The following is a 115,343-nucleotide window of genomic DNA, read 5'->3' as shown; positions in this document are numbered from 1 at the left end:
ATACAATTTGTACGGCACAGGCTCGTCCAGATTGACGGAGGATGTGCTGCTTTCCATCGGGGTGCTTGCGGCTGTCACAATGGTTGTCGGCAATGTGGCCGCCCTCCGCCAGAACAATATGAAGCGGCTGCTGGCCTTTTCCGGGGTAGCCAATACGGGGTATTTGCTCGTTCCGCTCGCATCGAACTTCACGATGTTTCATTACGGCAACGTGACGGAGCTGCTGTTCTACCTTCTGGCCTACCTGCTGATGACGATTGGAGCCATTGCCGTTCTCATTGCAGTGTCCGGCGATACCGGCAATGAAGAAATCTCGGCCTTCGCGGGACTATATTACCGCGCGCCGTGGACGGCGGTCGCCATGGTAGTGTTTCTGCTTTCTCTGGCCGGACTTCCGGTGACGGCGGGCTTCTTCGGTAAGCTGTTCATTTTGTTCGGAACGCTGCAGACGCAAAATTATTGGCTTCCCGCCATTATGGTTGTAACCAGCGTTATATCCTACTACTATTATTTCGGGGTTATCCGCCAAATGTTTATGCGTGCCACCACAGATGCTCCTGTCCGGGCTTCTGTCCCTCAGTATGCGGCTATTTGGCTGTGCGCACTGATGACCGTCTTGCTGGGGCTATTCCCGCACATTGTGCTGGGGTACTTAAATCAGGTGCTGTCTTTGACGCAGGACTTCTTCATCCGGTAAATATAGTGGTTGTCGCAAGCCTCTTCCGAACGGGAGAGGCCTTTTCTTTTTTCAACGGAATAGAGGAGTTTGGAAGGTGCGTGGCGAATATAAATTAGTTATAAAAAATGGGGTAAAGGTCCGTCCAGAATGAATAACACGATGAAAATAACAGCATCTATATTGCTTTGCAGTGTATTGGCAATGTCCCATTTCTCCTATAGCCTGGCTCCAGAAAGCATGGGAATGAGAGAGAGGGTAACTGTGATGAGCGCTGCTCCCCAGCAGGCGGCGGAGAGTCAGTCGGCTCAAGCGGATTCATGGATCCTGAAATGGAACAGCGAGCCTCCGGCCGAATTTTGGCACACGAGTGAGCGGATAAGCACATTCAAGGAGCTTGGGGTCGATGTTGTCCGTCCTGCGGAGGGGGTTGATCCTCGGGAGTGGCGCGTGAAGTGGGCGGGATCGGCTCAGGTGAAGTATATGCTTCCCAACCGGGAGCTCAGCTCGCTTGCCGCTGCGAACGACCCGTTCTTCAGCAGGCAAACCTACTTGAAGCAAATTCAGGCCGAGGCGGCGTGGGACATAGCAACGGGAAATGAAGGCTTCACGATAGCCATGATTGATACCGGGGTTGATTTGCAGCACCCGGATTTACAGGCTAATCTGGTTTCCGGATATAACGTGATTGATCCGGAACAGCCGCCCTTGGATGATAACGGTCATGGCACGAACGTGGCCGGAGTGATGGCTGCTGCGGGAAATAACGGCACCGGGGTAACCGGCCTCCTCTGGAGGGCCAAGCTCATGCCGATCAAGGCGCTGGAGCAAAGCGGCCGGGGAGATGAGGCGAAGCTGGCGGAGGGAATCCGCTACGCTGTCAATCACGGGGCGAAGGTGGTCGTCATGTCCGTAGGGCTCCCGGGCAGCGACCCGTTTCTGCAGGAAGTCGTGGAATATGCCGAGGCCCAAAATGTGCTGCTGGTTGCCGCAACAGGCAACGATGAAGGGGAAATGGTCCGGTTCCCGGCGGCTTATCCGAGTGTGCTTGCCGTTGGCGGAATTACCGGAACAGGAGAGGTTGAAGAGCGGTCCAATTATGGACCGGAGGTAGACCTGGTTGCGCCTTGGCTGGTATATACAACCGCGCAGGGCGGCGGATATGAGTATCGGGACGGCACGTCCATGGCGGCTCCGCAAGCCGCTGCGGTTGCTGCGCTTGTATGGCAGCAGCACCCGGATTGGACGGCCGCCCAGATTCGTAATCATATGCGAGGCTCCTCTCAGGACGTCGGAGCACCCGGCTGGGATGAGCACACCGGATACGGGCAGCTCAGGGCCGATTTGGCGTTGACGCAAGCCTACATTCCAGATTTGTACGAGCCGAATGAAACGAAGGCGTCGGCAGCCGTTTTCCCTTTGAACACCATGATAACAGCTGAGCTCAGCGGCAGCTCCGATAAGGACTGGTACTCGATGAAGATTCCTTACGACGGCCAGCTGCATTTGACGCTGCAGGCCGATCAGCCGGATGCTCTCCCGATGACAATGTATGTTGAATATGACGGCAAAACAATGACTCAGGATGTGACGCCCGGCAAACAAAGCACCCTTACGGTCCGAAAAGGAACCGTTTTTGTACGGATAGCCGCCAAAAACGCCGGTGCTGCTGCTTCCTCCACGTACCGTCTTTCGAGCAGCTTTGATATTTACGCAGATCCATATGAGGATAATGACCGCCAGTACAAAGCGTATGCCCTGCCGGCCCGCACACAGACGATCACCGGCACTTTTCATCGTCGCGGAGATCAGGACTGGTTCGTCGTTAAGCCGGAGACATCCGGAATTATGCGGGTGAGAGCCAGCACGGACAGCCCCAAAATCGATTTGGCCCTTCTTATACAGAAGCAAGGAGAGCGGGCGCTGACCATTGATGCCGGGGGACAAGGCCAGCCGGAGTATGCGCCTCAGATGGAGGTGCTGCCCGGCACGTACTACATTCGGGTGACCAACGCTTCTGATTTGGCTGCGGCAGCTGAATACTTCCTGAGTCTGGAATTTGTGCCGAAGCTTGTCGATCCGAATGAGCCGAATAACAAAGCATACCAGGCGACGGATATCCGCTTCGATTACCCGTATCAGGGGATTATCGATACAGCGGATGACGCCGATTGGTTCCGGTTTAAGCTGACGGAGGACAGTCTTGCTCAGTTCCGCCTTACCGGGCTGCCGGAGAAGGCAGATGTCTCCTATACCATTTACAATTCGAGTCTTGAAGCAGTAACCAGCGGCCAGTTTCCGGCCGGAACAGGAAGCGCCGCATGGCTTCAGCCCTTTGCGCCGGGCAGCTACTATATCAAGCTGACGGCAAACAGCTCCTTCTCGGATCAGCTGTATGAGCTGCAGGTTTCGCAAGCGCCATTGGTAAGCGGCTATATTGATATCGCCGATCACTGGGCTAAGACGGAAATCGCGGCTGCAACGGAAGAAGGTTGGGTTAACGGTTACGGGGAGTACATGTTTATGCCGAATCGGACGATAACCCGGGCGGAAGCGGCGGCTATGCTTGTGCGCGCCTTCGGCTTATCCCGCCAGATGGAGCTGAATTACACCGATTTGGCGGCGGATCACTGGGCGTATGAGGCTATTGCCGCCGCTACGCGCAAAGGGATTCTTCAAGGCTACCCTGACCAGACCATCGGTCCGGACAAGCCCTTGACCCGGATTGAAATGGCCAGCATGTTTGCCGGCGCGCTAGGAATTAGCGGCAAGCTGCGCGGACAAGCCCCGTTTGTGGATATTCCCGAAAGCCACTGGGGCGCCTCTATATTAAAACAGATGAAGGCAGAGGGCTGGCTGAACGGCTTTGATGACGGCACCTTCCGTCCCGATGAGCCGGCAACCCGAGCTGAATTCGTTGTGCTGCTGGAACGAATTCATCCACAATAAGGAGGGCATGACCTATGGGCGCGGCGGATCCGTTGTCTTTTTCTCTGGCGGTGTCGGGCATCACCAATATTGGCATCGTGCTGGTTTGCATCGGTATTTCCTGGTGGGTGCTTCAGCAGGTCCGGCTCGACGTTTTTCTTCGGCAGCCCAAGAGTCCGCAAGCCAAGCTGCTGCAGGTTGTGCTGACTATAGCGCTCGGTTACCAGTTGGCCCGGTTTTTCATCGATTATTTGAACTGGGCCAGTTTAATGAAGGGAATCGTTTCGTGAAAAAAATAGCGATTTTTATTCCGTTCCGAAGCGGGCGGCCCTTTTTGCTGGAATAACATTCATTTTTCTTGTCAACAATGTGTAGTATGAAATGCCGCGCATCAAGAATCGGCCCCCACAAAATTGCTGCAGGCTGCGAACGATTTCATATTGCCTTAAAGCACGGAATGACGGAGAACATCCGTTTATAAGCACATGTAAACAAATAACAGTTGTTCCACAACCACGCTTCATGTAAACTGTACAATGGACGGAACAAGGGAAGATGTTTCCAAATGTTCCAATGGAAATTTTTAGTAACGCGGAGGGAACCATGATGAGCAAAATAATCGTCCGCGGCGGACAGCGTTTGTCCGGCAGAATCAAGGTCAGCGGCGCCAAAAACGCCGTGCTTCCGGTCATCGCTGCATCGATTTTGGGTGCGGCAGGGGAAAGCGTGATTCACGATGTGCCTCGGCTTGACGATGTAATGACAATCAGCAAGGTGTTGCAAGGATTAGGTGTCCATGTTACTTATAAAGAAGAAATGATTCGGATTAATGCGGAGCACATTACCTCCTTTGACGCTCCGTATGAGCTTGTTCGCAAGATGCGCGCTTCCTTTTTGGTCATGGGTCCGCTGTTGGCCCGCTACGGGTATGCCCGGATTGCGCTGCCTGGCGGCTGTGCGATCGGAACACGCCCGATCGATCAGCATCTGAAGGGCTTTGAGGCCATGGGCGCGGAGATTGAGCTGGGGCAAGGCTTCATCGAGGCCCGGGTTACCGGACGCCTTCAAGGGGCCAAAATTTATTTGGACGTGGCCAGTGTAGGCGCTACGGAAAATATTATGATGGCCGCCAGTCTGGCAGAGGGAACGACAATTATCGAAAATGCCGCGAGGGAGCCGGAAATTGTCGACCTGGCAAACTATTTGAACGCCATGGGAGCCAAGGTTCGCGGCGCAGGAACAGGAGTTATCCGCATTGAAGGCGTGGAGCAGCTCCGGGGCGTTGTACATACGGTTATCCCGGACCGGATTGAAGCGGGCACGTACATGATGGCGGCGGCCATTACGGGAAGCCGTCTTATGGTAGAAGGGGCGATTGCCGATCACCTGCGTCCGGTAATTAGCAAGCTGCAGGAAATGGGCGTCACGGTACGTGAAGAGGAGAACGGCTTGGAGGTGCTCGCCGAACGGCCGCTGCGGGCGGTAGATGTCAAAACGCTGCCGTATCCGGGATTCCCGACGGATATGCAATCGCAGATGATGGCCCTCCTTCTTACCGCTGATGGTACGGGGATTGTCACCGAAACGGTTTTTGAGAACCGCTTTATGCATGTGGAAGAGCTGAAAAAGCTGAACGCCCAAATCCGTGTGGATGGACGAACCGCTATAGTAAGCGGAAGCAACCGTTTGAAGGGTTCGAAGGTGTGCGCCACCGATTTGCGCGCAGGGGCGGCATTGATTTTGGCCGCGCTCGTCGCTGAAGGAGAAACGGAAATAAGCGGCACCCACCATATTGATCGCGGCTACGACGACATTACGCGCAAGCTGCAGATGATCGGGGCGGACATCCGGCGAGTGGAGTTTACAGTGCCTCAGGAAGTGGAGAATGAGAGGAAGCTGTTTGCCGTGCAGCCGGCTCCGACTCTGGCGTAAGCAGAGCAAGACGGTTTGCGGCAGCAAAATTCTCCGCAGTACAGACAATCGAATGCATAACCTTTGAGCCAGGCTCCCCGGGAGCTTGGTTTTTTGCTGTTGTTGCTTCTTCGCCGGGACTGCGCAGCCAGGATAAAACCAAAGAACAATCGACCTACCTTCAGCAGCATTGGAGGCACTATTTTGAAGCGAGTGTCTCTTAAAATGAAAATGTGTGATGGAGGTCTTCCCGGTTCCCGTTCTATTAAACCCGCACCGTTCATATGATGGAAAAAGAGAGGGCTTCTCGAACATACAGGTGGAGGATTTCTATGAAAATGCGACTACGGACTCGAAAACCGCTTCTCTGGGGGCATGCAGGCTTGTCCATGCTGGCGTTTCTAGCTGTACTCATTCCCGGTATTCTAGCAATGCAGCGTGCGGAATCCCACCCTATCCCCGATCCGGCTGTGACCCGGGAGACTGCCTCTTCGGAGCTATTCCCGGTGCAGGAGGAGGCCAAGCCGTTTCTGATTTCGGTTTACTTAACAGGGTCAAGCCAAGTGGAGCAGGTCCCGCTGGAAACGTATGTCCGCGGCGTTCTTGCCGCAGAAATGCCGGTTGAGTTCGAGCCGGAGGCGCTTAAGGCGCAGGCCTTGGCGGCACGGACCTACATTATCCGGCGCTTGTGGGAGCAGGACTCTTCCGGAATGCCGGAACAAGCGGGTCAGGCCCAGGTTACCGACTCCATTACCCATCAGGCGTATCTCAGCCAAAAGCAGCTGGCTTCCAAATGGAAAGGCCCTGCAGCGGAGGCGAACATGGAGAAGCTGAACAAGGCTGTGCAGGAGACGGCGGGACAAATCATCACGTATGAAAACAAGCCGATCAACGCAACTTTTTTCTCGACGAGTAACGGTTATACGGAAAACTCCGAGGAGTACTGGGGCATCTACGTGCCGTACCTGCGCAGTGTGGCCAGCCCTTGGGATGTCAGCGAGTCCCCCAAATACAAGGCGACCCAGCGCATGAGCCAAGCGGAGATGCTGCGTAAGCTGCAGCAGGGAACGGCGGTCCCTGTTGTCAAATCGGGTTCGGGGACTGTTTCGGCAATAACGGTTCTGGCCCGTACGGCAGGCCATCGCATCAAGACGATCCGGGCTGCCGGCCAGCTATATTCAGGCAAGGACTTCCGCGAGCGGCTAGGCTTGAATTCCTCCCAATTTACCTGGCGGCTGATTGGCAAGGAAATCGAATTCACGACGTACGGCTACGGGCATGGAGTCGGCATGAGCCAATGGGGGGCCAATGGAATGGCCCGTGCGGGCAGCACGGCGGAGCAGATTGTCCGGTATTACTATAGCGGCGTTCAAATCGAAAGAGTAGAGCCGTTTTTGTAGGTCAAGGATTCTCTTAAAAAATCTATCGCCTCACGTATAAAACCGATTGTGCTGGCAACAATGATTACTGAGGTGATGACCAAATGAATGAATCTAATAAAGAGATTCAGAATCAAGAGTTGAAAAACAAAGAGAACGCTCCAAAGCAAGCAAATGGAGCACCGGCAGTAGAGTCTTCCGGCTGGAGGAAGCTGCTGGCGAAAAAATGGGTATTTCCAGCAACCTACATGGCCGCCGCAGCAATCATTCTAACCTTAATGTGGGTGTACCAGCAATCGGGTTCGCTGTCGTTGTCCGAAGGCGACTTGGGATTAAAAGTCGATAAGCCCGGACAAACCGTGACCGATTCGGTATCTGGGCCGGACAATGCGCTGGCTGTCGCCGCACCCGCAGAGACGATGCAGTGGCCGGTCGCCGACCAGACGAGTGTGAAGGTTGTACTGCCGTATTATGACAGTAACGCTTCGGCGGAGGCCCGCCAAGCGGCAATGATTCAGTTCGGCGATTCCTTCATTCCGAACGTGGGCATTACCCTGGCCCGCGGGGACGGCCAAAGCTTCGATGTTCTGGCCGCGTTAAGCGGAACGGTGTCCTTGGTGGAGAAGCACAGCGTAGTCGGCAATCAGGTTGAGATTACGCATCCGAATGGATTAATTACGGTGTACCAAAGCCTGGCTGATGTACAAGTGCAGACGGGAGCCCAAATCAAGAAGGGCGACGTAATTGCCAAAGCCGGACGCAACGAACTGCAAAAGGCCCTGCCGGCTCACGTCCAGTTCGAGGTTCGTCAGGCGCAGGACGGCACACCGCTTAATCCGGAGCAGCTTCTGGCAGGAGTTGCCGGCACGAATACCGCCGCTAACTAATGTACCCGGACAGTATATGCAGCGAGGGGATTCCCCCGCTGCTTTTTTGTGTAATTAGACAGGTAAAGATAGGGCAGCCGCAGCATGTTCGTGGCTTGATTCGTGCAATAGGCCTTCGGCCGGGGCGATCGGTGAAATTTATTGCCGAGTTTAGGCTTGTCAGGCTTGGAAACAAAGAATATAACGTTTCCCTCCTCATATAATGTACCAATCTAACTCGAGTAGGGAGGCGAGGGTAGTGCACGATTACATCAAGGAGCGAACGATCAAGATCGGCCGCAGTCTCGTTGAAACGAAACAGACGGTCCGCACGATTGCCAAGGAATTTGGCGTTTCTAAAAGCACCGTGCACAAGGATTTGACGGAGCGGTTGCCCGAGATCAACCCGGAGCTGGCAGGCCAGGTCAAAACGATCCTGGAGTACCATAAGTCGATACGCCACTTGCGCGGAGGGGAGGCGACGAAAATCAAGTACAAACGGACCCGCCCTCCCAAAAACGCGGAAGTGTTGGTATCGGCTCGTTCCTGATCGAAAAGTTCCGGGGAAAAAAAGGATTTTGGTGTTCATTGTCGAACTTTATCACAGATATGTACATCGACACTTTTTAGCAGAACCATCAATTTTTTCTTTGGAACGGTAATCAGGGAGGAACGGCGCAAATGTTTGGGAAGGATATTGGAATTGACTTGGGCACGGCAAATGTGCTTATTCATGTGAAAGGGAAGGGTGTCGTTCTTGACGAGCCCTCCGTAGTCGCGATAGAAAGCGATGTTAAGCGGGTGCTTGCTGTTGGTGAGGAGGCGCACCGCATGGTGGGACGGACACCGGGCAACATCGTGGCCATCCGCCCGCTCAAAGACGGCGTTATTGCCGATTTTGAAATTACGGAACTGATGCTGAAGCACTTTATTCAAAAAATCGGCGGTAAGGGCCTGTTCAGCCATCCCCGTATTTTGATCTGCGCGCCGGCCAATATTACCTCGGTGGAGCAGAAGGCCATTCGTGAAGCGGCAGAGCGAAGCGGCGCCAGAGAGGTGTTTCTGGAGGAAGAGCCGAAAGCCGCTGCGATCGGGGCGGGGATGGATATTTTCCAGCCGAGCGGTAACATGGTTGTCGATATTGGCGGGGGAACGACGGATGTCGCGGTATTATCGATGGGCGACGTCGTTACCTCCTCTTCTATTAAGATGGCGGGGGACAAGTTCGACACGGCCATTTCCAAATATATCAAAAATAAGTACAAGCTCCTCATCGGTGAACGCACAAGCGAGGATATCAAAATCAAAATCGGCACGGTTTTCAACGGCCGCCGGGAGTCCATGGATATTCGCGGACGGGACATGGTCTCCGGCCTTCCGATTACCGTTACCATCTATTCCGAAGAAATTCGCGAAGCCCTGATGGAGCCGGTCTCGGCGATTGTAGCTTCTGCAAAATCAGTTCTGGAGAAAACGCCGCCAGAGCTGTCGGCGGACATTATTGACCGCGGCGTCATACTGACGGGTGGCGGAGCCATGCTGCACGGGCTGGACGAGCTGCTCGCGGAGGAGCTCAAAGTGCCTGTTCTCATTGCTGAGGACCCGATGCATTGTGTTGTGAAGGGCACCGGCATTATGCTGGATAACCTGGACAAGGTGACTCGCCGCAAATAGGGATAAACTTTTTAACGAAACTTGTCGATATACGAAGTAGGATTGTCCCTGGAGGTGCTTACCCTTGTTAAGAGGATTGTATACCGCTACAGCGGGAATGATTTCGCAGCAGCGGAAACACGATACGATTACAAACAACGTGGCTAATATGAATACACCTGGGTTTAAACAAAATCAAACTTCGTTGCGCAGTTTCCCGGAGATGCTCATTTCGCTCGTTGGCGGTGAACCCGGCCAGCCGACAAGCAAATCGATCGGACGAATGAACACGGGCGTATTTGCTGAAGAGAATGTCCCGGTATTCATGCAGGGGGATTTGAACGAATCCGGCAACCCGTTTGATTTCGCGCTTATTTCCAATATTCAGGTGGACGGAATCCAGTTTGACGGCAGCGGTAAAGGCGTATCGGCCGATGGTCAGATTGTGTTTCAGCCGCAGTCGTTTTTCTCTGTGCAAAATGCCAATGGCGAGGAGCGTTACACCCGGAACGGGAAATTTACCGTTAACCAGCAGGGCGAGCTGATTACAGGCGAAGGCTATCTCGTGCTGGATGCGAATCGTCAGCCGATTCAACTGATTGACCCGAACACTCAGGCCGGCGAAACCAAAATCCGGGTGAATGAGAACGGCCAGCTGTTCAATGAGGTGAACGGACAAGCGGTGCAAGATGCGGCGGGCAATCCGCAGACGCTTCTTATTTCAATCGTGGACAACCCCGGCCTGCTTGTACGGGAAGGCAATGGCACATACCGTCTGACGGAAGGACAGGCCCGGACGGCCACACAGCAGGATCAGGTGCTTGTGCGTCAAGGCTATTTTGAGCGTTCGAATGTAGATCCGAGTCAATCGATGGTAGATATGATGAGCGCGTCCCGGGCGTATGAAGCGAATCAAAAAGTCATTCAAGCCTACGATAAAAGTCTCCAGCTGGCGGCTAACGAAATAGGCAAAGTATAGACGGAGGTTAACTCATGAACGATTCTCTCATCAATGCATCGGTCTCGCTGAACGGGCTGCAAAACAAGCTGGACGTGCTTGCGCATAACATCGCCAATAGTAATACGATCGGATTTAAACGGAAGAACGCGACGTTTCATGATATTTTCACCAGCACCTTGAATCAGCCGCAAGGCTTTCAACAGCAAGGCCGTATGACCCCGCTCGGACTGACGTATGGCTGGGGAGCCAAGCTGAGCCAGATTCAGGTGGACATGTCCCAAGGAACCCTTAAAAACACGGATAACCCTATGGACTTCGCGATTGAAGGAGAAGCGCTGTTTGAGGTTCAACGTACTGGGGCGGACGGCAATGTCCAGCGCACTTGGACGAAGGACGGGGCCTTTTCCTTCTCGGTTAACCCGGCCAACCCGGAGATGGTATTTTTGACGACCAAGGAAGGCAATTTCGTCATCGATGCGGCATCGAACCAGCCGATTCAAATTCCCAGGAATAACCGGATTCAAGTTGATGCGGACGGTAACGTAATGGCTTATAATGAAATCAACCGTGACGAACCGCCGACAGCGGCAGGAAGTCTGAAGCTGATGCATATTATTCGTCCTCAGCTCCTGGATCAGGTCGGAGAAAAACTGTTTGCTTTGCAGAACGGAGTAAATGAAGCCGATGCGCTGACACAGGTCGCCGGACAGGTTGATTTGCCTCAGATTTCCGTGCGCCAGGGTTTTTTGGAGCAATCGAACGCGATTCTGGCCAATGAGATGACGGACCTCATCACAACGCAGCGGGCGTACCAGATGAACGCGCGGGCGATTACGTCGGCAGATATGATGATGGGTATTGCGAATAATCTTCGAGCATAGCCCGTCAGTGATTGGAGGATGCCGCTGATGAGTGAGCAACCAAGAAGCCATCCCTGGCCGCAGGATGAAGCAGCGCCTGCCGCCGCCGCTAAGGAGAAACCGGCCCGCGGCAAACCAAAGCAGCATGCGGCATTTACGATTTTAAAAGTGATAGGTCTTCCTCTCTTGTGCCTATTGGCCGGCGTGACAGGACTACTGGTCGGGTATGTATATTTAGGCCGTCAGGAACCGCACGAAGTGTTCAGCTGGAGTACATGGAAGCATTTGTATGACCTGGTATTTGCGGATAGCTAGACTCCCCGGCGACGGGGAGTTTTTTTTTTCAAACAAGAACGTTATAATGGATGGGTGATGAGTCCGCTTGGGTGATTCGCCCATGGGACAGATAGCCAGCGCCTCGCTGCATAGAGGGGGAGCACAGTCAAGGTGAATGTACCTATCGCTTTAACATTGGGCCGGTTTGTGTTAATTCCAGTGTACATCCTTATCTTTTATCTGAATCATCCGCTTGCCGCTTTGTTTGTGGTCGTATTGGCTGGGGTGACAGACGTGCTGGATGGCTATTTGGCACGCAAGTATAACCAGGTCACTGCACTGGGCACGATGCTGGACCCTTTGGCCGATAAGCTGATGATGATTACGGTTATTGTGTCACTGCTGGTAACCAAGCTGATTTCGTGGCAAGCGGCCGCTGTGTTTTTTATCCGGGATATTAGCCTGATTGCAGGCTCTGCCTTTTTTCATTTTCGGGGCAAACGGACTGTGCCGGCCAATTGGATGGGCAAGCTGACGACAGTTCTCGTTTATGCGGCATTCGCGCTTATTTTTTTCCGGGCTCCGTATGCGGAGTTGTTTCTCTGGCTGGCCATTGCTTTTTCTATCCTGACGACCCTGAGCTATATGATGATGTTTAAGGCTATGAACCGGTCCGACCAGACAAGCCGCAATATGTGAAAAAAGAGCATCGCCTTACGGCCGCTTCAGGACCAGAAGTACGATGCTCTCTTATATCAACCTTCATTCCTGCAGGCATGAAGGGACATTACTAGTGTAAGTTGGACAGGAAGCTTTTATACAGTATTACAGAGGGGAGCTTAAAAATTTTATGTTGGATATCAATCAAATTCAAGAAATTATTCCGCACCGCCCGCCGTTTCTGCTTGTTGACCGTATCTTGGAGGTTGAAGAGGGCGTCCGCGCGGTAGGGATTAAGAATGTAACGATGAATGAGCCTTTTTTTGTCGGCCATTTTCCAGGTGCGCCGGTTATGCCGGGTGTGCTGATTATTGAGGCGCTGGCTCAGGTTGGCGCAGTTGCTATTCTGAAGGTAGAGGCAAACCGGGGCAAGCTGGCTTTTTTTGCCAGCATGGATGAAGTCCGTTTCCGGGGGCAAGTGTTTCCGGGAGATACCCTGCGCCTTGAGGTGGAAATCACCCGCCTGAAAGGGAAATTCGGTAAGGGCAGCGCTGTGGCCAAAGTCGGGGATGAGGTTGTGGCCGAGGGTCAAATTATGTTTGCGCTTTCTGACAAAAGCTAGTCTGCGTCCCAGAAAAGGAAGCCCATGATATAAAAAATGAAGGGATGAGTGGGATATGGCACAAACGACAGCACAAGCAGAATATCAAGCATGGTTAGAGGATATTAACATGGATGCTGAGACAAAGGCGGAGCTAGCCGGTCTTCAAGGACAGACTGCCGAAATCGAAGAGCGGTTTTATCGCGATTTGGAATTCGGCACAGGCGGCTTGCGGGGAGTAATAGGCGCCGGCACAAACCGTATTAACCGGTATACTGTAGCCCGGGCCACACAAGGGCTGGCTGAGTTTATTGTTGCAAGCGGCAATCAGCGCCCATCCGCTGTCATCGCCTACGATTCTCGAAATCAGTCGCCGGAGCTTGCGCTTGAAACGGCGCTGGTGCTTGCTGGAAACGGGGTTAAAGCATACTTGTTCGAGTCGCTGCGGCCAACTCCCGAGCTGTCGTTTGCTGTACGTCACTTCAAATCCGATGCAGGGGTCGTAATCACGGCGAGTCACAACCCGCCGGAATATAACGGCTACAAAGCCTACGGCTCCGATGGAGGACAGCTTGTTCCAGCTGACGCCGAACAGGTCATCGCCCGTGTTAATGCGATTGATTCATTTTCCAAGATTAAGCGGCTTAGCCGGGAGGAAGCGGAACAGAACGGCCTTCTGGTGCGGATTGGTGCTGAAATAGATGAAGCCTACATTCAAGCTGTTGCTTCTGTAAGCCGTAATCCTGAAGTTGTACGGTCTGTGAGCGGAGATTTCAAAATTGTGTACACTCCGTTACATGGCGCAGGGAATCTTCCGGTACGACGCGCTTTGGAGCGAATCGGGTTCACCCAGATAAGCGTAGTCGCCGAACAAGAGCTTCCCGATGCCAACTTTTCTACGGTGAAGTCACCCAACCCGGAAGAGCGCGAGGCATTTGCGCTGGCTATTGAAGCTGCCAAACAGCAGCAGGCGGACATTATTATCGGGACTGACCCCGATTGCGATCGTATGGGCGCTGTTGTCAAAAATGCCCAAGGTGAGTATGTTGTGTTAACCGGCAACCAATCGGGAGCCATTATGGTCAACTATTTGCTGGAGAGCATGAAGCAACAGGGCGATTTGCCGGCAAACGCCGCGGTAATCAAAACCATTGTGACCAGCGAGATGGGCGCCGTCATTGCCCGCCATTATGGAGCTGCCGTTTTGAACACCTTGACCGGTTTTAAATATATCGGCGAGAAAATGACCCAATTTGAACAAAGCGGGCAGCATACGTTTGTATTCGGTTATGAGGAAAGCTATGGATATTTGGCCGGAACACACGCCCGGGATAAGGATGCGGTTGTTGCGTCCATGCTGATTTGCGAGGCGGCGGCTTATTATAAGAGTCAGGGAAAAACGTTGTACGAAGTGCTGCAGGAGCTGTATGCCCGGTTCGGCACCTTCCTGGAGCGGCTGGAATCGCGGACACTTAAGGGCAAGGACGGCGTGTCTCAAATTGCCTCGATTATGGATTCGTGGAGAAGCGCTCCGCCTAGCGATCTGAATGGCATCGCTGTGGAAGCGGTCCAGGACTATTCTCAAGGGCTTGACGGCTTGCCGAAAGAAAATGTGCTCAAATATACGCTCGCTGACGGTTCCTGGTTCTGCCTGCGTCCGTCCGGAACCGAGCCGAAGATAAAAGTATATTTTGCCGTCCAAGGTGCGTCGGAGCAGGATGCGGAACAAAAAGTGCAGCGCTTGGTCCAATCCGTCATGACAAGGGTCGACAATCACGAATAGGAGTGGGAGCAAGTGCTTCAATGGCTGGAACGTATGAACAGCAAGAGCGGGAAATGGCTATGGACATTGGTAATCATCGGTGTGCTGGCTGCGATTCCTCTAGTTTGGCAGCGGGTGCAGACAGAACAGTCTGCCCCTGCGGTAGAGGTCGTATTTGACTATCGTGATTTGGTGGAAGCATCCGCCTACCAGGGGAATCCGGAGCTCTATCTTCAAAATCACCTGAAAAAAATGAAATCGGCCGGCATTACCAGCATGTCTCTCTACGAAAGTACACTGGATGAGTTTAAGCTGAGCCGCCGGATTCAGATGTTCAACGCGTCTGAAGTCTCGATTCTGACGGGCAAGCTGAAATCGGCCAATGAGAACTTTACCTATTTGCTATTTACGTCACAGGAAGCACAGGATAAGCTGCAGCCTTTGATTGAGCAGACATTCCGCGATCGTCTTCGTGTAAACGTAACGCCATGGACGCTGAATAATTCTAACGGCCTTATCATTGAAATGGCGCCGGAAGAGGCTGTGATGAAGCCGATGCTTCCAGATCCGATCACGATGGATCTGCTGAAGAAGGAGGGCTTCCATATCGTGGCCCGCCTGTCCAACCGGATACAACCGTTCTCGGCCGCTGCGCTGGAGCCGATGCTGGCTGAGCTGAAGCAGCGCGGAGTCAAGACCATTTTGTTCGACGGTACAGCGGTAACCGGATTTGATCTGGACAGCAAAAAATCCGAAGTGGTTAAAACAGCGGAGCTTTTCAAAAAATATGGAATGCATATCGCTTTTATTGAAATGCAGAAGCTGCCGCAGGGCGGATTCAACCAGCTGGCATCGCTGCTGAATTATCAGGTGATTCGTCTTCATTCCGTAACGGAGCGGGATGCGAATCTGGAACCGGACAAAATCATTGACCGGCTGGAGCTGGCCGTGACAGATCGCGGAATCCGCATGCTGTTCCTGAATACAAGAATTGCAAAGGATTCCGATAAAGGTGTTCTCAATGACTACATGGATAATTACTACAAATCCTTGGAGGGACCTTCCGGAGCGATTGCCAAAATCACAGCGGCCGGTCATCCCATTGGGCAGGCAGAGCCTTTCGTGAATCATTTTAACCCGGTATTGCGGTATTTGAAGCCATTGGTTATGTTGGGCAGCATGGCTATAATCGCCTTGTTTGCGGGGCTTTATTTCCGCCGTATTCAGCTGCCGCTGTTCCTGATTGGCATTGTTGGTTCGGCAGGCCTGTATGTGCTGAAGCCAGCTTTGGTTCTGCAGGCAATCGCGCTCGGCGCTTCCATCAGTGCGCCGACAGTCGGGCTGATTCTTGTTATTCACTGGCTGCGCCGGTTGCGAGAGGACCGGAATACAGCTTCTACCGGAGCCAAGATTAGTCTTGCTCTGACCGGGTTTGTCCGTTCGCTTGTGATTTCACTGATTGGCAGTGCTTTTGTAATCGGACTGTTAAACGGAATGACATATAATTTGGGACTGGAGCAGTTCCGCGGTGTCAATCTGCTGTATTTCCTGCCTATCGCTTTGGTGGGAATCTATGTGCTGTTCTTTGATGAGGCGGTCAATCTGAAGGAATCCTGGGGACGCCTTGTGGGGATTCTTCGTGCCAAAATCAACATCCTTTGGATTGTCATAGCGGGTGTTGCCGTGGCGGGCTTGTGGTACTACTTATCCCGTACAGGCAATGAAGGACAGGCATCGGATTATGAGAAACTATTCCGTACCCTCCTGGAGAATACGCTTGGCGTCCGGCCAAGAACAAAGGAGCTTCTGGCTCATCCACTCATGCTGCTGGGCATTTACCTGGCGATGATGTCGCGTCATGCACGGTATTTATTGCCGCTGGGTGTAATCGGGCAGCTTTCGATCGTCGGCACCTTCGCCCACCTGCATACGCCGTTTGTCATCTCGCTGCTGCGGATTACTTACGGTGTTGTAATTGGGCTAGTGCTCGGGCTGCTGCTGATTGCAGTGTGGAATTTGGCGGCAAGGAGTGGGAAACGATGGCTGCGACTGCAAAGAAAATAGTTATTTCCGGCTACTACGGCTTCAATAACAGCGGCGATGAAGCGGTGCTTCAATCCATATTGCTTGCGCTGGCCGAGCAAGGGGCGAGAGCAGGACTGGACATTGAACCGATTGTACTTTCGGTCAATCCCGATCTGACCTCCCGGATGTACGGCGTCCGTTCCGTGCATCGGATGAAGCTTCAACAGGTTGCAGCCGCAATTCGGGAGAGTGACGGACTTATCAGCGGCGGCGGAAGCTTGCTTCAGGACGCAACCGGAAAGCTGACGATTCCGTATTATCTGGGCATCATTAAGCTTGCACAGCTGTTCGGGAAGCCGACGTTCATTTATTCCCAAGGCATCGGGCCGGTGCATAGCCGTCTTTTTTATCCAGCCATTCAGCATGTGTTCCGGCGCAGCAGCTATGTGTCTGTCCGGGACACGGAATCAGCCGAGTTGTTGGCCAAAATGGGGCTGGGCCTCGAGAGGATGGAGGTCGTTCCTGATCCGGTTATGGGTCTTCCCCGAAGAGCACCCGCCGGGGCCGGCGGACTGCAGCAAAAGCCGGCTACGTCCGAGCCCGTAGTCGGCATTTCGGTGCGTTTCTGGAACGAGAACCGTTCGGAGCTTCGGGCGCTTGCTGTCGCGCTGCAGCAGCTGAATGAAAAGAAGCCGGTGCGATTGAGATTTTTGCCGTTTCATCAGCCATCGGATGCGGAGGCTTCCCGGGTAGTTATAGAACATCTTCCTGCGGATCTGAAGTCCAAATCCGAGGTCGCGGACGGGCTTGATCATCCGCAGGACATGCTGTCGGCCGTCAGCGAATGCGACTTGTTAATCGGCATGAGGCTGCACTCTTTAATTTATGCGGCCTCGCAGCAGGTCCCGCTAGTAGGGATTTCTTACGACCCGAAAATCGATCAATTTTTGAACCGGCTTGCTATGCGTGCGGCAGCAAGCACGGAATCCTTTGATTCGGTTCGTGTTGCCGAAGAAGCAGCCCGGCTTCTGAATGACCGGGAGCGGTGGATTCAGGACAAAGCGTCCGTTATTGGGAAGCTTCAGCAGCAGGCGCAGCAGCCTGCCCAGCATATCGCCGCATTTTTTCGTCGAGAAGGGTGACATCCATGAAAGACCATATTCCGTATGTATCGATTTTTGGCGTTCCGGTGTCCAAATGGAGCATGAAAGATACTGTAGCTTATTTGACCGAGGTAATTGAGCGGAGAACAGAGCCTCATCAAGTTATAACGGTTAACCCGATTCAGGTCATGGCCGCTCTGGATGCCCCGGCGCTTATGGACATGATGAACCGGGCTGAACTGATTGTTCCGGATGGCACGGGTGTTGTATGGGCCGCGGGCTATGTAAGCAACCCGGTGACCGAGCGCGTGACCGGCATTGATTTGATTCATAACCTGCTGAAGACGGGGGAGGCTAGGCGCTGGAAGGTATATCTGCTTGGCGCTTCTCCCGAGATTATCGCTGAGGCCGGCAGAAGGCTGGAAGCCCAGTATCCGCTGATTCAATGGGTGGGCCGCCGGGACGGCTATTTCTCGGAAGAGCTGGATCAGCAGGTTATTGCGGATATTGCACAAGCCGCCCCGGATATTCTGCTAGTGGGCAGATCTGCCGATAAGCAGGAGCCGTGGATAGACCGGTACAAGCAGCGGCTGCAGGTTCCCGTGATGATGGGTGTCGGAGGAAGCTTTGACGTGATCTCTGGCAAGCTCAAGCGCGCTCCGAAATTGTTCCAGAAGCTTCGTCTGGAATGGTTTTACCGGCTTATTCAGGAACCATGGCGCTACAAAAGAATGCTTACGCTGCCGATTTTTGCGATGAAAGTGATTCGTGAAAAAGAGAATGTCCAGAAAAGGCCTGCAAACTCGTAGAAAAGGCCGAATTCCGTCCTTTTTCCTGAAAATCGGCTGTGGAGTTTCCACAGATTAAAGAGTATAATGGCAATGTTATGCGTAATGGTATAGAGATCATGGGGGAGTTGAACAATACAGATGATGTATCTGTATGCAATCGGATTTGCCGCTGCAGTGGTGCTGGCAATCGTGCTGACACCGGTCGTCAAGAGAGTTGCTTTTTGGGTAGGAGCTGTTGATGCACCGAATCACCGTAAGGTACATACGCGCATTATGCCCCGCCTTGGAGGATTAGCTATTTTTCTTGCGTTTATTGGTGCCTTTTTTGCCGTTGCTCCGGCCTTTGCCGAATTGAATGAGGAAGTTGTTACCGGGCTTCTCATTGGCGGAGCCATCGTCGTCCTGGTCGGTGCGTTGGATGATAGGTATCAGCTGTCGCCCAAATGGAAGCTGCTGGGCCAAATTATCGCCGCATCTGTTGTGGTGTACTGCGGGGTTCAAATTGACCTTGTTAATCTTCCGTTCGGGGATTCTACCGTAGACATGGGCTGGCTCAGCATCCCGCTCACCATATTCTGGATTGTTGGTGTCACCAATGCCATCAATTTGATTGATGGCCTCGATGGGCTTGCTGCGGGGGTTTCGGCGATTGCTACAGCGACTATCATGGTGATGGCGCTAATTATGGGGAATATCACGGTCGTTATTTTGAGCGCGCTGCTGCTAGGCAGTATTGTCGGCTTCCTTTTTTATAATTTTCATCCGGCCAAAATCTTTATGGGTGACTCCGGGGCATTGTTTCTCGGTTTTAGCTTAGCCACCTTATCGATCCTTGGATTTAAGCAGGCCACGCTGGTATCGTTTATTGTTCCAATTGTAATGCTTGGTGTACCGCTTTCGGATACGTTCTTCGCGATTGTACGCCGGATAGTCAATAAAACACCAATCTCTGTAGCTGATAAAAGCCACCTTCATCATTGCCTGCTCCAGCTCGGCTTCAGCCATCGTAAAACGGTGCTCGTGATTTACGGTATTGCTCTTGTTTTTGGAGCAAGTGCGGTTTTGCTATCCCAAGCGACACTATGGGTAACGATTACTTTGATCGCCGTATTGCTTCTTGTTCTTCAGCTCGGCGCGGAAGCTATCGGGATTGTCGGCCAAACCCGCCGTCCGGTGTTAAACCTTCTGGATCGGTTCCGAAGCAAAACGGGAGAGCGTTCCGTCTCCAAATAAGGATTAATCCTATCGGCCCTTTGGGCCGATTTTTTTTGTTTAAAAGAAGAATTAAAACCGCGTATCACGTCCTGCGCCGCGGCTATTTTTAAATGATCAGGAAGGTCGTACAAGGAAAGGGGTGAATGGAGAATATAAATACCAATTTCTGTCGTTAATTTAATATCGCCCCTAAATTTTCGACGAGATTTGACCGATAACAACAGTACATAAAACTTTTTTTCTACGAAAGCGTCTAAATCTGTAGAAAATGAACATCTACATAAGGAGGAACTAAAGTTGAAGAGCTTTTTTACCAAATGGCTAAGCCTGTCTATTGCTCTGACCATGGTGATGGCTTTAATCGTGCCGCTTGCTCCAGCACTTGCAGCGACACGCATTCAAATCACGAGTCTGGGCACAGAAGCTTCCCCAAGCCGCTTTACAAGTAATCCGATTACCATTGAAGCGGATATTGAAGGGATTAGCGACGATGCAATCAGCAGCATTTATTATGAGATTGAGAACGTAAACACGGGTGATGTGGTAACGGAAAAGGCCAACAAAGCTCAGTCTGTTTCAACTTATGAAATTCAGTTTGAAAACGTCAATTTAGTCGAAGGCTTAAACAAGGTGACACTGAAGTATGGATCGGGCAGTTCCGTCGTTTCATCCGCTCCGGGCTACGCTTACTTTACACCGACCACCAATATCCTCAACCTGAAGTTTAATGACGAGGATTTTGTGGGCAATGCCCTGCGTTTGTATCCGGGTTCATCGCCGTACACCAACCATGAAATCAGCGGTACTTCGCCGAACGCTTCTGAAGTTGAAGCCTATGTTGAAGGCCAGGGCGGCCCGATTGAGGGCATTTTGAGCAGCTCTAAGAAATTCAGCTTCGTTGCTAACAGTACCCGGGGATCGGATATTACGTTTACTCCCGGTGATAACGAATTAACGTTAGTCGCACGAAACGGCTCCAATCGATATCAGACGAAGCGCAGCTTTGTATATGATAACGGAACTGCTTTCGCCTACAATGCTTATGGTATTGAAAGCGGATCGACTGCTGCTGCTAAAAAGCTGCTAAACAAGCCGGTAATCGAGAGCAGCAATATTGTTCTTACAACCAAATTGAAAAATAATGTTTACTCCGTATCGGGGTCTACAGTTACTTATGCGGTATACTACCAATATGCGGATGTATTTGTGAACAACAAGCTGGTAGACCAGATTAATTTTTTTGCATTGCCTTCTAATGTAGTTTTAGATGCAGCTTCAAGTCAAACCGGTGTTTACGATGTATATAACTACACACAAACCATTGATATTTCCGACACAGGTACAACGAAGAATAAAACAATCAGCTTTTATTTCCATAACGGGACTACAGGAACAGGAAATACAATTCCGGATAGCAGCAAAGCGACTTCCTCTTACAGCTTTGTTTATGAAAATCCGACAGAGGCTTACATCGCTTATACCAAACGCGATTTAGGCAGCGGAATCGAAGTAAAGCTTGACGACTCCAGCCAGTCTGAAATTAATGAGCTGCCGGCCACACTGAAAGTATATGCCAATACCAATACACAATGGATTTCCGCTGTAGCTGGTTCGTATACTCTGAGCTGTGACCCGGATTGCACCACCTATGATTCAACTTCTGTATCAGGCTACCATATTTTTACCGTTAATGTAGAAGGCTTGCCTGATGGCTATACAACCCTGACATTAACACCATCTAAGGACAGCACGGGTGCTTCACCAAACCTGGAAGGCATCATGGAATACGATTTGCTTATTACTGCGGCCCCCTATGTCATTCTGAACAACGTATACAACGGGTTGATTATCAAAAATCCAACGGACATTTATTGTGACAACCCAACTGTTGTATGTATACAGGGCCGGGTAGTTAACCTGCCTTCGACGGAATATGAAAATATCGAGGTTTATGTTAATTCCCAAACGTACAAGCTCCAAGATACGGCAGCAGGGACGAGCTATATAGATTCCAATGGCGTCTTTAAATTGCCTTTGGGCGATGCAACAACCAATCCGCTGACTGCGAATAAAAATACAATCCGGATTGTAATGAAGCTTAACGGTCAAGTCGTGTCGGAAGCCAGCTACAGTGTATTCTGGTTTTCAGAGGATGTACCGCAATTTAACAGCGTTGTGCCTGTAGATGATGCGGATGATCCGAAATTTATCGAGGCTACCAATTCGGCTGACGACAAGTACTCGACACAGCAGGAAACGGTTCGTTTTACAGGTTCTATTTCCAACATTGGAACCGGGTTAAAGGTCAATGTCACTGTTCATAAAGGAGATGGCACAACAGAAACCGCAGAGGTTTCTACCGCTCAGAACAGTACGACTCAAACAGCGACGTTTACAACTTCTGCTTATGACCTTACCGTTGGTTCCACGGTATTTGATTTTGAGGTTGTAAATTCCACCGGAATTTCTGTGATTAAATCCATCACCATTGCTCGTGAGAATGTCCCGTACGTCATTGTATCACCAGCTACATTCACGAATAACAAAGGTGTCACGCAAACCAATATTAATAGTAACTTTGTCACCATTGTGATCAAGGCTGACGATGCGACGTCCGTATCGTTCGGCAAAAATGCGGCGACCTATGATAAGACAGCCGAAACTTTCTCTTATGAAGCGACAGGCCTGAAAAAAGGAGAAAATAAGCTTAGCTTTACAGTCGTACGAGGAACAGAGGAGTTGAAAGGAACGCTTGTGGTGTTTAATGCATACACCATGGTCGTAGGCGCGCAGTATAAGGCAGAGCTTGCGAGCAAGATGAGCGTTTTCGACGGCGAGGTTGTATTATCATTCCCTAAAGATACAAAGCTGATGCGTAATGAGCTTCTGGCTGACAACCAGTACATTACCTCTAACCGCAAGCTGTTGTTCGGCATTGCAGACAACACCGATGGCAAGCTGGCAAGAACAGAATCATCAGGAAGCGGCTCGACTTATTTGGAGGACGATACAGGGCGCTTTAAGCCGGCGGGTAAGCTGTACTGGATTGATGCGGGCACCATTTCCGAAAATGCCTCCGATTTGAAAAATGCGCTTACCGGCTCGGGCGTTTCACCTTACTATGAGGACGACAGCATCGTAAACCGTTTCTATCAGCGCAAAGTGGAGGATCTGGTTGTTCCGACGAAGCGCGGCGAGCTGACATTGGCTTTTGACTCCAGCATCCGAAATGAAGGCTGGAAGTACTTAACCGTATTCCGTTTTGATTATGAGGATCTGGAATGGAGAAATGTTGGCGGTGTAGTGGATACCAACAAGAACACCATTAAGGTGCCGTTCGATCAGTTCGGCTATTATCAAGTCATGTACATGGATAACAGCTTTGATGATGTGACCAGCAGCTGGGCAAGGGATGCGCTGGATATCATGTACTCTAAAGGGATTATGAAGAACAAAACGCAGTCTCGCTTTGTTCCGAATGACGCGATTTCCCGTGGTGAATTCGCCAGCCTGCTCGTGGATATTTTTGATATTCCGCTTGTAAACAAAAATACGGAAAAAGACGATGACGAAGACACGTTCGTTGACGTGCCGTCTACCAGCAGATATTCGAATAAGCTGTACGATTATGAGCATATTGAAGCTGCTGCACGGGCCGGTATTATCCGCGGCACGATGGATGGACGCTTCCGTCCAGACGACACGATCACTAGACAGGATGCATCGCTCATGATTGCGCGTGCCAACGAGCTGAAATTGAGCTCTGATGCGACCAAAACAGAGGCGGCGCTTATCAAGCTGTTTACAGATGCCAAGTCGATTGATTCTTATGCAATGCCTGCTGTAGAGGCCGTTGTGAAGGCGGGGTACCTTGAAGGCCAAGAGAATGTATTGCTGGAGGGTCAAACGACGGTAACGTACCGCTTTGACCCGCTGGAATCCATGACACGCGCTCAAGCGGGCACCATTGCCCTGCGTGTAATGAAACAGCAGAAGAAAATCCCGAAATGATCATGAACGGAGTGCCGGCTGATGCCGGCGCTCTTTTTTTGTGAGTTATAGAATGCAAAATCAAAAAGCGGCTGGCAGTTGAATTCATCAAGTCAATAATGAACGGCAGCTTCAATTTTTACCCCGGTGAAGACGGGCGCACGCAGTTTAAATGTTTCAATTAGCTTGGAAAATCTTTAACAATGACTCCGGGCATAATTCAAGCTATACTGATTCTTGTAAGGCGATGATATACGAAATGATATACAGAGGGGATGCCGACCAGAGTTGAGAAAGTGACAAAATGCGTTTAGAAAAAAAAGAAAAACTTTTTTCGATTCAGCGCAACTTTTTTTTAACCCCTGCGTTTAATACAATGAGCAAAAGGTTAAGAGATAAAACGATGGATAAATTTCTCAAAATTATCTCTTTACGCTGAGAATCGCGCATTGTATAATGTTAAAGGGTATCTACCTATCGGCTTAGTGCTATTCTCCGTTTACTAGTTTCTGCAGGCCATGCCGCAGACTTTCATTTATCGTTTATAACGCTCAACTCTGGGAAGGGGGTGAATCGGCAAATGAGAGACACGAGCTCACATTTAAGCACAAAAGACTCTCAACAACTGAAACAAAATCAAGGAGGAGAAAAAAAGGTTATGAAGAAAAGTTTATCCGTAGTTTTAGCAGCTTCCTTGGCAATGTCTTCGATGTCCGCTATCGCGCTGGCAGCTGAAGATACTGCTACTACAACATCCACTGCTGCATCTACAGCACAAGAGAAATTTGATGCTCTGAGAGCAGCGGGCATCTTTGACGGTCTGGAAGACGGCACAGCTGGTCTTGACCAAAACATGACTCGCGCACAATTCGCGAAAATCATCGTTAAATTGAAAGAGCTGACTGAAGATGAGTCCGGCGCTTCTGTATATAAAGATCTTGACGGTGCAGGCTGGGCAACTGGCTACATCGGCGCAGTAACAAAAGCAAAATACTTTGACGGCGTAGAAGCTGGCAAATTCGACCCATCGGGTAACGTAACTGCTGAGCAAATGGCAACTGTACTTGCTCGCGTATACAACCTGCAAATCGACGCTAGCGCTTCCGTAACCGGCACTGTATCTGACTGGGCTAAAGGTTATGTAGCATCAGTTGTTAAAGCTGGCCTGTTGTCCGGCGTAACTGATTTCACTGCTCCAGCGAAACGCGAAACTCTGGTTAACTCCACTTACTCTGCATACACTAACCCTCCAGTAGTTATCGCAACTGGTAAAGTTGGCGTAGCTGACCTGAAAGTAACCGGCGCAAAAACATTGACGCTGAAACTGAGCGGCGCGATTGCTGATACTTCCAAAGCGGTTCTGAGTGTAAAACGCGATGGCACAGCTGTTAGCCCGACTGTGAAATGGGCAGATGACAAACAAACTGCTACAATCACTTTCGAAACCAGCATGCCTGAAGCAACTTATGCTGTTACATTGAGCGGCCTTGAAAACCTTGATGCAGACCACGCTTCGAAAGAAGTTTCTGTAGAAGCTGAGAAAGCGACTAAAATCGACTTCGCTACTTCTTCCGAGACTCTTCCGCAATCCGAAGTTCGTGTTGACTTCAAAGTTCTGAACCAATATGGCGAAGACATGAAGAAACCAGCTAGCCAATTCAAAATCCGTACGAACCTGGATGATGAAGATTGGAGCGAAATCGCTGGTGAGTCTGCAATCAAATTGCAGCTGAATGCAACTGATGAAGACTACGATGCAGCAAACCGTAAATGGAAAGGCGACGAGAAATACGATCGCAACTTCCGTGTAAATATCTACATCAATGATGAAGATACAGGCCTTTCCGCTTCCAAAATCTTCACAGTTGGTGACCAACAAATCGTCACTAAACTGGAAGTTGGCGACCTGATGGATCAAGCGGGTAAAGTTGTTGATTCTATCGACATCGAAGAGCTTGGTTACCTCAAAGTTAAAGCTTGGGACCAATATGGCGTTGAAGTCATTGACAGAGATACTTTGAATAAATATGTCTCCGCTTTTGCTGATGTCTCCGGTATTGAATTCGGTGACTACAAAGCATTGGGTAAAAACGCTGATGACTATGCTTTTGACGAAGACGTTGATGGCGATAACTACAAAGATTTCGCTTTCTACGTAACTGATAAAGTGAAAAAAGGTGGAGAGTATACAATCAACTTGTACTCTTCCGGTAACAGCGTATCCAAGAAAATTGTTATCTCTGCAACTGAGAAACCAGCTTCTGTTGAGTTCGGGACAACTTCTCTGGTTCTTGCTGAGAACGATGGTCTTAGCGATGACAGCTCCTCCGCTCTGTACAAGAAATATGTACAGCTCATTCTGAAAAACGCTAACGGCGAAGAATTGAGCAAGGATGATATCGTTACAGCTGCAGAAAAAGGCGATATCAAGGTTGACGTAACCAATGGTTCCGCATTTGATATCAACGACAGCGATTATGATGAAGGTGTTGTAACTAAAGGTCCTTTCAAAGGTTACATCGAGCTGAATGATATCGATGATAAAGGTAGCGCAACGCTGGTTGTTTCCCTGAAAGAGAAGCCTGAAGTTAAAGCACAATTGCGTCTCACTGTTGGTAGCGAGCGTGAAGTGCAAACAATCAAGCTGACCTCCAACAATGGCGACAAAGGTGTTCGAATTGGCGATGCTACTGCTGAAGCTAAATTCAAAGTTAAATTCTTTGATCAATACAGCGAAGAAGCTAAAGATGCACTCTATGCTGGTCACTATGCAGTTAAAGTAACCTTTACAGGTTCGGGTACTGAATCTGATGGAAATGCTTATCTGTCTGGTGCAAGCTACTTCTCTAAATCAACTAATGGTTTGGATCTGAGCGGCGCAGCACTGGGTTCTAGCTCTGTTGTTGACAGTGTGTACTCCTACTACTTTGATTTGGCAGACCTCTTTGACAAAGAGTTGAAAATCAACAACGGTCAAGAAGGCGTAACTTACAAAGTGAAGTATGAGCTCGTAGAAAATAAAAACTACGACGAAGATGCTACTGCTGCTGCTAATAAAGCAGGCGCTTCTTGGAGCAAAATCGCTGAAACAACTAAAACTTATGAAGTTATCAAAGGGAGCAACAAAACTCTTTCCTACACTGCATCCATTGATAAAGCAGTTATGGATGGCGACCGCGTAGCGCTGCAAGACTTGAGTCGTTATCAAACAAGCTCTGGTTTAATTTTGGGCGTGAGCAATGTAAACACTGACGGCGTAACTACTACTTTGGCTGACGATTTGTCGGTTGTGCAGACTGGTTCTGCAACTACAACTACTACATCCTCTGGTAAAGTAATTATCTCTGGTTACGACCACAGAAAAGCGGGTAAAGAAATCAAGATTACCGCTAAAGATGGTAGCGAAACAGTATTGTTGCCAAACGTAATTACTGGTGTTTATTCTAGTAATTCGACTGTCGCTGCTGGTTACGCACTGCGTGAAGCTGATGCTTATAAAACCGATTCGAGTGGCAGTGTAGTAACTGTTAATCGCGGTGTTGCTTCCAGTGATGTAGGTAAAGCATTTGTTTACGGTTTTGATGAAGGTACTGCTAATTTGACAGTTGAGTTCAAAACAACTAAAGGTTCAAGTACTGCATCTATTCCGGTTGTTGTTCTTGACAAGACGACATCGATTAAGGCTATTAATCCTAAGCGGGTCATTCGTGAGTACGCTTCTGCAACTGTTGCTAATAGCTACAAGCTGTGGGATGAGGCAGGATTTGGCGAGTACAAAGCCGTTGATGAGGCGTTTGGTAACGAGTTCTCCAAAGCTAACTTCGATGCTTACTCCGATATTCTCAGCGTACGTTATGTAGTTGTAGAATCTCAAGACGAGTACGATAGCATCGTAATCAATAATGACGGTTCTTATACAATTACTGACAAAACTAGCGATTCTGTTAGCACAGCTAACGGCGGTAGCTTCACAATCAAAGCTGTTGCTCCATCTGGTGCAGAGCTCGTATTTGAACTCGGCTACTAAGATTAACGCAATCATTTATAAAAAGACCCTTCGGGGTCTTTTTATTTTATTTTTTGTTCCCTATAATGGAATTATTCATACATAAAAGGAATGAGACAAACCATGAATTTCAGCAAACCGTTTAAATGGATGGTTGTGTTAGGTGTAGCGATAGCTCTGTTTGGGCTTATCTCCATTACGTCTAGTGCCGATAATAAGACGGTTCCCGGCAGCGCGGACGACCCAATTGTAACCAAAAGCTACTTGGAAGAAGTGCTCAAGCAGATAAATCCCAATTTGGTCATTCAGCAGCCAACAGCTACACCAACGCCCCAGCCAACACCATCAAGCAGCCCGTCTTCAGGAACTGGCCAATCAGGTTCTTCGAATCAGAACACGATTGAAGTGGTCCAGCTGAAGGCCAACCAGATCCTATATGCCGGTTCGGGGACGGAATTTATCGTCCGTACGGGAAAGACCATACTGGTCAGCAGTGATGAGAATGGTGTTCCGGATGTAACGGTTGGCAAGGATATTGCGCCCAACGGTGTGATCGAGAACAATCATTTGCTCATTTTCCCGAGAGAAGGCCGCGGCATCAAGCCGGATCCTAAGTCGACGTCGGAGATTTATGTGATGGTCAAAGGGTCTTATCTGCTTGCTGATAACAAGTAGTCCGGATTCATTTCGCATTACCAAAATGAGCATTGTCAATTCATCAACATTTTACCCCGTTTGACAACAACTTATTCGTGTCAGAGCAGGCAAACCGGAAACAATAACGGTACACACCAAGAAAGGGGTGCCTGAAAATGGCCAGAAACAAAAAGGTTGTACCTGCGTGCAAATCGGTATTGGATCAAATGAAGTATGAGATCGCCGCGGAGCTTGGACTACCTGTTGGTGCCGGAGGGCTTCAAAATGTACAAAGCGAGTTCGCAACAGAGCTGGGCGCTATTCCTTCTCATCAAATGAAAGAAGATTATTGGGGCCACTTGGCCAGCAGAGATGCGGGCGCAGTAGGCGGAGAAATTACGAAACGCTTGGTACAGACGGCAGAACAAACGCTATTTTCTTTATAATTTTATGTAAATAGGCCTGAATGTAATTGACACTAACCGACAAATGGGATAAGATAAATAGCTGAAGGTTTCGTATTGCAGCCTTTTCCTCGCGGAAAAGGTTCATTTTTTTACCTAAATATTTTATATCCACCATCATAAATCTTGATTCAGCTGCTTTAAGTGCTTAGATTTATCTGAAGGTTTCGTAATGCGGACTAATTCAGAAGATGCTGGTATAGAATTGCGGATTGGTGATTTGTTCTTATGGAGTTCGTTTTTTCCAGAAGCACAACGTAATCCGACCCATACTTGATTGGTAATATTATTCCAGGGTAGATCGCAGCTATCTGCACTGCTCGCGGTGGAAATTTTTATGTAATTATGACAAGACTTTTGTCGAAGCCGTTTTATGGGATGATGTTTTAATTAAAATTCAACTTATACAGGAGGTCGATATTTATGGCGCTTGCGCGCGGTCGACGTTTATTCACATCAGAGTCCGTTACCGAAGGACATCCTGATAAAATTTGTGACCAGATCTCTGATGCGGTTCTGGATGCTTTTCTAGCTAACGATCCGAATGCTCGGGTAGCCTGCGAGGTTTCCGTTGCAACTGGTCTCGTTCTGGTTATTGGTGAAATCAGCAGCCGTTCGGAGTATGTTGATATTCCGGCAATCGTAAGAAAGACAATTAAAGAAATCGGATATACACGTGCAAAATACGGCTTTGATGCTTCGACCTGCGCCGTTCTGACTTCTTTGAACGAGCAATCGCCTGATATCGCACAAGGTGTAAACCAGGCTCTGGAAGCTCGGGAAGGCAGCATGAATGATGACCAGATCGAGGCGATTGGCGCTGGCGACCAAGGTCTGATGTTCGGTTTTGCAACAAACGAGACTCCTGAACTGATGCCGCTTCCGATTGCCTTGGCTCACCGTTTGGCCCGCCGTTTGTCGGAGGTTCGCAAGAACGGTACGCTGCCTTACCTGCGTCCGGATGGCAAAACGCAAGTTACGATCGAGTACGAAGGTGACAAGCCGGTTCGTGTGGATGCGATTGTCGTATCTACACAGCATGCAGAAGATGTAACTTTGGAGCAAATCCAACGCGACATTAAAGAGCATGTTATTGCACCTGTAGTTCCTGTTGAATTCCTGGACGAAAATACAAATTACTTCATTAACCCAACGGGCCGTTTCGTAATCGGCGGACCACAAGGGGATGCCGGTTTGACCGGACGTAAAATCATTGTTGATACTTATGGCGGTTATGCACGCCATGGCGGCGGTGCATTCTCCGGCAAGGACCCGACAAAAGTAGACCGTTCCGCGGCATATGCAGCACGCTATGTGGCTAAAAACATTATTGCAGCAGGTCTTGCGGATAAATGCGAAATTCAGCTTGCTTATGCAATCGGTGTAGCGCGTCCAGTCTCTATTTCTGTAGATACCTACGGTACCGGTAAAGTCAGCGAGGAGAAGCTGGTTGAAGTGATTAAAAACAATTTCGACCTTCGTCCTGCAGGCATTATCAAGGAATTGGATTTGCGTAAGCCGATTTATCGCCAAACGGCTGCCTACGGTCATTTTGGCCGCACGGATATCGATCTGCCATGGGAGCGTACAGACAAGGCGGAGAAGCTGAAAGCTGACGCACTCAACTAATATAGTATAGATATTATATTCTCAGGGCAGCTGAGCTGTACGCGGCAAGGAGGCAGTACAGGCTGACGGAGCTTGTGTCTGTGAGCAGTCTTTCATAGAACATATGCGCCGTCTCAAGCAAAGCCATTGATAATGGAGTCTAAATAAGATGAACCTCTGACGCCACGAAAGTGAAGTGGTGTTGGAGGTTCATTTTGGTTTGCAGGCACAAGAATTGTGCCTGAGCTTTTTTTCGCACCGCGGGCAGCTCCCGGCTCGCGGTGTTTCGCTGCAGGACGGCGTTCAGTTGACCACATGGCAGGCGCAGTCAGGCCGACTATCTGGCTGATATCGCGTTGTTAACAAATTGTAACGTAACTTTTCTCTAGGTTCCAGAGTCTATAATAGTAGCCTCATGTAAGAGATTGCTAGAACTAGATTTATGGATTTGGAGAGGAGTTATATCAACAGGATGAAGAAGTGGATGGCAGCAGTTGCAATAAGCACATTAATCGTTCAGGCAGGAACCGTCGTATGGGTGCCCCAGACAGGCTATGCCGCGACCGCGGCGGCTTCGTCGATGACATTGATCAAAGAAACGCCGATTACCTCGGGCGCGATTTTGAAGGATTACAGCTGGTCGTTTGAACGCAATAAGAAGCCGGTTCAGGTCCAAGCTCACGTCATACAGGTGGACCTTCAGAATCCCTTAGTGAAGCTGGACACAATTGCCGGTACAGGGCAGCAATACACCAAAAGGCAGACAGCACTCGGGATGGCCAATGAGAACGGCGCTGTCGCCGCAACGAATGGGGATTTCTACAATATGCAGGCCGAGGGCGTACCCATGGGGCCCCAGGTGATAGATGGAAAGCTGACCGCAACGCCTTCGGTGGGCTTGAACGGGTTTTACAGCTTTGGGCTTACGAAAGAGAATAAACCGGTCATTGATTTGTTCTCGTACGAGGGAACAGTCAAGACGGCGGATGGAGCAACGTTCCCGCTGGGTGGTATCAACAAAACGTACTACTGGACGGAGCCGGATGGCACGCACACACATAAAGACGGTTTGTTTATGTACACGGATAAGTGGGGTCAGGTGGATCGTTCTAACGATGGGGTCAGCTATCCCACAGAAGTGCTTGTCCAAAACGGTGTTATCGTGAAGGTAGCTCCAGGCGATATTATCGATATGATTGCTCCCAAAGACGGTTACATTCTCCGGGCCGCGGGGAAAGCCGATGAGTTCGTGCGGGCGCATATGAAGGAAGGCGACAAGCTCATTGCAGATTATCGTGTGTTTGCGCTCGATAACGCCGATAAGTATGATGTCAGTACATTTAATACCATGATTGGCGGGCATACCATTCTTGTGGATCAAGGGCAGCCTGCCGAATTTTCCCGAAATACGAGCGAGATTTCCGGGGGTTCAGCAGTGGCTAGGACGGCGATCGGGTATACGAAGGATGAGCGGTATGTATATGTAATTACAGTTGATAAAAATTCGACCAGCACCGGGGTGACCTTGGCCGAGCTGCAGCAGCTGATGATAAAGCTGGATACCTGGAAAGGGATGAATCTGGATGGCGGCGGATCGACGGAAATGGCGGTACGCCCGTTAGGCGAGTTCGCGACACAATGGGTAAGCAATCAGGAGTCACGGCGTGTCGTAAACGGGGTAGCGGTTTATTCCACGGCACCGGAGGGCAAAGAAGTGCAATGGGTGGAGCTGCCTCAGAAGCAAACCTATTTCGTTAATGAAAAAGTAACTCTGACTCCGAAAAAAGCGTACGACGAGTACTACAATCCGCTCGACCCGAAAAAGGTAACCGGACAATGGACCATGTCTAGTCCGATAGGCAGCATAGACGGCAATATTTTGACGGCTAAACAGAAGGGGACAACACAGGTAACGTTCCAAAACGGGACAGCACAGGGCTCAATGGAGGTCCAAATCTTGGGCAGAGAGGATATATCGAAGCTGGAGGTATCCACGTTATCCGGTGAAATTACAGACACGAACAAGCCCCTGCTGAAGGTGACCACGACGCAAGGAGACGAGCGTGTTCTTGCGCCGGAATCCATACAGTGGGAGAAACGAAAGAGCGGAGAGAAAGAGGTATGGATTGCCCGGGTAGACGGGTTCAGCACGATTGTGACTACTCCGGTGACAATGGAGAAGCTGCTGGCCGATTTTGATGCTACAAGCTTACCGGTTTCCTTCAGCAGTTTGCCGCTGGATGCCGATATACAAGGTACAGCCCAAATCACCGCAGTGCCTGGAGATACAGGATCATCATCCGGAAAGGCAGCCGTGTTGAACTATGACATGAGCCGCGCAGCCGGGACCAAAAATGCCTCAATCCAGTTGAACGGTCAAGGTATTGAGCTGAACGGGCAGCCGCTATCCATGAAGCTGCGTTTATATGGAGACAGTAGTAATAACTGGTTTCGGGCCGAGCTGACGGATGCCACGAAAAAATCGTTTTTGGTTGATATTGCACGGCCAATCGACTGGACCGGCTGGAAGGACATCACGGTGGATTTCTCATCTTACGGGATGCAGTATCCGGTCACATTAAAGCGGCTTTATATCGCCAGCCCGCTGAATGAGCAAAATGAACGGAAGCAGGTCGGGATGGTGGCCGTAGATAATCTCTCCATTCAGTATCAGCAAACAGCGGACCAAGGCGTGAAGCCGCTTGTTAAGCTTGCGATTGACCGCAAGGAATTGACCGCTGACGGCAAACAGGTAGTACTGGACCAAGCGCCGGTTATTGTTCAGGACAATACGATGGTGCCTATCCGCTTTATTACAGAAGCGCTTGGAGGCCAACTGGCCTGGGATGAGCAGGAACGGAAAGTGAGTATTTTGCGCGGAACGCATTTTGTCGAGCTGTGGGTCGGTCAGAAGGACTTGGTGGCAGACGGAAAAAGAACGACCGCTGAGGTAGCTCCTCTTATTATGAATGAGCGCACCATGGTGCCGCTGCGCATGATTGCGGAGAAAATGGGCTGGCAGGTCGGATGGGACGCCAGTACCTATTCTATCACTCTCCAATAATTGGAAATTACTAGCAAAAAGACTCCATTCATGTGCCCAAATTGTGATACTATGAATAATAAAGTATAATTAGCACATAAAGGAGCCTTGGTCCATTTGGAGATTGATGCGATCGACAAGGTTATAAAAAACGCCATTAACGTCATGGAAACGAGTAAATATCAAATTTTTGAAATTTGTGAAAGCGCCCGTTCGGAGTGGGAAGCTCTTAACAGGGAGCTGCAGCATGTCATTGAGGAAACGAACCAGACCATTGAGCTGGTGGATAAGCTGGAGATGGACTACCGCCGGGCCCGGGTCAAGCTGACCGAGGTTAGTCGTGATTTTCACCGTTTTAAAGAGGAAGATATTCGTGTTGCCTATGAAGCGGCTACAAATATTCAACTGCAATTGTCGATATTTAAAGAGAAGGAAATTCATTTGCGATCCAGACGCGACGACTTGCAAAAACGGCTCAAAAATTTGGACAAAACAATTGAGCGGGCCGAAGCGCTTGTTATTCAAATGAATTTGGTGCTTGAATATTTATCCGGTGATTTGAATCAGGTGACGCGTATTTTGGAATCCGCCAAAAACCGTCAAATGCTGGGATTCAAAATTATTTTGGCCCAGGAGGAAGAGCGCAAGCGGATTGCCCGTGAGATTCATGATGGCATGGCGCAATCCCTTGCCCATGTGGTCGTCCGTGCAGAAATTGCCGAAAGAATGATCGTCAAGCAGGAGTTTGAAGCTGTTCGAATGGAGCTTTCGGAGCTGAAGCAGCAAGTACGGAGCGGGCTGGAGGAGGTCCGAAAAATTATTTTCAACCTCCGTCCGATGGCGCTCGATGACCTGGGGCTTGTACCGACGCTGCGCAAGTTTATTCAGGATTATGAGGAACGAACCAAAATTCGCACGCACTTTGAACTGATGGGACGAGAAGAGAGGCTGCCTTCCGCGATGGAGGTTGCTGTCTTCCGTCTTGTTCAGGAGGCGTTCTCCAATGTGTACAAGCACGCAGAGGCATCCTTTGTATCTGTCGAGCTGGCTTATTTGAAGCGGCGCGCTAAAATTGTCGTTACAGATAACGGAATCGGTTTTGCGGTGGATCGTGTGGAATCTGACGGCAATCACTTCGGATTAATGGGCATGCGCGAGCGAATCGAGCTGTTGGAAGGCACCATGGAAATTTACTCTCAGCCGCATGCGGGTACACGTATAACGATTGTAATCCCGTTTGGTGCTGAGCGTGAGGAAGCGAAAGGACAGACGTAGGGAGGAGCTGGGATATGGGATTTACAACAGAACAAAACAAAGTCAGAATTTTGATTGCTGATGACCATCAGCTGCTGCGTGAGGGCGTAAAGCGTATCATTAATATGGAGAAGGATCTTGAGGTTGTCGGCGAGTGCGGTGACGGCATACAGGCTTTGGAGCTGTGCAATACTCTGCAGCCGGACGTTGTCATTATGGACATCAATATGCCGGTCGAGAACGGCGTAGTGGCTACGCAGAAGCTGAAGGATTTTTTCCCGGACATTAAGGTCATTATTCTTTCTATTCATGATGATGAAAGCTATGTGTTTGAAACGCTTCGCAAAGGCGCCTCCGGGTACTTGCTCAAGGATATGGAAGCAGAGTCCCTTATCAATGCGATTCGTTCGGTTGTAGCCGGGCATGCTTACATTCATCCGAAGGTGACAGGCAAGCTGGTCAATCAGCTGCGCCGGATGAAGTATTTTGACATGGTGGGGCTTGAAGGCGGAGCAGAAGCGAAGGAAGAGCGTCTACGGTTCTCGCATAACTCCAACAGCCCGCTGACTCGCAGAGAAGTAGAGGTGCTGCGGCTGATGGCGGAAGGCAAAAGCAATAAATCCATCGGTGAGATTTTGTTCATTAGTGAAAAGACGGTCAAAAACCACGTCAGCAGCATTTTGCAAAAAATGGAAGTCGATGACCGCACACAAGCTGTTATTATTGCAATAAAGAATGGATGGGTCACCCTTTAATTACATATTCCAATGACACCTTAGATAAGTTTGCGGCATATACTGATCCCAAGACGTTTCTACGGGGGGAGGGTGCCGCGATGCTTATCGGAATGTTGTGGATCCTCGGTATTTATGGCACAAGCGTGCTGCTTGTTCATTGGATTCTTGTGATGCACAAGGAGCCGGAGGCAGATCCGGTTCATTATGTATTTATCACTAAAAACAATGAACTGCAGGTGGAGTGGATGCTGCGTATGGTCCTGTTTTTTACATGGCTGCGCGGGGAAGCTATACGGATCACAATTGCCGACGAAGGCTCTGTGGACCAGACACTTGAAATTGCCGGCAAAATGCGTGCCTACCGCGAGGGGATGATGGAGATTATTCCATTGAGCAATACGGGGGATGCGCTGGACCAGCTGCTTGCTGAATGCGGAATGAGCTGCGTAGTGGTACACATGAACGGGATGAAGGATTTGAAACAAATTACCGCACTATAACGGGAAGCGCTTACAACGTGGAATGGGGAAGGGAGGAGCTATTGAAGGCTGCCTTGTACGGGGTGTGTCAGGACGGTTTGTGCTGGACATGGTATGTTTCCCTGGATATGCGAGTGGATGTGCATCTGAGACTTCAGAGCCTGGAGGGAACAACCCTGCTTTGGCTGCTGGAGCCCCAGGTTTCGCTGGGACAAGCTGTTCTGTGGAGTAGGCATTTAAACCAACTGCAGGTTAGAGTGACGAAGGAGGAAATAACGAGACAGATTCGGGATGTATGGGCTGCCGTAGGCTTCGATGCCGCCGCCGGTCCGGTAAGCCTTGATATCATGGAGCTTACACTGGAGCAGTGTAGAGGCGATTATAGGCTTCCTGAGCTGAGGCCTGCCGAGTATTTGAAGCTGTTGGACAAAATCCAGGGCAAGGCTTTGCTGCAGCCGGAGCTGCTGTTTCTTATGGAGCAGGAAGGACTAGAGCATTCAGCCGCACACTGGGCCAGCTATTTGCAGGCGGCCTGGGTGGAGGGGCAGCTTGCTGTTGAGGCCGGAATGCGGGTGGCTTGGCGCCGGAGACCTCCGTTGTTCAGAAAGGTTGTCGAGTTAAGCTGCTTGCGCTGCGGCAGCGGTTCGGAGCGGATGGTGCTGACGGCGTGTCCTGCTTGCGGGGGGAGCTGCCCTTATTGCGAGGAGTGTCTCCATCTGGGCCGAAACCGCTTTTGTTCATTGCTTATCCATGGGCTAAGCACTCGGGGGATCATCTGCACCGATGATAAACATGCTGTGGCTGCCGATTGCCATACAGCGCAGCGTCTTCAAAAATGGGGCCTGAGTGAGCCCCAGACGGCTGCAGTCCAAAGCGGGCTGGCGTTTCTGAAAGCGACCGAGCATAACGGAGGCCGGTTCCTCATCTGGGCCGTTACAGGGGCGGGGAAAACGGAGATGATTTATCCGCTCGTGGAAGAAGCAATAGAACGGGGCGGACGGGTGCTGCTCGCCACACCGCGACGCGATGTGGTACTGGAGCTGCAGCCGAGGCTGGCCAAAGCCTTCCCGGCAGAATCGATTGTAACGCTGTATGGCGGAAGCGAGCAGCGGTGGCAGCAGGGCCGAATCGTACTGGCTACCACGCATCAGCTGCTGCGGTTCTGGCGGTATTTTGACCTGGTTATTATTGATGAATTGGATGCATTTCCTTATCACAACAATCCGATGCTAGCATACGCGGCAGAGAAGGCCCGCAAGCCGGAGGGGAAAACCATTTTGCTGTCAGCTACACCGCCCAAGCCGCTTGAGGCTGCGGCTGCTCGGGGCAAGCTGCCGCATGTGAAGGTTCCGGTCCGGTTTCACCGGCATCCTCTTCCTGTGCCCAGGATCGTACGAATACCTCCTGTAAGGAAGATGCTGCTGTCCCGCAAAATACCGGCTGTCCTGATGCAGTATATCGCGGCATCGGTTTCGAGGGAGGCCCAGCTGTTTATTTTTGTTTCCAGAATTGCGCTTGTTGACCCCTTCGTGTCGCTGCTGCGGGACTTGCTTCCCGGGGTGCCGATTGAGGGCACGTATTCCCACGATAAACAGCGCGGCGAGAAGGTTATCGATTTCCGTAACCGGGGAACGCGTATATTGGTCACAACGACGATTTTGGAGCGGGGAGTCACTGTTCCCAAATCGGATGTTTTTATTTTGGATGCGGATTCATCGTTATTTGATGAAGCTTCCCTGGTTCAGATGGCTGGACGGGCAGGCCGTTCAATGGATGATCCCGCGGGACAAGTTATTTTCGCTTCGCCATATAAAACCAACCCGCAGACAGGGGCGGTGCGTCAGATTAACGCCATGAACCGGATTGCACAACGACGGGGGTATTTGCGAAAGCAAGGGTGACCCGGGCCCGCGAGTGAAGTGGTTTTGACTACTATCATGCGCTGCCGCCTTCGCGCGTTGGAGCTGGCCGGCATCATGTTGCAAGCAACCCTGCGCTGTGGCTTGGAGCTTCGGGCTTCAGTGCGGCATATTCATTTTTCAGCCTGTATGAGCGATGTTCTTGTTCTGTATAAGAAGGACGGCAGGCTCGTTTTCGGGCTCTTACAGGAGGGATCGGGCTGTTTAAGCAATGGGCACACGAATGGACAAAAAAAGCGGTAGTTGGCGGACGGCAGCTCTTTGCCCCGCGGCCTGAGTCGTGCGCCATTTGTAATCGAATGCTTAAGGGCGCGGCGAAGCCGTTAACCGGAGTATGCCGGCAGTGTAACGAGGGTATGCCTTGGATTTCGGAAGCATGCTGTCAGATTTGTGGCCGAGGCGAGGCTTGTACGGATTGTATACGCCGCGCGCAAACTTATTTTATTCGCAGCCGCAGTGCCGTGCAGTATACGGAGAGCATGAAGCAGCTGCTCGCACTTTATAAATACCGCGGGGATGAGCGCAAGGAGCAGGTACTGGCGCAAATGGTTCGCTATGCCTGCAGCCAATTGGTAGGGAGTGCGGCGGGGCGGCATCAGGTCGATTATGTCACTTATGTGCCCCTTAGTCCGGAGCGTCTGTCTGAGAGGGGCTTTAACCAGGCGGAACGGATGGCGCGGGAGGTGTCCCGATACTGCGGTGCTCCAGTGGTCAGTCTTTTGGAGCGCACGCGGCATACCGGAAAACAAAGCTACAAGTCCCGGTCGGAAAGACTGGCTGATATGCGCAGCGCATTCCGGCTCCGTGAGGACGAATGGAAGCGGATCGCCAATAAACATTTAGAGCGGCGGTTACATATTATCGTCGTGGATGATGTATATACGACAGGAAGCACATTGAATTCCTGCGCTAAACAAATAACGGAGCGGTTGCCGGCTGATGTGTACGGAATAACATGGGCGAGGTAGGCGCTTTCTTCAATTTTTTGAATGCAATGCCGATATAAATAATAACTACGAGGAAGTCGTTTAAGGAGGATACCTCATGGCTATGAACGTTGCAAACTGCACCCGGTGCGGGAAAATTTATATTAAAAACAGCTACGGTATGTGTCCCCAATGTATTAAGGACATCGAAGTGGAATACGAGAAATGCTTAAAATATTTGCGGGAAAACCGTTCTTGCACACTTCAAGAGCTCAGTGCAGGCACGGGGGTCGCTTTTAGCCAGATTACCCGGTTTATCCGGGAGGGACGCATTTCTATCGCTAATGCTCCGAATATGACTTATCCCTGTGAGATGTGCGGAACCCAAATTCGGGATGGGAATATTTGCGAAAGCTGCCGGGGCAAGCTGGTCAAGGATGTCAGAAATATGCATGAGGACGAAAACCGCAAGCATGCGAATGAGGCGGAAAAGCATCGGACCGCATTCCAAATCCGGGATCGGCTGGAGCGGGACAAATAAGTCGCTCTATTTTCAGCAGCACAGCAGCACACTAATCTGACATATAAAATACACGGCATCTTAACTTTTAAGGTATCCTCACCGATAAAAGAAATAACGCATATTCGGTGAACTGATTATGGGAAAGTCTGAGGTGACAAGAAATGAAAATCAATGGCATGAATTCAATCGGCGCGGTGAACAAGTATAGTAAAAGCCAAGAATCCCAGAACGCGGCCGGTTCGGGAAAGCTGGGGAAGAAAAAGGATTACATCGAGATATCTGATGAGGCTAAAGAGCTGCTTAACACACAATATTCCGCATCCTCTGATAAAATAGCAGAGCTCAAAAAATCGGTCGCATCAGGCACATATGATGTTAATGCGCGGCTGTTGGCGGATAAGCTTTATCCGTATGTAAAGAAATAAACCTTGAGGTGAACGAGCGATGCCTTTCCAATCCTTACTGAATACAATGGGCGCCATTAATGATGTGCATATTACTCTAATCGAGCTGGCGGCTGAGAAAAAGCAGGCCATTATTGATAAACGCCTGGACACGTTATCGAGAATAACCAAGCAAGAGAGCGCGCTGCTGAAGCGGATTGGAGAATTGGAAGGGCAGAGGAACGAAACGATTGCCAAGGTATTGCTCTCTAAAGGCTACAGGGCGAGCCTAAAAGTGGCTATTAGCGATTTGGCCAAAATTATTTTTAACCCGGAGGACAAAGAAATGCTGCTTGAGTCTGGCAGACGGCTGATGTCTTCTATTCATACATTGCGTGAAGCCAACGAGTTGAACCAGCAGCTGATTCAGCATTCGCTGGATTACATTAATTTCTCGGTGGATCTCCTGAAGGGTCCGTTTGAAGAGAATGAAGTTATCTATCACAATCCGCACCAAAAAAGTTTGGGTGCTGCCCGTTCAGGTTTGTTTGATACGCGAGGATAAATTTAACTATGGCTAGGAGGCCAATCAAATGCCGTCAACATTTATGGGGATCGAAATTGCCAAGCGCTCCTTATTTACGCAGCAATTAGCCATTACTACGACCGGACACAACATAAGTAATGCTAATACCGAGGGCTACTCAAGGCAAACTGTAAACATGGTTGCGGCGCGTCCGATGGAGTACCCCGGGATGTCGATTACAACAACTCCGGGGCAGATTGGGCAAAGCGTTGAGCCGCAGAGCATTACCCGGATTCGGGAAGATTTTCTGGACGCCCAATTCCGTAATGCAAATTATCAGCTCGGCAATTATACGATCCAGAGTGATACGCTGGAAAAGCTCCAATCCATTATGAATGAGCCTTCGGATACTGGAATTCGGGCGGTGCTGGATAAATTCTGGACAGCCTGGACGGATTTAAGTAAAGATCCTGAAAATATATCCGGGCGCAAGGTAGTACAAGAAAGCGCTAAATCCCTTGCCGATGCGTTTAATACCACCAGCAGGCAGCTAAGTGATTTACATAGCGATTTGACGCAAAATATTGAGGCCAAGACAACTCAAATTAATACTCTGTCATCTCAGCTCGCAACCTTGAATGAGCAGATTTACCGGATTGAAGGGCTCGGTAATAAAGCCAATGATTTGCGCGATCAGCGGGATCTTCTGACAGATCAGCTCTCTAAAATAGTGAATATTGATGTAACGGAAGCCGATCAGGGCTATACCATCAATGTCGGGGGGACGAACCTGGTAACAGGCAGTACGTTCACAGCCACCTCTTCCACTGCGCTGGAGGGCTTGTTCGCTGCGGGTACTTTGCAGGGCGGAGAAGTATATGGCATGATGTATGCCAGAGATGTCTATGTGAGCGATTATCAGAATCAGCTGGACGCCCTGGCGAATTCGCTCGCCAACGGTGAGGTGGAAATTACAATTCCTTCAGGCTCGGTTATTCCTTCAGGCACTACCCTGAACGGGATTCCGTATTCCGGGACGGTCTTGGATCGTACATTAGCGGATGATTTGAAGGTCACTGTCAATGGTGTTAACGGCTTGAATAAGCTGGGGTATTCGTTAGACACACCGGCAATCAGCGGGCTGGACTTTTTCACCTCTACGGATGGCTCCGGCATTACAGCAGGTAATATTCAGCTGAATACCGTGATTGCAAACGATGCAAATAAAGTGGTTACCTCCTTGCGTTCGATGACGAATAGCGGCGGTGTGGAAATTTCCGTTAGCGGCAACAATACATTGGCGGCGCTCATGTCCCAGCTGAAGCAGTCTTCATTTACTTTCAGCAGCTCCTCGGGAGGCTCTGCAACGCTGACCAATGGGACAGTGGATGACCTGTTCCAGGCCATTGTCGGCCAGATGGGTGTTCAGGGCCAATCAGTTTCACGGCAAGCGGACAACCTCCAGGCCATTGTGGAGCAAGTAGAGAGCAGCAGACAATCGGTCAGCGGGGTATCGATTGATGAAGAGATGTCCAACTTGATTAAATATCAGCATGCATACGGAGCAGCATCCAGATTCATGACGACGATAGACGAGATGCTGGATAAGTTAATCAATAGCACCGGCGTAGTTGGCCGTTAATTTCATTCGTAAAGGGTGATTCAAAGTGGCAATACGTGTAACCCAAGGCATGATTCATACACAGCTTTTGAGCAATTTATATGCAAATACGAACAGGCTGAGCGAGAATCAGAACATTGCCGCGACGGGGAAAAAATTAAATAAGCCAGCCGATGACCCGGTTGGCATCACCTATGCGCTTCGTTATCGCAGCGACTTGTCCATGAACACGCAGTATCAGAAAAATGTCGATGCAGCGGCTTCTTATCTTGAGCATACAGATACCGTGCTTGGCCAGTTCGACGAAATTATCCAGCGTGCTAAGGAATTGACGGTACAGGGCGTGAGCGGCTCCAATCCGCAAACGGCACTTGATGCAATCGCACAGGAGCTGGGACAAATTTATGAGCAGGCTGTGACCTTGGCCAACTCCCAATTCAACGGCAAATATATTTTTAACGGACAACTTACGGACCAGCGGCCGTATACGTCGGATACTGCAGCATCTGATCTGACCGATACGCAGCAAACCCAGTTCCAGCTTGGCGCCGGCATTAGTATTCCGATTAATTTGACCGGTAATGAGGTGTTAGGGAAACCCACTGACGGAGACAACCTTTTTGCAGTGCTTAAGGGTCTGAAAGATGCTTTTGAAGGCGGGCTTCAAACAACAGCCAGCGATTTAATGGAACAGTTGGATGGAAGATATGACAAAATTCTCAACTCCCGTGCCGAACTGGGTGCGCGCTCAAACCGGGTGGAACTAATTCAGGGCCGTTTGACGGATCTTACGGAAAACCTGACTGCGTTGGACAGCAAGGTGGAAGATGCAGACATGGCGGAAACCATCATGAAGCTGCAGCAGGACCAGAACGTGTACCAGGCTTCCTTATCCGTAGGTGCCAAAATTATTCAGTCGAGCCTTCTCGATTACCTTAAATAGGCTTGGGGGGGATTGGTCTTGCAATTACAAAGGCTTTCTATGCGGCAAACGTTTGCCCAGATCGGAATGGAAACTCAGAATGCTTCTGTGGATATGAGCTCACCCGACGGTGAGCTGTCCATCGAACAACCACAAGCCAAAATGGATTTTAAGTATGATCCGGGTACGTTAAGTATTGATTCTTCTGCGGCTTGGGCGGCTCTAGGGAAGGGGGGGCATCTGGGCTGGATGAACCGGATTTACAGCCAGTTGCCGGAGATTTTTAAGCAATCCCTAGCCAAAAAAGCACAGGAGGGGCAGCGGGCGGCACAGATTACGAATCCGGCCAATGCCTTCGCCGAAATTGCCCGCAACAATGTGTGGAACGGAAGCGGAATCCAGTATACCGGACCAGCCAGTGTGGATAATGTCAACATTCAGTACGAGCCTGGAAAGCCGCAAACAAATATTGATCCGGTGAAGCCTTCTATTCAATATACCCCAGTCAAGCCCGAGGTGTCGTTCAACCGGGGCTCGGTCGATATTTATATGAAACAAATGAATTCGCTTGATATTTGGGTCAGTGAATATGATTGGTATAAATAATGAAATCTAACGAGATGCTATAGCCCGGGCTATAGCTTTTCAGCTTCCTGAGGAGGAAAACAATGTTAAACAGTCTGCATGGGGGAACATTTTATTTTCATGGAAGTCTCCTAGGTTTTGGCGGGTGTGATCGGTTTCAGTTCCAGACCGTGGACGAAGAAGGGGTTTATGGATATTTGCAAAGCGAGGAGGATGAGGCCGTCGGGTTTGTGGTTGTCAATCCGTTTTTGTTCTATAGTGATTACGGCTTTGAAATCGAGGAGCAGGCCAAGGAAGCCCTAAAGCTGGAGTCACATGAGGATGCGGTCATTTTAACGATTGTTACGGTGCAGGAGCCGTTTGATCAGTCCACCGTGAATCTGCTCGCGCCGCTGGTGATTAATTTGAAGACGAGCCAGGGCAGACAGCTGGTGTTGCCGCCGAAGCAGGGCAGCCTTGGCACTCGCGAGCCTCTGTTTCGACATGTCAGAGCGATAAGGGAGGAATAGTCGGATGCTCATTCTGACCCGCAAAAAAGGCCAGTCCATCATGATAAACGATAATATTGAAATCGTCATCTCGGCAATTGACGGCGATCAAGTCAAAATCGGGATTGAGGCTCCTTCGGAAATTAACATTCTGCGCAAGGAAGTATATTTGAATATTCAGGAGAGCAACAAAGAGGCGGCTCAAACGAAGATGACACTGAACGATTTGAAGAAGCTGATTAAGCCGGAATAAATTTTTTTGAAAAAGGGCTAAAAAGCTCTAAACTAATCGAATCGCCGTGTCGATATTAGTAATGTAAGGCAAAAAGCCTGGTCCACATGGAAGTGGACGAATCCAAATTCAGGGAGGAACATTCACATGATTATCAACCACAATCTTAACGCAATGAACGCTCACCGCAACCTCGTGTTCAACAACACACAACAAGGCAAATCCAGCGAGAAGCTGTCTTCCGGTTACCGCATCAACCGTGCAGCTGACGATGCAGCAGGTCTCTCGATCTCCGAGAAAATGCGCGCACAAATCAAATCGCTGAACCAAGCGGCTCGCAACGCACAAGACGGCGTGTCTCTGGTACAAACTGCTGAGGGTGCAATGACTGAAGTTTCCGACATGCTGACTCGCATGAAAGAGCTGGCTACTCAAGCATCCAACGGTACATACAATGCATCTGACTTGGCTGCTCTGGACAAAGAGTACCAAAAATTGAAAACTACAATTACCACAGACATCCAAGCCAATACTAAATTCAACGGTATTGCGTTGTTGGATGGATCAGCAGGTACTGGCGGAACAGTTACCATTCAAACTGGTGACAACTTGGCCGATGTGGTAACTGTTGATTTGTCCTTTGACCTGAGCACCTTGGATATTGGCACTATTACATCTCAATCGCTTGCACAAGCTGAATTGGCTAAAATCGACACAGCAATCGGTCAAGTCAACGATGCTCGTTCCGAGCTTGGTGCTACTCAAAACCAATTGGAGCACCGTTACAACAACATCACTTCGACTTCCGAGAACCTGCAAGCTGCTGAATCGCGTATCCGTGATACCGATATGGCAAGCGAAATGATGGCGTACACCAAGTTCAACGTACTGCAACAAGCTTCGACTTCGATGCTGGCTCAAGCAAACCAAGCTCCACAAAACGTTCTGCAATTGCTGCGTTAATGGTAGCCGGAAGAAGCCCATTGGAATTATTCCATGGGCTTCTTTTTTTACGGGTACAATATTCTACTGCGTATTTATGTGCTATCCTTATGGATTATATGGGTCTTAACTCACGAAGTGCTCAACGGGGGAACGTTCTGCCGTATAAATGGAGGACAAAGGTATGCTTATCAGTGTTTGTATGATTGTAAAAAATGAAGCAGCGAATGTACAGCGGGCTCTAAACAGCATTCCACCCAGCTTCGAGAAGGTTGTGGTGGATACAGGTTCGACAGACGATACGGTTAAAATTGCCGAGCGAATGGGCGCCAAGGTTGGTTATTTTGAATGGACGAACGATTTTGCTGCCGCTCGTAATCATTCGGTCCGATTGGCCACGGGACAGTATATTCTGATTTTGGATGCGGACGAAGAACTGGCCGAGGATGCCGAATCAAGGCTGCACAGCTTTATAGCCAAATACCCGGACAAGGCTGGTTCTGTCACGATCGAGAGTACAGTCAAGGGAGAATGCCATCAGCATCAAATGCTCCGCTGGTTTCCTAACAATGGCTTGTTTGCTTTTCAGGGGATTGTCCATGAGCATGTCGTCAAGAACGGGCAGGAGGCTGATTTCGAGCAAACTGGACTAAGAGTCATTCATCATGGTTACCAAGAGGAGATGTACAAGGACGGAGCGAAAGCAGACCGTTACTTGAAATTGTATGAAAATCATCTTAAGCTTCACCCCGAGGATGGGTATATGCTTTATCAGCTCGGCAAGCTTCATTATTCGATGGGTGAGCTGCATCAGGCGGCTGACGCATTTGATCGGTGCTTAACTGCAAACGAGAGGGAGCGGCTTTATTTTCCTGTGATGCTGGTCATGTTAGGCTATGTGTTGAAAGAATTGGGTCACAGCGGTTTAGCGGAAGAGCTGCTGGAGCCCTTTACATATGAATACCCTGCATTCCCGGATTTGTTTTTCCTGCTGGGATTGCTTGCGATGGATACGGGGAAAGTCCGCAATATTGAATCCCGTTTTCAACAAGCACTGCAAATTGGAGAGACGACTCAATATACTTCAGTTAAGGGAGTCGGTTCTTTTAAGGCCGCCTACAACCTGGGTATCTATTACGAGCTGACGGGGAACCCGGCCCAGGCCACACGTTACTATAAGGAGTCCGCCTCGGCGGGTTATGCTCCGGCGGCAGCAAGGCTGCAAAGCTTGTAGATTCCAAGCATAGCAGTATAGATGGCACATCTCGTCTCCTATACTTATTCGCAGACAAAGCCCAATGGAAAATATCCATGGGCTTTGTTCTGTTTGGCAGGCCGGACATTTAGGGGCAGAATGAACGCTACTGGATAGCTTTGATGAACGATAAACCTTTGATAGCTGGAAACTGCATATCGAATTCAGCCTTGTATTGCTTGTTCAGGGTTATGTCGGAGCTATGCTCGAACCACAAGCCATACAGCATAAGTGTTCCGGGATAGGCCTTCAGAGATTGACGCAGTATATCGAGACCGGTGACTGATTTTTTCTCATAAAACGTAAGTAGCACTAGATTTCTATAGCCTCCGGCATGAATCTTATTTTCCTGCACCAGGAGATTGTAGTACTCCAGAGCCGAAGCGGTTTTGTTATGGGCGAAAAAGTAATTGGCCAGCTGGTTCAGCAGCCCCGGTTCTGCAACGATTTCCAGAATGTCATTGTAAGAATCGAAGGCTTCTAATGTGTATAAATGGGTTAAAAGTGGCAGCAGCAATTCCTTTGCAGCCGGAGGCAGCTCTTCTGCGCTAGCACCGGTTAGGAAATTGATTAAGCTCCTTAAAGGAGCGAGCTCCTCGTTTGTTGACTGCCGAAGCTGGGAAAGGTAAGATTCCTCTCCCCACAGGATAGCGGCAATCATGAGCAGTATTCCGTTTTCCGGAGAAAGCTCGAGTTGGAGGGAGGCACCCTCGAACAGTGCTTTGTTTCGAGTCACAAGTGCATATCCAACCACATCGTTCGCATGCAAATCCATGCCCGATTCGGTGTATTGTGTATAGAAATATTGGCTCAGGCTGCGGTGTCCGAGCAAAGTGAATATTTTAAACAGCAGCAGCAGGTTTGTTGCTTTAGTGAGAGGATACAGTTTGCTGAAAAATGTAATGATGTCGTTGTCTTTCTCGTTCTGGGACAAAATGGAGGCCAACTGAAACAGCGCCTGATAATGCTGGGTGTTTAGATTAAGCACTTTAGTTAAGGCAAACACGGTCTTAGGCAAATCACGGCGGTTCAGATAGAGCCGGGTCAGCTTCTCATAGGGCATGATTTTGCCGTATTCGAGATGGATCAGGCAATAAGACGGGTTCTCCGCCTCCCGCTGCTCCGCCAGCCGGATCGTCTCTTCAAACTTGTCTTCCGCTTTTTTGTAGAAGCCGCACAATTCATATAACTCGCCCAGCATAAAATGGAAATCAGGCCACTGCCCCCATAGCTGCAGCCCCTTTTGAATATAGTCCTCTGCATCTTTGTATCGCTGCAAAATGAAATGGATCCGAATTAATTTATCGACACAATAGGGGAGAAACGGTGTGCCCGATTTTGCTCGTTTGTAAGCTCGTTCATAATAGTAAAGGGCCTTCTTATAGTCCTGTATGCTGAAATATTGATTTGCCAGCGTAAAGCAATCGTAAGGAGTTCGGGTATTACTCTTCGTTTTTAGCTCATCGAATATAGCCATATTCCGCTCGGACTTGTTTTTTTCCTTAACGACCTCAGCCGTATATCCCGAATGGTAGATAAAAAAGGAGTTGTAATTGGAGTCTTTCAGATTGCCGTTTGGACAAGTCACCTGCTCGTGGATCGGTCTGGTGAAATACAGCTGATGCCCGTTTGTAAACAGTCGGGTAGCCGAGGAGCGGTACACACGCTGCTTGTTTTCTTCGGCGCTGTTCATCATATTCATAATCGGAAGCACGATGCCGAGCGGCTCCGAAGCATCCAGGGACGATAGCATTCTCCGTAATTCAGGAGCGGTGGCTTGATCAAGATATTCATCTGCATCTAGATATAAAATCCAGCGCCCTGTCGCATGCTTAATCGATTCATTACGGGCGGCGGAGAAATCGTTAGTCCATTCAAAGTCAAAAATTAGATCTGTAAATTCCGAAGCAATCTTTTTCGTAGCGTCTGTTGAACCGGTGTCAACGATAATAATCTCATCGGCCAGGCCTGCCGCACTAGCTAAACAGCGTCTCAGCACCTTTTCTTCATTTTTAACGATCATGCAGAGCGAAATCAATTTTTCCATAAGTCCTCCCTCAATAAATTAATGTTTTCTTTGTTTTTCTCGCTATTACGCATGTTTTTGTCTTTGACGCACGAAGCCATCGAGGATAATATTTGACGGAGAGTGAATATTTGGGCTCGACCTGTTGACCGGAATAGAGGTGGTGGTCACCTCGTTTTAAAAGCCGTATGGTCGCATATGGATCTCCACATGAACCCTTGCGGTTAACCCTCCCATATCTCCCTGGGTCGATGCCCTTACATTCCTTCGTACTACCTCTCAAGGGGTGGAGGCCAGGTTAGCTCCTTTACGGGGTCGATGCCCTTATGGTAATGATTTCTCCCAGCCTATCCATGCTTCGTTTGTTAAAGATCAACATGTGCATAAGCGATGAAACGAAAGTGAGTTGCTACACTGTGGATGAATTAAGCTGCCGCTTGCAATTGAGTCTCCCGATGGGGACCGAGAACTTTGCCTGCGTCATAATTCTTCTGTTTTCGGCCTAATTCAAACATGACGCGGATGAGCTTGCCACAGATCGCGATCATCGACTGTTTTTTCTTCAGCGGGTTGTCCCGGCGTGTCGTGAAGTACAGGTGCAGTGCGCGGAATTCTGGGTTCTTGGCGACCATCGTCAGTACTGCTCGGAACAGCAGGGCCCGGAGGCGACAGCGCCCCCGTTTGCTGATGGTCGTTTCCCCTTTATGAAGCCCGGAGCTGTTTTCCCGCAGGCTGAGACCAGCATGACGTACGATTTGTTGGCTGTGATCATAGCCGCCCCAATCTCCGACTTCCGCCAAGAATCCTGCCACCGTGATGAGACCGATGCACGGAATACTCATCATGTGGATGGCGCCCGGAATCTGTTCCACCAGACCCGCCACAAGCTCCATCAGTTGCTCGATCTGCCTGCACAGCATGGCATACTGCTCCAAATACATGGCCAGCTCATGCCTGGCTGCTGTAGCGCCTTCTGTGAGGCCGATGGACTTTCGGGCTTTCCGGCAGAGCAACTCCGCCCTCTTGGGGCCTACGGCTCGTTTCACGTCGTTCTTCTTCCAGGTAGCCACCACAGTTGTTTCGCCGGCAGCGACGACATCTTGCGGCAGCGGAAGGTTCGTTAGCGTAATGAGCGAGGCCTTGCCTTCCCAGTCTTTAAACACTTGCCTATATTCGGGAAAGAAGCGATCCAGCCAATTGTGGATTCTTCCTTTCACGCGGTTCAAATCCCCGCCCAGACGGTCCCGCTGGTTCATCAGCACACGCAGCTCGGCATAAACGCCTTCCGGCAGCTGTGGCTGTGTATAGCGTCCGTCGATGACGAGTTTGGCGACGACTTTCGCATCTTTGATGTCGTTCTTGGTCGTCGAGTTCCTTGGTTTTCTTGACATGATGTGGGTTTACCAACACGACTTCGATACCCCGCTGCTTCAGGAAGTGAAACAGCGGGAACCAGTAGTGGCCGGTTGGCTCTACGCCAAGCAGCACGTCCGTCAGCCCATGCTCCTGCTTGATGGATTCGGCCCACGCCAGCAGGTTCACCAGACCATTGTCGTCGTTCTGGAACAAGCAACGCTTGCCTAGTTCGATGCCCCGGTAATTGAAGGCACGAGCGACGTGGTTGTGCTTCGCGATGTCGGTTCCGATAACGAGAGTTGTTTCAGAAATTCTGCTAATCCGTTGATTTTGCTTGTTCGATTGGTTAAACTTCATAGTGAGCGTCCTCCTCTAATTAGGGCAGTGAATGTGCACCATTCCGAGACCCAGCATACAGGAGGCGCTTTTTGTTTTGCAAACCGCGTTTTAATTCATTACAGGAATAGCTCCTTAGGATTTCTGCTTTTACTTGGTGACAGGAAAATTACCAATCCATTATGAATCAAGCATAGCTACTTTATCGGAAGACAAGCAAGAAAAATTTAAGCTATACAAGAAAACGGTATTTTTTGCTATTCTTTAAAGAGAAGAGAAAATGTGAACAGAGCAAGCACGACTATTTAAGAAAATCTGATATGGACATCATAAAATCTCTTCAAAAAAGTGAATAAATAAACGATATATAAGTTAAAGAGTTCCCAATAGAGGAGGGTTTATAGGTGACAATTCAGCCGTTAGGTCAAAAAATAAGCTATTCGGGTACAAGTAGCGCTATTCCAGATGCTAGCGGAGTGGCAAGTGATACTAGTCCTGCAATGACAGCAATGCCATCTTCAGTAGAATTAACACGCAAGGAAAATTATGAGCTTTCTATTTCTGAAAAAGCAGTTGTGGATGCCATTAATCGGGCTAACAAGCTGCTGGCCGGCATAAAAAGTCACGTTGAGTTCAGCTTTCATAAGCCGCATGGCGATATTTTGGTAAAGGTGATTAACTCAGAAACACAAGAGGTGATACGCGAAATCCCTCCTGAGAAAATCGTTGATTTAATTGATAAATTCGAAGAACTGAACGGAAAAATTATTGATGAGAAGAGGTAGCGATAATGAACAACAGAGCTCAGCAAACATATCTTCTTAATCAAGTAAATACAGCTCATCCTGGTGATTTGACCCTGATGCTTTATAACGGCTGCATCAAATTTATGAGGCAGGCGATTGTTTCCATGGAGAATAAAGATTACGAGGGTAAAAATAATTACATTCAACGAGCACTCGATATTATCGACGAATTCATTATCACGTTGAATATGGATTACCCTATCTCTCAAAATCTGCGCAGCCTCTATATGTTCATGAAAGAAAATCTAATTCAGGGCAATGTCCGGATGGACATTCAAAAGGTTCAAATAACTATCGATCTGATGAGCGAGCTTAAAGACACATGGGTGCAAGCTGTGAAAAAAGCGAAGTCTGGTGAGCCGGATCAGGTAACGGTATGAATGTCATGCGGCTTCTTGAAGAACGGCTTGCACGCTATGAGCATTTATCGGAACAAATTTCAAGCCTGTATTATGTGGATGAGCAGTCCATCATGATACTGGAAGAGCTTCAGGAACAGCAGTTAGAAATGTGGCAGGAAATTATGGGGCTTCGGGAGCGTGTTCAGGAGCCGTTTTCCCCTTTGGTTGTGAAAACGATAAATCACTGCATAGAACTAGAGCGGATTAGCATTCAAAAGATGCAGGAGTTTCAAGGGAAATTGTCGGTTGAAATGAAGCAAATGCAAAATACGCACTTGACCAGAAGGTATTATCAGGATGCGTATACTCAAACTGAGGGTTACTTTTTCGACAAGCAGCGCTAATCGCCAATACAAAAGGGTCTCCGCTAAAGCGAAGACCCTTTTCGTATATAGCATATTTTACTGGTTACGACATGAAGCTTTGTAATGCGGATAATTGGGAGTTCCCCTTGGAAATCGCTTTTTCCATGGCGGAGAACATGGTGTAGTATCGGTCTTCTTTCTTAACCAGCTTGTCCTCCCAAACGTCAATCTGGTTCTCAATATCGTGGATTTGTTTTCCAAGTGAGTAGGCTACGTTATCGTATCCGTTGGTGGTTGTTCCAGCGGCCTTGGTGATACTGGAGATAACGGAATCCGCTGATTCGTACAGCCGTTGGAAAATCCCTTTTTCACTTCGTATTTGTCTTTTAATTGCCGGATCTGTTGTCGAACTCTCATCGCGTGAGGTCTGACTTGTGAGCATATTAATGACGGCTTGCGGATCTTCTTCAATCGCCGCCTTCAGCTTATCGCTGTCTATCTCCAGCTTTCCGAGATTTGCAGTATCGCCCCGAACATACTGTCCTGTCGTAACTCCAATCGAGTATAGGGAGTTTTTGTCGGAGGTCACGGTGCTGACGGAAGAATATACGGTTTCCCGGATGCTGGTTCTAAATGAGCTCAGGAGCGTGTCGCTTTTCAATAGACCGCTCTTGGCCTTCGTTTCCCACAGCTCAATGTCGCTGTCCGACATGGCCGATTTTTCATCGCTAGTCAGAGGCTGATAGGACCGGTATTTTGTTTCACTCAATAACGAGTTAATGGAGGACAGCACATCATTGTATTGGCTTACGAATTCCTCCACTTTCTTGTAGATGCCATCGGTGTCAATGCTGGAGGTGATATTCACGCCGCTGGAATCGGTGACATTTTGTAGGTTATAGGTAATGCCATTTTGGGTAAAGCTGTTGGTGGCGTACTTGGCCTCAATACCATCAATTTTAACACTTGCGCTGGTACCTGCGGAGTAATTGGTGTAGCCCCCGGATCCGTCCGATACCTTAGCCAGCTTAAACGCAGCTGTAAATCCCGATGTATCGTTTGTAATATCAATCGCAGCATTTTCCCCGGTTGATTTGGTAGTAAAAGAAATACGATCGGTAGTAGAGTCGTAAGACATTTTGACCCCAGCGGAGGAGTTGTTTACATTGGAAATAATCGAGTTGAGCGAATCTGTACTTGGGTCAAACGTTATAGTCTGACCGTTAATGGTGAAGCTTCCGGATGAGAGCGCGCTGGTCAGCTTGTCTGCCTGGGTGGATAATTTGGCGCTTGCGTCAAACTTGAAGGCCTGACCTTCCGTAAATCCGAGGTTGCTAACCCCTGTGTAGCCGGAAACCTCCTTGACGCTCAGTTGCGGTTCAAATCCTGTCGCCCCCAAGGGCTTGAGCTCAATGCTTCCCGATGTAGTGTCGACTTTAATCTGGTTTGCCCCAAACGCAGTATCGATAGCAGATTGCAGTGCTGTTCCGATATCGCTGGCCGATGAATAGCTTCCGTCTGCGATGGTGACGGTCCTGGTTACACCGCCTAAAGTGACACTCAGCTTGTTGTTTTTGCTGGTTTCATTGATGGCATAGCTGTCTACAGTGCCGTCCGAAATAAGGCTGGAGTCTGATATTTGGCCGCTGCTGTACAAGCTGCCGGCTTTAGCCAGGTCAGAAACGACAATGTTATGTGTTCCGGCTGTAGCTGTAGAGCCTGTAGTGACTGTCACTTTCGTGGTATCCGACGATGTAGCGGCCGTTTGAGTCCACGAGCTCCCGAATCGGAGGGTGGAGAAGGAGGAACGGAAGGATGAAATTTTCGTATTAATCGTGCGATAAGCATCGGTTTTCCAAGTCAGTGATTGCTGCTTTCGATTTAGCTTGTTCAGAGGCTCCCGTTCGGCTGTCATCAGCTTTGAGATTAGGCCGTCAATATCCATACCGGAGCTCAGGCCCGTAATTCTTGTCACCATGTGTGGATTCCCTCCCTAATATTTAAATGGAAAAAGCAGTATTATATATAATATCGTAATTACTTGCCGCTTTGTTTAGGGAGAACGGATTTAATTTGATGAAATATGCTGAAAGACTGCTTCTGAACGCCTCGAATCGAAGTTCCGTAATGGCTGCGAATGTCATTAAGCATGGGCTTCAGAGGCGGGGACAAGAGCTGCAGAATCCAGCCAAAAATAAAATGTTTGCGCTTTCAACGCGATCCATTGACATCCAATTCCTGGGCGTGTTATATTCGAATTGTGAGCAGGTTAGCTTACAGTTATTTGAAAATGAAGGGAATGTTCCGCATGCAAGGTAAAGTGAAATGGTTTAACGCAGAAAAAGGCTATGGCTTCATCGAGCGCGAAGATGGCGGCGACGTATTCGTACACTTCTCCGCAATTCAAACCGACGGTTTCAAAACTTTGGAAGAAGGCCAAGAGGTTGAATTCGACATCGTTGAAGGCGCACGCGGTCCTCAAGCAGCTAACGTGGTAAAATTATAATCAGCCGGCACAAGCCGATTTGATATTTTCATTACCATATCATACGATGTGAACAGCACTCCGGTTTTTGGCCGGGGTGCTTTTAATTTAACCGAATTGTCAAAATATTATGATAAATTCTTTGAAACTTGGCGGGCGCATATGGTATAATAGGTTATGAAGAAAGGAGCTGTTGTACATGAACTTCAATATTCGCGGTGAAAACATTGAATTAACTGCAGCACTGAAAGATTATGCGGAGAAGAAGATTGGCCGGCTAGAGAAGTATTTCGAAGCTCCCCCTACTTCAGAAGTGAATATTAAATTAAGCGTTGTTCGCAACCTGCAAGGCATTGAGGTAACGATTCCGCTTCCGGGGGTATTACTTCGGGCTGAAGTGAAGCATGAGGATATGTACGCTTCCATTGATTTGGTCACCGAGAAGCTGGAACGGCAAATTCGCAAGCATAAAACGAAGGTGAACCGCAAATTCCGGCAAGAAGGCCGTTTGAAGCAATTGTTCCGGGAAAGTGACGCCGCGCTGGCCGGCAGCTCCGCATTAAAGCTCCTGGATGAGGAAGATGAGCTTGAAGTAGTGCGCACCAAGCAATTTAATCTGAAGCCGATGGATGTAGAGGAAGCCATTTTACAAATGAACATGGTCGGGCACAACTTCTTCGTGTTCGCCAATTCGGATACAAGCACCGTCAATGTGGTATATCGTCGTGATGACGGGCGCTATGGACTTATCGAGGCAAATTAGCCGCGACTTATGAAAGCCCTTCCCTGGTTGTCCCGCGTAGGGTTAGACGCGAGAATGATGTAAAGCATTAGAGCCTGGCTCCCTTAGGGGCCGGGCTTTCTTTGGGTAAAGGTCCATTCGTTCGTTTGCACCGGGGATGCAGCGATGAGGCCATGACATGGTTTTTTTCCGCACCGCGCGTAGCTCCCAGCGCGCGGTGTTTCGCTGCATGACGGCGGTCGGTCGACCACATGATCAGGCGGCTTTACCGGATGAAGACAAGCGTATGGTTATGATTGGGTAAGGCTAGGCTTATATGACCTGCGGTGAAATGGGCTTCCGGGGAAGGAATATATGGATTTAAGGTTCGTTTAAGGGAGATGAATTACAATAAGCTGAACCAATGTTCAGGATCGGGTATTCGCGGAGTGGCATAAAGCCTTGTTAATTCGGCATGAAATAGCCCGTTTCGGGGCCGGAGGTAGGTTCAACCATTCCTTGCTACTCCCTTTGCAACCTGTTACAATTTATGATAATGGTGCTTTATTTGCATTCGAAAGGGGATCACCCATGTTAGGACTTGTGAAAAAGCTGTTTGGCGATGCCAACGATCGTGAAGTCAAACGTTTGCTCAAAGTGGTTGATTATATTAATGAATTAGAGCCATCCCTTCTAGGGTTGTCTGACGAGGAGCTGCGCGGGAAAACGGTGGAATTCCGCAACCGTTTGGAGCAGGGTGAGACATTGGACGATTTGCTGCCGGAGGCGTTTGCTGTAACCCGGGAGGCATCCAAACGCGTACTGGACAAGCGTCACTATGATGTCCAGCTCATCGGGGGAATGGTACTGCATGAAGGCCGTATTGCCGAGATGCGCACAGGGGAAGGGAAAACGCTGGTCGCTACGCTGCCGGTGTATTTGAACGCGCTTGCCGGTAAGGGTGTGCACGTTGTTACTGTCAACGATTACTTGGCGCGGCGGGATAGCAATGAAATGGGCAAGCTTTATCAATTTCTTGGCCTGACGGTCGGCTGCAACTTGAACTCCCTCTCTCATGATGAGAAGCAGGAAGCTTACGCTTGCGATATTACGTACGGAACGAACAATGAATTCGGGTTCGATTATCTGCGCGACAACATGGTCGTCTACAAAGAGCAGATGGTCCAGCGGCCGCTTTACTACGCGCTTATTGACGAGGTGGATTCCATTCTTGTCGATGAAGCCCGTACGCCGCTCATCATTTCCGGACAAGGCCAAAAGTCAACTGACTTGTACTATGCGGCAGATCGGTTTGTGAGCCGGTTGAATGAAGAAGAGGATTTCACGGTCGATGTGAAGCTGCGCAGTGTTTCGCTTACAGAGTCCGGTGTAGCCAAAGCGGAAAAAGCGTTTGGCGTGGAGAACCTGTTCGACCACCAGAACGTGACGCTTAACCACCACATTACGCAAGCTTTGAAGGCCCATGTCATCATGAAACGGGATGTTGATTACGTCGTTCAGGAAGACGAGGTCGTGATCGTCGACGAATTCACAGGACGGATTATGACGGGCCGCCGTTACAGCGACGGGCTGCATCAGGCGATTGAAGCCAAGGAGCGCATCACAGTACAGAATGAAAGTATGACGCTGGCGACCATTACGTTCCAGAACTACTTCCGGATGTACCGCAAGCTGGCGGGTATGACCGGGACGGCCAAAACAGAGGAAGAAGAGTTCCGTAAAATTTACGGGCTTGATGTCGTAACGGTTCCGACCAACCGTCCGAACATTCGGGTGGACATTTCCGATGTGGTCTATAAAACGGTTAACGGGAAATTCAATGCCGTAGTAGACGCTATCGTAGAACGACATGCCAAAAAACAGCCGGTGCTGGTGGGTACAGTCTCCATCGAGAACTCCGAGCGCTTGTCGGAGATGCTGAAACGCAAGGGGATTCCACACAAGGTCCTGAATGCCAAATTCCATGCCGAAGAAGCAGAAATCGTGTCCATGGCGGGTCAGCCCGGGGCTGTTACCATCGCGACGAACATGGCCGGCCGGGGGACCGACATTATGCTGGGCGAAGGCGTGGCGGAAGTTGGCGGCCTGCATATTATAGGTACAGAACGGCATGAAAGCCGCCGGATCGACAACCAGCTGCGCGGACGTGCCGGACGTCAAGGGGACCCGGGCTCCAGCCAGTTCTATTTGTCGATGCAGGATGAGCTGATGCGCCGCTTTGGTGCTGACAATATTATGGCCATGATGGACCGTCTTGGTCTGGAAGAGGATCAGCCGATCGAGAGCCGGCTCGTTACCCGCGCCATTGAGTCCGCTCAGAAGCGTGTGGAAGGAAACAACTTCGATATCCGGAAGGTTGTTCTTCAATACGACGATGTCATGAACCAGCAGCGGGAAATTATATATAAGCAGCGCCGCGAGGTTCTGGAGAGCGCTGATATTCGTGAGATTGTCATGGGGATGATTACTCCGGTTATTGAGCGAATCGTAGAAGTGCATTGTCCGGATGATCAGGTGCCGGAGGATTGGGACTTTGAAGCGATCATTGATTACAGTGAGGGCCATTTCCTGAATGAAGGTCAAGTGACGAAGGACGATTTGTGGGGTAAGGAAAAAGAAGAGATGGTCGAGTTCTTGTCCAAGCTTATGCAGGATAACTATGCGGAGCGTGAGGCGCATATTAGTCCCGAGCTGATGCGCGAGTTCGAGAAGGTCGTTCTCCTTCGCGCCGTTGACAGCAAGTGGATGGACCACATCGATGCGATGGACCAGCTTCGTCAAGGGATTCACCTCCGTGCCTACGGCGGAACCGACCCGCTGCGTGAATACCAATTCGAGGGCTTCCAAATGTTCGAGGAAATGATTCAAAGCATTCAGGAAGACGTTACCAAATACATTATGAAGGCTCATGTGGAAGCGAATCTGGAGCGTGAGGCGGTAGCTGAAGGTCAGGCCGTTGATCCGAAGGCGACTGCAGCTGAACAGAAGCAGAATCGCGCGCAGCGCCGATCCAAGAAGTAGACTAGGGCGCAAAGTGTGTAAAGCAAAACGGCTGTTCACTACGGCTGTCTATTAGAGGTGAGAGAGATGTTGGATACTGGGATTAAGCAGGAATTAAGACAGGCATCGGAACGACTCACTGAGCTTAGGGGGTCTCTTTGACTTAGATCTGAAGCTGGAGCAGATTGAGGATTTTGAAGTCAAGATGGCTGCGCCCGATTTCTGGGATGACAATGAAAAGGCGCAAGGGCTCATTGCCGAGCTTAACGCAGTGAAGTCTGTCGTTGAGCAGTTTCAGGCGATTGCGCAGGAGTACGATGATCTGGAGGTCATGCTTGAGCTTGCAGAGGACGAGCAGGACCAAGCTATGGCAGACGAGGTCAACGCCGGAGTGAAGGAGCTGGCGAAAAAGCTGGAGAACTTCCAGCTTCAGCTTCTTCTGAACCAGCCCTATGACCGCTATAATGCGATCTTGGAGCTTCACCCCGGCGCGGGAGGCACGGAATCCCAGGATTGGGCTGATATGCTTCTGCGGATGTACAGACGCTGGGCGGACCAGCATGATTACAAGGTCGAAGTGCTGGACTACTTGCCGGGCGATGAAGCGGGCGTCAAAAGCGTAACCCTGCTCATAAAAGGCTACAATGCGTATGGTTACCTCAAGGCGGAAAAAGGCGTGCACCGCCTGGTGCGTATTTCGCCGTTCGACGCCTCGGGACGCCGCCATACTTCATTTGTATCCTGCGATGTCGTGCCGGAAATTGAGGACGATGTGGAGATTGACATTCGCACCGAGGATTTGAAGGTGGACACCTACCGTTCCAGCGGCGCGGGTGGACAGCATATTAATACGACGGATTCTGCGGTACGGATTACACATATTCCGACCGGCGTGGTCGTTACCTGCCAAACGGAGCGTTCCCAGATTAAAAACCGGGAGCGTGCGATGAAGGTTTTGCGCTCCAAGCTGTATGAGAAGAAAATTGAAGAGCAGGAAAAGCATTTGGCTGAAATCCGCGGCGAACAGTCGGATATCGCTTGGGGCAGCCAAATTCGCTCCTATGTATTCCATCCCTACAGCATGGTAAAGGATCACCGGACATTGGCGGAAACCGGTAATGTCAGTGCAGTTATGGATGGGGATGTAGACCAATTTATTGACGCTTACTTGCGCTGGCAAATTAAGCCCAAGGATGAGGCATAAAAGTATGTCTTTACCGGGGCTCTGCCGTATCGGCAAGGCGGCCAAATAATTCCTACGCAATGTGCTCATCCTACACGGTAAGGAGAAGGTTCAAACTCTTCGGCCTGTGTAGGATGTTTTTTTGTGGAGGGATAGGTATGCGAAGCAGGAGGGGCAACGGCAGAAAACGTCTTGGATCCGGTAGATGGCTCCAGAGTGAAGATAGCCGCATGGAAGGTGCGGCGGAGCCTCTTGGGGCCGGGATTCAAGAGGGGAGTATGGTAAGGGAAAAGGCCTGGATCGGGCGAGCGGTCGAGACGCTGCTGCTAATATGCGGAAGCGCGCTCATCGCGCTTAGCTTTAATCTGCTGCTAAACCCCAATGAAGTGGCTTCGGGCGGAGTATCCGGAATTTCCGTTCTGCTGCGGAACATATTCGGCTGGGAGCCGGCCCTGGTGCAATGGGCATTCAATATTCCTTTATTTGTGGTTGGCGCGCTGGTCATGGGCCGGGGGTTCGCGGTAAAGACTGCGGCAGGATCTGTCCTGCTGCCTCTGCTTGTCCTAATGACGAGGAATATGCCTCCCTTGACTGATAATGTTCTGCTCGCCGCTATTTTCGGTGGAATCGGTGTCGGAGCAGGTCTCGGGATCGTGTTTCGCGGCCGGGGGTCGACAGGCGGAATTGACGTGGCGGCCCAGCTGCTGCACCGGTTGACCGGGCTGAGCTACGGACTCGCGGTAGCCTCGTTTGATGCGATTATTATCGCAGCCGCCGGAATTATTTTCTCACCGGAAAAAGCGCTCTATGCCCTCGTCGGCTTGTTCGTGACGATGAAGACTATTGATGTGGTGCAGGTGGGCTTCCGCTACGCGAAGGTTGCGCTAATCATATCAGCGGAAGAAAAAGCGCTCGGACGCGCTATCCTTCACGAGCTGGACCGGGGATTGACCAAATGGACGGCCCAGGGCGGTTATACCGGCGAGCAGCGGGAGCTGCTGATGGTCGTAGTCAGCCAAACGGAGGTCAGCCGATTGAAGCAGCTCGTCAAACGGGTAGATCCGGGGGCATTTGTTATCCTCAGCGATACAGCCGAGGTGCTGGGAGAAGGCTTTAAAAATAGCCGAAATACGTATTGAATTGTTATTCATGCGAACGTATAATAATACATATGTTTTTAACGGAGAGCAGGAGGAATGATGATGAGCAAAATTCGAGCGGCGATCGTGGGTTCAACAGGTTATGGCGGGGTGGAATTAATCCGGATCTTGCTGCGCCACCCGCAGGTTGAGATTACATCCGTCATTTCGTCTTCTACGGCGGGCGCGCCAATCGCGGACGGGTTTCCGCATTTGAATCAAATTTTGACGGATGCGCTGGATGGGATTGATATTGGGCTTATGAAGGAAAAGGCGGATGTCGTGTTTCTGGCGACGCCTGCGGGTGTGGCCTCGAACTTGGCGCCCCAAATTGTTGATGCCGGTCTGAAGGTCATTGATTTGTCCGGTGACTACCGTCTTCCAGCGGAGGTTTACCAGCCTTGGTATGATCATGAGCCTGCACCGCAGGATTATTATAAGCAGGCTGTCTATGGATTGGCGGAGGTGTTCGGTGAAGAAGTAAAGGGCAAGGCTCTGATCTCGAATCCGGGCTGCTATGCAACAGCGACGACCTTGGGTCTTGTACCTGCGGTAGCCGAAGGCTGGATTGATCCGAATTCCATTATTGTGGACGCCAAGTCCGGCGTGTCCGGAGCCGGGCGCAAGGTGGGGCTCTTATATCATTATTCGGAAATGAACGAGAACTTCCTGGCCTACAAAATCAACAAGCATCAGCATACGCCGGAAATCGAGCAGGTGCTCAGCCGGGTATCCGGGGGAGCGCCGGTGACGATCACTTTTACTCCACACTTGGTCCCTATGACTCGGGGTATTCTTTGCACCATGTATGCGACTTTAACTCAGCCGCGTACGGAGGAGGAAGTTATCGGTCTGTACCGCAAGTACTATGAAGGCCGCGAGTTTGTTCGTATTCGGGAGAAAGGCAAGTACCCTGCCACCAAGGAAGTGACGGGTTCAAACTACTGTGATATTGGCTTTTCTGTGGACGAACGCACGGGACGGTTGACCATTGTTTCGGTTATTGATAATGTGATGAAGGGTGCCGCGGGCCAAGCGGTGCAAAACCTGAATTTGATGATGGGCTGGAACGAGACAACCGGTTTGGAATTTACGCCGGTTTATCCTTAATAGATTGTATTTTGGTGTAAGAGGAGACAAGCGGACATGGGGCAGCTGTTTAATGTAGTGGAGACCGGATCGATTACAACACCCAAAGGCTTTCGCGCCGGCGGGCTGCATTGCGGATTGAAGAAAACCGATCGCCACGATTTGGGCGTTATCGTTTGTGATGTACCTGCGGTAGCGGCGGGAGTGTATACGCTGAATGCTTTTCAGGCGGCGCCGCTGAAGGTGACGCAGGAGAGTGTTGCTGTGGAAGGCAAGCTGCAGGTCATGCTGGTCAACAGCGGGAATGCGAATGCCTGCACAGGCCAGCAGGGCGAGGATGACGCGCGCACCATGCGTTCGGAGGCGGCGCGCATGTTCGGCGTGGCGGACCATTTGGTAGGCGTGACGTCAACCGGCGTTATCGGGGAATTGCTGAAAATGGATAAGGTGTCCGGCGGCATCGTCAAGCTCCCTGAACGAGTGAAGGGTGATTTGGCGGGAGCCGAGGACTTCTGTCAGGCGATTCTGACTACGGATTTGGTCCAAAAAATGGTGTGCGTTGAAGTGAAGATCGGCGGTCAATCGGTACATATTGCAGGAGCGGCCAAAGGCTCCGGCATGATTCACCCGAATATGGCGACGATGCTCGGGTTTATGACAACGGACGCAGTCATTGAGCACGAGGTGCTGCAGAAGCTGCTGCGCCACGTGACGGATATGACCTTTAATATGATTACCGTGGACGGCGATACCAGCACAAACGACATGCTGATCGCCATGGCGAGCGGATTGTCAGGCACAGAGGCTCTGAACGAGCAGCATGCCGATTGGGCGGCTTTTGCGGCGGGCTTCCGGTATGTGGCTGAATATTTGGCTAAAGCGATTGCGCGCGACGGTGAAGGGGCAACGAAGCTTATTGAGGTGCAGGTTAACGGCGCGGCTTCTAACGATGCCGCACGTGCTATCGCCAAGACGGTCATTGGTTCCAGCCTGGTGAAGTCGGCATGCTTCGGGGCCGATGCGAACTGGGGCCGCATTATTGCAGCCGTAGGCCGGAGCGGGCAGCAGGTAAATACGGAAACGGTCGATATTCGCCTGGGGGATATTGTAACACTGGAGCAATCCAAACCGGTAAGGTTCGACGAGGATAAGGCGCTGGACTATTTGCGCGGAGAATTGGTGCAGATTTTCATCGATCTCCATATGGGTTCGGGGCAAGCCACAGCATGGGGCTGCGATTTGACATACGAATATGTCCGGATAAATGCTGCATATCGGACGTAATCTTGTTTGTAAACAAGCGATTCAGGCAACGTAAAGGAGCTAACGGGAATGAACGGTTCTTGTTTCGTGATGAAATGCGGCGGAAGCACACTGGCGGCGCTGCCGGAGGTGTTTTTCGCTGATTTGAAGAAGCTGCAGGATGAAGGGACGATACCGGTCATCGTGCATGGGGGAGGACCTGCGATCTCCACTACATTGGAGAAGCTGGGCATTGAGACTGAATTTGTGGGCGGTCTGCGGAAAACGAACGAGGCTGTACTGGACGTGGTCGAGATGGTGCTGTCCGGTCAAATTAACAAGGAAATCGTTCGTAAAATTCAGCAAAGCGGGGCAAAGGCGCTCGGTTTGTCAGGTGTAGACGGGCATCTCATCCATGCGGTTCCTGTCGCCAATGCGGCAGAGGTCGGTTTGGTCGGGGATGTGACGGACGTCAATGCCGCGATTGTGCAGGGTATTGTTGATATGGGCTATATGCCTGTCATTGCGCCGGTCGGTCTTGGCGAAGGCGGACAGCGTTACAATATTAATGCGGATACTGCCGCAGGCGCGGTCGCTTCCCACCTTGGCGTGGAACGGATGATCGTTGTAACCGATGTGCCGGGAATTATGAAAACCGTTGACGGTGAAAAGCGTGTTCTGCCGCAGGTAACGGTAAACGACATCAATGAAATGATTGGTAGCGGCGATATCTACGGCGGGATGATTCCGAAGGTGAAGGCCGCTGTACAATGCATTCAAGGCAAGGTCCAAGAGGTCGTTATTGTTAACGGCTCTGAACCGAACGTGCTCAGCCGCGTGCTCGCGGGAGAGGCAATCGGCACCCGGATTTTGCGATGAGGATTTTTTCTCGTTGAACAGGGGCGAATGGGTACGCCCAGGATATTTTTTAGAGGCGTGCAAATGGAGAGAGGAGTGACAAGGAATGAGTGAACAAAGTCATCTGTTTCCCACCTATGCCCGGTTTCCGATTACGCTGGTAAAAGGAAAGGGCAGCCGGTTGTGGGACAACACGGGCAAGCAGTATCTTGATTTCATGAGCGGTCTGGCGGTAACCAATCTGGGGCATGCTCCCGATGCGGTGAAGGACGCTTTGGTCAGCCAGCTGGATGAGCTGTGGCATGTGGGCAATCTGTTTCATATTCCGAATCAGGAGAAGCTGGCGAAGCTGCTGACCGATAACAGCTGCGCGGACCGCGTGTTCCTGTGCAATAGCGGAGCGGAGGCCAATGAAGCGGCAATCAAGCTCGCGCGCCGTTATCACAGTAAAGTGCTCGGTACAGGCAAGTACGAAATCATTACCTTTGATATGTCGTTCCACGGCCGTACATTGGCTACCTTGACCGCAACCGGTCAGGATAAGGTAAAGGACGGATTTTATCCGCTTCCGGAAGGCTTCGTTTATGCGCCGTTTAATGATGCGGACGCTTTGAAGGGCTTCATTACCGACAAAACATGTGCCATTATGCTGGAAATGGTTCAAGGCGAAGGCGGGGTTAACCCGGCATCGGAGCCGTTCGTGCAGGAAGTGGTTCGTCTTTGCAAGGAGCATGATCTGCTGCTTATCGTCGACGAAATCCAGACCGGCATGGGTCGTACCGGCAAGCTGTTCGCCTATGAGCATTACGGCATTGAGCCGGATATTTTCACATTGGCTAAAGGGATTGCCAGCGGCTTCCCTATGGGCGCTATGCTCGGAAAAGAGAAGCTTGCAGCAGCGTTTACTCCAGGAGCGCACGCAACAACGTTTGGCGGAACGCCAATTGCAACGGCAACGGCCGTAGCTACGATTGAGCTGATGCTGGAGCAGAAGCTGGCGCAGCGTGCGGAGCAGGTCGGCAATAAGCTCATTGCGGAGCTGAATGCGCGTTTGGCGGGCAATCCGCTGCTGAAGCAGGTGCGCGGCAAAGGACTGCTGATTGGCGTGGAGCTGACTGTGCCGGCGGCAGAGGTTATTCCTGCCCTGCACGAAGCCGGACTGCTTGTCATCCCGGCCGGACCGAATGTTGTACGGCTTCTTCCGAACCTGCTCGTTACAGAAGAGGAGCTTGAAGAAGGCATCAGCCTAATGAATCAGGTCCTGACGGAGAAAGCCAAGGCTGCAGCGGGAACGAACGCTTAACCGTCGGGGAGCGCTGTTTAATCATATTGGATCAGGGGTGAGAGTACGGATGGAACTTATGCAGCAGGATATTGCGCTCGGTTTGAAAGGGAAGGATTTCCTGGCGCTGGCTGATTATGCACCAGAGGAAATTCGGTATTTGCTTGATTTGGCGGTGGAGCTCAAGCGCAAGCAGAAGGCGGGCGAGGTCTATCAGCCGCTGAAGGGCAAGACGCTCGGCATGATTTTTGAGAAATCCTCGACCCGGACGCGGGTTTCTTTTGAAGTGGGAATGTATCAGCTCGGCGGACACGCGCTGTTCCTGAGCAAGAACGATCTGCAGCTTGGACGCGGGGAAACCATTTGGGACACTGCGCAGGTGATGTCCCGGTATTTGGACGGCATTATGATTCGGACCTTTGAGCATCGCCGGGTCATCGAGCTGGCGCGCGGGGCGACCATTCCGGTTATTAACGGGCTGACGGACAGCGCCCACCCATGCCAGGTGTTAGCCGACTACCAGACTGTGCTGGAGCAGAAGGGCCGTCTGGAAGGGCTGAAAATCGCATATATCGGCGATGGCAACAACATGGCGCACTCCCTGATGATGGGCGGCGCTAAGCTTGGGATGCATGTGGCGGTCGCTTCGCCGGAGGGCTACATGCCGGATGAGGGCATTTCCAAAAACACCAAAGAAGTCGCTTCCCAGACTGGCGGAAGCCTGCTGGTGACTACGGACCCGATCGAGGCGATTCGTGATGCCGATGTGGTCTATACGGACGTATGGGCGAGCATGGGCTTTGAGGAAGAGCAAAAGATACGCGAAAAGGCATTCAAAAATTATCAGGTCAACGGCGACCTGGTGAAGCACGCAAAGAAAGATTACTTGTTCATGCACTGCCTGCCTGCCCATCGCGGAGAAGAGGTCAGCGAAGAGGTTATCGACGGGCCGAACTCGGTTATTTTTGACGAAGCGGAAAACCGCTTGCATGCCCAAAAGGCGATTATGGCAGCTACGATGTGCTAATACTCAGGAAAAAAGGGGAACTTGAATCATGGCAAAGCAAAAAATTGTTCTGGCCTATTCCGGCGGACTGGACACCTCCGTCATTCTGGCATGGCTGAAAGAAACCTATGATGCGGAAATTATTGCATTTACAGCAGATATCGGGCAAAAGGATGAACTGGACGGCCTAGAGGAAAAAGCGCTCAAGACCGGTGCCAGCAAAGTATACATTGATGACCTGCGTGACGAGTTTGCGAAGGATTTCATTTATCCGATGTTCCAGGCAGGGGCTTTGTATGAAGGCCAATACTTGCTCGGAACCAGCATTGCTCGCCCGCTAATCGCTAAGCGGATGGTGGACATCGCCCGCGCAGAAGGCGCTACAGCCATTGCCCACGGCGCAACCGGTAAGGGAAATGACCAAGTACGTTTCGAGCTTACTGCGGCGGCGCTTGCTCCGGAACTGGAGGTTATTGCGCCATGGCGGAACGAAACCTTCCGTGAGATGTTCCCGGGACGTGCAGAAATGATCGCTTATGCCGAGAAGCATGGCATTCAAGTACAAGCGACAGCCAAAAAGCCATACTCGATGGACCGCAACCTGCTGCACATCAGCTTCGAGAGCGGTATGCTGGAGGATCCTTGGTTTGATTCCAGCGCGGAGTCCAATGAAGATATGTATGTGCTCAGCGTTTCGCCGGAGAAGGCGCCGGATCAAGCCGAATACGTTGAGCTTGAGTTTGATAAAGGCGATTGCGTAGCCGTAAACGGCGAGCAGCTTAGCCCGCTGCAAGTGATGGAGAAGCTGAACGAGCTGGGCGGCAAACACGGTATCGGCCGCGTCGATATGGTTGAGAACCGCTTCGTCGGCATGAAAAGCCGCGGGGTGTACGAAACGCCGGGCGGAACGATTCTGTTTACCGCACATCGCAAAATGGAATCACTGACCATGGACCGTGATGTCATGCATCTGCGTGATTCCCTCATTTCGAAATACAGCACACTGGTGTACAACGGCTTCTGGTTCGCGCCTGAGCGCCTGGCTGTGCAGGCACTGGTCACGGAGAGCCAGAAGAACGTAACCGGTACAGTTCGTTTGAAGCTGTATAAAGGCAACGTGATGGCAGCCGGCGTGAAGAGCCCGGTCAGCTTGTACAACCCGGATATCGCTACAATGGAAGCTGATCCGAGCCAAGCCTACAACCAATCCGATGCGACCGGATTTATCCGCTTGAACGCGCTCCGTCTGAAGGTCGGTTCCGGCGTAGAGCAACACGCCAAGAAAGAATAGCGTTCATGCAGGAAAGCCGATGAAATGGATGGGGCGCAGCCGTTGTAAGGGGCCGGAGCAGCGATTTCCCTGTTGACCACAGGCAGCCTCCCTCCACGCCGGATTTCAAGTTACGTGTACCGCGAAACGCTTGTATGGAATCAAAGCCGTCAGGGCACGGTGCAGGTCATGGGCGGATGCTCAAGACTTGTACCGTACTGCGGCTTCTTTTGCTATAATGGGGTTATAGGCAGGTTGCCAAGTGAAAGGAGCAGGAATTCGGTGTCTAAACTTTGGGGTGGACGGTTTACAAAAAAAACAGATCAGCTGGTAGAAGAATATACGGCCTCGATTATGTTTGATAAAGAGATGGCGGTCGAGGATATTCAAGGCAGCTTGGCTCATGTAACGATGCTGGGCAAGTGCGGAATTTTGCCGCTGGACGATGTGGAGCAAATTAAGGACGGACTGCATCGGGTGCGCAACAAAATTGACCGCGGTGAAATCGAGTTTACCATTAGCGATGAAGATATTCACATGAATATCGAGAAAACGCTGATCGACGATATTGGCCCGGTAGGCGGCAAGCTGCATACCGGCCGCAGCCGCAACGACCAAGTGGCGACGGATATGCACCTGTACCTGCGCAAGCGGGTTGTTGAGTTTGTCGGCATGCTGCAGAAGCTCCAGGAGGCTCTTGTGGAGCAGGCGAAAGCGAACCTCGATACGATTGTGCCGGGGTACACGCATTTGCAGCGGGCGCAGCCGATTTTGTTCGCTCATCATATGATGGCGTATGTATCCATGTTCCAGCGTGATGTGGAGCGCCTGCAGGACAGCTACAAGCGTATTAACGTGCTTCCGCTCGGAGCGGGCGCGCTTGCGGGAACGACGTTTGCCATTGACCGCCATTTTGTGGCTCAGCAGCTCGGATTTGACCGGGTGTATGAAAACAGTCTGGATGCCGTGAGCGACCGTGACTTCATTATCGAATTTTTATCCAATGCGTCCATGATTATGATGCATTTGTCCCGCCTTTCAGAGGAGCTCATTTTGTGGTCCAGCACAGAATTTGCCTTTGTAGAGCTGGATGATGCCTTCTGCACCGGCAGCAGCATTATGCCGCAAAAGAAAAACCCGGACGTGCCGGAGCTTGTGCGCGGCAAAACCGGGCGTGTGTACGGCAACCTGATGGGGCTGCTGACCGTCTTGAAATCACTGCCGCTTGCTTACAATAAGGACATGCAGGAGGATAAGGAAGGCATGTTCGACACCGTGCGCACGCTGCAAGGCGCGCTGCAGCTGTTTGCTCCGATGATTGCGACCATGAAGGTGAACCGGGACCGGATGCGTCAAGCCGTGAGCCAGGATTTCTCGAACGCAACGGATATTGCCGATTATTTGGCAAGCAAGGGAATTCCGTTCCGTCAAGCGCATGAGATTATCGGCAAGCTCGTGCTGTACAGCATTCAGAATCAAAAGTATTTGCTGGATTTGTCGGTTGAAGAATTCCAGCAGTTCTCCAAGCTGTTCGACGAGAACATTTATAGCGTGCTTCAGCCGGAAAATGTCGTCAACGCCCGGAATGTATACGGAGGTACGGCTACTAACCAGGTGTCCGATGCCATTGCCCGCGCTTCCGGCGTAGTGGAAGAAACCGCCCGATGGGTGGACGAATATTTGGCCAAAAGCAAATAACATGGGTATAGAAAGCCAGCAGCCTGAATGAGGGGCTGCTGGCTTTTTCATGCCGTTAGGAGGATGAGATGAGACCATCTTACAGGGAGACGATCGGCTGCGATGCGGCACACAGCGGTCCTGGGGGGGATACACCGGATTTCCGCTAGCTGCCGCTCCCGGGCTTGACGGATGATGTGTCCTTTGTCTGTTGTATGGCGCAGATCGAGGCTGCAAAAGTAACAAAGTCATGACAATTGGACGCTCTTGCACGGCAACATAAAAACCAGCCCCCTGTAAGAGGACTGGTTTATCCGAACATTATCGTATGTATCGTTCTTTCATATGAAAACCGGTGCCGCTGTTTGCCGCTGCTTTACGCTCGGCCTCGAACATATTCCGAATGTCCCGGCTGAGCCATTCGCTGCAGGGGGAGCACAGCTTATGCTGCCGAATCGGTCCGCCACAGCTGGCGCAGGCGTAGGTCAGGTTCGGGAAATCGACAATCAAAATTTTGCCTTCGCGGAGAAAGCGGGTAATCTCCTTGATTGGGACCCCGGTGTGATCGCTTAGGCTCTGAGAGCTGGCTTTCTTGTCCCGCCGGAGGAAGGAAAGGCATTTGTCCAGGTTCGAATCGGCTTGGTGTATACAGTCCTGACAAAGCTGGCGTACATTTCGTTGATAGACTTTTCCACAGCTGCTGCAATGATCAACGCGCAGTTCTATCATGGTCATTGATGAGGACCTCCCTCACGTAAGACTAAAGACCTATTATGATTATTATAAAACCAGTCCCTTGATTAATCAATAAGAACTATTCCCTCCATGGCCTGGACAACAACATCGGGCTTATAAATCGGTCCGCTTACTCCGTCCTCCAGCAGTGGCCTGTGGTTGGGCTCCGAGGGGGGAGCTGGCAGCTTTCCTCCGTAATTAACGGCGATCAGCAGCGGCCTAGGAGCATAGCTATCGCGAGAGATCAATTCCTCCGCCACCGGGCTCCCATGCTCCAGGCGTGTCCGCAGGGTCTCGACAATATAGCCTGTTTTGCCCTGCTGGAGCACTTGTGAGCCGCCCCGGGGCAGGGAAGGGTTATGAACATATTTGACGGGTGCCGGTAATGTTTGAGCGATACGGGAACGAACGGAGTAGGATATTTCCTGCGGCAGTGTTCCAAAAAGCTTCACGGTCACGAAATCGGGACCGGTGTGGGTGCGGATTAACAAATGATGTCCGCTTGTATTACGGAATTGAAAGTTGATATACCCCTCTGCATAAGTGGCGTCCTGACCGAGAGGGACGTAACGAACAGGCAAGGAGTGATTGCGCCGTTCAATAATGCCCAGGCCCGCCCGGAGCACGGCGTTGTATAGTGTTGTCGAGACCTGGCAGATGCCTCCGCCGATACCGGGCGCAAGCTGGCCGTTAAAAATGACAGGTGCCGGACGGTAGCCGAATTGTCTGCGGGTGGCGGCAATGATGTCATTATAGTTGAAAACCTCATCCGGCTTCAGAAGGGTATCATGCAGACTGTGAGCGGTGGATTGGATATTGTACACCCGTCCTTTTTGGGCGGAGGAGAAGGTGGTTGTGAATTCGGTTATTTTGCGTTCGATGCCTTCAGCGCGCAGGGTCTCCACGGTAACGGCCGGGTTTACCGTAAGTGCAGGCGCGGTTATACGTAACGCAGGGCCGTCCGAATCGGGATTGGCATAAGGATGCTCGCTTATAAAAGCGGTGAGTGCTTGCAGGAGCTGGATGGCCAAAAGCTCCGTATCTATGCGCTGAACGGGCTGTCCGGGAATGTACTGGACCTGATCGGCGGTCGTAATCATGCGCTGGGCGTCCACGGGCTGCCGCAGGGCGACATCCGGCCATAGCCGGTCCACCTCGGCTTTGAGCCGGCCGGGCTCGAATAAATACTCGAGCGTATAAATCCGGTTCCGCCACTTCCAGCGCTGCCAGGCTTGTTCAAGCCATGAACCAGCCTCCAGCCCCTCTAGCTGCGCTATGAGGTCGGAGGCATTCGTCTCTAATCCGAGCTGCTCCAGATTGACTTGCACCGGGCTTTCATTTGGCGCAAGACCGGTTAAATCCACCGTCAGAAGCTGGGAGCGCTGAACATGATTTTGGACCTGAAGCGACCATTTATTGGTGCTTTTTTCATCTGGATTCCAGCTCTCGTTGTTCCATTTCCCGGGTAATGGCCGTATATGCGCTTGTGCAAGCAGGACGGCGAAGCAAACCGCGGCGACCAGCAGGCAGCTGGCAATGACAGCTGATATGATACGCAATAGCTTCATCCGTGCGCCTCCGTAATTCATGGGAATTTGTACACTATATGCGGACAAGCCGGAAGGTAGCCGTAAAAAGAACCGCGAAAAAATGATTTCCGGCCCGTCCAAAACTTTTCACAAAATGTTGAACAATCGGTATGGAAAAAGGATTTTTGCCCTTGATGTCGAAGTTAGTAAGGCTGATAAAAGTTTAGGAAGTGATCCAGTTGATTGAAATGCAGGATGTGTGGAAGACGTATCCCGACGGCACTCACGCGCTCCGCGGGATCACCGTCAAAGTGAACAGCAATGAATTTGTTTATGTCGTGGGTCCCTCGGGGGCCGGCAAATCAACCTTTATGAAGCTTATGTATCGAGAAGAGCGACCGACCAAAGGTCATATTTTTGTGAATGGATTCAATCTGGAGAAGTTAAAGCAGCGCAAGATTCCGTTTGTCCGCCGCAACATTGGAGTTATTTTTCAGGATTTCCGGCTTCTTCCCAAGCTCACCGTTCAGGAGAACATCGCTTTTGCTATGGAGGTTATCGAGGCGCCCAGCCGGCTGATTAAGCGGCGGACGCAGGAGGTGCTGGATCTGGTGCGGCTGAAGGACAAGGGTGCTTCGTACCCGAATCAGCTATCGGGCGGGGAGCAGCAGCGTGTAGCTATCGCCAGAGCAATTGTGAACAATCCGTCCGTCATTATCGCTGACGAACCGACGGGAAATCTCGATCCCGATACGTCCTGGGAAATTATGAAGCTGCTTGAAGAAATCAGCTTCCGCGGGACAACCATTGTCATGGCCACACATAACAAAGAAATCGTCAATACGCTGCGCAAACGGGTGATAGCCATCGAGCAGGGCGTCATTGCGCGTGACGAGGCAAGAGGAGAATACGGCTATGAAGTTTAGTACGATGGGCCGTCATTTTCGGGAAGGCACCCGCAACGTCATGCGTAACGGATGGATGTCGTTTGCTTCGACAAGCGCGATTGCCATTTCTTTGTTTATTTTGGGCGTGTTTTTGCTGTTGGCGCTGAATGTCAATTATTTGGCCAATCAGATTGAAAGCGAAGTGGAGATTCAGGTTTTTCTGGATGAAGTGACTCCCCAGCAGGTAGCCGATTTGCAGAAGGCATTGAACGCCAACCCGCAAATTAGAAACGCGACCTACATACCGAAGGATGAGGGACTGAAGAAGCTCAGGGAAACACTCGGGCAAGAAAATAGAGCTATCCTGGACGGCCTGGATAACGAAAATCCGCTGCCGGACTCCTTTACTGTCGAAGTGGTGGAGCCAACAGCGGTCACACAGGTGGCGGAGCAAATATTGGAGCTGAACCGGGGCAAAAACCCGCAGCCGATTTCAAAAGTGGATTATGGTCACGGTACGGTAGAGACGCTGTTCAAAATTACGAAGCTGGTCCGCAATATCGGGCTTGTCCTGGTGGCGGGGCTGGCCTTTACGGCGATGTTTCTGATTGCCAATACAATCAAGATTACAATTATCGCGCGCCGACGCGAGATCAGCATTATGAAGCTGGTCGGAGCGACCAATGCTTTTATTCGCTGGCCTTTCTTTATTGAGGGCGCCCTGCTGGGCCTCATTGGCTCCATCATTCCTATCGGGGTGCTGCTGTACGGCTACTGGCAGCTGTTCCAGGCCAGTCAGTTGAATTTGAGCATGATGCTGATTAAGCTGCTTCCGCCGGAGCAGGTGCTGCTGCAGGTAGGCGGACTGCTGCTGAGTATCGGCATTGTCATCGGGGTATGGGGAAGTATCATTACAGTGCGCAAGTTTTTGAAGGTGTAATGCGAATTCTGTCGGGGAGGAATAGATGTTGAACCGCAGTGTGACACGCATGGTTTCAGGAATTATCACGGTATCGATGGGCGCTCTGCTGCTGCTGCCCTCATCCGGTCAGGCAATGACCAACGAGGAAATAGACGCCAAAATCGCTAATTTGAAGAAGCAAGAGGATAAAGTGCGCCAAAGCCAGAAGAAGGCTGCGGAGGACAAGAAAAAAACGACTCAGGAAAAAAATCAGGTGCTGATTTCTATTCAGCAGCTGGTGAAGCAAATTGATGAGCAGACGTTCCGAATTCATGAGCTGGATGGCAAAATTGATGATACGACCGTCAAGCTGAAGGACGCGGGCAAGCAGCTGGATGAGGCGCAGCAGCGGGTTGAATCCCGTGATGAAATGCTGAAATCCAGAGTGCGGCTGATGTATACCAACGGAGTGGTCTCGTATTTGGACGTGCTGCTGAGTGCCAACAGCTTCACGGATTTTCTCAACCGGTATCAGGCTCTGAAAACGATCGTCGGGCAGGATAAGGAAATGCTTGAAGCGAATAAGGTCGATCGGGATACGGTAAAGGCCAAGAAGCAGGAAATTGAAGAGCACTTACAAGACATTCAGGTGATGTATGCCGAAGCTAGCCGTCTCAAGGATCAGATGGTCGCTCAGGAGAATGAGAAGAAGAAACGCGTTCAGACCCTCAGCAAGCAGGAGCAGGCCTATGAGGAGATCGACGAGGAAAGCGAAAGACAGCTGGTTGAGCTGATCAAGCAGAAGTCGGCACTCGCCAACCAAAAGCAGAAGATTGACTACTACAAAGGCGGCAAGCTGGGCTGGCCGCTGCCCGGACATTATACCATCACATCGGGATTCGGCAATCGTACCGACCCGTTCACGAAAGCAAACGCTTATCACTCCGGGATAGATATCGGGGCGCCTCAAGGCACCGCGATTATTGCGGCGGAGAGCGGAGTTGTCATCAATGCCGGCTTCAACAATGGCGGATATGGAAACCTGGTCGTTATTGATCACGGCAGCGGGCTTACATCATGGTACGGTCATATTCGTCAAGGCGGTATTTTGGTGAAGGAAGGCCAGACCGTCAAGAAAGGCGACAAAATCGCCGAAGTCGGGATGACCGGGCGGGCAACCGGGAACCATCTGCACTTTGAGGTCCGCCAGAACGGCAATCGTACCGATCCGATGCCTTTTGTAAAATAAGCGTTGCAGGCGTCTTCCTTCGTAAAAAATATAGAAAACAGCCGGTTTGGGAAGAAAATGGAATGAATCCGTACAAGCCTGTCATATACTAGATGGGAACGGATGAGGATGGAAGTAGCCGAAGGTGGGATTAGGATAACATGCAGGATCGTGGCCGCAAAATTGTTCTATGGGTCGCCGTCATTTTGGTCTCGATGTTTGCCAGCAGTTTGCTGACTCTAACGCTCGTAGGGCCGCTTAGTTTCGCTTCTAAGGGCGGCGGAGTAACCGCAGGAATGGCAAACAAAGATTTGCAGAAGCTGGAGACGACCTACAATTTAATCCAGAGCAAGTATGTGCAGCAGGTTGACAGCGAGAAGATCATTAACGGTGCTGTTAACGGGATGCTGTCGGCACTGGAAGACCCTTTCTCCGTGTACATGGACCAAAAGGAAGCCCAAATGTTTGAGGAGACGCTCGAATCCTCTTTCCAGGGCATTGGCGCGGAGGTATCGCTTGAAGAAGGCAAAGTAACCATTGTATCTCCGATTAAGGGATCGCCTGCGGAAAAAGCCGGTATCATCGCAGGGGATGTTATTCTCTCGGTCAACGGGGAGAAGCTGGACGGACTGAAGCTGAATGAGGCCGTCGCCAAAATTCGCGGGGCGAAGGGCACGCAGGCCAAGCTGGAAGTGCTGCGATCGGGCTCCGGCGAGCCGGTGCAAATTATTGTCGTGCGTGACGACATTCCAATCGAGACGGTGTCCTCCGAGATGCTGGAGGGCAATATCGGGAAGATTGATGTCAGCCAATTCGTCCAGTTTACGGCCAAACGGTTCAAGGAAGAGCTGAAAGCCTTGGAAGCTAAAGGAATGAAAGGGCTCATTATTGACGTGCGCAACGATCCGGGCGGCTTGCTGCCTGCAGTAGTGGAAATCGCCGAGCCGTTTGTAGCGAGCGGAAAGCCAATTCTGCAAATCGAGGATCGGGATGGCAACAAAAAGCCGGAGCTGTCCAAAGGGACCGGCAAAACATATCCGATTGTCGTACTGATTAATGGCGGAAGCGCCAGCGCTTCGGAGATACTGGCCGGTGCGCTGAAGGAATCGGCGGGCGCCACGCTGGTCGGCCAAACGAGCTATGGGAAGGGCACCGTTCAGGTGACGTTCGAGAAGGAAATGGGCGACGGCAGCAACATCAAGATGACCGTGTACAAATGGCTGACGCCAAATGGGAACTGGATCCACAAAAAAGGGATCGCGCCTGATGTGGAGGTCGAGCAGCCTTCGATGTTCAAGGCTGTGCCGATGACGAAAAAAACGACCCTCAAGCTGGACATGACCGGCGACGATGTCAAGAATCTGCAGGTTATGCTGGATGGGCTTGGACTCAAGCCCGGCCGTACGGACGGTTATTTCAACGATAAAACCGAGCTGGCGGTCAAAGCCTTCCAGCGGCTGAACAATTTGCCAATGAACGGGGAAGTCGACGCACAGACAGCGCAAAAAATCGAGGAAGCGGTGTATAAGGAAATCCGCAATCCGAAGAACGACCTGCAGCTGAAGGAAGCCTTGAAGGTAGTGCAAGGCTTGGTGAAATAATCAGGACGGTCCCGGCCGGAAAAAGCTGAATACGGCAGGATTACAAGGCGGTACTGTCGAATACGTAAAGAAGGCTGATTTATCCGCCTTCTTTTTTTCTTGGTTAAATGAGGGTGTCATCCTTCATAGGATATGATGCCGACGCGGGGTGATCGAAAACGATATGGATTTGGCTCTGGATTTGTTATGGCGCGTGCTCTTTGCGTTCTTTCAGCTGCTGACGCAGCCGTTTTATTATATCGGGTTGCTGCTGATTATCCTGAAATACAGGCGGCAAATTTTCTTTGAACGGAAGCTGTTCGCCACCAAGCTTCACTCTTTGGTGGCCGAAACGTGGCGAACCATTTTGTGGGGCGCCTTGGCTGGCGTGGCGGTATCGCTTCCAATGGCGTACCTCGGGGCTGTCTTGCAGCCGGAGGCCGTGCTGCTGCTCTGGGGAGCTGCCATCGTGCTGGTGCTTTTGAAAATCCGGTTTCTCTGTATGGCTTATGCGGCCGGTCTGCTTGGTGTTCTCCATGCTTTGGTAGGCTTATTGCCGCAGTGGGCGGCCTCTCCCTCCTGGCTCTGGTTGACCGGGCCGCTGGAGAGGCTGCACGTTCCGTCTTTGCTGGCGCTGGCGGCGCTGCTGCACTTGGCAGAGGCGCTATTGGTTCGTTTGCAGGGGGCAAAGACGGCCAGTCCGCTGTTTTTCTCCGGGAAACGGGGGAAAATTGTCGGCGGATATACACTGCAGGGCTGGTGGCCGGTTCCGTTGTTTTTGCTGGTGCCCCTGCCGGGGGCTGTATCTTCGCTCCCCTGGGAGCCGTTGTTCGGGTCCGGCTTATGGTCACAGGGCTGGGCATTCGTTGCTTTCCCGGTTGTCATCGGCTTTGCGGAGCGGACGGTTACCCGTCTGCCGCAAATCAAAGCCCGAAAAAGTGCCCGGCTGCTGTTCGTGTACGGTATGATTGTGCTTGGCTTATCGGGTCTGGTGCAGGTCCAGCCGTTATTTACGATAGGAGCGTCCTTGCTGACCGTGCTGCTGCATGAGCTGATGATTGCCTACAGCAAGTGGGAGGAGCGAGAGCAGAGCCCGCTCTTTGTGCATGACGCCCGGGGTCTCAAAATATTGGCTGTGCTGCCCGGCAGCCCGGCGGAGGAGATGGGGCTCCTGGCCGGGGAAATTATCGAGAAGGCCAATGGGCACAGAGTCCGGCGAAAAGAGGATCTTCATTTGGCTCTGCAGCAAAATTCGGCATTCAGCAAGCTGGAGGTGCTTAATTTGGCCGGCCATACCAAGTTTGTCCAGCGGGCGGTTTATGCCGGCGAGCATCATCAGCTGGGTATTCTGCTGGCTCCGGATGAGCAGGTGCCGTTTTATGCCGAATTTGAGGAGCCTAGTGTCTTCGCCTTCCTGAAAAAAAGACTTTCCGGGTTGAAGCGAAATTCCAAATCGATGTAAAGGCTTTTGCGGTCCATTGAAAAAGAGGGCTTCGTCTTGGAAACCAAGACGAAGCCCTTGTTTGCGGATGTCCGGCTTATGGGGAGCTGCGCAGGACGACGATCTCCACCCGCCGGTTTTTGGTGCGGTTCTCTTCCGTATCGTTCGGGGCGACTGGCCGGGTATCGGCGTAGCCGGTAAAAATAAATTGGCTGGAATCCAGCTTGGCGGTTTCGACAAAGTATCGCAGCACGGAAAGGGAGCGGGCTCCGGAAAGTCCCCAGTTGTCCTTGTAAAGCGCGCCCGTAGCCAGTGGCAGGTTGTCGGTATGGCCTTCGATGCTTATTTTGCTGTCAAGCTTCGGAACAAGCGCCGCGAGCTGCTCAAGAATAGGGGATGCCGCCGGCTTCAAGTCGGCTTTGCCGAGATCGAAGAGAAACAAGTCCTTCAGGGTAATGGAAATGCCTTTCTCCGTATCCCGGACGGATACCTCGGCTTCCAGATGGTTCTCCGAGATATAGTCGTTTATGATTTTTAATGCATCCTGAAGCTTCTGCTCCTGCGCCTCGCGAGCCTCTTGCTCTGCACGCTCCTTGTCCGCAGCCTCCTGGTCCGTCTTTGGAGACGGATTCATGCTGCCATTAAGCCCTGACCCGGCCTCCAGAAGGCTGTCATTTTTGTTAAATTGGAATTGCAGCGATTGGGCCAAGGAATCATATTGATTTGCATCGATCTTGCTGACGGAATAGAGGATGACGAAAAAAATGAGCAGCAGCGTAATCAGGTCTGCATACGTAATAAGCCACCGTTCATGGTTGGGGCCGTGATCTGTTGTTCTACGCCGCCTCGCCATCGTCGGTTCCTTTCTCCTGCTTGGCCGGGCCTGTCAGTTCTCCGGGAAGGAAGGAGGTTAATTTCATCCGGATGAGCTGCGGGTTTTCCCCGGCTTGAAGAGCCAGTATACCTTCCAGCATCATTTCCATTTCAATCGTCTGTTCTTCGCTGCGCTGCTTGATTTTGGCGGCAATCGGCAAGTAAATGATATTCGCGCTGGCCACACCGTATAATGTAGCGGTAAAGGCCGTAGCGATTGAACCAGCCAAGGAAGCCGGATCAGCGAGGTTGCTGAGCACGTGCACCAGCCCCATCACGGTTCCGATAATCCCCATTGTAGGGGCATAGCCGCCGGCGGATTCGAATATTTTGGCCAGGTTGCTGTAGTTTTTTTCTACTGCATCCATGTCGAGCTCCAAAATTTGTTTAGTCAGCTCGGGATCGGTGCCGTCTACAATCATCGTGAGCCCTTTACGCAAAAAAGGGTCCTCGTGCTCCATGGCCCGGCTTTCCAGCGAAAGAACGCCTGCCCGGCGCGCGGTTGTCGCCATATCTACAATTTCTTGGATGATTTTGTCCGGGTCGCGCTGCTTTTCACGAAATGCAATGGATAATGCTTTGGGGAGTTGACGCAGCTGTTTTTTGGGAAAACTGACAATAACAGCACCGATCGTGCCTCCAAATACGATGAGGGCGGCGGTCCCGACAAGAAGTCCGTTAATATGCCCCCCTTCGAGCAAATAGCCGCCAACTAAGGCGGTAAGCCCGATAATAATGCCAATCCAGGTGGTGATATCCAAGAAATATTCACTCCATCCTATATAGTGGAACTAAAAAAAAACGGCTTCGGGCGAAATCTTCATTTGCAACGTATTGACAAAAAAGGTATAATATCAAGGGGAACAAGCATTCGCACAGATGAACAGGTTATCATGACTTATATCGGAATTTAACGCCATAATTATTATAAATTTTGTAGAACTTAAGTCAATGGTCATACATTATCCCGAACGATAGGTGGGAATTTATGAGTGAGCATGAAAAGAGCGACATTGTAGTAAGCAGTAAAGGCTTTGAGCTCGTTTCCGAGTTCGCGCCCCAGGGTGACCAGCCGAAGGCTATTGATGAGCTGACGGCGGGCATCGCAGCCGGGAAGAAGCATCAAACCCTGCTTGGTGCGACAGGGACGGGGAAAACATTTACGATCGCCCAAACGATCGCCCGCTTAAACCGGCCGACATTGGTCATTGCTCATAACAAGACGCTCGCGGCTCAGCTCTGCAGCGAGTTCCAGGAGTTTTTCCCAAATAATGCGGTGTCGTACTTTGTCAGCTACTATGATTACTACCAGCCGGAAGCGTACATTGCTTCATCGGACACCTATATAGAGAAAGATTCCAGCATTAACGATGAGATTGATAAGCTGCGCCACTCGGCCACCAGCTCGTTATTTGAACGGCGGGACGTTATTATCGTTGCTTCCGTCTCCTGTATTTACGGTCTCGGTTCTCCGTCGGAGTACCGGGATTTAGTGCTGTCTTTGCGCACTGGAATGGAAAAGCCTCGCAACGAGATTTTGCACAAGCTGGTGGACATTCAGTACCAGCGCAACGACATCAATTTCATCCGCGGTACGTTCCGTGTGCGGGGCGATGTTATCGAAATTTTCCCGGCCTCCCACGGAGAACAAGCCATTCGGGTGGAGCTGTTCGGGGATGAGATTGAGCGGATTACCGAGATTGATGTTCTGACAGGCGAGATTTTGGGTGAACGTGATCATGTATCCATCTTCCCTGCGTCCCACTTTGTAACCCACCAGGACAGAATGAAGCTGGCGGTGGTGAACATCGAGAAGGAATTGGAGGAACGCCTTGCGGAGCTGCGAGAGAACGGCAAGCTGCTGGAGGCGCAGCGGCTGGAGCAGCGTACCCGGTATGACATTGAGATGATGCTGGAGGTCGGCTTCTGCTCCGGGATCGAGAACTATTCCGGACCGCTGACATTCCGCGAGCGAGGAGCGACGCCGTATACGCTGTTTGATTATTTTCCGGACGACATGCTGATTGTTATTGATGAGTCCCACGTGACGCTGCCTCAAATAAGGGCGATGTACAACGGGGACCGGGCGCGCAAGGAAGTGCTCGTTGAACATGGCTTCCGGCTTCCATCGGCGCTGGACAACCGACCGCTCCGATTCGAGGAATTCGAGCAGAAGGCGACCCAAATGATATACGTCTCGGCCACTCCGGGACCATATGAGCTGGAGCATTGCCCAGACATGGTACAGCAGATTATACGACCGACCGGACTTGTTGATCCGATTATTGAGGTGCGTCCGACAAAAGGTCAAATCGATGATCTGATAGGCGAAATTAATGAGCGGGTGGCGAAGGACGAACGGGTGCTCGTTACCACCTTGACCAAAAAAATGGCCGAGGATTTAACCGATTATTTGAAGGACGTCGGAATTAAGGTCCGTTATATGCATTCCGAGATTAAGACACTGGAGCGGATGCAGATTTTGCGGGATTTGCGGCTTGGCACATTCCACGTCCTGGTCGGCATCAACCTGCTGAGGGAAGGACTTGATTTGCCCGAGGTTTCGCTGGTCGCTATTCTGGATGCGGATAAGGAAGGGTTTCTGCGTGCAGAGCGTTCTCTTATTCAGACGATCGGCCGGGCGGCTCGTAATGCTGACGGACGTGTTATCATGTACGGGGATAAAATAACCGACTCAATGGACAAGGCGATTCGTGAAACCGAACGGCGCCGGACGATACAGCTTGCGCATAATGAAAAGCACGGGATTACGCCGCAGACGATTCGCAAAAAAGTGCGGGATGTCATCGAAGCGACGAAGGTAGCGGAACAGAAGTCCGACTACCTGACCGATCTGAAGGGCTCGAAGATGTCGAGGAAGGACCGCAAGTCGGTTATCGAACGGTTGGAAGCGGAAATGAAGGAAGCGGCGAAAAATTTGCAGTTCGAGCGGGCTGCCGAGCTGCGTGACGCATTGCTGGAGCTGAAAGCGCAGGATTAATGTAGAGAGGGTGAATGGAACGTGGCTAAAGATCATATCGTGGTTAAGGGCGCACGAGCCCACAATTTAAAAAATATCGATATCAGCATTCCCCGCGATAAATTTGTCGTGCTGACAGGGCTTAGCGGCTCCGGGAAATCGTCGCTCGCCTTCGATACGATTTATGCCGAGGGGCAGCGTCGTTATGTAGAATCGTTGTCCGCCTACGCCCGTCAGTTCCTGGGGCAAATGGACAAACCCGATGTGGATTCGATTGAAGGGCTGTCACCGGCCATTTCCATTGACCAAAAGACGACAAGCCGAAATCCCCGTTCCACGGTGGGCACCGTAACGGAGATTTATGATTACCTCCGTCTGCTGTTTGCCCGTATCGGCAAGCCTCACTGTCCCGAGCATGGGATTGAGATTACGTCTCAAACGGTGGAGCAGATGGTAGACCGAATTATGGAGTACCCCGAGAGAACGAAGCTGCAAATCCTGGCACCGATTGTGTCCGGCCGCAAAGGGGAGTATTCCAAGCTGTTTGCGGATGTTCAAAAGCAGGGCTTCGTGCGGGTGCGGGTTAATGGTGAAATCCGGGATGTTTCCGACAAAATCGATTTGGAAAAAAACAAAAAGCACCACATTGAGGTTGTCGTAGACCGCATTGTGGTTAAAGATGATGTGCAGAGCCGGCTTGCCGATTCATTGGAAATGGCATTGAAGCTGGCCGACGGCCGAGTCATCGTAGATGTTATCGATCAAGAGGAGCTGCTGTTCAGCCAAAATTATGCTTGTCCGGAGTGCGGGTTCAGCATTCGGGAGCTTGAGCCGCGCATGTTCTCCTTTAACAGCCCGTTTGGCGCTTGTCCGGATTGTGACGGCCTCGGCGTGAAAATGGTGGTTGACCCGGATCTGCTTGTGCCCGATATGACCCGGACGATTGAAGAAGGGGCCTTTGAAGCTTGGGCGGGCAGCACATCCAACTATTACCCTCAATTCCTGGCCGCGGTGTGCGAGCATTACGCAATCCCGCGCAACGTTCCGGTATCTGAGCTGACAGCGGAGCAGATGAAGAAGCTGTTGAATGGAACGGGAGGCGAGAAGGTTCGCTTCCGGTATGAGAACGATTTTGGCTTGATGAAGGATGCGCTTGTTCCGTTTGAAGGCATTATCCGTAACTTGGAGCGCCGTTACCGGGAAACGGCATCGGACGGCATCCGCGAGCATATCGAACAGTATATGAGCGCCCGCCCGTGCCATGCCTGCAAGGGGCAGCGTTTAAAGCCGGAGACGCTTGCTGTCACCATCGGCGGCAAAAATATTGCTTACGTGACAAGCCTGTCTATCGGGGATGCGTTGAGCTTCTTTGAGTCGGTGTCTTTGGATGAGCGGGAAGCTCAAATATCGCATCTGATTTTAAAAGAAATTCATGCCCGCCTTGGATTTCTGGTCAATGTCGGTCTGGATTACTTAACGATGGGCCGTGCCGCAGGAACGTTGTCCGGCGGTGAAGCACAGCGCATTCGTTTAGCCACACAGATCGGGTCCAGTCTGATGGGCGTGCTGTATATATTGGACGAGCCCAGCATCGGGCTGCATCAGCGGGATAACGATCGGCTTATCCGGACGTTAGAGCATATGCGCGACCTGGGCAATACGCTAATCGTGGTTGAGCATGACGAGGACACCATGCTGGCGGCCGATTACATTATCGATATCGGCCCGGGTGCGGGGATTCATGGCGGACAGGTTGTTGCTCAAGGAACCCCTCAGGAAATTATGGGGGATGAGGCATCGCCGACAGGCCAATACCTGAGCGGCCGCAAGTTTATACCGGTGCCGCTTGAGCGGCGTAAGCCGGGCGACAAATGGCTGGAACTGCGAGGGGCTAAGGAAAACAATCTGAAGAACGTCAACGTGAAGTTTCCGCTCGGTGTCTTTACGTGTGTTACGGGGGTATCCGGCTCAGGCAAAAGCACGCTGATCAACGATATTTTATACAAAGTGCTGGCCCGAGATTTGAACAGAGCGAAGACACGTCCGGGAGAGCATAAGCAGGTGCTGGGGCTGGAGCATATTGAGAAGGTTATTGATATCGATCAATCTCCGATTGGGCGCACCCCTCGGTCGAATCCGGCTACGTATACCGGGCTGTTCGATGATATTCGCGATGTGTTCTCTGCAACGTCGGAGGCGAAGGTGCGAGGCTACAAAAAGGGCCGTTTCAGCTTTAACGTCAAGGGCGGCCGTTGTGAATCGTGCCGGGGCGACGGGATTATCAAGATCGAAATGCACTTTTTGCCGGACGTCTATGTTCCATGCGAGGTTTGCAAGGGCAAACGGTATAACCGGGAAACGCTTGAAGTGAAGTATAAAGGCAAAAACATCTCTGATGTGCTGGATATGACAATTGAGGACGGCTACGAGTTTTTCAAAAATATTCCCCGGATCCAGCGCAAGCTGCAGACGCTCGTCGATGTGGGCTTGGGCTATATGAAGCTGGGGCAGCCGGCGACAACGTTATCCGGAGGAGAAGCGCAGCGTGTGAAGCTGGCCTCGGAGCTGTACCGCCGCAGTACCGGCAAAACGCTATACATCTTGGATGAGCCGACGACCGGTCTGCACATGGCGGACGTGGCCCGTCTGCTGAAGGTGCTTCATCGATTGGTGGAGAATGGAGAATCGGTGCTTGTCATTGAGCATAATTTGGACGTCATTAAAACCGCCGATTATATTATTGACCTCGGCCCTGAGGGTGGAGACCGCGGGGGTACGATTATCGCCAGCGGCACACCGGAGCAGGTTATTCAGAAGGAGCTATCGTACACGGGTAAATATTTGAAGCCGATGCTGGAGCGTGATCGCGAACGGACCGCTGAAGCTTTGGCGCGGGGCGAGGCGGTGTTCGCAGACGAGGAATGGCCAGCCACAGCACAAGTCCAAGGCGCCGGTATAGAGGAAGCCTCCCTGTCTGATACACCGCAAGAAGAAGCCGACGCTATCGTATAATAGCAAGCTTGCTCTTTTGAGGCCTATATGACGGACATACCTGGACCCATTCACATGGCCCACAACCTGCATTCGATATCCAACAAACAGGCAGCTCTCCATAGAGGAGAGCTGCCTGTTTGTTGTTGGTATCACCCGATTAACGGCTGCACATGCTTTACACCATACAGGTATAGCTGGCAGTTGTAAATTGTAACCGAAGAAGCGCGATTTAAAAAATATTCCAGCCGATCATTTTCCAGCCGCTAATTAATATTAAGATGGCCATCAGTGTACGAAGCGGCCGTGCAGGAAGCTTTACGGCGAGCACACTTCCCAAGAGCACGCCAGGGATAGAGCCAAGCATTAAGTTCAGCGCCAGCCCGTAGTCTACGTTGCCGAGGCCTGCATGCAAAAGTCCTGCAACCGTAACAAGCAAAAAGGCATGTGCAATATCGGTGCCTACAATTTTAGAAGGGGCCAGGCGGTATAGCAGCAGCATCACGATAGCATACATGGAGCCGGAGCCGATGGAAGTCAAGCCGACGATAAAGCCTAGCACAAAGCCGATGGCAATCGTCATCACGATTTTTTGCTCAAGCGGTTTTTCTTGAATCCGATTATCTTTAATCCGGTTTTGGAAAAAGCTTTTCAGCAGCGTGGTCAGGGCGACGAGAACAAGAACAACACCCAGGGTATGCTTAATGATTTGGCTTTGGTCTTCGAAAATTTGCAGAGAACCGACGGCAATTACCGCGCCAGGCAAACTGCCGTAGGCGAAGTATTTCACCATTTTCCAATCAATTGTTTTTTGTTTAAAGTGCTGGTACGTTCCAAACAATTTCGTCACCGAGTTGTAGAGCAAGTCTGTTCCGACAGCAATACTAGGGTTGACTCCGAAGATGATGAGAAGCGGCGTGAGCAGGGACGCGCCACCGACGCCGGTCGCGCCCACCAGTAGCCCGACGAATAATCCGAGCAGCGCGATTGAGATCTCCATGGAAGATGCACCTCGTCATTCTATTTAAATCCGATAATGTATATAGGAATTATAAGTTGTAGCCTATGAATTGTAAAGGTTTTTTTATAAATTACTATTTACCGCTCAGCGTGAGTCTAGATTTAGAATATGATGGGCGGCCGCGGATGGATACGAAAAAAGCTTCGGACCCCTGAAGGTACCCGAAGCTTCGCCGATTGTCGAAGGATGAAAGGTCTTTCTTATTGTTTTAAGGGGAGGAATTGTCTTAAGGCCTACAATGAGCTTGCAATAAAATGATAAATCCGGTCATCGACCAGCTTCATGTTATCATGCCCAATATAGTCGATAAGCTTGCCGTATGGGACGGCGTCGTTGACCACCTCACGCTGTACGGTAAAATCCGTTGTTCCGTAATGGTAGGTGGCATCTGCAATCAGAAATGTCGTGTCCGGCTTGAGAAACACTTCCCGGAATTTTTTTTTGGCCTCATCCAAAGTAATGACGGTCAAATAAGAGCATTTGGTTTGCAGCTTGGGATCCGATGATCTCCGATTGATTGCTTCGCCTTGCATTAATGGAAAAGCAAACGGCGCATTCGTCACGGCTCGCCGCAGCGTTCTCTCGTCCATGCTTGAATCCCCTTTTTCTCGAAATCGAACTGTTATAAATTCTATAGATTAAATACCACTTTTACCCATTCAAGTCAATGGAAGCAGCTGTAAAAAACGCAAAACCGTGCAGACGATCGTTATAATCGCCTGCACGGATATTTTGATTTTTAGGAAGCAACTACGGTTAAGACCTCGGTCAGCTTGCTTTGGAACGCTTCAATGCCGACACGTCCCACAAAAGCATGGAAGCTTTCCTCTTCGCTGCGGTTTGCCTTATAGAACTCGATGAGCTGTGCCAGCACGTAAGGTACATCATCGCCTTTGACGCGGCCTTTGAGCGGCTTGTTGAAGGTCGCCCCTGGGCCGAGGATTCCGCCGATTGCGATATCAAAGGCATCTACAGTGCCGTTTGGTGTTTTGACCAAAGAGCCCTGCAAGCCGATATCGGCAATCTGCTTCTGGCCGCAAGCATTCGGGCAGCCGACAAAATGAATACGGACAGCTTCATCCAAATCTACATGCTCATCAAGGTACTGTGCAACAAGGCGGGCACGTTCTTTGGTTTCTACAACAGCCAGGTTGCAGAACTCATTACCGGTACAGGAAACCGTACGGCTCATGAAACGCTCCGGGAATGGAGTCAAGCGCTGCAAGATGGTCTCTTTCAGCAAAGCGTCCACTTTTTCAGTCGGGATGTCCGACAAAATAATGTTTTGAGACACGGTCGTACGCAGTGTACCGCTGCCATATTCATCCGACAAACGGGCCAGCTCAATCAGCTCGTCGCTGTTCATACGGCCTACAGGAACGTTCAGTCCGACATAGTTCAGACCTTCCTGCTTCTGCGGGTGAACACCATCGAAATATGCCCCGTTCCAGCCGACAACCTTATCTTCGCCGCGGCTTGGCATATCGCCGATTTCCTTAAGCAGCTCTTCTTTGAACTTCTCCACGCCCCAGTCAGCTACAAGGAACTTCAGGCGGGCATGGTGACGCTTCTCACGGTAGCCGTTGTCGCGGTAAATGGTTGTTACTCCGGTCGCCACCTTCAGAACTTCTTCCGGACGAATGAAAATATCCAGCTGCTGTGCAAGATGCGGCTTCGCGGACAAACCGCCCCCAACCCATGCATGGAACCCGATCACTTCTTGACCGTCAATGACCTTCGTGGCCGGCGTAAATGCCAGACACTGGATTTCGGCATGGCCGGAGTTATAAATATTCGAAGAAATGGACATTTTATATTTGCGCGGCAAGTTGGAAAAATCACGGTTGAGCAAGAAGAAATCGTTGACCTGATTTACCAGATCATTCGTATCCATCAGCTCGTCCTTGTCGATACCTGCCAACGGGTTGCCGACAATGGTCCGCGGGCAGTCGCCACAGGCTTCCCAGGAATACAAGCCGACTTGCTCCAGACGTTTGAAAATATCCGGCAAATTCTCGACACGCAGCCAGTGGAATTGAATGGCTTGACGAGTGGTGATATCAACAAGATCGCGTCCGTATACTTTGCCGATATCAGCCAAGCCGCGCGCTTGATCGGAAGTCAAGACACCGGAATTGATGCGGACACGCATCATGAAATAGCCGTCCTTCGGTTTTTGCTCATAAACGCCGGCCCATTTGAACAAATTCATGTCGTCCGGGGTAATAGCGTCATAGCCTTCATGCGAGTACTTCTCGATAATGGTGCGGATGATGTCCAGCCCGTCTTTTTCCAGCTTGACAAATTCCATCTTGTTTAGTTTCGAAGGGTCTTTGGTCCACACTGCTTCGTAAGCCACGGTCTTGTTCCTCCTACGGTGATTCATCGTGAATGCTCAAAATTCCGATGAAAAAGGTATGAATATGCTAAATAAATCGTAACACAAATAAGGGGTAAGGTAAATGAAAAAGCCTTCCTATGCTTATAAGGTTTTATTATGATGTACAAAGGGAACACTTATATGCTGGCAGCACAGCGATAAATCGTGACAAAGTTGTTAAAAATGAAGAAAGTTCTTGCATCCCAAGGTCTGGCAAGCTAACATAAATAAAGATAGGCATTTTCCGTGTTACTATGTAAAAAAGGGGGTTCCATCAATGTTCTTGGCAGAAGGCGCTGCGGAAGCAACCACAAGTACATACTCCGGTTTTGACCTGTTTATGATCGTGGTCACCATCCTCATTGCAGCAGGAGTGTTGCTTCAATTGAAGCAGCAAAACAAAAATAAATTCGCCATCGGCTTCGGTGTGGTCTGTCTGTTGGCATTCTTGTTTATGGACGTCATCATGATTGCGGGATGGGCAGGAATCGAGATTAAGCTGCCATTCAAGATCTAATAAGCAAGGAAGCCTGAATCAGCAGCGGCAAATAGGAAAACCCGGCTCCATCCATCTGGATGAAGAGCCGGGTTTTTGGCTATCAGGGGCTTAATTAACGAACGGGCAGACGGCTTCGTTATCCCGCACGTATTATACCCACCACATCGAAGCGAGAGGCTCCTTGATCAGCACCTGCTGCAGGTTCTGAACCGCTTTGGTGAAGCCCTCGTCTATGGACATCAGCCCGTCTTCGTGCTCGATGCTGACTACGTAGTCATAACCAACGAGGCGCAGCGCGCTGATAATATCGGCCCACACCTTCAGGTCATGGCCGAAGCCAACGGTCCGGAACTGCCAAGCGCGGTCGAGCATGTTGGCGTACGACTGCATATCGGTCAAGCCGTAGCGGTTGACGTTGATCGGGTCAATGGAGGTGTCCTTGGCATGGAAATGATGAATCGCTCCGGCACGTCCCAGGATTTGGACGGCCTGCACCGGGTCGATGCCCTGCCACCACATATGGCTCGGATCGAGGTTCGCGCCAATGACGTCCCCGGCTGCTTCCCGCAGGCGAAGCAAGGTCGCGGGAGTGTGCACGGAGAAGCCGCCGTGAAGCTCCAGACCGATTTTGATTCCCCGGTCCGAGGCGTATCGTCCGGTCTCGATCCAGTACGGAATGACCTTGGCTTCCCACTGCCATTTCAGGACCTCTTGAAAGTCGTTCGGCCATGGAGCGACCGGCCAGTTGGGGTGCTTGGCATCCTCATGGTCTCCAGGGCAGCCGGAGAAGGTGACAACTACCGGGACATCAAGCCGCTGGGCGAGCTCTACCGTTTTAATAAACGTATCATGATACTCCTGGGCGATGTGCTTCTGCGGATGCAGCGGGTTGCCGTGACAGCTGAGCGCGCTGATCGTCAGCCCCCGGGAGTCAACGGCCTGTTTAAAGGCCCGAAGCTTGCCTTGATCCGAGAGCAGCTCATCCAGCGGGCAGTGGGCATTGCCGGGCCAGCCGCCGGTTCCGATTTCTACGGCCTCGATTCCTTTTGCAGCGACATGGTCCAGCATTTCTTCAAACGGCTTTTGCGAGAACAAAACGGTAAATACACCAAGCTTCATTCCTTGCACCTCCAAAAAGAATCGTATGAATGCGGATTCAACAAGTAAGCTATATAAGCTTCTGGATGTAGAGTAATACGGAAACGGGAAGGTTACCGCCAGGCGGAAATAGAGGAGCAGGACGCCTGAACGGGACAAAATGTACGCGCGTACATTTTGTCGTCGGGGTTGCCCCCAAAACCGATTATAGCATGACATTTCGTTAAAAAGAAGGCCAATTCAGCAGCCCGCGGTAAATTTGCAGCACGGTTTCCGAGCTTCCGCTGTACACAATGACCGCTATGGTTACTATCGCTTGGGTAACAAAGCAGCGCCAGTAAAAATAACGGCGGGATACCTTTTTCTTGTTGACAGTGGAGCGGTTCGTTACATTCTCAATCGCCAGGACAATTCCGTGATACAGCCCCCATAGCACGTACAGCCAGCTGAAGCCGTGCCATAGTCCGATAAGAATCATTACAAGCATGGATAGCCAGGCCGCCGTCCAGCGGGAGGTGCTGCGCCGGGCGAAAATAAGGAAGATGTGGTCGCGGAACCAGTCGGCCATTGTTGCGTGCCAGTTGCGCCAGTACTGCGTCAAGGTTGGCGACAGGAACGGTTTTTTGAAGTTTTCCGGGATGTTGTATCCCATTAACCGGCCGAAGCCGATTGCGATATCCGAATAGCCCGAGAAGTCGAAATAAATGAGCGCGTAAAACCAAATCATCAGAAACAGCGAATGATGTGTATGCAGCTCCGGCAAATCAAGCACCCGTTGGAACACCGACATCATGATGGCCACGACGACGATTTTTTTGAACAAGCCCAGTATAATCCGCTTTACCGCCCATTCGAACACCTTGCTGTCCACATTGTACGGCTGCCGCGTATCCGCCAGGAAGTCTCGGAATTTCAGGATTGGCCCGGACGTGAACGTCGGAATGAACAGGACAAAGTTGAAATAATCGATAAGCGGCGCTTTGCCATCCTTGCCTACGTAGTACGCGAAATAATAAGCGTCAATGACCTTTAACAGGTTATAAATGAGGCCTAGCGTTATGACTACGTCGAACAGTGCATGCTCCAGCGTGCCCATACCGAATAACCGCAAAATCACGACGGCAGCAATGTTCGCGAACACCGCTGCAATAAATTTCGCGCGCCGGCCGGATTCTGTAAGGCATAGATGCCGGTACACCGTATAGTTTCCCAGGGTGTAAATTAAATAAAACACAAACAGCTTTTGGCTGAATACAAGTAAAAACCCAAGATTGAACAGCAGAACAAGCAGCCGTTTATTGCCGCTCCAGCGGCGTGTCAGCATCAGGAGTGCAATCATCCCGGCGAGCGCGCCCATGGCGGTCATATTTAAGTACCACATGGCTTAAAACCCCTCGTAAATGAATAAGCCTTTGCCGGTAAACGAAGCCAGGACGGCGACCAGCATGGCCAAATACACGATTATTTCGATGAGCTTGCGGACGTTTGGAGCCACTGGTCCACCTCCTTCGTCAGTTTCGGCGCGCCTTCTTCCCGGTTCAAATGGACCAGATCGTGGAAATCGCTGGCCGCGTACTTGTGCATCAGGTCGAGTGCAGGAATGCCGTGCGCTTTGGCGATCTCCATCACCTTATCATGAAGCGGACCGATGTAGGCCGGCTGCGGATAAGCCGGGTCCGGGTTAATGGGCATCAGAACAATGCTCACCGGCAGCCCCGTCGCCTTAGTACGGCTCAGCACCCATTCCAGTGCGGTGAAGTTGTCCTTCATATCCTGCTCCACCGTCATCCAGTTAAACAGCTTCTCGTAGCGTTCCCAGTCCTTGCGCAGGTCTTCCGGCGGCTTATGGCCGTAATAAAGCAGCTTGTCTGTCCAAGCCGGCTCGTAGGCTAGGAGCTGGCCCTTCGCAGCGCCCAGCAGCCACTTGCGCCCGGTATCGCGGAAATAGTCGCGGTAATAGTAAATGTACGGCTCGTACCATGGCTTAAACCAGGGATACGTGTCGTCGGTAGGCAGCGCATCCAGCATGGTGTGCGCGTCGATTCCGATGACGAGGCGGTCCGTGAAGGTGTAACGGCCCTGCTCCATAATTTGCTGCAGGTCGGTCAGCTTGCCGTAGGAGAGTCCCATTTCCACCAGCGGATGCTGCGCCTTGTCCTCCATATAAGCTCCGGTGACAGCCGAGTTGCCGTAAAATACCGTGCCGCTCGTCCGGCCCTCATGGTGGAGAATCGTTTTAGTGAAATCATTTTTGTAGAAACGCAAGGAAGTCGACATCGGGTCCCAAATGGACAGCGCGACGTCGACCAAGACAAAGCCGCAGAGCAGCAGCAGGACGAAGCTATTGTTGCGTAAAAAGGCGGTGAGTTTCAAGTGCAATCCCTCTTTGCGTAAGCGGACAGGCCGCTGTTTGGTACAGCAGACGGACGCTCCCCGTAGCCGGGCAGCGTCCGTCTGCGCAGCAGGAAAAAGAACGGTTATGGGTATATATCCGGGCGTGCATACAGTCCGGGTGGGAGCGACTAGACTAGTTCGTTTCTTTCCAGGCCTGATATTGGCTGCGGAACGCTTCCGGCCAACCGGACTCGTCCAAGCCGAATTGAGCCAGAATAGCGAGCGCCCAGCGCTCGATGCCGAAGCCGACACAGCCGGTGGTGGCGTTGCGTTTGCCCATTTTGATATCAAAGGCGGTGCCGAAGGCGGTGCTGTGGAAATTGACCGATCCGCAGGCAATCGATTTGTTCAGGTATGGAATCGTAAGCCGCAGCTCGTACTTCATTTCCTGGTTGCGCTGGAATGAAGCCTTCACCTGAAAATCGTTGGTGAAGAACGGGTCATTTGCATTTTCCATTGTGCAATCGATATCCCATTCTACAGCCAGCTGCTTCATCAATTCGACGGCCTTCAGACGGTTTTCCCGGACAAATTCCGGTTTGCCGACGAAGATGATTTCACGCATGGTGAAATCAAGCAGACGGCCGAAGTCGCCATGGTTTTTCGACTCGTAGCGGTGGCATTTGGCAACGGCGGTGGCCACCAGTCCGTCCCCCTCGATGGTTTCGCCCTGGAGACCCTCATAGCAGTGATAGCAGGTCGAAGGGTTCATCGCCAGCTTCGGCTTCGCCATGTTCACATTCAAATCCAGCGGCGCCTCCTGCTTCCAGCCCTGGCTCTGGCGAACGGATTCGGAGAAGGCTTCAATGACGTCCAAATCATCACGCAGGTGGGACAAGAAATGCAGGTGCTCCGGGAACGAGGTAAAATGGTTCGTTTTATCAAGCGTTGTCAAATGAATGACCGCCGGGTACGTTTCTTCCTTCGCTCCGAACGGCTTGGCGACCTTTTCGACAAAGCTGTAGTCCAGGAAACGCATCAGAGAAGAGAGCGGCTCCCGGAAAATAAACAGCCCCGGATCGAGCACCTTCATCGACTTGCTCTCCACCAGCTCATTCATAATGTTGCCGCTGTAAGGCTTACTGCCTTGATGCTCAAACAGAATATGCTCCTTAAAGCCGAAGTCTCCGTGAGAGAAGCGCTCGATCAGCTTTTGGACGCGAACCTCAATCCAGCCGCTGCCCCGCGGGTCATTGTGCGTCAGAAGAAGCGTATCCTCCTCCAGACGAATGTCCTCAATATACTCGCTGGTGAAGGCTGCAGCGTATTTCAATTGGCCGTGCTGCGCCGGGTCGAGCGGTGCTAAGGAGATGATACATTGGTTCATGGGAGGCTACCCCGCTTTCTTCTTTTCAATGAATTCGGCAATTTCACGCACGGTGTTCAGCGGGTAGAGCATCAAATCCTGATTCGTTACCTGCAGGCCGTAGGTTTTCTCGATGTGGGCAATCAGGGCTGTTGCGCCGATAGAATCGATAAAGCCGTAATCAAACAAGTGTACGTCGACACCGAAATCCTCGTCATCGCTTTCGATTTCATAACGCAGGCGGATGTGCTGCTCAAGCTCGTCGATAATAACTGACATGGGTGTTCCTCCTCGGTGGTAATAGGTAAGAGTAGCTCAAGGGGCCGGGTGCACGTTAACGGTCACTGGCTCGCCAAAGTGTGTTACGGTATAGGTCAGCGCTTCCGGCGCGCGATCATTGCCGGCCGGGGCGGAGCTGATGACCAAATCGGGCCCTTCAATGCTCAGCGGCACAGGACTGTACAGCTTGATTTGCTGCATCCCGCCGTCGGCAAGCTTCATAGTCCAGCGGCTGCCCGTCTTGCTGATCTCCACAGGGACATTGGCCCGTACAAGATGCAGCGGCTCGCGGTCCCACCCGATGCGGACGGTAGCGGAGGCTTGCTGTCCGAGACCGGCATACAGGCGGCTGCCCTTGCGGACAAAGATGTCGCTGTCTGTTACGAGCGGTTGATTGGCGTAGGCTTCTCCGGCTTCAATCATGATGCCCAGCGATTGTGCATAGCCTGCGGCCTGAGCCGGGATGTGGCTGCGGTCCGCCCGTATGGAGAGCGTCAGATGCTTCCCGTTTCCAAGCAGATTCCGGAGGGAATCCGCAGCCAGATGAAGCCAGCTTCGCTGCGGCTGAATATCCGCGGTCAATGCCGCCAGCATGGAGCGCGCCATTTGAGGCTCACTCATAAAGTTATACTCCTCTTTGGTGCGCATGTCATCCAAATAAGTGACGAATTGTTTTAATTCCAGCAGCTTTTGCGGTGTTTGGTATTCAATATGTTCAAAATAGGTCAGCGGCATGTCCAAAGCGGCATAAGATTTGTACACGTGCTCGGTGTTGAACACCGGGTCCTGCCGCAGGCGGATTGCCGGCGCCATAAGCAGCATAGGCTTCTCCTTGGCCGCGTCCACCGATTGGCTCGGATCCTGCATCAGAAAAGGCGAGCTCCACATGTATTCCCAGCCAAGCTGCGGGTCGGTAGCAACGTAAGAGGGACGGAAGCCGAAGTTAAACCATAGCCCGCTGTCCCGTTCATTACGCAGCGTTTGCAGCCTGCCTGGATTGTTGATGCGCCAAGTGTGCTGGTTCGTTCCCGCATTGCCCCAAGGCAGCCCAAGCTGCTCGAAGGCTTGCTTATGCAGCTCAATCTCCTGCTTTTCCTGCTCATCGCTGACAAAATGATGGAAGTATAAATGCGGGTACAGCTCCAGATTATTTTTTTTCGTATAGGCAATAAAATCGTCCAGCTGCTTCCGGTAAGCAAACGCGGGATCGTTCACCGGAACCGGCGGACCGAATTCCAGCTGGCCCACCAGCAGGTCGTCTATACCATCCTGATTCCAATCGTACCATAACGGGGCGGAAAAGTGTCCCCCGACCAGCGCATGATTGCCGGCGGCATTCAATGTCTGGCCTTGAAGCGGGCCTTGAGCAGTCCAAGTACCGTCCCCCTGCTGAATATAGATGAGCAAATCACCCTCTTCGTTGCCGATCACAAGGTCCGGTTTTCCGTCTCCGTTCATGTCATGTACGCTTGGCGCTGCATAAGCGGCAGGGATTTGCACCAGCTCCTTGCTCCGTGCAGCCGAGAACCCTGCAGCATGCGAAGCGCCGACTGCAGGCCGGATGCCCGGAAACAAGGTGACGCGGCCATCCTTGTCGCCAACGACAAGATCCGGGACTCCGTCGCCATCCACATCGCCAATCGCAGGCGCCGCGTAAGAAGCGGCACGCAGGGGCTGGCCGGTATCTGCGGCGAGGAGCGGAGCAGGCGCAGAGAACACGAGCGGTGCCTGCTGGTGCGAGAATAGCAGTTCCCCGCCTGCGCCGCCGAGGATGAAGTCCGGCTTGCCATCGCCATTGAGATCGGTAACGGCAACTGTTGTGAATCCTCCGGCACCTGCCAATAGCGGGTTTCCGTTTTTGTCCTTCAGCTCTGCGGGTGCGGCGAAGGCATCTGTTAGCGGATCGCTTTTGCTGCGGGAGCTGAAGAGCGTATCGTTCAGGGCGGTATACAGATGGCCGTCTCCGCTTCCGAGCAGCAGATCCGGTGCGCCGTCCCTGTTCAAATCGGCTACGGCCGGATAAGCCCGGTACGGCTGCTCAATTTGCTGGCTTAAGGAGCGATCGCCGGGAAATTGCGCCAATACCAACGCCTTTCCTTCCGCCTGCATTCTCTGTCCGCTGGAATAGTAGGAATCGGTACGTTCTCCCGCAAATACAGGATTTGCCGCACTGCCCTGATTCAGGTGAAGGCTGAGCGATTCATGCCATTTGCCCCAATCGTATGTGGCCCGCACCAGTGTAAAGGAAGGCAGTTGATTATATTGCTTGAGCAGCTCGGCCCAGGCGATGCCCTCGCCATGGACAATGGCGGGCGTCGCCTCGAAGTGGTTCTGGTAGGCCATGGCCGGACGGCCGTTAGGGCCCAGCACTTTTTTGACGGCATAGCCGTAGTTTTCTTTTGCGGCATAGGCCGCAATTTCATTGCGGTACTGCCAGGCGGCCGAAGAGGCGGAAAAGTTGAAATAAGGCTCGACTGGAACGGAATAACGATCGAAGTAGGCTGTGCCGGGCTTTGGCTTCTTCTCGTTCTTCTCCGCCTGCAGGTTGGCAAAGCCTTGACCGGGGTCCATTCCACTGGTCATATCAAAGCCCGTGATGAAGTAGCGGCCGGGCAGTAACGCGCTGCCGGTCAGCACGGAGCCTTCCCCGAGGCGGTGCCGGGTCATGACAGCAACTCCATCCACATTGACCAGCGATTCCGTGCCCGCCGCCGGAACAAGGCCCAGCCCCCAGTGAAAGCCCGGCATAAGCCCTTCATTGCTTTGCTTCTCGAACTGCTGAAGGTCAGAAAGAAATTGCTTGGCAACCAGCTGCATCCCCGACAGATTGGGGGATGTTTGCGGGTAGTCGATGACGGCCTTGCTAATTGCTCCGGTCATCGTTCCGGCCTGCTCGGTGCCGGGAATGTCCTGAAGACTTGCCGCGCCAAGCAGATCCAGCGGCAGGTCCTGGAGCAGCGCATGCTCCACGAACAGATGACCACCCTGCTCGACGTAACGGCGCAAACCCGGTATGGCCTCCGCCAGCATGCCGGAGCCATGCAGCGAAGGGTCCAGAATGAGGATATCCTGCTTCGCAAGCTGGCTTGAAGTCAGCTTGTCCAAGCTCCGGGTGTCTGTCTCCAGGCCCGCTACAAGCGATTGGCGGAAATGCTGGAGCATGGCCTCATCCCGCTGGTCCCCGTTTGTAGCCACCAGCAGGCGCAGCTTGACATCCTGGCGCCCGAGCCATAACAGTACAGCCGCCAATCCGCCAAGCAGCAGAAAGACGGCTAGGGCGATGCGAATTTTGCGGTGTGCCACTGGTATCCCTCGTTGTTTTTATATTGGAACTGCACAATAAAATAAGTACGTTAACCTACGTGACATTATAGCATTTCTGGCGGGCGATGTTAACTTGGCGGTCGCCCTGCGGGCTGACCGGACCGGGACTAGGCGGCTTGCTGAGGAGGAAGTCGGGATTCCGGTGCAGCTTCACGGGTACAGGTGGTACAATAGAAGAAATGCTTGCTGCCGGTCATCTCTGGGGAAGACAACATTTCTGAGAAAGTACAGCCGGATATTAACAAGGCGGTGCTGCGGGCAGGGCAAAACGGGAGAGGTGTTCTGGGATGGTCACGGGTTCTACAGTAGTTTGCATCGGGGAACTGTTGATTGATTTTGTACCGGAGGAAAATGGATTGCCGCTTGCCGAGGTTCCGCTATTTCGCAAGGCTGCGGGCGGAGCACCGGCGAATGTCGCTGCGGCGGTAGCGAAGCTGGGAGGAGCCTCCCGGTTTATCGGCAAAATCGGGGCCGACCCGTTCGGGCAGTTTTTGCGGGAGACGCTGGTTTCAGCCAAGGTGGACCCGGCGTTAGTGGAGACCGGGGAAGCCCGTACGGGGCTGGCGTTTGTGTCCCTGCGTGCCGATGGTGAACGTGACTTCTTGTTTTACCGCCAGCCTGCGGCGGATATGCTGCTGCACAGCAGCGAGCTGCAGGACGCGTGGTTTGCCGATGCCGCGATTTTGCATTTTGGCGGGGTGTCGCTCATCCATGAACCGTGCCGAAGCGCAACGCTGGCCGCCGCTGAGCGGGCCCGCCGTCTCGGCGCTCTCGTCTCGTACGATCCCAACGTGCGGATGACGCTGTGGGGGGATGATACGGAACGGGCCCGGTGTGAAATGCTGGCTCCCATGGCGCACGCCGATGTGGTCAAGGTCAGTGAGGAAGAAATTCATTTTCTGACCGGAACAGAGGATTTGCTGCAAGGCGCACATCAACTGCTGGAGCAGGGCCCGCAGGTTATCGTGGCGACTCTTGGCGCGGAGGGAAGCCGTTTTATTACGTCTCTCGCCGATATTGCCGTTCCCGCCCCTCGTGTGAATGCGATCGATACGACGGGAGCAGGCGACGGCTTTGTCGGCGGGCTGCTGTATCAGCTTACACAATGGGCGATTGCGCCTGTTCAAATCGGCCGTGCCTTGGCGGATGAAGGCTTTGTCCGCGAGATCGGGCGCTTCGCTTCCGCCGTTGGCGCTTTGACCACGACGCGCCGCGGGGCGATACCGGCATTGCCGACACGCGAGGAAGTGGAGCGGGCGCTTGACTGATGCGTCTTGGCTGATATAAGCTCCCCGGAAAAAAGAATTGCAGCTTCCTTTGATCTGAGCGTCGTCACGCCGCCTGAGAACGGATTCCCCGGGCGGTATCCGCCTAGAGCCCAGGATCAGGCGGATGCTTTCCGGCGCGAACCATGGTACACTAAAAGGATAATTAGTAGTAAGGAAGTGTACCGATGCGAAATATACGCAGAGAAGATATAGAGCTGCTTGCTCCGGCCGGGGACTGGGAATGCTTGCGTGCGGCTGTGGCGAACGGAGCGGATGCAGTTTTTTTTGGCGTGGAGAAGTTTAATGCCCGGGCCCGCGCTCACAATTTCCATACCGATGAGCTGCCGGAGATGATGTCCTTCCTCCATTACTATGGGGTCAAGGGCTTTTTGACGTTTAATATTTTGGTATTCGAAAATGAATTGGACGACGCCAAGCGCCTGATTGAGGCCTGTATTGAGGCCGGCGTGGATGCTGTCATCGTGCAGGATTTGGGTCTGGTGAAGCTGATTCGAGACATTTCGCCGGATTTCCCGATTCACGGCTCGACCCAGATGACCATTACGTCGCCGGAGGCGGTAGAGTTTACGAAGCCGTTCGACATAGAGCGTGTCGTGCTGGGACGGGAGAACAACCTGAAGCAAATCCGCCAAATCGGGGAGCAGGCCCGCCTGCCGATGGAAGTATTCGTGCATGGCGCGCTGTGCGTCTCGTATTCGGGCCAGTGCCTGACCTCCGAGATGTGGGGCGGACGCTCGGCCAACCGGGGAGAGTGCGCTCAGGCGTGCCGTCTGCCGTACGACCTGATGATCGATGGGGTTCAGAAGCCGATGGGCGATGTGGCCTACTTGTTGTCCCCGAAGGATTTGGCTGCGCTGGAGCTGGTGCCCGAGCTAATCGAAGCGGGCGTCACATCGTTCAAAATCGAAGGGCGACTCAAAAGCCCGGAATATGTCGCCAACGTCGTGAGCAAATACCGGCAGGCGATTGACCGTTATTTCGACGGACAAGACGCGCAGCCGACCAAAGAGGAGCTTCGTGAGCTCCAGCAAAGCTTCTCGCGCGGCTTTACGTACGGCTTCCTTAAAGGAACGAACAATAAACAGCTGGTGGAAGGAACGTTCCCCAAAAGCCGCGGCGTGTACCTGGGACGGGTGAAGCAGGTAACCCCGGCGGGGGCTTTATGCGAGCTGGAGGCCCCGCTCAAGCGGGGTGACGGGATTGTATTCGATGCCGGCGACCCGACGAAGAAGGAAGAGGGCGGACGCGTGTACGACCTGCGCCGCCGCGGCCAAAAGGTAGAGGGCGAAGTGGAAGGCGGCCTGATCGAAATCGTGCCGGGCCGCAATGACGTCGACTTGAAGCGGGTTCATGTCGGGGATCGGATTTGGAAAACAAGCGACCCGCATCTGGACAAGCGGCTGCGGCAAACGTTTGAAACCGAGAAGCCGTACCGGGTGTTCCCGGTCGGCGTGAAGGTGCGGGGACGACTCGGGGAGCCGCTTCACAGCGAGTGGACGGACCTGACAACAGGTAACAAGGTGGCGGTTTCCTCCGGGCTGGCGCTGGCTCAAGCGGAGAAGCGGCCGATGGACCGGGCTTTGTTCGAGGAGCAGCTGGGACGGCTGGGCGGAACGATTTTTGCCCTTGCGGAGCTGGACGTTGACTTGGAAGGGCAGCTCATCGTACCGATGCGGGAGCTGAACCAAATGCGGCGTGAAGCAGTGGAGCAGCTGGAGGCGAAGCGCCGGGAGCCTCGGCAGTACGTTCACCGCAAAGTAGACGTATATGCTGACACTGAGAACAGGCAAGCCCGGGTTTCTGTGGATATCTCCGGCTTACCGGGGACGGATATTGCTTCCGGATCTTCGTCTGCGACAGGAGCTTTCCCGGCGGCGAAGCCGAAGCTGACTGCGCTTTGCCGGACGATGGAGCAGGTGGATGCCGCGCTGCAAACCGATGTCGAGCTGATTTATGCCGATTTTGAATTTATTAAGCAGTTTTCCGCCGCTGTGGAGGCCGTTCATGCCGCCGGGCGCCAAATTGCCCTCGTAACGCCGCGCATTCATATGCCTGGGGAAACGGGCTATTTTAACAATATTCTGAAGCTGAAGCCGGATGCCGTGCTGATTCGAAATACCGGGGCGATGTACTACTTCATGAAATATCGGGCCACGCACCCGGATGAGCAGCATCCCGTGCTTATCGGGGATTTCTCCCTGAATGCGGCGAATCACAAAACAGTGGATCTGTTCCATGAGGCCGGTTGTGCGCGGGTCACCCCGTCATACGATTTGAACATTCAGCAGATGATGGATTTGCTGGACAAAAGCGACACATCTGTGCTGGAGGTTGTCATTCACCAGCATTTGCCGATGTTCCATACAGAGCATTGCGTCTACTGCACCTTCCTGAGCGAAGGCACCGACTTTACCAACTGCGGACGTCCATGCGAGGAACACCGGGTGTCGCTGCAGGACCGGATAGGCATGTCCCATCCCGTGCGGGTAGATGAGGGCTGCCGGAATACCGTGTACAACGCGATCGAACAATCCGGTGCAGAATACTTGACCCATTTCCAGGAGAAAGGCGTAAAGAGCTTCCGCGTCGAATTTCTGGAGGAGTCCGGGGACAAGGTGCGAGAGGTCATTGATTTATACAGCCGTGCGCTCCGCGGCGAAGTGAGCGGCACCTATGTATGGCGTTCTCTGAAAGCAACCAACCAGCTCGGTGTTACGCGCGGACAGCTGGTGAAGTAAGAACGGAATCTTTACGAAAAACACGTGTCAGGCGGGCAGAAATGCGTCGCTGCGGCACGTGTTTTTCTACTATATTGTCGGAACGGGAAGTATGAATCGTCTGTGCATGGAGCGTTGTGGACAATATGTGGATAGATTGTAGATAACCTGTTGATAAAAAGGGACAGCTGTTACAGACGCGGTGCTGGACGACTAGCGGGCTTCCGGCCGGGCTCAGCGGTTTATTTCGATTTCGGATATTTTACGACCGGCCATTTCTCCTTTCTCAGCGCATCCATCAGTTCAGGGCCGACATGCAGCGTGTCCGCAACCAATTCATGCGGGGTCAGAGCCATCCACTGGTTCAGTGAAATATCCTCGAACCGGTCGCTTTTGAACATTTCCAGAAACCATAATGTGGTGTCACCGGTATTCTGAATATAATGCCCATAGCCAAAAGGCACATAACCTACGTCTCCCGCCCTGTAATCGAAGGTGCGCGCAGTTCCGCTGGCGGCGAAGGCGGTCATCCGCCCCTGGCCGGATAAATAATACTGCCATTCATCATTGTTCGGATGCCAGTGAAGCTCCCTCATGGCGCCTGGCTCGATCTCGACCAAAGCGGCCGCAATAGCTGTCGAAGCCGGAAAGTTGGTGGAGTCGACAATACGCACGGTTCCTCCCGGTGTACGGATCGGCTCCTGGGCCAGCAGCTTATGGGTCAGGCTGAGCGGGACCGTTCCGTAAGGATCGGGCACCTGCACTTCCGCAAGCGGCTTTGGCACTTGCCCTTGGAATATGTACCGTTGTCCGGAGGGAATATGATCGAAGCTGTTTTCCGGTACACCGAAGTTGGCCGCCAGCACGTCCTTCGGCGTATGGGCGAACCAGTCCGTTATCGAGAACGTATCGATGTCCGAGAAGCTGCCGTCATCGAAGACAAGCAGGAACTCGCAGCCCTCCTCCAGCCCTTGAATGGAATGAGGGATGCCCGGCGGGAAATACCACAAATCGCCAACGCCGATATCCGCGGCAAAATTACGCCCATTCTGGTCCACCGCTGTAACCCGCGCCCGGCCTGTAATCATAAAGGCCCACTCCGCTTGTGTGTGCCAATGCAGCTCCCGCACGCCTCCGGGCGTCAGCCGCATATTCACGCCCGACAGCGTCGTAGCGATCGGCAGCTCTCGGACAGTAATCTCTCTTGACCAGCCTCCGTGATTCAACTGCATGTGCGTGTCCGAAAATGAAAATCTGAGGTTAGGCACCGTACCGGCATCGGTTACCGGCGGGACGAGCAGATTCGGATTTTGCAAATCCAGCATCACGTTGCGCGGGCCGGGATCGGTGGCTCCTGCGCCGTCAGGCCGGATGGGCTGAGGGATGTCGATTTTGATGAAGCGGTCGGATGAAGGCTTGGATGGGTTCTCCATGCAGCACACTCCTCTTTACTTCCGCATCGCTGGGGAAGGTCGTTGTTCTAGCCTATGCGGGCGGGAGTTGTCTACAGTCCGTATTTTGCTGTCCTGCCGGTACGATCCTGCAGGTGTGTCAGGCCGTCAACAAGGTCAACAGGAAAGGGGAGGAAGCGGCAGCATAATCCAAATATGATGTAGGTTAAACCGTCTAATGACTATCCGCGGATATCGGCAATCAGCTTCTCCAGCTCATGCTCCTGCCCCTCGTAAATATGCAGCGCCTCCAGCACCGCCTGTGTAAAGTCGACGAAGGCTCTGCCCTTTGCTGTCAGGATATGCCCGTCCCGGACGACTCGCTGCTCAACATAGTTATGGCGGGGGAACGGATCGGCCACACCAAGCTGAACAATGCGCTCAACGGCACAAGAAGTAGTGAAGAGGCGATTGTCCAGTACGCCGGCCCGCCCGAGAAACTGGGGTCCGTTGCAGATGGCGGCGATGATCCTTTGCTCCCGGTCGAATTTCTGGATGAAGGCGGTCAGCTCCGGACGCTGGGTACCGATAGGACCGCCGGGAATAAGAAGGGCCTCCATGTCCGTCCAGGCCATCGCTTGCGCAAGCGTCGCTTGGGGCGCATACCAGATGCCGGATTCGCTTTCAACGGGATTCAAATCGTAGCTGACAGGGACGACCTCTTTTTTGCCGACCTGCTTGATTTTGTGGAAGGCCAGTGTAATCTCGAAATCAGCCATTTGGTCATAGATGAAGCAAATGATTTTTCCCATACCTTTCTCCCTTTCGTCTCTTGATCCGCCCTGCATATTTTTTCCCGCGCTAGCAGTTTTGGCCGTTACGACACAGCGTTCGGCCTATGCCTACACGCATTCATCGGTCTGCAATGAGTATAACATTCTCTCCAGTACGATCACTATTCGCCAATGGCAGTCATTCCGAGATGGAATCCTTCCCGTTGTTCACGAAATAGACACAAATTTTTAAGTTCATTTTCAGATTCGTTTAAGGTTGCTTTATTGTTCGGTGGCTATAGTAGGAAGGCAAAAACGGAATTCGATTATTTCCAAATTAAAGGAGGGGGCTTTGTGCTTGAAGTCCAGCAAGTCAGCAAGCTGTATGAGAACAGCCGTGGCGTACGAGGGATTGATTTCTTTATGAATCGCGGCGAAATCGTCGGTTTTCTAGGTCCGAACGGAGCCGGGAAAACAACCACAATGCGCATGATTACCGGCTATCTCAACCCGACCCAAGGAACGATTAAGGTAGATGGCATCAGTATGGCGGACAATCCGCACAAAGCCCGGCGCAAAATCGGATACTTGCCGGAAACGCCGCCGCTTTATCCGGAGCTGTCGGTGCTGGCATATTTGCGCTTTGTGGCTGATTTGCGGGATGTGCCCGCCCGGCAGCAGAAGGGGCGTATTGAAGAGGTCATTGCCAAGCTGGGGCTTGGCGGACGGGAGCGTCAAATTATCCGCAGCTTGTCCAAGGGCTACAAGCAGCGGCTCGGTCTGGCCCAGGCCATTATTCATAAGCCGGATTTGCTTATTCTCGATGAACCGACATCGGGGCTGGACCCGAAGCAAATTATTGAGATTCGCCAGTTAATCCGTGAGCTGGGAGAAGCTCATACGGTGCTGCTGTCTACGCATATTTTGCCGGAGGTTAATGCGATATGTAACCGGGTTCTTATCATTAATCAGGGCCAAATTGTGCTTGATGACCGCCCGGACCATATTGCCCAGTCGATGAGCGAAACGTTTGAGGTTAGTCTGGAGGTGAAGGGAGCCCGCCGTGCTGTCATACAAGCGCTTACAAGCTTGCCCGAGGTGGCAGAGGTGCAAGAGCTTGAGGAGGTGCAGCCGGAGCCTCTGGTGAATGGTGAGCTCTCACTAGCTTCGACCAGTACGTCCATTCTCAACAGCAGCTTATCGGCAGGAGAGGAACAGCAAGGAATTTCTGTTTCGGATAGCAAAGATCCCGAGCTGTCCCTCCAGGAGGAGCATACGCCGCAGCCGGATACAGCGGCGACGACCGGGTCCGTCCGTTTACGGGTGATGGGTAAAGATCGTACCGACGTGAGGGAAGCGATTTTCTTCGCTTTGGCGGCCAAGGGCTTGCCGATACTGGAGATGAAGCGCGAGAGCCTCAGCCTGGAGGAGGTTTTCCTGAAGCTGACAACCGATGAGACCATTACAGGCGCAGAGGCCGGGGAGAGCGCAGACGCTTTACCGGAGAAACAGCAGGATGCCCAGGCGTCCGAGCGGCAGGAGGTGAATGACCGTGCGTAGAATGTGGGCGATTTGCTCAAAAGAGCTGCAGCTTTATTTTTACTCGCCTGTGGTGTATGTGGCCTTTGCTTTTTATTTTCTGATTTCAGGGTACATGTTCAGTCTTGATTTCCTTACCTATCAGGTGGTGGATATTCGTCCGCTGTTCAGCAATTTATTGGTTGTGTTTTTATTTGTTATCCCCCTGCTGACGATGCGGCTCGTTGCGGATGAGCTTCGTCAAGGCACCGATGAGCTGCTGCTGACGTCTCCGGCCAAAATCACTGAAATTATCGCCGGAAAATATGCGGCGGCGGTTATTGTGATGCTTGCGCTAATCGCGGGAACCCTGGTTTACCCGTGGATTATGTCCGCGTACGGAGACCTGGATCAACCGGTGCTTTGGCTCTCGTATTTGGGCATGGCACTGCTGGGCGCGGCGATGATGGCTGTGGGCTTGTTTGCTTCCACGCTGTCCTCGCACCAGATGGTGTCCGGCATAGCCGGGTTTGCGATGCTCCTATTGCTGTGGATGATTGAATGGCTGGGCCAGAGCATGTACGGGAAGCTGAAGGATTACCTGGGCCAATTCTCGATTATTGGACGCATGCAGAATTTCAACAAAGGCCTGCTGGATTTGTCCGATGTTTTGTTCTATGTGCTGTTTATTCTCGTTTTTCTGGTGCTGAGCATTCAAGTGCTGGAACGCAAACGCTGGAGATAGGGGGGACTAAGGGTGAAACGAAGTAAAGCATGGGGCGCCTGGCTGCGAGGGACGAACGCGGTTGTTCTTGGACTGGCGGTCATCGGGATTTTTATTCTCGCGACGCTGTTTCTCCATTCGGTGAAGGGCATTCAGTGGGATTTCACGACCAACAAGAAATATACGCTTTCAGAGCAAACCCTGTCCGCGTTGAAGGCGATCGATAAGGACGTATCCGTCAAAATATTTACGGGCGGCAACGCAGACAGCTATGCGTCCCGGCAGGTAACCGATTTGGCCAAGGAATACGCCAAGCAAAGCGGCAATATTACCTATGACGAAATTGACATGGTCAAGCAGCCGGCGATAGCTAAAGAATATGAGGTCGATCCGTATGGCATGGTGGTGGTGGAAAGCGGCCAGACCCGGAAATCGATTTACTTCAATGATATGTTTCAGGCCGGCCAGACAGGCACGTATCAATTTAGCGGGGAAGAGAAATTGACGCAGGCGCTGAGCGGGCTTTTCTCTACGGAGAAGTATCCGGTATACGTCTTGTCCGGCCACGGCGAAGCCACTATTGGAGCGCTTAGCACCTTGCGTGCCGGGCTGGAAGGGGACAATTACGAGGTTAAAGAGCTGAACCTCTACAAGGAGGGCAAAGTCCCTGAAGATGCCCGCATGCTGCTGCTCCTCGGCCCGCAGAATGACTTGAGTGACAGCGAGCTTGGAATGATTCGCGAATACTTGAAGGGAAGCGGCAAGCTGTACGTTTCACTTGGATATGCCAAGGATATGAGCAGCTGGAAAAATATCGACGCGCTGCTGTCCGACTATGGGGTTCAGAATCAGAAGGCGGTCGTGATTGAGCCGAAGCGGACGGTTTTTAATGACCCGCTGACTATTGTGCCGGAATATGGCCTGCACGAAATTGTGAATAAGCTGGACCAGAACAACTATGTGTCAGTCATGACCTTGGCAACAAGCCTGACTGTGCAGCCGAAGGAGGACTGGAAGCAGAAGCAGTTGCTTCATTCTTCTACGAACGCATACGGAGAAACCGATCTCGCACTTCTGGTGCAGGGCAAGTCGGCCAAGGACGACAAGGATATCTCGGCGCCGCTTCATTTGGGATACGCGATAGAGAGTGGGGACGGCCAGCCCAAAGCGGTAGTGATGGGGGCAACCTCATTCCTGACCGATGCTCTGATTCGGGAGCAAGGAAACCGGGATTTAGCCATGAACAGCATCGGCTGGCTGATGGAGCAGCAAAATTCCATTACGATCCGGCCTCGGGAAGAAGCCCAGATGCAGCAGGCGTTTATTTACCCGGCGGAGGGCAATCTGATTTTTTATGGCTGCGTGATTGTATTCCCGTTCCTGTTCCTCATTACAGGCGGCGTCATTTGGTGGAGGAGGAGAAAAGGATGAAGCGGTACGTACCGACGCTGCTGCTCGTTATTGTGTGTGTCGCGGGTTTCTGGTACGCCTCCGGGCATTCGTTTTTCAAAAAAGAGGATGAAAATGCGCCGCAAGCCTACAATACGCTGCAAAAAGACGCCATTACCGCTATCAGCATTCATACCGGCATGGGCGACGTGGAGCTGGAGAGGCAGGGCGAGGCTTGGCAGATGGTTAAGCCTCAGGCGGTTCCGCTGAACCGTTACGGGGTAGACGACTGGCTGGACAGCTTCACCGGTCTGATGCACAAGGGCATTGTGGACAGCGAGCCTGCGGATTTGGAGCCTTTTGGCCTCAAGGAGCCGCCCCGGATCTTTACCGTAAAGACGGCTGACGGGAGCACCCGGACACTGCGGGTGGGAACTGTTTTGCCGGTGCCGGATTATTTGTATGCCAAATGGCAGGATCGTGACGAGGTAGTGAAGCTTAGTACGTCGGCCATCGATCCGCTGACACGTACGGCGCTCGATTTTATGGATACAACGGTTTTCCAATTTTCGGATAGCGATGTAGTGAAGCTGGAGGTGGAATATAAGGGGAGCATGTACTCCTTGCAGAACAAGGCTGACTCTGCAGACGGTGTGAAATGGCAGGTTGGAGAGACGGAATGGAAGCCGGAGGATGCAGGGACGCTGTTCGGCAAGCTGCATGCAATCGCAACCCAGGAATTGGTGAAGCCGGCGGGCGAAGTGGCGCTGAGCAAGCCGGATTTGAAGGTGACCATTCAGATGAAAGAGAAATCCACGGTGTACGTCGGCCAGGTGAACGAAGGTAAGCTGTGGGTGGCTCAGGAGCAGGGGCCGTGGGCCTTTTCTCTGCCGGTGGCAACGGCCGATGAAATCGTCAAGCTGTTCCAGCAGGCGCCTGCAGCGGCAGGCTGATGCCACAGCTCAAGAAACAATAACTATAGCGGCAATGACTCGTCCGGGGCCCCCTTCCCCGGATTTTTTGCTGTATTCCTGCACGTTGTGCTGCTGAAAAGGAATTAGACAGTGTATACCAGGGCTGGTTTAGTACTCCAGGTTAAAAGCTTTTACGCGGCGACATCTTTTGTTGAAATGATGTCATGACTTTTCGGGCATAGTATGGAACATATTGGGCAAGCTATGGAGGAAATTCAAGGAAAGGGGGTGCAATGTCAATGTACGCATCTTCCGGAAGCGGTGTAACCACGAAGGAACTGGCTTATTTGTCTGACAGCATGAAGAATGAGGAGCTGCTGACCAAGCTTTGCGTTCAAGGCGCGGTGGAGGCTCAAAATCCGCAGCTTCAGTCGGTGCTGGCCCAACTGGCTCAGCAGCGCCAGCACAATTACGAGCAATTGTTCCAAGCTCTTCAGCAAAAAGCAGGGTTCATGCATTAACAGGCCTGAATAATTTTACCGGAGGTGTACTATGTATCAGCAATATCCCGCGAATTCAACGTGGGGACAGCGTGCCGGTCAAGGGACCGTAAAAATGAGCGATCAGGATTTGGCGTATTTTGTACTGACTGAATTGAAACGGACGGCCCGGGAATATACGACAGCTTGCACGGAAGCGGTTTGCAATAACCTGCGCCAGATGTATCAACATTTGCTGCAAAGCACACTGCAGCAGCAGGCACAGCTGTTCGACGCCATGCAGCAGCAAAATCAGTATGCGAAGCCGTCTAACGCGCCTGCACAAGAAATCCAGAGCGAGCTGCAGAACCATGCCCAGGCCGGACAAAAGCTGCAAGCCTTTGTACAGCAATATTTGGGCTTCCAGCAGCAGGCGCAGTTTAGCCAGCAGGCCGGTGCGGCACAACCGTTCCAGAGCGCCGGAGCTTCACAGCAAGCCCAATTTACCCCGGTTCAGGCTTATGCGGCTTCTCCGACTCAGAGCCAGGCTTATGGGCTTCAGCAGTCTTATGGCGGCGGCTCTGGCTATGGTTCCGGCCAAAGCTATGGCGGAAGCGAATATGCTCCGTCCGGCGGTCAGGTCAGCAGCGCAACAGGCAGCTCGTACGGGATGACCTACGGAGGTTCGGCCTCTTCTCATCAAACCGGAGCGGCCTCTGCAAGCCACAACTCGACCGGGTCCCGCCAGTGGTCGGCAGGCCATACCGGGAGCTCGTCCGATACGCAAGCCAAAAGCGCCGGGGGAGGCGCCTCAGACAGTGCGAATCAGCCGTCTTCCTCCTCCAGCAGCAAGCATGAAGCAAGCAAATATATGATGTAAACAAACAAAACACCCCTTCGGTATTCGCGGCGCTGCGGCGGAACCCGGAGGGGTGTTTTGTTTTCTTTGTTTTCTTGTATGACGAACATAGGACAGGCGCCATGGTCATCCCCGCCTGTGACCGACAGGCCATCATCGTTTTACCGGCCGCGTGCTTCCGGCCTCCAATACGTATTGGAGCCGTTGCTTTTGATTCGGGCGCGGGAGGGCACTTGCCCGGATACGATAAGCAAGTTCAGCATATCCACCGAGGAGGCGAGGGCATTGAGCAGGACGGCCAGCTTAAGCAGCGGTGTAAAAATCCCCAAGGCTCCAAACAGCAAGGGCAGCACAAGGGAGATCACGATGTAAGGGGCCACGGTGATGACGATGTATCTGGACTTTGATAATTCCTGCTCCGTATAGACGAAGCCGCCGGCATAAGTAAGCCCGATTAGGGTTGTTGTGGATGAAATAAAATGGGGGATGAAAAGCAGATGCAGGCTTTCATGAATAAGGAGCAGCAGTATCAGCGCCAGAATGTAATCAAGCCGAATCGTCATCGAGAACGATTGGGCTTCGAAGCCAAACATTGACCAGGAAATATCCGAAGTTAAGGCTATCAGGCCGAACGTAACGAACCCGCCTAGCAGCATAAGCGGCACAGAGCAAAGCAGCGCCATTGCCATCGTCCGGGGCTCCTTCAGCAATACCCAGCCTTCATTTAGCAAGTCCAGATGCTTTTGCTGGTTTACAGCAGGAAGCCTGGTAACGATTTTCAATATAATTCCTCCTAAGCGCATCCACCCTTATATCATATCAAAGCTGCGTTGGGATTTAAAAAAAGAGGCTCGGGTATGAGCAGCATTAGCCATGAATGTAACGCCGTCCAGTAGATGACTACGTCATGCGAGGAACTGCTTAAAGACGAAATAGTCCTGTACATGAGGGTCAAATTTCAATCGAAGCCTCTGCGCCAGAGAGCGTGGATCGGGGCTTCGATTACCGGAAGGAGTGTAATCCGATCCAGTGCAATGTTACGCTTCGTCCTGCAGCCGCACGCACAGTCAGGCTGCATGTGGTCGACCGACCGCCGTCCTGGAGCGAAGCGCTGCACACCGGGAGCTGAGTGCGGCTAAATAAGACTTCTGACAGCCTATTTTTTCTATGCCGGTTGAAGGCGCTTTTGCGCAGGTTTACTTTGCCTTACCAGTTCCCGAATGATAAAATATAGGGGTAAACGACACTAGAACATACATTCGGCGCGCGGATGTTTTCCGCCCGGACGATCAGTTCATTTTTGCGCACGGAAGGACGTTTTTTGACCATGTTGGATATTCGAGAATGGAAGCATGTATTCAAGCTGGATCCGGAGCGAAGCATTAGTGATGAAGCGCTGGAGCGGGTATGCTGCTCTGGAACCCATGCCGTCATGGTCGGCGGCTCCACAGGCGTAACTTTTGAGAACACAGTGGATTTATTATCGCGCATCCGGCGGTTCAGCGTGCCGTGTGTGCTGGAAATCTCTCATGCGGAAGCGATTGTGCCGGGCTTTGACTATTACTTTATTCCGATGGTGCTTAACAGCCGTGATCCGCAGTGGATTGTCGGACAGCACCGTGAAGCGCTGCGAGATTATGGCGCGCTTATTGATTGGAGCCAGGTTGTCCCTCAAGGCTATGTCGTCCTTAATGAAGATTCGGCTGTAGGCCGGCTTACCGGCGCTGAGGCACCGCTCGATGTGAAAGATATGCTGGCTTATGCCCGTCTTGCGGACAAGCTGCTCCGGCTGCCGATTGTATATATGGAGTACAGCGGCCGGTTTGGCGATATGGAGTGGGTGCGCCGCACAAGAGATGTGCTGCAAGCCTCGCAGCTTGTGTATGGCGGCGGTATCGACGGCTTGGAGAAAGCACGGCAGGCGGCTGCAAATGCAGATACCATCGTGGTCGGGAATACGATTTATACCGATTTGGAGCGGGCCTTGGAAACCGTGCAGGTGCTTGAGGACGTATGACAATCTTTCCCGTCCGCTTTGTCCAAGCGCCTTGATGGGCATTAGCTTGGATCGCCAGCAGGAGACCGGTCAGCCCTGGCGCCGTCATTTCCACCTGCATCCAATTCTTGAGCATGCTGTGCCGTTGGGCGCCATCATGCGACATATTCACGCCAGAGCTTCATCCGCTACGGGGACGAGACGTCAGGAATACTATTTTTGAGCCATTATCCGCCGCAGAGCCTGTAATCAATCAGGGACGTAAACAGGGTATGTCCCATCGCCGCCTGTTCCGGGTGCTCCCGTAACCCGCACCCGGATTATTCGCGTGCGAAGGCAGGCTGCTTTTTCAAGCGGCAGACAAGGAGAGTTAATGCAGTGATGTTTAATGAATCTGTTGTAGACATTCATGCGGCCATACAGAAGTTGAATCCCGAGCAGAAGCGGGCAGCCGAGACGCTGGACGGCCCGCTGCTTATTATGGCGGGGGCGGGCAGCGGCAAAACCCGGGTGCTGACACACCGGGTCGCTTATTTGATTGCTACCCGCAAGGCGGCACCTTGGAATATTCTTGCAATTACGTTTACGAACAAAGCGGCCAGAGAAATGCAGGAGCGTGTTGAGAAGCTGGTTGGACCCTCGGGCCGCGATATCTGGGTTTCGACCTTTCACTCCATGTGCGTGCGGATTTTGCGCCGCGACATTGAGCGTATCGGGTATACCAGCAATTTTTCGATTCTGGATTCCACTGATCAGCTGTCCGTTATACGGACCTGCATGAAAGAGCTGAATATCGATACGAAGAAGTTTGAGCCTAAGGCGGTTCAAGCTTCTATAAGCGGCGCAAAGAATGAGCTGGTTACGCCGCAGCGTTTCGAGGAGAAAATCGGCGACTATTTTCAAGGCATTGTTGCGAAGGTTTATAAGGACTACCAGAAGAAGCTGAAAACGAACAATTCCTTAGACTTTGACGATCTGATTATGAAGACGATCGAGCTGTTTAAAGAAGTGCCGGAGGTTCTGGAGCGATATCAGAATCAGTTCCGCTATATTCATGTCGATGAGTATCAGGATACGAACCGGGCGCAATATATGCTATGCCGTATGCTGGCTGACAGCCACCACAACATTTGTGTGGTCGGGGACAGCGACCAGTCTATTTACCGCTGGCGCGGCGCGGACATTAGTAACATTTTGAACTTCGAGCAGGATTACCCGGAAGCTGTGACCATTTTGCTGGAGCAGAATTACCGGTCGACCTCGAATATATTGAATGCGGCCAATGCAGTTATTGCCAACAATACAGGCCGCAAACCGAAGAAGCTCTGGACTGACAAGGGCGACGGCAAGAAGCTTCAGCTGTACCAAGCGGGCTCGGAGCATGACGAGGGCTACTTCATCGCCGGCTCGATCAGCTCCGGCCGCAAAGCGGGCCGCAATTACAGCGATCATGCGATTTTGTACCGAACCAATGCCCAATCCCGGGTTATTGAGGAAATTTTGATCAAATCCGATATTCCATATCAAATCGTCGGGGGCATCAAGTTCTACGACCGCAAAGAAATTAAGGATATTCTTGCTTACCTTCGTCTGATATCCAATCCGAACGACGATATCAGCTTCTCGCGAATTGTCAATGTGCCGAAGCGGGGTATCGGGGACACAACAGTCGATCGGCTGCAGGAGCTGGCGGGGCAGCAAGGGCTGTCTATGTTTGCGCTGCTGGAACAATTGGAAACACTGGACTTAACGAATCGGGCCAAAAAACCACTGGACGAATTTTACAATATTATCCGCAGCTTATATGCTATGGTGGAATATTTGTCGGTCACAGAGCTCACGGAAAAAATGCTCGAACTGACAGGCTACCGTGACGAATTAATACGGGAAAACACGCTTGAATCGAAGGCCCGGCTGGAAAATATCGAAGAGTTCCTTTCAGTGACGCTCGACTTCGAGAAGCGGAATGAAGATCGTTCGCTGGTTGCATTTTTAACTGATTTGGCGTTAATTGCCGATATTGATTCTATGAACAAGGACCCTGAGGAGGACGGAGATGCCGTCGTACTAATGACGATGCACAGTGCCAAGGGCTTGGAGTTCCCGATCGTATTTATTATCGGTCTGGAGGAAGGCGTGTTTCCTCACAGCCGGGCGTTTACGGACAACGAGGAGCTGGAGGAGGAACGTCGGCTGGCCTATGTGGGAATTACCCGGGCAGAAGAGGAGCTGTTTCTGACCTGCGCTTCCATGCGAACCTTGTTTGGTAAGACCACGAGCAACCTGCCGTCACGCTTCCTGAAGGAATTGCCGGAACAGCTTCTGGAAATTGCCGGGTCCTCCGGGCGCTTTGGGGGCGGCACAGTATATGGCGGCTCAGGCACCCGAAGTACGTATGGCAGCAGCGCGGGGTATGGCTCTGGAACTCCGGGTGGAGGAAGGGTTTACGGCTCCTCGTCCGGAAGCAGCTCCGGTGTATTCGGTGCCCGCACCGGGTCGGCTTCGGGTGCTTCTGTGCCAAGTGCGACTAGATCAGCATCAGCGGCTCCGGCAGGAGGCCCTGTTCCAGTGTATGTGACCGGTGACAAGGTATCCCATGGCAAATGGGGCATCGGTACGGTTGTGGCTGTGAAGGGCAGCGGTGACGATACCGAGCTTCAGATCGCTTTTCCGGCGCCTGTGGGCGTCAAGCGGCTTTTGGCCAAATTTGCCCCTATTACCAAGCAATCCTGACATCGGCGGTTTCAGGGAAAGCTTCATGCGAAACCAGCTTTTCTGAAACAATTTAAGTGAGCGTAATTTGTAAATGGGATGATCCTGATTACGGAAAGGCAAGGTGGTTTTCTGGTGTCCAGCCAAACCGATAAAGTGGAACAAATGCGCGGTCTTATCGAGGAAATCGACAAGTACAATTATCACTATTACACGCTTGACGAGCCGCTGCTAAGCGATCAGGAGTATGATGCGCTGTATGATCGTCTTGTGCTGCTGGAGCGCGAAAGCGGCGTAACTCTGCCGCATTCTCCGACCCGCCGGGTAGGCGGGGAGCTGCTGAAGGGCTTTGAGGAGCATCGCCACCGGGCGCGTCTGTGGAGTCTGGACAAGGCGCAAAATCAGGAGGACCTGATGGCATGGCATACCCGCGTGCAGAAGCTGGTGCAGGACTACAACGACAAGCATCCGGAGGACCCGCTGCCGAAGCCTTCCTTTGTCATGGAGCTGAAATTCGACGGCTTGTCGCTCAACCTTACTTACGAGAACGGTCAGCTTGTACAGGCGGCTACTCGGGGGAACGGTGTGGTCGGCGAGGGGATTTTGGCGCAGGTCCGTACGATCAAGTCGATTCCGCTGCAGATTCCTTATCGGGAGGGCCTGATTGAGATTCAAGGGGAGGCCTTTATGTATTTGTCCTTTTTGGAGGAATACAACCGTACAGCGGCCGAACCGTTAAAAAATGCCCGTAATGCGGCCGCGGGAGCCCTCCGCAACCTCAATCCGCAGGTGACAGCGGAACGGAAGCTGGACGCCTTTTTCTATAACATCGGGTTTTCGGATGATTTGGAGTTCACTACCCATCAAGAGATGGTCTCATTCCTGCGTGAAAACCGTCTGAAGACGAATCCGTATATCCGCTTCTACGATACGATTGAAGAAGTGGCGGCAGAGCTGTCCAATTTGACTGTGCTGCGGCCGACATTGGACTACTTAATTGATGGCGGTGTGGTCAAGGTTACCGACATGCGTACTCGCGAGGCGCTCGGCTATACCGAGAAATTCCCGCGCTGGGCCGTCGCCTTCAAGTTTGAAGCGGAGGAAGCGGTCACGATTCTGGAAGCGGTGTCCTGGGAGGTTGGCCGTACAGGAAAGCTTACCCCGGTCGCGGCGGTGGAGGCCGTAGATATCGCAGGTGTCACGGTCCAGAAGTGTACTTTGAACAACTGGGGGGACATCGAACGGAAAAATCTCCGGTTCGCCCTCGGCACCGAAGTGTTCATTCGCCGATCTAACGATGTCATTCCGGAGATTTTGGGCAAGGTGACGGAGCAAAAGGACGGCGGGGAGATTCAGCTACCGGAGACATGCCCTGCTTGCGGCGCGGCCGTGGAGCAGCGCGGCGCGCATATATTCTGCGTTAACCGCACGACGTGTCCGCCGCAGCTGATTAGCCGGATTACACACTTTGCTTCCCGGGACGCTATGGATATTGAAACGTTCAGCATTGCAACGGCAGAGCAGCTGTATCAGGAGCTTGAGGTCCGGGATCCGGCTGATTTGTACGACTTGAAGCTGGAGCAGCTGACCAAGCTGGAGCGCTTTGGAGAGCGCAAGGCGCAAAATTTGCTGGCGGCATTGGAAAAAAGTAAAACCCGGGACTTCGCCTCGTTCTTATTTGCTCTGGGAATTCCGAATACCGGCAAAACAACAACCAAAGTGCTTGCCGAGCACTTCCGCAGCCTGGATGCGCTGATGGGCGCTACAGAAGAGCAGCTGATCGAGCTGCCGGACATTGGCGGTATCGTAGCGGACAGCATTGTATCTTTTTTCCGGGATCCGGCTATGATCCATAGCTTGGAGCGGATGCTTGCCGCTGGTGTTTCGCCGCGTATTGAGGAGAAACCGACCGTTGTGAACGCGGACAATATTTTTAACGGAAAAACTGTAGTGCTTACGGGCACGCTGATGACGATGAGCCGTGATGAAGCTGCGCGCAAGCTGGAGCAACTGGGAGCCAAGGTGACCGGCAGCGTATCCAAAAAAACCGATTTTGTGATTGCGGGGGAAAGCGCGGGCAGCAAGCTGACCAAAGCCCGGGATCTAGGGATTACAGTTATTGAAGATGAAGCGGAGCTGCAGCGCTTGCTTGGCGATGGTTGAGATGCTTCATGCTGGAGCAGCTATAAGAGGCTGAATCCGCAGCGGGCGAACGGTACCTAGTTTATGAGGACTCCCGGTTTTACGTCTCGAATTCGCCGGTCACATGTCAGACAAGACGGTGCTAAGAGGTACAGGGCAAGGCCGGTTCCGGAAACGGAGCTGGCTTTTGTGCTTTTAAGGGGCTAGCCGTAGGAATAATAGATGCTTTCGGTTAATTTGATGAGTTAAGGGCGGAATTGTAATAGCAGAGGCTCAAATATAATGACATAACATTCGCGGCGTTTGGTGGCATGAGATTGAAGCATTTTCGTTCGAAATATTTAGAAAAATAGAACTTTAATGATTTAGTTGCATTCATAAGACAAACCTGATAATATAACTTCTTGTCACGGTACACGTGATGAACGAAGCAAAAACGAAACAAACAAGTTCCTTGAAAACTGAACAAAGAACGGACGAACATAGGTTTTAAACATTGAGCTAATTCAGCTTAACAATAAGCCCTGTGAAGGGCACTTTATTGGAGAGTTTGATCCTGGCTCAGGACGAACGCTGGCGGCGTGC

The 115,343-nt window shown here is 51.6% G+C and carries 91 protein-coding genes and 1 pseudogene (1 of these 92 running past the window's edge); 73 read left to right on the top strand and 19 right to left on the bottom strand.

The features are described 5' to 3' along the window. The 39 genes from WBG83_RS08295 to WBG83_RS08105 form a co-directional block, all read left to right on the top strand. Nucleotides 1-697, top strand: the 3' end of a protein-coding gene (locus tag WBG83_RS08295; protein ID WP_336744360.1) for an NADH-quinone oxidoreductase subunit N. 845 nt of this gene lie to the left of the window's left edge; only the last 697 of its 1,542 coding nucleotides appear in the window; the start codon falls outside the window, past its left edge; the stop codon is at nucleotides 695-697. A 246-nt stretch (nucleotides 698-943) separates the two neighbouring features. Next, a complete protein-coding gene (locus WBG83_RS08290) occupies nucleotides 944-3,625 on the top strand; it encodes a S8 family serine peptidase (protein WP_336744358.1) in 2,682 nt (893 codons plus the stop codon). A gap of 14 nt (nucleotides 3,626-3,639) precedes the next feature. Continuing rightward, complete coding sequence (locus WBG83_RS08285; protein WP_336744356.1) at nucleotides 3,640-3,894, top strand: DUF1146 family protein; 255 nt, start codon at nucleotides 3,640-3,642, stop codon at nucleotides 3,892-3,894. 316 nt (nucleotides 3,895-4,210) lie between these two features. Further along, nucleotides 4,211-5,536 (top strand): UDP-N-acetylglucosamine 1-carboxyvinyltransferase, encoded by a 1,326-nt coding sequence (murA, locus tag WBG83_RS08280; protein WP_336744476.1) that lies wholly within the window; start codon nucleotides 4,211-4,213, stop codon nucleotides 5,534-5,536. Between the two features lie 311 nt (nucleotides 5,537-5,847). Beyond that, nucleotides 5,848-6,915: a stage II sporulation protein D gene (spoIID, locus tag WBG83_RS08275; RefSeq protein WP_336744354.1), complete on the top strand. Its 1,068-nt coding sequence runs from the start codon at nucleotides 5,848-5,850 to the stop codon at nucleotides 6,913-6,915. Between the two features lie 83 nt (nucleotides 6,916-6,998). Beyond that, nucleotides 6,999-7,781 carry a M23 family metallopeptidase gene (locus WBG83_RS08270; protein WP_336744351.1) on the top strand — a complete coding sequence of 261 codons (783 nt, stop codon included), beginning with the start codon at nucleotides 6,999-7,001 and terminating at the stop codon, nucleotides 7,779-7,781. Between the two features lie 238 nt (nucleotides 7,782-8,019). After that, nucleotides 8,020-8,310 (top strand): sporulation transcriptional regulator SpoIIID, encoded by a 291-nt coding sequence (spoIIID, locus tag WBG83_RS08265; protein ID WP_336744349.1) that lies wholly within the window; start codon nucleotides 8,020-8,022, stop codon nucleotides 8,308-8,310. Nucleotides 8,311-8,441: 131 nt separating this feature from the next. Further along, the gene (locus tag WBG83_RS08260) at nucleotides 8,442-9,434 is read left to right on the top strand and encodes a rod shape-determining protein (protein ID WP_336744348.1); all 993 of its coding nucleotides are present in this window, start codon (nucleotides 8,442-8,444) and stop codon (nucleotides 9,432-9,434) included. A gap of 64 nt (nucleotides 9,435-9,498) precedes the next feature. Beyond that, a complete protein-coding gene (locus tag WBG83_RS08255) occupies nucleotides 9,499-10,392 on the top strand; it encodes a flagellar hook-basal body protein (protein ID WP_336744347.1) in 894 nt (297 codons plus the stop codon). Between the two features lie 14 nt (nucleotides 10,393-10,406). Then, nucleotides 10,407-11,255 (top strand): flagellar hook-basal body protein, encoded by an 849-nt coding sequence (locus tag WBG83_RS08250; RefSeq protein ID WP_336744345.1) that lies wholly within the window; start codon nucleotides 10,407-10,409, stop codon nucleotides 11,253-11,255. A gap of 27 nt (nucleotides 11,256-11,282) precedes the next feature. Beyond that, nucleotides 11,283-11,549 carry a DNA-directed RNA polymerase subunit beta gene (locus WBG83_RS08245; protein ID WP_336744343.1) on the top strand — a complete coding sequence of 89 codons (267 nt, stop codon included), beginning with the start codon at nucleotides 11,283-11,285 and terminating at the stop codon, nucleotides 11,547-11,549. Nucleotides 11,550-11,681: 132 nt separating this feature from the next. Beyond that, nucleotides 11,682-12,209 carry a CDP-diacylglycerol--glycerol-3-phosphate 3-phosphatidyltransferase gene (pgsA, locus tag WBG83_RS08240; RefSeq protein WP_336744341.1) on the top strand — a complete coding sequence of 176 codons (528 nt, stop codon included), beginning with the start codon at nucleotides 11,682-11,684 and terminating at the stop codon, nucleotides 12,207-12,209. Between the two features lie 151 nt (nucleotides 12,210-12,360). After that, nucleotides 12,361-12,792: a 3-hydroxyacyl-ACP dehydratase FabZ gene (fabZ, locus tag WBG83_RS08235; RefSeq protein ID WP_336744339.1), complete on the top strand. Its 432-nt coding sequence runs from the start codon at nucleotides 12,361-12,363 to the stop codon at nucleotides 12,790-12,792. A gap of 55 nt (nucleotides 12,793-12,847) precedes the next feature. After that, nucleotides 12,848-14,554 (top strand): phospho-sugar mutase, encoded by a 1,707-nt coding sequence (locus WBG83_RS08230; protein WP_336744338.1) that lies wholly within the window; start codon nucleotides 12,848-12,850, stop codon nucleotides 14,552-14,554. Nucleotides 14,555-14,566: 12 nt separating this feature from the next. Then, entirely contained in the window at nucleotides 14,567-16,597 is a 2,031-nt protein-coding gene (locus tag WBG83_RS08225) for a DUF5693 family protein (RefSeq protein WP_336744336.1), read from the top strand. Next, nucleotides 16,573-17,700, top strand: a complete 1,128-nt coding sequence (gene csaB, locus WBG83_RS08220; protein WP_336744334.1) for a polysaccharide pyruvyl transferase CsaB — start codon at nucleotides 16,573-16,575, stop codon at nucleotides 17,698-17,700. Before WBG83_RS08225 ends, csaB begins: the two co-directional genes overlap by 25 nt. Nucleotides 17,701-17,705: 5 nt before the next feature. Then, entirely contained in the window at nucleotides 17,706-18,470 is a 765-nt protein-coding gene (locus WBG83_RS08215; RefSeq protein WP_336744332.1) for a WecB/TagA/CpsF family glycosyltransferase, read from the top strand. Between the two features lie 120 nt (nucleotides 18,471-18,590). Continuing rightward, nucleotides 18,591-19,685 (top strand): glycosyltransferase family 4 protein, encoded by a 1,095-nt coding sequence (locus WBG83_RS08210; protein ID WP_336744330.1) that lies wholly within the window; start codon nucleotides 18,591-18,593, stop codon nucleotides 19,683-19,685. Nucleotides 19,686-19,964: 279 nt separating this feature from the next. Then, nucleotides 19,965-23,678: an S-layer homology domain-containing protein gene (locus WBG83_RS08205; RefSeq protein WP_336744328.1), complete on the top strand. Its 3,714-nt coding sequence runs from the start codon at nucleotides 19,965-19,967 to the stop codon at nucleotides 23,676-23,678. Between the two features lie 559 nt (nucleotides 23,679-24,237). Next, a complete protein-coding gene (locus WBG83_RS08200; RefSeq protein ID WP_336744326.1) occupies nucleotides 24,238-27,684 on the top strand; it encodes an S-layer homology domain-containing protein in 3,447 nt (1,148 codons plus the stop codon). Nucleotides 27,685-27,786: 102 nt separating this feature from the next. After that, entirely contained in the window at nucleotides 27,787-28,338 is a 552-nt protein-coding gene (locus tag WBG83_RS08195; protein ID WP_336744324.1) for a hypothetical protein, read from the top strand. 137 nt (nucleotides 28,339-28,475) lie between these two features. Next, the gene (locus WBG83_RS08190) at nucleotides 28,476-28,745 is read left to right on the top strand and encodes an alpha/beta-type small acid-soluble spore protein (protein ID WP_336744322.1); all 270 of its coding nucleotides are present in this window, start codon (nucleotides 28,476-28,478) and stop codon (nucleotides 28,743-28,745) included. 441 nt (nucleotides 28,746-29,186) lie between these two features. Beyond that, entirely contained in the window at nucleotides 29,187-30,392 is a 1,206-nt protein-coding gene (metK, locus tag WBG83_RS08185) for a methionine adenosyltransferase (RefSeq protein ID WP_336744320.1), read from the top strand. Between the two features lie 451 nt (nucleotides 30,393-30,843). Beyond that, nucleotides 30,844-33,435: a stalk domain-containing protein gene (locus WBG83_RS08180; RefSeq protein ID WP_336744318.1), complete on the top strand. Its 2,592-nt coding sequence runs from the start codon at nucleotides 30,844-30,846 to the stop codon at nucleotides 33,433-33,435. Nucleotides 33,436-33,531: 96 nt separating this feature from the next. Continuing rightward, the gene (locus tag WBG83_RS08175) at nucleotides 33,532-34,689 is read left to right on the top strand and encodes a sensor histidine kinase (protein WP_336744316.1); all 1,158 of its coding nucleotides are present in this window, start codon (nucleotides 33,532-33,534) and stop codon (nucleotides 34,687-34,689) included. A gap of 14 nt (nucleotides 34,690-34,703) precedes the next feature. Next, nucleotides 34,704-35,423, top strand: a complete 720-nt coding sequence (locus WBG83_RS08170; RefSeq protein ID WP_336744314.1) for a response regulator transcription factor — start codon at nucleotides 34,704-34,706, stop codon at nucleotides 35,421-35,423. 80 nt (nucleotides 35,424-35,503) lie between these two features. Continuing rightward, nucleotides 35,504-35,905 (top strand): hypothetical protein, encoded by a 402-nt coding sequence (locus WBG83_RS08165; protein ID WP_336744312.1) that lies wholly within the window; start codon nucleotides 35,504-35,506, stop codon nucleotides 35,903-35,905. A gap of 17 nt (nucleotides 35,906-35,922) precedes the next feature. Further along, nucleotides 35,923-37,785, top strand: coding sequence for a DEAD/DEAH box helicase (locus tag WBG83_RS08160; RefSeq protein WP_336744310.1), 1,863 nt, complete (start codon nucleotides 35,923-35,925; stop codon nucleotides 37,783-37,785). A 497-nt stretch (nucleotides 37,786-38,282) separates the two neighbouring features. Further along, nucleotides 38,283-38,771 (top strand): ComF family protein, encoded by a 489-nt coding sequence (locus WBG83_RS08155; RefSeq protein ID WP_336744308.1) that lies wholly within the window; start codon nucleotides 38,283-38,285, stop codon nucleotides 38,769-38,771. 82 nt (nucleotides 38,772-38,853) lie between these two features. Further along, nucleotides 38,854-39,270 carry a TIGR03826 family flagellar region protein gene (locus WBG83_RS08150; RefSeq protein WP_336744474.1) on the top strand — a complete coding sequence of 139 codons (417 nt, stop codon included), beginning with the start codon at nucleotides 38,854-38,856 and terminating at the stop codon, nucleotides 39,268-39,270. 143 nt (nucleotides 39,271-39,413) lie between these two features. Next, on the top strand, nucleotides 39,414-39,677 hold the full coding sequence (flgM, locus tag WBG83_RS08145) for a flagellar biosynthesis anti-sigma factor FlgM (protein ID WP_336744306.1): 264 nt from the start codon (nucleotides 39,414-39,416) through the stop codon (nucleotides 39,675-39,677). A 19-nt stretch (nucleotides 39,678-39,696) separates the two neighbouring features. Continuing rightward, nucleotides 39,697-40,200 (top strand): flagellar protein FlgN, encoded by a 504-nt coding sequence (locus tag WBG83_RS08140; protein WP_336744304.1) that lies wholly within the window; start codon nucleotides 39,697-39,699, stop codon nucleotides 40,198-40,200. Nucleotides 40,201-40,228: 28 nt separating this feature from the next. Continuing rightward, nucleotides 40,229-41,803 carry a flagellar hook-associated protein FlgK gene (gene flgK / locus WBG83_RS08135; protein WP_336744302.1) on the top strand — a complete coding sequence of 525 codons (1,575 nt, stop codon included), beginning with the start codon at nucleotides 40,229-40,231 and terminating at the stop codon, nucleotides 41,801-41,803. Between the two features lie 25 nt (nucleotides 41,804-41,828). Then, a complete protein-coding gene (gene flgL, locus WBG83_RS08130) occupies nucleotides 41,829-42,725 on the top strand; it encodes a flagellar hook-associated protein FlgL (protein ID WP_336744300.1) in 897 nt (298 codons plus the stop codon). A gap of 18 nt (nucleotides 42,726-42,743) precedes the next feature. Beyond that, nucleotides 42,744-43,310 carry a DUF6470 family protein gene (locus WBG83_RS08125; RefSeq protein ID WP_336744298.1) on the top strand — a complete coding sequence of 189 codons (567 nt, stop codon included), beginning with the start codon at nucleotides 42,744-42,746 and terminating at the stop codon, nucleotides 43,308-43,310. A 62-nt stretch (nucleotides 43,311-43,372) separates the two neighbouring features. Beyond that, a complete protein-coding gene (fliW, locus tag WBG83_RS08120) occupies nucleotides 43,373-43,798 on the top strand; it encodes a flagellar assembly protein FliW (RefSeq protein ID WP_336744296.1) in 426 nt (141 codons plus the stop codon). A gap of 4 nt (nucleotides 43,799-43,802) precedes the next feature. Continuing rightward, nucleotides 43,803-44,030: a carbon storage regulator CsrA gene (csrA, locus tag WBG83_RS08115; RefSeq protein WP_336744294.1), complete on the top strand. Its 228-nt coding sequence runs from the start codon at nucleotides 43,803-43,805 to the stop codon at nucleotides 44,028-44,030. A 126-nt stretch (nucleotides 44,031-44,156) separates the two neighbouring features. Then, nucleotides 44,157-44,972 carry a flagellin N-terminal helical domain-containing protein gene (locus tag WBG83_RS08110; protein ID WP_336744292.1) on the top strand — a complete coding sequence of 272 codons (816 nt, stop codon included), beginning with the start codon at nucleotides 44,157-44,159 and terminating at the stop codon, nucleotides 44,970-44,972. 163 nt (nucleotides 44,973-45,135) lie between these two features. Continuing rightward, nucleotides 45,136-46,185 (top strand): glycosyltransferase, encoded by a 1,050-nt coding sequence (locus tag WBG83_RS08105; protein ID WP_336744291.1) that lies wholly within the window; start codon nucleotides 45,136-45,138, stop codon nucleotides 46,183-46,185. A 127-nt stretch (nucleotides 46,186-46,312) separates the two neighbouring features. Here WBG83_RS08105 and WBG83_RS08100 read toward each other — a convergent pair whose 3' ends face one another. Continuing rightward, nucleotides 46,313-48,253, bottom strand: a complete 1,941-nt coding sequence (locus WBG83_RS08100; RefSeq protein WP_336744290.1) for a tetratricopeptide repeat-containing glycosyltransferase family 2 protein — start codon at nucleotides 48,251-48,253, stop codon at nucleotides 46,313-46,315. 404 nt (nucleotides 48,254-48,657) lie between these two features. Then, a pseudogene (locus WBG83_RS08095) lies at nucleotides 48,658-49,822 on the bottom strand (IS110 family transposase). A 506-nt stretch (nucleotides 49,823-50,328) separates the two neighbouring features. Here WBG83_RS08095 and WBG83_RS08090 point away from each other — a divergent pair. The 3 genes from WBG83_RS08090 to WBG83_RS08080 are packed head-to-tail and all read left to right on the top strand — an operon-like array spanning nucleotide 50,329 to nucleotide 51,475. Then, the gene (locus tag WBG83_RS08090) at nucleotides 50,329-50,709 is read left to right on the top strand and encodes a flagellar protein FlaG (RefSeq protein ID WP_336744289.1); all 381 of its coding nucleotides are present in this window, start codon (nucleotides 50,329-50,331) and stop codon (nucleotides 50,707-50,709) included. A gap of 5 nt (nucleotides 50,710-50,714) precedes the next feature. Further along, a complete protein-coding gene (gene fliS / locus WBG83_RS08085) occupies nucleotides 50,715-51,110 on the top strand; it encodes a flagellar export chaperone FliS (protein WP_336744288.1) in 396 nt (131 codons plus the stop codon). After that, nucleotides 51,107-51,475: a hypothetical protein gene (locus WBG83_RS08080; RefSeq protein ID WP_336744287.1), complete on the top strand. Its 369-nt coding sequence runs from the start codon at nucleotides 51,107-51,109 to the stop codon at nucleotides 51,473-51,475. The genes fliS and WBG83_RS08080 overlap by 4 nt, the downstream gene beginning before the upstream one ends. A 64-nt stretch (nucleotides 51,476-51,539) precedes the next feature. On the opposite strand, the gene fliD is transcribed toward WBG83_RS08080, so the two are convergent. Then, nucleotides 51,540-53,414: a flagellar filament capping protein FliD gene (gene fliD / locus WBG83_RS08075; RefSeq protein ID WP_336744286.1), complete on the bottom strand. Its 1,875-nt coding sequence runs from the start codon at nucleotides 53,412-53,414 to the stop codon at nucleotides 51,540-51,542. 330 nt (nucleotides 53,415-53,744) lie between these two features. Between fliD and WBG83_RS08070 the strand changes: the two genes are divergently transcribed. From WBG83_RS08070 to argH, 12 genes are all read left to right on the top strand, one after another. Beyond that, on the top strand, nucleotides 53,745-53,942 hold the full coding sequence (locus WBG83_RS08070; protein WP_336744284.1) for a cold shock domain-containing protein: 198 nt from the start codon (nucleotides 53,745-53,747) through the stop codon (nucleotides 53,940-53,942). 178 nt (nucleotides 53,943-54,120) lie between these two features. After that, nucleotides 54,121-54,684, top strand: a complete 564-nt coding sequence (gene hpf, locus WBG83_RS08065) for a ribosome hibernation-promoting factor, HPF/YfiA family (protein ID WP_336744282.1) — start codon at nucleotides 54,121-54,123, stop codon at nucleotides 54,682-54,684. A 549-nt stretch (nucleotides 54,685-55,233) separates the two neighbouring features. Further along, nucleotides 55,234-57,684, top strand: a complete 2,451-nt coding sequence (gene secA, locus WBG83_RS08060; protein ID WP_336744280.1) for a preprotein translocase subunit SecA — start codon at nucleotides 55,234-55,236, stop codon at nucleotides 57,682-57,684. Nucleotides 57,685-57,750: 66 nt separating this feature from the next. Next, nucleotides 57,751-58,867 (top strand): peptide chain release factor 2 gene (gene prfB / locus WBG83_RS08055; RefSeq protein WP_336744278.1). Its coding sequence is split into 2 segments (ribosomal slippage): nucleotides 57,751-57,822 and nucleotides 57,824-58,867, totalling 1,116 coding nucleotides; the frame shifts between segments, so codons are not numbered across the junction. Between the two features lie 257 nt (nucleotides 58,868-59,124). Further along, nucleotides 59,125-59,985: a YitT family protein gene (locus WBG83_RS08050; protein ID WP_336744472.1), complete on the top strand. Its 861-nt coding sequence runs from the start codon at nucleotides 59,125-59,127 to the stop codon at nucleotides 59,983-59,985. A gap of 60 nt (nucleotides 59,986-60,045) precedes the next feature. After that, entirely contained in the window at nucleotides 60,046-61,095 is a 1,050-nt protein-coding gene (argC, locus tag WBG83_RS08045) for an N-acetyl-gamma-glutamyl-phosphate reductase (protein WP_336744470.1), read from the top strand. A 36-nt stretch (nucleotides 61,096-61,131) separates the two neighbouring features. Then, the gene (gene argJ / locus WBG83_RS08040) at nucleotides 61,132-62,358 is read left to right on the top strand and encodes a bifunctional glutamate N-acetyltransferase/amino-acid acetyltransferase ArgJ (RefSeq protein ID WP_336744276.1); all 1,227 of its coding nucleotides are present in this window, start codon (nucleotides 61,132-61,134) and stop codon (nucleotides 62,356-62,358) included. Between the two features lie 48 nt (nucleotides 62,359-62,406). Beyond that, complete coding sequence (argB, locus tag WBG83_RS08035) at nucleotides 62,407-63,195, top strand: acetylglutamate kinase (RefSeq protein WP_336744274.1); 789 nt, start codon at nucleotides 62,407-62,409, stop codon at nucleotides 63,193-63,195. An 85-nt stretch (nucleotides 63,196-63,280) separates the two neighbouring features. After that, nucleotides 63,281-64,477 (top strand): acetylornithine transaminase, encoded by a 1,197-nt coding sequence (locus WBG83_RS08030; protein WP_336744272.1) that lies wholly within the window; start codon nucleotides 63,281-63,283, stop codon nucleotides 64,475-64,477. Between the two features lie 49 nt (nucleotides 64,478-64,526). After that, nucleotides 64,527-65,483, top strand: coding sequence for an ornithine carbamoyltransferase (gene argF / locus WBG83_RS08025; RefSeq protein WP_336744271.1), 957 nt, complete (start codon nucleotides 64,527-64,529; stop codon nucleotides 65,481-65,483). 28 nt (nucleotides 65,484-65,511) lie between these two features. After that, nucleotides 65,512-66,753, top strand: a complete 1,242-nt coding sequence (locus WBG83_RS08020) for an argininosuccinate synthase (protein WP_336744269.1) — start codon at nucleotides 65,512-65,514, stop codon at nucleotides 66,751-66,753. A 261-nt stretch (nucleotides 66,754-67,014) separates the two neighbouring features. Continuing rightward, nucleotides 67,015-68,430 (top strand): argininosuccinate lyase, encoded by a 1,416-nt coding sequence (gene argH / locus WBG83_RS08015; RefSeq protein WP_336744268.1) that lies wholly within the window; start codon nucleotides 67,015-67,017, stop codon nucleotides 68,428-68,430. Nucleotides 68,431-68,730: 300 nt separating this feature from the next. On the opposite strand, the gene WBG83_RS08010 is transcribed toward argH, so the two are convergent. Next, complete coding sequence (locus WBG83_RS08010; protein WP_336744266.1) at nucleotides 68,731-69,144, bottom strand: flagellar protein; 414 nt, start codon at nucleotides 69,142-69,144, stop codon at nucleotides 68,731-68,733. Between the two features lie 65 nt (nucleotides 69,145-69,209). Further along, nucleotides 69,210-70,712: a VanW family protein gene (locus tag WBG83_RS08005; protein ID WP_336744265.1), complete on the bottom strand. Its 1,503-nt coding sequence runs from the start codon at nucleotides 70,710-70,712 to the stop codon at nucleotides 69,210-69,212. A 200-nt stretch (nucleotides 70,713-70,912) separates the two neighbouring features. Here WBG83_RS08005 and ftsE point away from each other — a divergent pair, with 200 nt between their 5' ends. The 5 genes from ftsE to WBG83_RS07980 all read left to right on the top strand — a co-directional run bounded on the left by ftsE (nucleotide 70,913) and on the right by WBG83_RS07980 (nucleotide 76,731). After that, nucleotides 70,913-71,599 carry a cell division ATP-binding protein FtsE gene (gene ftsE / locus WBG83_RS08000; protein WP_336744263.1) on the top strand — a complete coding sequence of 229 codons (687 nt, stop codon included), beginning with the start codon at nucleotides 70,913-70,915 and terminating at the stop codon, nucleotides 71,597-71,599. After that, nucleotides 71,589-72,500, top strand: coding sequence for a permease-like cell division protein FtsX (ftsX, locus tag WBG83_RS07995; RefSeq protein ID WP_336744261.1), 912 nt, complete (start codon nucleotides 71,589-71,591; stop codon nucleotides 72,498-72,500). Before ftsE ends, ftsX begins: the two co-directional genes overlap by 11 nt. A gap of 25 nt (nucleotides 72,501-72,525) precedes the next feature. Next, on the top strand, nucleotides 72,526-73,710 hold the full coding sequence (locus tag WBG83_RS07990; RefSeq protein ID WP_336744259.1) for a murein hydrolase activator EnvC family protein: 1,185 nt from the start codon (nucleotides 72,526-72,528) through the stop codon (nucleotides 73,708-73,710). Nucleotides 73,711-73,850: 140 nt separating this feature from the next. Then, on the top strand, nucleotides 73,851-75,290 hold the full coding sequence (locus WBG83_RS07985) for a S41 family peptidase (protein WP_336744257.1): 1,440 nt from the start codon (nucleotides 73,851-73,853) through the stop codon (nucleotides 75,288-75,290). A gap of 148 nt (nucleotides 75,291-75,438) precedes the next feature. Beyond that, the gene (locus WBG83_RS07980; protein ID WP_336744255.1) at nucleotides 75,439-76,731 is read left to right on the top strand and encodes a PDZ domain-containing protein; all 1,293 of its coding nucleotides are present in this window, start codon (nucleotides 75,439-75,441) and stop codon (nucleotides 76,729-76,731) included. A 76-nt stretch (nucleotides 76,732-76,807) separates the two neighbouring features. Here the strand turns inward: WBG83_RS07980 and WBG83_RS07975 are convergent, their stop codons facing one another. Together WBG83_RS07975 and WBG83_RS07970 are read right to left on the bottom strand one after the other, a co-directional pair. Then, complete coding sequence (locus WBG83_RS07975; RefSeq protein WP_336744253.1) at nucleotides 76,808-77,563, bottom strand: flagellar motor protein MotB; 756 nt, start codon at nucleotides 77,561-77,563, stop codon at nucleotides 76,808-76,810. Continuing rightward, nucleotides 77,547-78,344: a flagellar motor protein gene (locus WBG83_RS07970; RefSeq protein ID WP_336744252.1), complete on the bottom strand. Its 798-nt coding sequence runs from the start codon at nucleotides 78,342-78,344 to the stop codon at nucleotides 77,547-77,549. Before WBG83_RS07970 ends, WBG83_RS07975 begins: the two co-directional genes overlap by 17 nt. A gap of 227 nt (nucleotides 78,345-78,571) precedes the next feature. Between WBG83_RS07970 and uvrB the strand changes: the two genes are divergently transcribed. After that, nucleotides 78,572-80,584, top strand: a complete 2,013-nt coding sequence (gene uvrB, locus WBG83_RS07965) for an excinuclease ABC subunit UvrB (protein ID WP_336744250.1) — start codon at nucleotides 78,572-78,574, stop codon at nucleotides 80,582-80,584. 21 nt (nucleotides 80,585-80,605) lie between these two features. Then, complete coding sequence (gene uvrA / locus WBG83_RS07960) at nucleotides 80,606-83,575, top strand: excinuclease ABC subunit UvrA (RefSeq protein WP_336744249.1); 2,970 nt, start codon at nucleotides 80,606-80,608, stop codon at nucleotides 83,573-83,575. A gap of 211 nt (nucleotides 83,576-83,786) precedes the next feature. Here the strand turns inward: uvrA and WBG83_RS07955 are convergent, their stop codons facing one another. From WBG83_RS07955 to WBG83_RS07945, 3 genes are all read right to left on the bottom strand, one after another. Continuing rightward, entirely contained in the window at nucleotides 83,787-84,554 is a 768-nt protein-coding gene (locus WBG83_RS07955) for a sulfite exporter TauE/SafE family protein (RefSeq protein ID WP_336744247.1), read from the bottom strand. Nucleotides 84,555-84,808: 254 nt separating this feature from the next. Then, nucleotides 84,809-85,165: a hypothetical protein gene (locus WBG83_RS07950; RefSeq protein ID WP_336744246.1), complete on the bottom strand. Its 357-nt coding sequence runs from the start codon at nucleotides 85,163-85,165 to the stop codon at nucleotides 84,809-84,811. Between the two features lie 149 nt (nucleotides 85,166-85,314). After that, nucleotides 85,315-86,934, bottom strand: a complete 1,620-nt coding sequence (locus WBG83_RS07945; RefSeq protein WP_336744244.1) for a nitrite/sulfite reductase — start codon at nucleotides 86,932-86,934, stop codon at nucleotides 85,315-85,317. Nucleotides 86,935-87,232: 298 nt separating this feature from the next. On the opposite strand from WBG83_RS07945, the gene WBG83_RS07940 reads away from it, so the two are divergent. Next, nucleotides 87,233-87,472: a hypothetical protein gene (locus WBG83_RS07940; RefSeq protein ID WP_336744242.1), complete on the top strand. Its 240-nt coding sequence runs from the start codon at nucleotides 87,233-87,235 to the stop codon at nucleotides 87,470-87,472. Between the two features lie 132 nt (nucleotides 87,473-87,604). On the opposite strand, the gene WBG83_RS07935 is transcribed toward WBG83_RS07940, so the two are convergent. The 6 genes from WBG83_RS07935 to WBG83_RS07910 all read right to left on the bottom strand — a co-directional run bounded on the left by WBG83_RS07935 (nucleotide 87,605) and on the right by WBG83_RS07910 (nucleotide 95,834). Next, nucleotides 87,605-88,573 (bottom strand): sugar phosphate isomerase/epimerase family protein, encoded by a 969-nt coding sequence (locus tag WBG83_RS07935; protein ID WP_336744240.1) that lies wholly within the window; start codon nucleotides 88,571-88,573, stop codon nucleotides 87,605-87,607. Between the two features lie 202 nt (nucleotides 88,574-88,775). Beyond that, a complete protein-coding gene (locus WBG83_RS07930; protein ID WP_336744238.1) occupies nucleotides 88,776-89,933 on the bottom strand; it encodes an MBOAT family O-acyltransferase in 1,158 nt (385 codons plus the stop codon). Between the two features lie 80 nt (nucleotides 89,934-90,013). Continuing rightward, nucleotides 90,014-90,925, bottom strand: a complete 912-nt coding sequence (locus WBG83_RS07925) for a hypothetical protein (RefSeq protein WP_336744236.1) — start codon at nucleotides 90,923-90,925, stop codon at nucleotides 90,014-90,016. Between the two features lie 154 nt (nucleotides 90,926-91,079). Further along, a complete protein-coding gene (locus tag WBG83_RS07920; RefSeq protein WP_336744234.1) occupies nucleotides 91,080-92,273 on the bottom strand; it encodes a hypothetical protein in 1,194 nt (397 codons plus the stop codon). 6 nt (nucleotides 92,274-92,279) lie between these two features. Then, nucleotides 92,280-92,531 (bottom strand): acyl carrier protein, encoded by a 252-nt coding sequence (locus WBG83_RS07915; protein ID WP_336744232.1) that lies wholly within the window; start codon nucleotides 92,529-92,531, stop codon nucleotides 92,280-92,282. Nucleotides 92,532-92,567: 36 nt separating this feature from the next. After that, the gene (locus tag WBG83_RS07910) at nucleotides 92,568-95,834 is read right to left on the bottom strand and encodes an FG-GAP repeat domain-containing protein (RefSeq protein WP_336744230.1); all 3,267 of its coding nucleotides are present in this window, start codon (nucleotides 95,832-95,834) and stop codon (nucleotides 92,568-92,570) included. 308 nt (nucleotides 95,835-96,142) lie between these two features. Between WBG83_RS07910 and WBG83_RS07905 the strand changes: the two genes are divergently transcribed. Beyond that, a complete protein-coding gene (locus WBG83_RS07905) occupies nucleotides 96,143-97,123 on the top strand; it encodes a PfkB family carbohydrate kinase (protein WP_336744228.1) in 981 nt (326 codons plus the stop codon). Nucleotides 97,124-97,308: 185 nt separating this feature from the next. Further along, the gene (locus tag WBG83_RS07900) at nucleotides 97,309-99,882 is read left to right on the top strand and encodes a U32 family peptidase (protein WP_336744227.1); all 2,574 of its coding nucleotides are present in this window, start codon (nucleotides 97,309-97,311) and stop codon (nucleotides 99,880-99,882) included. A 221-nt stretch (nucleotides 99,883-100,103) separates the two neighbouring features. Here the strand turns inward: WBG83_RS07900 and WBG83_RS07895 are convergent, their stop codons facing one another. After that, a complete protein-coding gene (locus WBG83_RS07895) occupies nucleotides 100,104-101,294 on the bottom strand; it encodes an oxalate decarboxylase family bicupin (RefSeq protein WP_336744225.1) in 1,191 nt (396 codons plus the stop codon). A 200-nt stretch (nucleotides 101,295-101,494) separates the two neighbouring features. Further along, nucleotides 101,495-102,064, bottom strand: coding sequence for a DJ-1/PfpI family protein (locus tag WBG83_RS07890; RefSeq protein WP_336744224.1), 570 nt, complete (start codon nucleotides 102,062-102,064; stop codon nucleotides 101,495-101,497). A 315-nt stretch (nucleotides 102,065-102,379) separates the two neighbouring features. On the opposite strand from WBG83_RS07890, the gene WBG83_RS07885 reads away from it, so the two are divergent. The 6 genes from WBG83_RS07885 to WBG83_RS07860 all read left to right on the top strand — a co-directional run bounded on the left by WBG83_RS07885 (nucleotide 102,380) and on the right by WBG83_RS07860 (nucleotide 107,929). After that, nucleotides 102,380-103,585: an ABC transporter ATP-binding protein gene (locus WBG83_RS07885; RefSeq protein ID WP_336744222.1), complete on the top strand. Its 1,206-nt coding sequence runs from the start codon at nucleotides 102,380-102,382 to the stop codon at nucleotides 103,583-103,585. Further along, nucleotides 103,578-104,288: an ABC-2 transporter permease gene (locus WBG83_RS07880; protein WP_336744220.1), complete on the top strand. Its 711-nt coding sequence runs from the start codon at nucleotides 103,578-103,580 to the stop codon at nucleotides 104,286-104,288. The genes WBG83_RS07885 and WBG83_RS07880 overlap by 8 nt, the downstream gene beginning before the upstream one ends. A gap of 12 nt (nucleotides 104,289-104,300) precedes the next feature. Continuing rightward, on the top strand, nucleotides 104,301-105,698 hold the full coding sequence (locus WBG83_RS07875) for a GldG family protein (RefSeq protein ID WP_336744218.1): 1,398 nt from the start codon (nucleotides 104,301-104,303) through the stop codon (nucleotides 105,696-105,698). Next, nucleotides 105,695-106,609 (top strand): DUF4340 domain-containing protein, encoded by a 915-nt coding sequence (locus WBG83_RS07870; RefSeq protein ID WP_336744217.1) that lies wholly within the window; start codon nucleotides 105,695-105,697, stop codon nucleotides 106,607-106,609. The genes WBG83_RS07875 and WBG83_RS07870 overlap by 4 nt, the downstream gene beginning before the upstream one ends. 260 nt (nucleotides 106,610-106,869) lie before the next feature. Continuing rightward, on the top strand, nucleotides 106,870-107,091 hold the full coding sequence (locus WBG83_RS07865; RefSeq protein WP_336744215.1) for a spore coat protein: 222 nt from the start codon (nucleotides 106,870-106,872) through the stop codon (nucleotides 107,089-107,091). Between the two features lie 31 nt (nucleotides 107,092-107,122). Beyond that, nucleotides 107,123-107,929, top strand: a complete 807-nt coding sequence (locus WBG83_RS07860) for a spore coat protein (RefSeq protein ID WP_336744213.1) — start codon at nucleotides 107,123-107,125, stop codon at nucleotides 107,927-107,929. Nucleotides 107,930-108,069: 140 nt separating this feature from the next. On the opposite strand, the gene WBG83_RS07855 is transcribed toward WBG83_RS07860, so the two are convergent. Then, complete coding sequence (locus WBG83_RS07855; protein ID WP_336744212.1) at nucleotides 108,070-108,690, bottom strand: DUF3267 domain-containing protein; 621 nt, start codon at nucleotides 108,688-108,690, stop codon at nucleotides 108,070-108,072. A 545-nt stretch (nucleotides 108,691-109,235) separates the two neighbouring features. Here WBG83_RS07855 and WBG83_RS07850 point away from each other — a divergent pair. The 3 genes from WBG83_RS07850 (at nucleotide 109,236) to ligA (ending at nucleotide 114,779) form a co-directional block, all read left to right on the top strand. Continuing rightward, the gene (locus WBG83_RS07850) at nucleotides 109,236-109,925 is read left to right on the top strand and encodes a heptaprenylglyceryl phosphate synthase (RefSeq protein ID WP_336744468.1); all 690 of its coding nucleotides are present in this window, start codon (nucleotides 109,236-109,238) and stop codon (nucleotides 109,923-109,925) included. A gap of 360 nt (nucleotides 109,926-110,285) precedes the next feature. Continuing rightward, on the top strand, nucleotides 110,286-112,637 hold the full coding sequence (gene pcrA, locus WBG83_RS07845; RefSeq protein ID WP_336744466.1) for a DNA helicase PcrA: 2,352 nt from the start codon (nucleotides 110,286-110,288) through the stop codon (nucleotides 112,635-112,637). A gap of 144 nt (nucleotides 112,638-112,781) precedes the next feature. Continuing rightward, nucleotides 112,782-114,779, top strand: a complete 1,998-nt coding sequence (ligA, locus tag WBG83_RS07840; RefSeq protein ID WP_336744464.1) for an NAD-dependent DNA ligase LigA — start codon at nucleotides 112,782-112,784, stop codon at nucleotides 114,777-114,779. Nucleotides 114,780-115,343 lie beyond the last annotated feature (564 nt).

The organism is Paenibacillus sp. y28, from assembly GCF_037137075.1.
In the GTDB taxonomy this organism is placed as follows: Bacteria; Bacillota; Bacilli; order Paenibacillales; family NBRC-103111; genus JBBBNV01.
The sequence above is the reverse complement of the archived record's forward strand: the minus strand, read 5'-3'. Positions and strand labels throughout refer to the sequence as shown.

Excerpts from the sequence above, each read along its gene's own strand:
- WBG83_RS08290 (WP_336744358.1), top strand. The coding sequence starts at position 944 with ATGAGCGCTGCTCCCCAGCAGGCGGCGGAGAGTCAGTCGGCTCAAGCG.
- WBG83_RS08285 (WP_336744356.1), top strand. The coding sequence starts at position 3,640 with ATGGGCGCGGCGGATCCGTTGTCTTTTTCTCTGGCGGTGTCGGGCATC.
- murA (WP_336744476.1), top strand. The coding sequence starts at position 4,211 with ATGAGCAAAATAATCGTCCGCGGCGGACAGCGTTTGTCCGGCAGAATC.
- spoIID (WP_336744354.1), top strand. The coding sequence starts at position 5,848 with ATGAAAATGCGACTACGGACTCGAAAACCGCTTCTCTGGGGGCATGCA.
- WBG83_RS08270 (WP_336744351.1), top strand. The coding sequence starts at position 6,999 with ATGAATGAATCTAATAAAGAGATTCAGAATCAAGAGTTGAAAAACAAA.
- WBG83_RS08260 (WP_336744348.1), top strand. The coding sequence starts at position 8,442 with ATGTTTGGGAAGGATATTGGAATTGACTTGGGCACGGCAAATGTGCTT.
- WBG83_RS08250 (WP_336744345.1), top strand. The coding sequence starts at position 10,407 with ATGAACGATTCTCTCATCAATGCATCGGTCTCGCTGAACGGGCTGCAA.
- WBG83_RS08245 (WP_336744343.1), top strand. The coding sequence starts at position 11,283 with ATGAGTGAGCAACCAAGAAGCCATCCCTGGCCGCAGGATGAAGCAGCG.
- fabZ (WP_336744339.1), top strand. The coding sequence starts at position 12,361 with ATGTTGGATATCAATCAAATTCAAGAAATTATTCCGCACCGCCCGCCG.
- WBG83_RS08230 (WP_336744338.1), top strand. The coding sequence starts at position 12,848 with ATGGCACAAACGACAGCACAAGCAGAATATCAAGCATGGTTAGAGGAT.
- csaB (WP_336744334.1), top strand. The coding sequence starts at position 16,573 with ATGGCTGCGACTGCAAAGAAAATAGTTATTTCCGGCTACTACGGCTTC.
- WBG83_RS08215 (WP_336744332.1), top strand. The coding sequence starts at position 17,706 with ATGAAAGACCATATTCCGTATGTATCGATTTTTGGCGTTCCGGTGTCC.
- WBG83_RS08210 (WP_336744330.1), top strand. The coding sequence starts at position 18,591 with ATGATGTATCTGTATGCAATCGGATTTGCCGCTGCAGTGGTGCTGGCA.
- WBG83_RS08200 (WP_336744326.1), top strand. The coding sequence starts at position 24,238 with ATGAGAGACACGAGCTCACATTTAAGCACAAAAGACTCTCAACAACTG.
- WBG83_RS08195 (WP_336744324.1), top strand. The coding sequence starts at position 27,787 with ATGAATTTCAGCAAACCGTTTAAATGGATGGTTGTGTTAGGTGTAGCG.
- WBG83_RS08190 (WP_336744322.1), top strand. The coding sequence starts at position 28,476 with ATGGCCAGAAACAAAAAGGTTGTACCTGCGTGCAAATCGGTATTGGAT.
- metK (WP_336744320.1), top strand. The coding sequence starts at position 29,187 with ATGGCGCTTGCGCGCGGTCGACGTTTATTCACATCAGAGTCCGTTACC.
- WBG83_RS08180 (WP_336744318.1), top strand. The coding sequence starts at position 30,844 with ATGAAGAAGTGGATGGCAGCAGTTGCAATAAGCACATTAATCGTTCAG.
- WBG83_RS08170 (WP_336744314.1), top strand. The coding sequence starts at position 34,704 with ATGGGATTTACAACAGAACAAAACAAAGTCAGAATTTTGATTGCTGAT.
- WBG83_RS08165 (WP_336744312.1), top strand. The coding sequence starts at position 35,504 with ATGCTTATCGGAATGTTGTGGATCCTCGGTATTTATGGCACAAGCGTG.
- WBG83_RS08155 (WP_336744308.1), top strand. The coding sequence starts at position 38,283 with ATGAAGCAGCTGCTCGCACTTTATAAATACCGCGGGGATGAGCGCAAG.
- WBG83_RS08150 (WP_336744474.1), top strand. The coding sequence starts at position 38,854 with ATGAACGTTGCAAACTGCACCCGGTGCGGGAAAATTTATATTAAAAAC.
- flgM (WP_336744306.1), top strand. The coding sequence starts at position 39,414 with ATGAAAATCAATGGCATGAATTCAATCGGCGCGGTGAACAAGTATAGT.
- WBG83_RS08140 (WP_336744304.1), top strand. The coding sequence starts at position 39,697 with ATGCCTTTCCAATCCTTACTGAATACAATGGGCGCCATTAATGATGTG.
- flgK (WP_336744302.1), top strand. The coding sequence starts at position 40,229 with ATGCCGTCAACATTTATGGGGATCGAAATTGCCAAGCGCTCCTTATTT.
- fliW (WP_336744296.1), top strand. The coding sequence starts at position 43,373 with ATGTTAAACAGTCTGCATGGGGGAACATTTTATTTTCATGGAAGTCTC.
- csrA (WP_336744294.1), top strand. The coding sequence starts at position 43,803 with ATGCTCATTCTGACCCGCAAAAAAGGCCAGTCCATCATGATAAACGAT.
- WBG83_RS08110 (WP_336744292.1), top strand. The coding sequence starts at position 44,157 with ATGATTATCAACCACAATCTTAACGCAATGAACGCTCACCGCAACCTC.
- WBG83_RS08105 (WP_336744291.1), top strand. The coding sequence starts at position 45,136 with ATGCTTATCAGTGTTTGTATGATTGTAAAAAATGAAGCAGCGAATGTA.
- WBG83_RS08100 (WP_336744290.1), bottom strand. The coding sequence starts at position 48,253 with ATGGAAAAATTGATTTCGCTCTGCATGATCGTTAAAAATGAAGAAAAG.
- fliS (WP_336744288.1), top strand. The coding sequence starts at position 50,715 with ATGAACAACAGAGCTCAGCAAACATATCTTCTTAATCAAGTAAATACA.
- WBG83_RS08080 (WP_336744287.1), top strand. The coding sequence starts at position 51,107 with ATGAATGTCATGCGGCTTCTTGAAGAACGGCTTGCACGCTATGAGCAT.
- fliD (WP_336744286.1), bottom strand. The coding sequence starts at position 53,414 with ATGGTGACAAGAATTACGGGCCTGAGCTCCGGTATGGATATTGACGGC.
- WBG83_RS08070 (WP_336744284.1), top strand. The coding sequence starts at position 53,745 with ATGCAAGGTAAAGTGAAATGGTTTAACGCAGAAAAAGGCTATGGCTTC.
- hpf (WP_336744282.1), top strand. The coding sequence starts at position 54,121 with ATGAACTTCAATATTCGCGGTGAAAACATTGAATTAACTGCAGCACTG.
- secA (WP_336744280.1), top strand. The coding sequence starts at position 55,234 with ATGTTAGGACTTGTGAAAAAGCTGTTTGGCGATGCCAACGATCGTGAA.
- WBG83_RS08050 (WP_336744472.1), top strand. The coding sequence starts at position 59,125 with ATGGTAAGGGAAAAGGCCTGGATCGGGCGAGCGGTCGAGACGCTGCTG.
- argC (WP_336744470.1), top strand. The coding sequence starts at position 60,046 with ATGATGAGCAAAATTCGAGCGGCGATCGTGGGTTCAACAGGTTATGGC.
- argJ (WP_336744276.1), top strand. The coding sequence starts at position 61,132 with ATGGGGCAGCTGTTTAATGTAGTGGAGACCGGATCGATTACAACACCC.
- argB (WP_336744274.1), top strand. The coding sequence starts at position 62,407 with ATGAACGGTTCTTGTTTCGTGATGAAATGCGGCGGAAGCACACTGGCG.
- WBG83_RS08030 (WP_336744272.1), top strand. The coding sequence starts at position 63,281 with ATGAGTGAACAAAGTCATCTGTTTCCCACCTATGCCCGGTTTCCGATT.
- argF (WP_336744271.1), top strand. The coding sequence starts at position 64,527 with ATGGAACTTATGCAGCAGGATATTGCGCTCGGTTTGAAAGGGAAGGAT.
- WBG83_RS08020 (WP_336744269.1), top strand. The coding sequence starts at position 65,512 with ATGGCAAAGCAAAAAATTGTTCTGGCCTATTCCGGCGGACTGGACACC.
- WBG83_RS08010 (WP_336744266.1), bottom strand. The coding sequence starts at position 69,144 with ATGACCATGATAGAACTGCGCGTTGATCATTGCAGCAGCTGTGGAAAA.
- WBG83_RS08005 (WP_336744265.1), bottom strand. The coding sequence starts at position 70,712 with ATGAAGCTATTGCGTATCATATCAGCTGTCATTGCCAGCTGCCTGCTG.
- ftsX (WP_336744261.1), top strand. The coding sequence starts at position 71,589 with ATGAAGTTTAGTACGATGGGCCGTCATTTTCGGGAAGGCACCCGCAAC.
- WBG83_RS07990 (WP_336744259.1), top strand. The coding sequence starts at position 72,526 with ATGTTGAACCGCAGTGTGACACGCATGGTTTCAGGAATTATCACGGTA.
- WBG83_RS07985 (WP_336744257.1), top strand. The coding sequence starts at position 73,851 with ATGCAGGATCGTGGCCGCAAAATTGTTCTATGGGTCGCCGTCATTTTG.
- WBG83_RS07975 (WP_336744253.1), bottom strand. The coding sequence starts at position 77,563 with ATGGCGAGGCGGCGTAGAACAACAGATCACGGCCCCAACCATGAACGG.
- uvrB (WP_336744250.1), top strand. The coding sequence starts at position 78,572 with ATGAGTGAGCATGAAAAGAGCGACATTGTAGTAAGCAGTAAAGGCTTT.
- WBG83_RS07955 (WP_336744247.1), bottom strand. The coding sequence starts at position 84,554 with ATGGAGATCTCAATCGCGCTGCTCGGATTATTCGTCGGGCTACTGGTG.
- WBG83_RS07950 (WP_336744246.1), bottom strand. The coding sequence starts at position 85,165 with ATGGACGAGAGAACGCTGCGGCGAGCCGTGACGAATGCGCCGTTTGCT.
- WBG83_RS07940 (WP_336744242.1), top strand. The coding sequence starts at position 87,233 with ATGTTCTTGGCAGAAGGCGCTGCGGAAGCAACCACAAGTACATACTCC.
- WBG83_RS07935 (WP_336744240.1), bottom strand. The coding sequence starts at position 88,573 with ATGAAGCTTGGTGTATTTACCGTTTTGTTCTCGCAAAAGCCGTTTGAA.
- WBG83_RS07930 (WP_336744238.1), bottom strand. The coding sequence starts at position 89,933 with ATGTGGTACTTAAATATGACCGCCATGGGCGCGCTCGCCGGGATGATT.
- WBG83_RS07920 (WP_336744234.1), bottom strand. The coding sequence starts at position 92,273 with ATGAACCAATGTATCATCTCCTTAGCACCGCTCGACCCGGCGCAGCAC.
- WBG83_RS07915 (WP_336744232.1), bottom strand. The coding sequence starts at position 92,531 with ATGTCAGTTATTATCGACGAGCTTGAGCAGCACATCCGCCTGCGTTAT.
- WBG83_RS07905 (WP_336744228.1), top strand. The coding sequence starts at position 96,143 with ATGGTCACGGGTTCTACAGTAGTTTGCATCGGGGAACTGTTGATTGAT.
- WBG83_RS07900 (WP_336744227.1), top strand. The coding sequence starts at position 97,309 with ATGCGAAATATACGCAGAGAAGATATAGAGCTGCTTGCTCCGGCCGGG.
- WBG83_RS07895 (WP_336744225.1), bottom strand. The coding sequence starts at position 101,294 with ATGGAGAACCCATCCAAGCCTTCATCCGACCGCTTCATCAAAATCGAC.
- WBG83_RS07890 (WP_336744224.1), bottom strand. The coding sequence starts at position 102,064 with ATGGGAAAAATCATTTGCTTCATCTATGACCAAATGGCTGATTTCGAG.
- WBG83_RS07870 (WP_336744217.1), top strand. The coding sequence starts at position 105,695 with ATGAAGCGGTACGTACCGACGCTGCTGCTCGTTATTGTGTGTGTCGCG.
- WBG83_RS07865 (WP_336744215.1), top strand. The coding sequence starts at position 106,870 with ATGTACGCATCTTCCGGAAGCGGTGTAACCACGAAGGAACTGGCTTAT.
- WBG83_RS07860 (WP_336744213.1), top strand. The coding sequence starts at position 107,123 with ATGTATCAGCAATATCCCGCGAATTCAACGTGGGGACAGCGTGCCGGT.
- WBG83_RS07850 (WP_336744468.1), top strand. The coding sequence starts at position 109,236 with ATGTTGGATATTCGAGAATGGAAGCATGTATTCAAGCTGGATCCGGAG.
- pcrA (WP_336744466.1), top strand. The coding sequence starts at position 110,286 with ATGTTTAATGAATCTGTTGTAGACATTCATGCGGCCATACAGAAGTTG.
- ligA (WP_336744464.1), top strand. The coding sequence starts at position 112,782 with ATGCGCGGTCTTATCGAGGAAATCGACAAGTACAATTATCACTATTAC.